General features: G+C 39.9%; 92 protein-coding genes (1 of these 92 running past the window's edge). 31 read left to right on the top strand and 61 right to left on the bottom strand.

Annotated elements, in window-relative coordinates:
- The 3 genes from AC27JL_RS00460 to prlC form a co-directional block, all read right to left on the bottom strand.
- On the bottom strand, positions 1 to 629 hold the 5' portion of the coding sequence (locus AC27JL_RS00460) for a class I SAM-dependent methyltransferase (protein WP_203987248.1). 127 nt of this gene lie to the left of the window's left edge; the window shows 629 of its 756 coding nt (coding positions 1–629); its start codon is at positions 627 to 629; the stop codon falls past the left edge of the window.
- A gap of 57 nt (positions 630 to 686) precedes the next feature.
- Positions 687 to 1,865, bottom strand: coding sequence for a response regulator (locus AC27JL_RS00455; protein ID WP_487194534.1), 1,179 nt, complete (start codon positions 1,863 to 1,865; stop codon positions 687 to 689).
- Positions 1,866 to 2,002: 137 nt separating this feature from the next.
- Positions 2,003 to 4,042 (bottom strand): oligopeptidase A, encoded by a 2,040-nt coding sequence (gene prlC, locus AC27JL_RS00450; protein ID WP_487194533.1) that lies wholly within the window; start codon positions 4,040 to 4,042, stop codon positions 2,003 to 2,005.
- 332 nt (positions 4,043 to 4,374) lie between these two features.
- On the opposite strand from prlC, the gene gorA reads away from it, so the two are divergent.
- Complete coding sequence (gorA, locus tag AC27JL_RS00445) at positions 4,375 to 5,736, top strand: glutathione-disulfide reductase (RefSeq protein ID WP_487194532.1); 1,362 nt, start codon at positions 4,375 to 4,377, stop codon at positions 5,734 to 5,736.
- Between the two features lie 186 nt (positions 5,737 to 5,922).
- On the top strand, positions 5,923 to 6,777 hold the full coding sequence (locus AC27JL_RS00440; protein WP_305471911.1) for a mechanosensitive ion channel family protein: 855 nt from the start codon (positions 5,923 to 5,925) through the stop codon (positions 6,775 to 6,777).
- Positions 6,778 to 6,829: 52 nt separating this feature from the next.
- On the opposite strand, the gene tldD is transcribed toward AC27JL_RS00440, so the two are convergent.
- From tldD to AC27JL_RS00390, 10 genes are all read right to left on the bottom strand, one after another.
- Positions 6,830 to 8,269, bottom strand: a complete 1,440-nt coding sequence (gene tldD, locus AC27JL_RS00435; RefSeq protein ID WP_006793128.1) for a metalloprotease TldD — start codon at positions 8,267 to 8,269, stop codon at positions 6,830 to 6,832.
- The gene (locus AC27JL_RS00430; protein WP_487194531.1) at positions 8,266 to 9,105 is read right to left on the bottom strand and encodes a carbon-nitrogen hydrolase family protein; all 840 of its coding nucleotides are present in this window, start codon (positions 9,103 to 9,105) and stop codon (positions 8,266 to 8,268) included. The genes tldD and AC27JL_RS00430 overlap by 4 nt, the downstream gene beginning before the upstream one ends.
- A complete protein-coding gene (locus tag AC27JL_RS00425) occupies positions 9,098 to 12,961 on the bottom strand; it encodes a YhdP family protein (RefSeq protein ID WP_487194530.1) in 3,864 nt (1,287 codons plus the stop codon). Before AC27JL_RS00425 ends, AC27JL_RS00430 begins: the two co-directional genes overlap by 8 nt.
- A complete protein-coding gene (rng, locus tag AC27JL_RS00420) occupies positions 12,961 to 14,433 on the bottom strand; it encodes a ribonuclease G (protein WP_006793125.1) in 1,473 nt (490 codons plus the stop codon). The genes AC27JL_RS00425 and rng overlap by 1 nt, the downstream gene beginning before the upstream one ends.
- A gap of 1 nt (position 14,434) precedes the next feature.
- On the bottom strand, positions 14,435 to 15,004 hold the full coding sequence (locus AC27JL_RS00415; protein ID WP_039036275.1) for a Maf family protein: 570 nt from the start codon (positions 15,002 to 15,004) through the stop codon (positions 14,435 to 14,437).
- Positions 15,004 to 15,483 (bottom strand): rod shape-determining protein MreD, encoded by a 480-nt coding sequence (mreD, locus tag AC27JL_RS00410; protein ID WP_487194529.1) that lies wholly within the window; start codon positions 15,481 to 15,483, stop codon positions 15,004 to 15,006. The genes AC27JL_RS00415 and mreD overlap by 1 nt, the downstream gene beginning before the upstream one ends.
- The gene (gene mreC / locus AC27JL_RS00405; RefSeq protein ID WP_006793122.1) at positions 15,476 to 16,318 is read right to left on the bottom strand and encodes a rod shape-determining protein MreC; all 843 of its coding nucleotides are present in this window, start codon (positions 16,316 to 16,318) and stop codon (positions 15,476 to 15,478) included. The genes mreD and mreC overlap by 8 nt, the downstream gene beginning before the upstream one ends.
- Positions 16,318 to 17,361 (bottom strand): rod shape-determining protein, encoded by a 1,044-nt coding sequence (locus tag AC27JL_RS00400; protein ID WP_002958401.1) that lies wholly within the window; start codon positions 17,359 to 17,361, stop codon positions 16,318 to 16,320. Before AC27JL_RS00400 ends, mreC begins: the two co-directional genes overlap by 1 nt.
- 131 nt (positions 17,362 to 17,492) lie before the next feature.
- Complete coding sequence (locus AC27JL_RS00395) at positions 17,493 to 19,541, bottom strand: formylglycine-generating enzyme family protein (protein ID WP_058428262.1); 2,049 nt, start codon at positions 19,539 to 19,541, stop codon at positions 17,493 to 17,495.
- Between the two features lie 374 nt (positions 19,542 to 19,915).
- On the bottom strand, positions 19,916 to 20,437 hold the full coding sequence (locus tag AC27JL_RS00390; protein ID WP_487194528.1) for a type II secretion system protein: 522 nt from the start codon (positions 20,435 to 20,437) through the stop codon (positions 19,916 to 19,918).
- A gap of 175 nt (positions 20,438 to 20,612) precedes the next feature.
- Here AC27JL_RS00390 and AC27JL_RS00385 point away from each other — a divergent pair, with 175 nt between their 5' ends.
- Complete coding sequence (locus AC27JL_RS00385; protein ID WP_487194527.1) at positions 20,613 to 21,521, top strand: 1-aminocyclopropane-1-carboxylate deaminase/D-cysteine desulfhydrase; 909 nt, start codon at positions 20,613 to 20,615, stop codon at positions 21,519 to 21,521.
- Positions 21,522 to 21,582: 61 nt separating this feature from the next.
- Here the strand turns inward: AC27JL_RS00385 and AC27JL_RS00380 are convergent, their stop codons facing one another.
- From AC27JL_RS00380 to AC27JL_RS00370, 3 genes are all read right to left on the bottom strand, one after another.
- Entirely contained in the window at positions 21,583 to 23,265 is a 1,683-nt protein-coding gene (locus AC27JL_RS00380; protein ID WP_487194526.1) for an EAL domain-containing protein, read from the bottom strand.
- 218 nt (positions 23,266 to 23,483) lie between these two features.
- Positions 23,484 to 24,185: a single-stranded DNA-binding protein gene (gene ssb, locus AC27JL_RS00375; protein ID WP_006793117.1), complete on the bottom strand. Its 702-nt coding sequence runs from the start codon at positions 24,183 to 24,185 to the stop codon at positions 23,484 to 23,486.
- 20 nt (positions 24,186 to 24,205) lie between these two features.
- Positions 24,206 to 25,573, bottom strand: coding sequence for an MFS transporter (locus AC27JL_RS00370; protein ID WP_487194525.1), 1,368 nt, complete (start codon positions 25,571 to 25,573; stop codon positions 24,206 to 24,208).
- A 161-nt stretch (positions 25,574 to 25,734) separates the two neighbouring features.
- Here AC27JL_RS00370 and uvrA point away from each other — a divergent pair, with 161 nt between their 5' ends.
- A complete protein-coding gene (gene uvrA / locus AC27JL_RS00365; protein WP_010557958.1) occupies positions 25,735 to 28,554 on the top strand; it encodes an excinuclease ABC subunit UvrA in 2,820 nt (939 codons plus the stop codon).
- 82 nt (positions 28,555 to 28,636) lie between these two features.
- On the opposite strand, the gene AC27JL_RS00360 is transcribed toward uvrA, so the two are convergent.
- Positions 28,637 to 30,781 carry a winged helix-turn-helix domain-containing protein gene (locus AC27JL_RS00360; protein ID WP_487194524.1) on the bottom strand — a complete coding sequence of 715 codons (2,145 nt, stop codon included), beginning with the start codon at positions 30,779 to 30,781 and terminating at the stop codon, positions 28,637 to 28,639.
- Positions 30,782 to 31,062: 281 nt separating this feature from the next.
- On the opposite strand from AC27JL_RS00360, the gene AC27JL_RS00355 reads away from it, so the two are divergent.
- Together AC27JL_RS00355 and AC27JL_RS00350 are read left to right on the top strand one after the other, a co-directional pair.
- A complete protein-coding gene (locus AC27JL_RS00355; RefSeq protein ID WP_487194523.1) occupies positions 31,063 to 31,428 on the top strand; it encodes a hypothetical protein in 366 nt (121 codons plus the stop codon).
- 33 nt (positions 31,429 to 31,461) lie between these two features.
- The gene (locus tag AC27JL_RS00350) at positions 31,462 to 32,382 is read left to right on the top strand and encodes a TraB/GumN family protein (protein ID WP_008131696.1); all 921 of its coding nucleotides are present in this window, start codon (positions 31,462 to 31,464) and stop codon (positions 32,380 to 32,382) included.
- Between the two features lie 113 nt (positions 32,383 to 32,495).
- Here AC27JL_RS00350 and trpS read toward each other — a convergent pair whose 3' ends face one another.
- From trpS to rpe, 3 genes are read right to left on the bottom strand one after another with little or no spacing between them, the layout of a single operon-like run.
- Complete coding sequence (trpS, locus tag AC27JL_RS00345; protein ID WP_006793110.1) at positions 32,496 to 33,500, bottom strand: tryptophan--tRNA ligase; 1,005 nt, start codon at positions 33,498 to 33,500, stop codon at positions 32,496 to 32,498.
- 31 nt (positions 33,501 to 33,531) lie between these two features.
- Positions 33,532 to 34,197 (bottom strand): phosphoglycolate phosphatase, encoded by a 666-nt coding sequence (locus tag AC27JL_RS00340; protein ID WP_487194522.1) that lies wholly within the window; start codon positions 34,195 to 34,197, stop codon positions 33,532 to 33,534.
- Positions 34,197 to 34,880, bottom strand: a complete 684-nt coding sequence (gene rpe, locus AC27JL_RS00335; protein ID WP_008131698.1) for a ribulose-phosphate 3-epimerase — start codon at positions 34,878 to 34,880, stop codon at positions 34,197 to 34,199. Before rpe ends, AC27JL_RS00340 begins: the two co-directional genes overlap by 1 nt.
- Before the next feature lie 205 nt (positions 34,881 to 35,085).
- On the opposite strand from rpe, the gene AC27JL_RS00330 reads away from it, so the two are divergent.
- A complete protein-coding gene (locus AC27JL_RS00330; RefSeq protein ID WP_006793107.1) occupies positions 35,086 to 35,382 on the top strand; it encodes a hypothetical protein in 297 nt (98 codons plus the stop codon).
- A 3-nt stretch (positions 35,383 to 35,385) separates the two neighbouring features.
- Positions 35,386 to 35,571 (top strand): DUF2970 domain-containing protein, encoded by a 186-nt coding sequence (locus AC27JL_RS00325; protein WP_074210163.1) that lies wholly within the window; start codon positions 35,386 to 35,388, stop codon positions 35,569 to 35,571.
- Here the strand turns inward: AC27JL_RS00325 and AC27JL_RS00320 are convergent.
- The 9 genes from AC27JL_RS00320 to AC27JL_RS00280 form a co-directional block, all read right to left on the bottom strand.
- On the bottom strand, positions 35,516 to 36,385 hold the full coding sequence (locus AC27JL_RS00320) for a Dam family site-specific DNA-(adenine-N6)-methyltransferase (RefSeq protein WP_006793106.1): 870 nt from the start codon (positions 36,383 to 36,385) through the stop codon (positions 35,516 to 35,518). The two genes, AC27JL_RS00325 and AC27JL_RS00320, sit on opposite strands and share 56 nt — an antisense overlap.
- Before the next feature lie 53 nt (positions 36,386 to 36,438).
- A complete protein-coding gene (locus AC27JL_RS00315; protein ID WP_487194521.1) occupies positions 36,439 to 37,761 on the bottom strand; it encodes an AAA family ATPase in 1,323 nt (440 codons plus the stop codon).
- A complete protein-coding gene (gene aroB / locus AC27JL_RS00310; RefSeq protein ID WP_487194520.1) occupies positions 37,762 to 38,832 on the bottom strand; it encodes a 3-dehydroquinate synthase in 1,071 nt (356 codons plus the stop codon).
- Positions 38,833 to 38,862: 30 nt separating this feature from the next.
- Positions 38,863 to 39,381 (bottom strand): shikimate kinase AroK, encoded by a 519-nt coding sequence (gene aroK, locus AC27JL_RS00305; protein WP_006793103.1) that lies wholly within the window; start codon positions 39,379 to 39,381, stop codon positions 38,863 to 38,865.
- A gap of 184 nt (positions 39,382 to 39,565) precedes the next feature.
- Entirely contained in the window at positions 39,566 to 41,659 is a 2,094-nt protein-coding gene (locus tag AC27JL_RS00300; protein ID WP_487194519.1) for a type IV pilus secretin PilQ, read from the bottom strand.
- Complete coding sequence (locus AC27JL_RS00295; protein WP_487194518.1) at positions 41,646 to 42,185, bottom strand: pilus assembly protein PilP; 540 nt, start codon at positions 42,183 to 42,185, stop codon at positions 41,646 to 41,648. Before AC27JL_RS00295 ends, AC27JL_RS00300 begins: the two co-directional genes overlap by 14 nt.
- Positions 42,182 to 42,787 (bottom strand): type IV pilus inner membrane component PilO, encoded by a 606-nt coding sequence (locus AC27JL_RS00290; protein WP_487194517.1) that lies wholly within the window; start codon positions 42,785 to 42,787, stop codon positions 42,182 to 42,184. The genes AC27JL_RS00295 and AC27JL_RS00290 overlap by 4 nt, the downstream gene beginning before the upstream one ends.
- The gene (locus tag AC27JL_RS00285; RefSeq protein WP_006793099.1) at positions 42,777 to 43,349 is read right to left on the bottom strand and encodes a PilN domain-containing protein; all 573 of its coding nucleotides are present in this window, start codon (positions 43,347 to 43,349) and stop codon (positions 42,777 to 42,779) included. Before AC27JL_RS00285 ends, AC27JL_RS00290 begins: the two co-directional genes overlap by 11 nt.
- Entirely contained in the window at positions 43,337 to 44,416 is a 1,080-nt protein-coding gene (locus tag AC27JL_RS00280) for a pilus assembly protein PilM (RefSeq protein ID WP_487194516.1), read from the bottom strand. Before AC27JL_RS00280 ends, AC27JL_RS00285 begins: the two co-directional genes overlap by 13 nt.
- A gap of 131 nt (positions 44,417 to 44,547) precedes the next feature.
- Between AC27JL_RS00280 and AC27JL_RS00275 the strand changes: the two genes are divergently transcribed.
- Positions 44,548 to 47,049 (top strand): penicillin-binding protein 1A, encoded by a 2,502-nt coding sequence (locus tag AC27JL_RS00275; RefSeq protein WP_487194515.1) that lies wholly within the window; start codon positions 44,548 to 44,550, stop codon positions 47,047 to 47,049.
- 148 nt (positions 47,050 to 47,197) lie between these two features.
- On the opposite strand, the gene metL is transcribed toward AC27JL_RS00275, so the two are convergent.
- Both metL and metB read right to left on the bottom strand, forming a co-directional pair.
- Entirely contained in the window at positions 47,198 to 49,543 is a 2,346-nt protein-coding gene (gene metL / locus AC27JL_RS00270) for a bifunctional aspartate kinase/homoserine dehydrogenase II (RefSeq protein ID WP_487194514.1), read from the bottom strand.
- Between the two features lie 5 nt (positions 49,544 to 49,548).
- Positions 49,549 to 50,778 carry a cystathionine gamma-synthase gene (metB, locus tag AC27JL_RS00265; RefSeq protein ID WP_487194512.1) on the bottom strand — a complete coding sequence of 410 codons (1,230 nt, stop codon included), beginning with the start codon at positions 50,776 to 50,778 and terminating at the stop codon, positions 49,549 to 49,551.
- Between the two features lie 199 nt (positions 50,779 to 50,977).
- Between metB and metJ the strand changes: the two genes are divergently transcribed.
- Positions 50,978 to 51,298 carry a met regulon transcriptional regulator MetJ gene (gene metJ, locus AC27JL_RS00260; protein ID WP_006793094.1) on the top strand — a complete coding sequence of 107 codons (321 nt, stop codon included), beginning with the start codon at positions 50,978 to 50,980 and terminating at the stop codon, positions 51,296 to 51,298.
- A 68-nt stretch (positions 51,299 to 51,366) separates the two neighbouring features.
- Here metJ and AC27JL_RS00255 read toward each other — a convergent pair whose 3' ends face one another.
- Together AC27JL_RS00255 and rpmE are read right to left on the bottom strand one after the other, a co-directional pair.
- Positions 51,367 to 52,608 (bottom strand): malic enzyme-like NAD(P)-binding protein, encoded by a 1,242-nt coding sequence (locus AC27JL_RS00255; RefSeq protein WP_006793093.1) that lies wholly within the window; start codon positions 52,606 to 52,608, stop codon positions 51,367 to 51,369.
- A 620-nt stretch (positions 52,609 to 53,228) separates the two neighbouring features.
- Positions 53,229 to 53,444, bottom strand: coding sequence for a 50S ribosomal protein L31 (gene rpmE, locus AC27JL_RS00250; RefSeq protein ID WP_006793092.1), 216 nt, complete (start codon positions 53,442 to 53,444; stop codon positions 53,229 to 53,231).
- A 231-nt stretch (positions 53,445 to 53,675) separates the two neighbouring features.
- Here rpmE and priA point away from each other — a divergent pair, with 231 nt between their 5' ends.
- From priA to AC27JL_RS00225, 5 genes are all read left to right on the top strand, one after another.
- Entirely contained in the window at positions 53,676 to 55,862 is a 2,187-nt protein-coding gene (gene priA, locus AC27JL_RS00245) for a primosomal protein N' (RefSeq protein ID WP_487194511.1), read from the top strand.
- Positions 55,863 to 55,882: 20 nt separating this feature from the next.
- Positions 55,883 to 56,410 (top strand): SPOR domain-containing protein, encoded by a 528-nt coding sequence (locus tag AC27JL_RS00240; RefSeq protein WP_487194510.1) that lies wholly within the window; start codon positions 55,883 to 55,885, stop codon positions 56,408 to 56,410.
- A gap of 79 nt (positions 56,411 to 56,489) precedes the next feature.
- Positions 56,490 to 57,008, top strand: coding sequence for an ATP-dependent protease subunit HslV (gene hslV / locus AC27JL_RS00235; protein ID WP_006793089.1), 519 nt, complete (start codon positions 56,490 to 56,492; stop codon positions 57,006 to 57,008).
- 11 nt (positions 57,009 to 57,019) lie between these two features.
- Positions 57,020 to 58,348 (top strand): ATP-dependent protease ATPase subunit HslU, encoded by a 1,329-nt coding sequence (gene hslU / locus AC27JL_RS00230; protein ID WP_487194509.1) that lies wholly within the window; start codon positions 57,020 to 57,022, stop codon positions 58,346 to 58,348.
- A 65-nt stretch (positions 58,349 to 58,413) separates the two neighbouring features.
- A complete protein-coding gene (locus tag AC27JL_RS00225) occupies positions 58,414 to 58,788 on the top strand; it encodes a gamma-butyrobetaine hydroxylase family protein (protein WP_487194508.1) in 375 nt (124 codons plus the stop codon).
- Positions 58,789 to 58,811: 23 nt separating this feature from the next.
- Here AC27JL_RS00225 and AC27JL_RS00220 read toward each other — a convergent pair whose 3' ends face one another.
- From AC27JL_RS00220 to AC27JL_RS00210, 3 genes are all read right to left on the bottom strand, one after another.
- Positions 58,812 to 60,692 carry a methyl-accepting chemotaxis protein gene (locus AC27JL_RS00220; RefSeq protein WP_487194507.1) on the bottom strand — a complete coding sequence of 627 codons (1,881 nt, stop codon included), beginning with the start codon at positions 60,690 to 60,692 and terminating at the stop codon, positions 58,812 to 58,814.
- Positions 60,693 to 60,800: 108 nt separating this feature from the next.
- Positions 60,801 to 61,832 carry an MJ1255/VC2487 family glycosyltransferase gene (locus tag AC27JL_RS00215; protein WP_006793085.1) on the bottom strand — a complete coding sequence of 344 codons (1,032 nt, stop codon included), beginning with the start codon at positions 61,830 to 61,832 and terminating at the stop codon, positions 60,801 to 60,803.
- Positions 61,829 to 62,368: a phosphatase PAP2 family protein gene (locus AC27JL_RS00210; protein ID WP_006793084.1), complete on the bottom strand. Its 540-nt coding sequence runs from the start codon at positions 62,366 to 62,368 to the stop codon at positions 61,829 to 61,831. Before AC27JL_RS00210 ends, AC27JL_RS00215 begins: the two co-directional genes overlap by 4 nt.
- Before the next feature lie 205 nt (positions 62,369 to 62,573).
- Between AC27JL_RS00210 and rraA the strand changes: the two genes are divergently transcribed.
- Positions 62,574 to 63,071 (top strand): ribonuclease E activity regulator RraA, encoded by a 498-nt coding sequence (gene rraA, locus AC27JL_RS00205; RefSeq protein ID WP_006793083.1) that lies wholly within the window; start codon positions 62,574 to 62,576, stop codon positions 63,069 to 63,071.
- 1 nt (position 63,072) lies between these two features.
- On the top strand, positions 63,073 to 64,134 hold the full coding sequence (locus AC27JL_RS00200) for a formimidoylglutamase (RefSeq protein ID WP_487194506.1): 1,062 nt from the start codon (positions 63,073 to 63,075) through the stop codon (positions 64,132 to 64,134).
- Between the two features lie 125 nt (positions 64,135 to 64,259).
- Here AC27JL_RS00200 and AC27JL_RS00195 read toward each other — a convergent pair whose 3' ends face one another.
- Both AC27JL_RS00195 and hutI read right to left on the bottom strand, forming a co-directional pair.
- Positions 64,260 to 65,921: an EAL domain-containing protein gene (locus AC27JL_RS00195; protein WP_487194847.1), complete on the bottom strand. Its 1,662-nt coding sequence runs from the start codon at positions 65,919 to 65,921 to the stop codon at positions 64,260 to 64,262.
- Positions 65,922 to 66,045: 124 nt separating this feature from the next.
- A complete protein-coding gene (gene hutI / locus AC27JL_RS00190; protein ID WP_487194505.1) occupies positions 66,046 to 67,293 on the bottom strand; it encodes an imidazolonepropionase in 1,248 nt (415 codons plus the stop codon).
- Positions 67,294 to 67,413: 120 nt separating this feature from the next.
- On the opposite strand from hutI, the gene hutC reads away from it, so the two are divergent.
- The 3 genes from hutC (at position 67,414) to hutH (ending at position 71,400) form a co-directional block, all read left to right on the top strand.
- Positions 67,414 to 68,121: a histidine utilization transcriptional repressor HutC gene (gene hutC, locus AC27JL_RS00185; RefSeq protein ID WP_203985887.1), complete on the top strand. Its 708-nt coding sequence runs from the start codon at positions 67,414 to 67,416 to the stop codon at positions 68,119 to 68,121.
- 70 nt (positions 68,122 to 68,191) lie between these two features.
- A complete protein-coding gene (gene hutU / locus AC27JL_RS00180; RefSeq protein ID WP_006793078.1) occupies positions 68,192 to 69,865 on the top strand; it encodes a urocanate hydratase in 1,674 nt (557 codons plus the stop codon).
- A 2-nt stretch (positions 69,866 to 69,867) separates the two neighbouring features.
- Positions 69,868 to 71,400: a histidine ammonia-lyase gene (gene hutH / locus AC27JL_RS00175; protein ID WP_276753590.1), complete on the top strand. Its 1,533-nt coding sequence runs from the start codon at positions 69,868 to 69,870 to the stop codon at positions 71,398 to 71,400.
- Positions 71,401 to 71,409: 9 nt separating this feature from the next.
- On the opposite strand, the gene AC27JL_RS00170 is transcribed toward hutH, so the two are convergent.
- Positions 71,410 to 72,180 carry a Rossmann-fold NAD(P)-binding domain-containing protein gene (locus tag AC27JL_RS00170; RefSeq protein WP_487194503.1) on the bottom strand — a complete coding sequence of 257 codons (771 nt, stop codon included), beginning with the start codon at positions 72,178 to 72,180 and terminating at the stop codon, positions 71,410 to 71,412.
- 406 nt (positions 72,181 to 72,586) lie between these two features.
- Between AC27JL_RS00170 and secA the strand changes: the two genes are divergently transcribed.
- Genes secA through AC27JL_RS00155 form a run of 3 tightly spaced genes read left to right on the top strand, consistent with a single transcriptional unit; the run spans position 72,587 to position 76,839 of the window.
- The gene (secA, locus tag AC27JL_RS00165) at positions 72,587 to 75,295 is read left to right on the top strand and encodes a preprotein translocase subunit SecA (RefSeq protein WP_058428236.1); all 2,709 of its coding nucleotides are present in this window, start codon (positions 72,587 to 72,589) and stop codon (positions 75,293 to 75,295) included.
- A 60-nt stretch (positions 75,296 to 75,355) separates the two neighbouring features.
- Complete coding sequence (gene mutT / locus AC27JL_RS00160) at positions 75,356 to 75,754, top strand: 8-oxo-dGTP diphosphatase MutT (RefSeq protein ID WP_277053938.1); 399 nt, start codon at positions 75,356 to 75,358, stop codon at positions 75,752 to 75,754.
- Positions 75,755 to 75,768: 14 nt separating this feature from the next.
- Complete coding sequence (locus tag AC27JL_RS00155) at positions 75,769 to 76,839, top strand: phosphotransferase enzyme family protein (protein ID WP_277053937.1); 1,071 nt, start codon at positions 75,769 to 75,771, stop codon at positions 76,837 to 76,839.
- Positions 76,840 to 77,095: 256 nt separating this feature from the next.
- On the opposite strand, the gene AC27JL_RS00150 is transcribed toward AC27JL_RS00155, so the two are convergent.
- From AC27JL_RS00150 to pmbA, 3 genes are all read right to left on the bottom strand, one after another.
- A complete protein-coding gene (locus AC27JL_RS00150) occupies positions 77,096 to 79,171 on the bottom strand; it encodes a M13 family metallopeptidase (protein ID WP_277053933.1) in 2,076 nt (691 codons plus the stop codon).
- Positions 79,172 to 79,413: 242 nt separating this feature from the next.
- Positions 79,414 to 79,893 carry a DUF721 domain-containing protein gene (locus AC27JL_RS00145; protein ID WP_010557986.1) on the bottom strand — a complete coding sequence of 160 codons (480 nt, stop codon included), beginning with the start codon at positions 79,891 to 79,893 and terminating at the stop codon, positions 79,414 to 79,416.
- A gap of 90 nt (positions 79,894 to 79,983) precedes the next feature.
- Positions 79,984 to 81,333: a metalloprotease PmbA gene (gene pmbA, locus AC27JL_RS00140; RefSeq protein ID WP_487194502.1), complete on the bottom strand. Its 1,350-nt coding sequence runs from the start codon at positions 81,331 to 81,333 to the stop codon at positions 79,984 to 79,986.
- A gap of 144 nt (positions 81,334 to 81,477) precedes the next feature.
- Between pmbA and yjgA the strand changes: the two genes are divergently transcribed.
- Positions 81,478 to 82,011 carry a ribosome biogenesis factor YjgA gene (yjgA, locus tag AC27JL_RS00135; RefSeq protein ID WP_006793069.1) on the top strand — a complete coding sequence of 178 codons (534 nt, stop codon included), beginning with the start codon at positions 81,478 to 81,480 and terminating at the stop codon, positions 82,009 to 82,011.
- Between the two features lie 114 nt (positions 82,012 to 82,125).
- A complete protein-coding gene (gene hemN, locus AC27JL_RS00130; protein ID WP_487194501.1) occupies positions 82,126 to 83,499 on the top strand; it encodes an oxygen-independent coproporphyrinogen III oxidase in 1,374 nt (457 codons plus the stop codon).
- Positions 83,500 to 83,572: 73 nt separating this feature from the next.
- On the opposite strand, the gene AC27JL_RS00125 is transcribed toward hemN, so the two are convergent.
- The 3 genes from AC27JL_RS00125 to AC27JL_RS00115 form a co-directional block, all read right to left on the bottom strand.
- A complete protein-coding gene (locus AC27JL_RS00125) occupies positions 83,573 to 84,088 on the bottom strand; it encodes a DUF2489 domain-containing protein (RefSeq protein ID WP_039036242.1) in 516 nt (171 codons plus the stop codon).
- Positions 84,089 to 84,101: 13 nt separating this feature from the next.
- Positions 84,102 to 84,695, bottom strand: a complete 594-nt coding sequence (gene yihI / locus AC27JL_RS00120) for a Der GTPase-activating protein YihI (protein ID WP_008133239.1) — start codon at positions 84,693 to 84,695, stop codon at positions 84,102 to 84,104.
- 741 nt (positions 84,696 to 85,436) lie between these two features.
- Complete coding sequence (locus AC27JL_RS00115; protein WP_006793065.1) at positions 85,437 to 86,069, bottom strand: c-type cytochrome; 633 nt, start codon at positions 86,067 to 86,069, stop codon at positions 85,437 to 85,439.
- 280 nt (positions 86,070 to 86,349) lie between these two features.
- Here AC27JL_RS00115 and yihA point away from each other — a divergent pair, with 280 nt between their 5' ends.
- Positions 86,350 to 87,021 (top strand): ribosome biogenesis GTP-binding protein YihA/YsxC, encoded by a 672-nt coding sequence (yihA, locus tag AC27JL_RS00110; RefSeq protein WP_305400160.1) that lies wholly within the window; start codon positions 86,350 to 86,352, stop codon positions 87,019 to 87,021.
- Here the strand turns inward: yihA and AC27JL_RS00105 are convergent.
- From AC27JL_RS00105 to polA, 3 genes are all read right to left on the bottom strand, one after another.
- A complete protein-coding gene (locus AC27JL_RS00105) occupies positions 87,018 to 87,536 on the bottom strand; it encodes a DUF1285 domain-containing protein (RefSeq protein WP_006793063.1) in 519 nt (172 codons plus the stop codon). The genes yihA and AC27JL_RS00105 overlap by 4 nt on opposite strands.
- Positions 87,533 to 88,120, bottom strand: coding sequence for a YceI family protein (locus AC27JL_RS00100; protein ID WP_487194500.1), 588 nt, complete (start codon positions 88,118 to 88,120; stop codon positions 87,533 to 87,535). The genes AC27JL_RS00105 and AC27JL_RS00100 overlap by 4 nt, the downstream gene beginning before the upstream one ends.
- Positions 88,121 to 88,637: 517 nt before the next feature.
- Complete coding sequence (polA, locus tag AC27JL_RS00095; protein WP_487194499.1) at positions 88,638 to 91,373, bottom strand: DNA polymerase I; 2,736 nt, start codon at positions 91,371 to 91,373, stop codon at positions 88,638 to 88,640.
- 523 nt (positions 91,374 to 91,896) lie between these two features.
- Here polA and elbB point away from each other — a divergent pair.
- The 3 genes from elbB (at position 91,897) to AC27JL_RS00080 (ending at position 95,880) form a co-directional block, all read left to right on the top strand.
- Positions 91,897 to 92,544, top strand: coding sequence for an isoprenoid biosynthesis glyoxalase ElbB (gene elbB / locus AC27JL_RS00090; RefSeq protein WP_487194498.1), 648 nt, complete (start codon positions 91,897 to 91,899; stop codon positions 92,542 to 92,544).
- A gap of 216 nt (positions 92,545 to 92,760) precedes the next feature.
- On the top strand, positions 92,761 to 93,156 hold the full coding sequence (locus AC27JL_RS00085; protein WP_006793059.1) for a c-type cytochrome: 396 nt from the start codon (positions 92,761 to 92,763) through the stop codon (positions 93,154 to 93,156).
- 159 nt (positions 93,157 to 93,315) lie between these two features.
- Complete coding sequence (locus AC27JL_RS00080; protein ID WP_487194497.1) at positions 93,316 to 95,880, top strand: diguanylate cyclase domain-containing protein; 2,565 nt, start codon at positions 93,316 to 93,318, stop codon at positions 95,878 to 95,880.
- A gap of 30 nt (positions 95,881 to 95,910) precedes the next feature.
- Here AC27JL_RS00080 and rep read toward each other — a convergent pair whose 3' ends face one another.
- Positions 95,911 to 97,929, bottom strand: coding sequence for a DNA helicase Rep (gene rep, locus AC27JL_RS00075; RefSeq protein ID WP_487194496.1), 2,019 nt, complete (start codon positions 97,927 to 97,929; stop codon positions 95,911 to 95,913).
- Between the two features lie 161 nt (positions 97,930 to 98,090).
- On the opposite strand from rep, the gene ubiK reads away from it, so the two are divergent.
- On the top strand, positions 98,091 to 98,354 hold the full coding sequence (gene ubiK, locus AC27JL_RS00070; RefSeq protein ID WP_006793056.1) for a ubiquinone biosynthesis accessory factor UbiK: 264 nt from the start codon (positions 98,091 to 98,093) through the stop codon (positions 98,352 to 98,354).
- 54 nt (positions 98,355 to 98,408) lie between these two features.
- Here ubiK and AC27JL_RS00065 read toward each other — a convergent pair whose 3' ends face one another.
- From AC27JL_RS00065 to ilvG, 8 genes are all read right to left on the bottom strand, one after another.
- Positions 98,409 to 99,053 carry a Rossmann-fold NAD(P)-binding domain-containing protein gene (locus tag AC27JL_RS00065; protein WP_487194495.1) on the bottom strand — a complete coding sequence of 215 codons (645 nt, stop codon included), beginning with the start codon at positions 99,051 to 99,053 and terminating at the stop codon, positions 98,409 to 98,411.
- Between the two features lie 4 nt (positions 99,054 to 99,057).
- Positions 99,058 to 99,717: a carbonate dehydratase gene (gene can / locus AC27JL_RS00060; protein WP_039036235.1), complete on the bottom strand. Its 660-nt coding sequence runs from the start codon at positions 99,715 to 99,717 to the stop codon at positions 99,058 to 99,060.
- A complete protein-coding gene (locus AC27JL_RS00055) occupies positions 99,689 to 100,933 on the bottom strand; it encodes a methyltransferase (RefSeq protein WP_487194494.1) in 1,245 nt (414 codons plus the stop codon). The genes can and AC27JL_RS00055 overlap by 29 nt, the downstream gene beginning before the upstream one ends.
- Before the next feature lie 53 nt (positions 100,934 to 100,986).
- The gene (locus AC27JL_RS00050) at positions 100,987 to 102,030 is read right to left on the bottom strand and encodes an ABC transporter substrate-binding protein (RefSeq protein WP_487194493.1); all 1,044 of its coding nucleotides are present in this window, start codon (positions 102,028 to 102,030) and stop codon (positions 100,987 to 100,989) included.
- Positions 102,031 to 102,125: 95 nt separating this feature from the next.
- Positions 102,126 to 103,679 (bottom strand): threonine ammonia-lyase, biosynthetic, encoded by a 1,554-nt coding sequence (gene ilvA / locus AC27JL_RS00045; RefSeq protein ID WP_203985843.1) that lies wholly within the window; start codon positions 103,677 to 103,679, stop codon positions 102,126 to 102,128.
- Positions 103,680 to 103,681: 2 nt separating this feature from the next.
- The gene (gene ilvD / locus AC27JL_RS00040) at positions 103,682 to 105,538 is read right to left on the bottom strand and encodes a dihydroxy-acid dehydratase (RefSeq protein WP_487194492.1); all 1,857 of its coding nucleotides are present in this window, start codon (positions 105,536 to 105,538) and stop codon (positions 103,682 to 103,684) included.
- A 99-nt stretch (positions 105,539 to 105,637) separates the two neighbouring features.
- A complete protein-coding gene (gene ilvM, locus AC27JL_RS00035; protein WP_006793049.1) occupies positions 105,638 to 105,880 on the bottom strand; it encodes an acetolactate synthase 2 small subunit in 243 nt (80 codons plus the stop codon).
- Positions 105,877 to 107,526 (bottom strand): acetolactate synthase 2 catalytic subunit, encoded by a 1,650-nt coding sequence (gene ilvG, locus AC27JL_RS00030; RefSeq protein ID WP_487194491.1) that lies wholly within the window; start codon positions 107,524 to 107,526, stop codon positions 105,877 to 105,879. The genes ilvM and ilvG overlap by 4 nt, the downstream gene beginning before the upstream one ends.
- A 669-nt stretch (positions 107,527 to 108,195) precedes the next feature.
- On the opposite strand from ilvG, the gene AC27JL_RS00025 reads away from it, so the two are divergent.
- Positions 108,196 to 109,083: a TraB/GumN family protein gene (locus AC27JL_RS00025; RefSeq protein ID WP_487194489.1), complete on the top strand. Its 888-nt coding sequence runs from the start codon at positions 108,196 to 108,198 to the stop codon at positions 109,081 to 109,083.
- Positions 109,084 to 109,475: 392 nt separating this feature from the next.
- Here AC27JL_RS00025 and AC27JL_RS00020 read toward each other — a convergent pair whose 3' ends face one another.
- The 4 genes from AC27JL_RS00020 to AC27JL_RS00005 form a co-directional block, all read right to left on the bottom strand.
- Complete coding sequence (locus AC27JL_RS00020; RefSeq protein ID WP_487194488.1) at positions 109,476 to 111,197, bottom strand: response regulator; 1,722 nt, start codon at positions 111,195 to 111,197, stop codon at positions 109,476 to 109,478.
- Between the two features lie 109 nt (positions 111,198 to 111,306).
- Positions 111,307 to 113,637: a fatty acid cis/trans isomerase gene (locus tag AC27JL_RS00015; RefSeq protein ID WP_487194487.1), complete on the bottom strand. Its 2,331-nt coding sequence runs from the start codon at positions 113,635 to 113,637 to the stop codon at positions 111,307 to 111,309.
- Positions 113,634 to 113,996: a hypothetical protein gene (locus AC27JL_RS00010; protein ID WP_487194486.1), complete on the bottom strand. Its 363-nt coding sequence runs from the start codon at positions 113,994 to 113,996 to the stop codon at positions 113,634 to 113,636. The genes AC27JL_RS00015 and AC27JL_RS00010 overlap by 4 nt, the downstream gene beginning before the upstream one ends.
- Before the next feature lie 135 nt (positions 113,997 to 114,131).
- Positions 114,132 to 114,908 carry a VOC family protein gene (locus tag AC27JL_RS00005; RefSeq protein ID WP_008133270.1) on the bottom strand — a complete coding sequence of 259 codons (777 nt, stop codon included), beginning with the start codon at positions 114,906 to 114,908 and terminating at the stop codon, positions 114,132 to 114,134.
- Positions 114,909 to 115,343 lie beyond the last annotated feature (435 nt).

Raw genomic sequence — 115,343 nt, 5'->3', positions numbered from 1 at the left:
AGTGGGTAGGCAAATTCAAGTAAATCATCAGCGTCGGTATCTGCACCTACTAACTCTTGAAATACGCGCATTTCTTTTTTTACTAAGGCTGACTTTTCACGGTGTGGAAACATGGGATCTAGATAAACCACATCGGGCATGCTTTCACATTGGGCAAGTAACGTGTGGCTGGAGCCAAACACTAAGCTCATATTCTCTTTCATCCAAGGACCAATTTCACTGTCGCTGTAAGCTCTGTTTAAACCATCGGCCAGCAGTGCAGCAACCACCGGATGACGCTCATGTAAAATAACCTTGCACCCTAATGATGCTAATACAAAGCCATCGCGGCCCAAACCTGCGGTTGCATCAAGTACTACAGGCGTTGCCCCTTTATTAAGGCCAACCGCTTTTGCAATAGCTTGCCCCTTACCGCCACCAAATTTTCGCCTGTGAGCGGCTGCTCCGGTAACAAAATCAACATTAATGGCTCCTAATTTAGGTTCATCAGTTTTAAATAAACTCAGCCCTGTATCGTCATAGTGCAGGCTAAAACCTTGGCTATTTTGTTGCCAATTTACTAAACCAAAACGCGTTTCTAATTCATTTAAATACGGGCGACACTCTTTAAAGGCACACTGAATAACCACAATACACTCCGACGATAAAATACCGCCAGAGTATATCAACCAGCGAGCTTAAGCGCACTAAAATAGCTCTATGTCAGGGTCTTGGTTAATTGCAGGCTCAATGTCTTCAACTTTATGGCGTAAACTCTGTAAAAACTCACTGCGGCTTTGTGTTACTTGCTCAAACTGATATTTTATAAACGCTAAATCGCTATTGGCAGACACCAGTAACTGCATAGTATGTTCGAGCTGCGATATACATGAATCAATATCGGCGGGGTTTAAATTATTCTTTTGAAGCTCAATAGCTGTATTTAATGCCTCTAGTTGTGCACAAAACTGCTCTGCTACATTACTTTGCGTGATATTTTGAGCATTAAACTGGCTTATTATATCTTCCAGTGCAGTGCTAATTTGTTCAGCTTGCTGGTAATTTTTTTCGTTTCTTTCCATAGTAACGACCTTTTCATTGGTAACCTCTAAAATATGAGGAAACAAATCTTTATAACGCCCATATTTTTCGCTGTCATCGACGGGCATATTTTTAACCAGCAACGATAGTTTTGGGTAATTAATAATAGTGCTCTCGCCTATATCAACAAACCGCTGTGCATCTTTATGTTGCGCCAATAACTCCTGCACTAATGGGCATACACCACCTTGTAAGCTGTAAAATTCACTTTTATGTTGATACCAAAATACAACCACTACATCCAAATTAAGAGGAGTAAAAAACCCTAAGAAGAACTCACTCAACGTTTGTAAGCTGTTGGCATGATAACTTTGTCCAACGTAGCGCATAATTCGACCCATATCTCCTGACTCGGTCATCGCCATTGCAGCCGTTTTGTTGGCTTTATTTATATCGCTTTCGAGTTTGACGCATTGTTGGCGATACGCATACAGTATTTTAATACGTGCCATTAGTTCTTCTGCGTTAAACGGTTTCATTATGTAGTCAGACGCACCAACGCTGTAGCCTTTCACTCGGTTGATAAGCGCTTCTTTTGATGACAAAAACATAACCGGAATATCTTTTGTATCGGCATTTTGTTTTATTTCTTGGCAGACTTGATAACCCGACTTGCCCGGCATTTCTATGTCGAGAAGGATAATATCGGGTTTATGTTCGTTTATTAACCTTAGCCCCTCTTCGCCCTCTTTAGCATGAAGAAGTTTACAAAACCCAGCTAGAGACTCTTCAATAATGAGGTGGGTTAATTTATCGTCATCAATGGTAAGTACTAACTTTTCCATACACAAATCCGTTTAGTTGAGCATGCTTAGAGCATAGTACGGCGTGCTGAAATTACTAACGTTTATAGCCTATTATCTAAAAACAATAAAAAAGCGCCTAAAAGGCGCTTTTGTTAAATTTAATAAACGACATATTTTTAAGCTGCGATGCCGCTGTGGCGGAGTAGTGCATCAACGCGTGGCTCGCGGCCTCGGAAGTTTTTAAATAATTCCATAGGCTCTTCACTGCCGCCTTTTTCTAGAATATGCTGCATGAAGGCTTGCCCTGTTTGTGGGTTAAAAATTCCTTCCTCCTCAAACTTAGCGTAAGCATCGGCCGATAATACTTCAGCCCATTTATACGAGTAATAACCGGCACTGTAGCCACCTGCAAAAATATGGCTAAACCCGTGCTGAAAACGATTAAACTCTGGGGCGTGAACAACGGATGTACGACTGCGCACATCGTTTAATACAGCTTGGATTTGACACGGCTCGCCCGCGACATAATCGTTATGAATTTTAAAATCAAATAACGAAAACTCAATTTGACGCAGCATTTGCATGCCTGAGTTATAGTTTTTAGCGGCCAATAACTTATCAAGCAATTCTTTTGGTAATGGCTCGCCGGTCTCAAAATGGCCCGAAATAAAGCTCAGCGCTTCTTCCTCGTAACACCAGTTCTCTAAAAATTGACTTGGTAGCTCTACGGCATCCCATGCTACGCCATTAATACCTGCTACAGGAGCAGCATCAACTTGAGTCAGCATATGGTGAATACCGTGGCCAAACTCATGGAATAAAGTCGTTACCTCATTGTGGGTAAACAAAGCCGGTTTATCACCTACTGCTTTATTAAAGTTACATACTAAATAAGCTACAGGGGTTTGTAACTCGCCATTAGCGCGTACCTTACGACCCATACAATCGTCCATCCACGCGCCACCGCGTTTGCGATCGCGTGCATAAAGATCTAAGTAAAAACGTCCTCGTAGCGTGTTATTGCTATCAACAATTTCAAAAAAACGTACATCTTTATGGTACGTATCAAAGTCGGTTACTTCATTTACGCTAATGCTAAATAAGCGGTTAACCGTTTCAAATAAGCCACTTAACACTTTATCAGCAGGGAAATATGGGCGTAGTACTTCATCAGAAATTGCATATTTTTCTTGTTTTAATTTTTCGCCGTAGTAGCCAAAGTCCCACGCTTCTAACTCTGTAATTCCGTGTTTTTGTGCTGCATACGCTCTGAGTTCTGCCACTTCTTGCTCTGCTTGCGGCTTAGATTTAGCGGCTAAATCTTCTAAGAACGAAAACACTTGCTCTGGTGTTTCAGCCATTTTTGTTGCTAATGATTTTTCAGCGTAGCTTTTAAACCCTAATAACTGCGCAAGCTCATGGCGAAGTGCAAGTGCTTCTTTCATAATGTCTGAGTTATCAAACTCTCCCGCATTTGGGCCTTGATCAGATGCGCGTGTGCTAAATGCGGTGTAGGTTTCTTTACGAAGTTCACGGTTATCAGCGTAAGTCATAATTGGTAAATAAGATGGAAAATCAAGCGTAAATACCCAACCGTCTAGCTCTTTACTTTTGGCTGTGTCAGCAGCAAGCGCTAGTGCAGACTCGGGGAGTCCGGCTAGATCGGCTTCATCAGTAATGTGCTTGTGCCACGCTAAAGTCGCATCCATTACATTGTTACCAAACTTAGATGAAAGCTCAGATAAACGCGCACTAATTTCGCCGTAACGCTTTTGATCTTCGCTCGCTAATGCAATACCCGACAATTTAAAGTCACGCAAGGCGTTAGTAATTGATTTTTGTTGTGCTGTAGTGAGTGTTTTAAATTCGTCACTGTTGTACAAAGCATTATACGCTTCGTATAAACCTTGATGCTGACCGACAAACGTAGAGTACTCAGAAATAAGCGGTAAACACTGCTCGTATGCTTCACGCAGTTCGTCGTTATTCATAACAGAATTTAAATGAGAAACAGGCGAAAATAGTCGCGATAGTTTATCGTCGGCCTCTTCAAGTGGTAACACTAAGTCATCCCACGTGTATGACTTTTTCGCAAGTACGTCATCGATAGCTTTTCGACAATTTGCTATTCCGTCTTTAAGTGCCGGTACTACAAATTCAGGCTTAATTTTAGAAAATGGTGGTAAGCCTTCAAGGCCAATTAGTGGGTTGCTCATAAATACTCTCTTTGCGTTAATGCATTTCATTTTTAGATTGGGTCTAAAAGTTAAAAAACAACATACTTTTTATTAATCTAGCTATTCAAAAGCCATTAATAACTACTTTTAGGCTCGGTAATAATGAAATGCCTACAGGGAATGCAATCTAAAGCGAGCCCGTTTACGTACTGCAGATATTCTGTTTGGTACTGACTTAACGTATCGCTTTATATCGATAAGGCTGTAAATGTGAATGTTTTTTTACTCAACATAGGTCATCTAAACACTCTTTATTTTTAAAACTTAATGTTATGCTTATGCGCATAAAACTCAACGCCTAAGGACTTAAAATGACACAACACTTTGATTACATTGCAATTGGCGGTGGCAGCGGTGGCATTGCTTCTGCAAACAGAGCTGCAATGCGCGGTGCTAAAGTGGCACTTATTGAAGCAAAACACATGGGTGGTACCTGTGTAAACGTAGGCTGTGTACCTAAAAAGGTTATGTGGCACGGCGCACAAGTAGCCGAAGCAATTAACTTATATGCACCCGATTACGGTTTTAACGTTGAGGTAAAAGACTTTAATTGGAGTAAGCTAGTAGAAAGTCGTGAAGCCTATATTGGCCGAATTCATAAAGGGTACGACAACGGTTTAGCAAGTAATGGCGTTACCGTTATTAAAGGCTTTGCTACCTTTATCGACAGCAAAACAATAGAAGTAAATGGTGAACACTACACCGCCGATCATATTTTAGTGGCTGTAGGCGGACGTCCTACTATTCCAAACATTCCGGGCGCTGAGCATGGTATTGATTCTAATGGCTTTTTTGAACTTAATGAACAGCCTAAACGCGTAGCCGTAATTGGTGCTGGTTACATTGCCGTAGAAATTGCAGGTGTATTACATAGCTTGGGCACAGAAACACATTTATTCGTTCGTAAAAGTAAGCCTCTGCGTACATTTGACCCCTACATAATCGACACGCTCGTCGATATTATGGCTAAAGAAGGTCCGACTCTTCATACTGAATGCTCCCCTAAAGAAGTAATCAAAGAAAGTGACGGCAGTTTAACTATTCATTTTGAAAACGGTTACAGCCAAAATGTTGACCAAGTTATTTGGGCCATTGGCCGCACACCTACAACAGACAAGATAAACCTTGCGGCAGCCGGTGTAGAAGTAAATGAAAGCGGTTATGTGAAAGTAGATGAGTACCAAAATACGACTGCTGAAAACGTTTATGCTGTAGGTGATATTATCGAAGGCGGTATTGAGCTTACTCCTGTTGCAGTTAAAGCAGGCCGTACGTTATCAGAACGCTTATTTAATAAAGCGCTCCCTGATGATTTAAAAATGGATTACAGCCTAGTACCAACAGTCGTATTTAGTCATCCGCCTATCGGCACCATTGGTTTAACCGAGCAAGAAGCGATTTCTCAGTACGGCGCAGAAAACGTAAAAGTGTATAAATCAAGCTTTGCCGCTATGTACACAGCGGTAACTCAGCACCGCCAAGCATGTAACATGATGCTAGTTTGCGCAGGGGAAGACGAAAAAGTGGTTGGCTTACATGGCCTTGGCTTTGCCGTTGATGAAATGATTCAGGGCTTTGCCGTAGCAATGAAAATGGGCGCAACTAAAGCTGACTTTGATGCAGTTGTTGCACTTCATCCAACAGGCTCTGAAGAGTTTGTTACTATGCGCTAAGCTATTTAACCTAAACTCTGGATAATAAACTGCTTAACCAGAGTTCAGGTTATTTACTAATTTAATAACGTTAAGCCCCTTACACATATGTGCTAAGGGGCTTTTTTATTAAGGTTAAATTTGCTTATTAGCTAAATAACTCAATATACTAGCGTGTGTTTATCAACATACCTACAACTGGATATTATGATTACTGATATATTGCTACACCCGTTTCTTGTTTCAATTGTTATGCTTAGTTTTGCACTTGGATTAAAAGTACTTGTTGATAAATTAGCGAGAAACCGCGCAGAAAAAAAAGACAAAGATATTCGCTACATTGCACATAACATTAAGCATTTTATTAATTTTGTGTTGGTGCTATCGCTGTTGTTTGTGTGGTCGACTGAAATTCAAAATTTTGCGTTGTCTATTGCGGCCTTTGCGGTTGCCATTGTTTTAGCTACGCGAGAATTTATTCAATGTGTTATTGGCTTTTTTTACTTAGTCACCACACGCCCATTTAGAGTCGGCGACTGGGTGCAAGTCGGTGAATATTACGGTGAAGTAGCAGAAACAGACTGGATAAAAACAACCATGCATGAAATAGACATGCACACTTATCAGTTTTCTAGAAAAACGATTTACATACCTAATAATAAACTCATCACCAGCCCGATTAAAAATCTAAATTATGTAAAACGCTTTGCAACACATAGCTTTTCTATTGTTCGAAAAGAGAGCTTTAACCCTTACCCAATTTACGACACGCTCTCGGTAAAAGCTAAAATGTATTGTGAGGAGTTTGAAGAACTCGCCACTCGCTATAACTCGATTATTGAGCGAAAACTAGATGCAAAAATATCGGGCCCAGCACCAGAAATACATTTTGGAACAACCGAATTGGGTGAGTTTAGAGCCCGCTTTACGCTATTTTGCCCAACCGAGCAGGCACTGGACATAGAGCATAAACTCACTGAGTGTTTTATGGCGCTATGGTATGAAGAAGAAATGAAGCATAAAATTGCATTAAGCGAAGTAAATAACCAAGTAACTAACTGATAAAGCGACTAGGCGCGAACGATTCCGCGCCTAAACTTTAGCGGTTAGGCCTTTAAGCTGTCCCACCTACCGTTAGCTGATCAATTTTAAGGCTCGGTTGCCCTACGCCAACCGGAACACTTTGCCCATCTTTACCACACACGCCAACGCCTTTATCAAGTGCTAAGTCGTTACCTACCATTGAAATATGCTGCATGACTTCAGGGCCATTACCAATAAGCGTTGCGCCTTTGATTGGCTGCGTAATTTTACCATTTTCGATTAAGTAGGCTTCTGATGCACTAAATACAAATTTACCCGAGGTAATATCAACCTGCCCGCCACCAAAGTTAGGTGCAAACACGCCTTTTTTAACGCTACTAATAATATCGGCTTGGCTATGCTCGCCACCTAACATATAGGTATTTGTCATGCGTGGCATAGGTAAATGCGCATACGACTCACGACGTGCATTCCCGGTTGGGTTTACCCCCATTAAACGTGCGTTTAGCTTATCCTGCATGTACCCTTTTAAAATGCCGTTTTCGATAAGCACGTTATATGCAGCAGGTGTGCCTTCATCATCTACGTTAAGCGATCCACGACGATCAGCCATGGTGCCATCGTCAACGACGGTACATAGCTCAGAAGCCACTTTTTGCCCTACTTTGCCACTAAACGCTGATGCACCTTTACGGTTAAAATCGCCTTCAAGGCCATGGCCTACCGCTTCATGTAAAAGTACACCTGGCCAACCATTTCCTAATACCACTTCCATAGTACCAGCGGGCGCGTCAATAGCCTCTAAGTTTACTTTAGCCTGGCGTACAGCTTCTTGTGCAAATTCCATCCAGCGCGGTTTACCGTTTACCAGCTCTTTAAAATAGCCATAATCTAAACGAGCACCGCCGCCTGCACCACCGCGCTCACGACGGCCGTTTTTTTCAAGCAATACTGAACAGTTTAAACGAATAAGTGGGCGAATATCGGTAGCAAATGTACCGTCACTGGCCGCAATTAGTACTTCTTCGTATACTGCTGACATAGAGCTAATTACTTGCTCAGCGTCGGGGGCTAATTCTCGAATGTAGTTTTCAAGCTCGCGTAATAAACTCACTTTATCGCTATCGCTCATACTTGAGATTGGTTGATGTGGCGCAAATTGCATTTTTGCTGATACATCACTAAATACTTTAATGGTTTTATCTTCACCTGCATCGGCAATACTGCGAGCTGCTGTAGCGGCTTTGTTTAGCGCTTCTAAGTTGATAGCATCCGAATATGAAAAACCTGTTTTTTCGCCGCTGACTGCACGTACGCCAACGCCGCGCTCAACATTGTATGAGCCTTCTTTTACCAAGCCATCTTCCAGTACCCACGACTCGTGATGACTCGATTGAAAGTATAAATCGGCGTAATCTACTTTGTGCTGATGTATGTAAGCGAGCGTTTTTTCGAGCTCTTCTCTATTTAGTTGGCTGTCGTGTAATAAATGCTGTTCAACCGAATTCATAATAAATGCTCTCTAAATCGTTGATGAGACTGCACAGGCATATCTCGTCTAATTTTTTGTAACGGCTCTAAATCAGCGTTAGCGCTAATAAAACCTGTACCACAGGGTAAATTACTTAAAGTGCTACCCCAGGGTGAAATAATAATACTGTGGCCATACGTTTGGCGGCCATTTTCATGTGTGCCGTATTGGGCTGCAGCAACCACATAACATTGGGTTTCTATCGCTCGCGCCGCCAATAATGGCTGCCAGTGTGCTTGACCAGTCACCATTGTAAATGCACTTGGCACTAAAATAACCTCAGCGCCTTTACGTGCAAGCGCTGTAAATAAAGCACTAAAACGCAGATCATAACACACTGTTAGACCTAGTTTACCAAAGGGAGATTCAACCACAACCACATCACTTCCTGCTTGGGTAAAATCAGATTCGCGGTAACTCCCTGTTTTATCATCAACGTTTACATCAAATAGATGTATTTTATTATACGTTGCGACGCACTCACCTTGATTATTATATAAATGTGAGGCGGCATAATATTTAGTATTATTGTATGGTTCAGGTATTGTGCCTGCGTTTAACCAAATATTATGGTGTTTACATAATTGGCTTATTTGACGTTTGTATTGCTCAATGTGCTTAGCTGTTGAGAGCGTATCGTGACCGCTTTTGCTAAACACTAAAAAGGCCTCAGGGAGACATACAAGCAATGGCCGTGTTGCGGGAAGTGTGTTTAATGCTTTTTTAAGTTCTGCAATATTGTCGTCAGCATTTAGACCAGAACACATTTGTAAAGCAAGTATATTGTGGTTATTAGGGGTCGCTAAATTAGTCATTAGTTGCGGTTACTTCAGCATCTTTAAGTTTTAAATCGACTGAGGCTTGGGGCTGGTTTTGCGCCGCTTGTGGTAATGTAACTTCACGGCTTTTACGGTCGAGCTCCTGAACAACAGGCTCACTCATGGTGCCAGTCACTTTAAAGTTAATTTCAGAAATTACGCGCGCAGAGTGTATTACTTTATCTAGTGCCAATGCTGCTAGCCCTGTTACTGGGTTTACCATCCACGCCACAATAACGGGAATACTTGAGGTGACCTGCGGTGCAACAGCGAGATCGTAGTTGATATCAAGCGTATTTAAATTTGCGTAGCCTTTAATGGTTAAATCAGCCGGAACGCCATCCATCTTAGTGTCTTTTGTATAAGCAATACCGTTCTCTAATTGCATAGAACCTTGCATGCTGTTGTAGAAAAACCCTTTTGAAAATACATCTCTAAAATCAAGTTTTAGTTTTCGCACCAACGAATCTAAGCTCAACAACGAAAAAACCCGTGCGCCACCATCACTAATTTCTGTTAGGTGCCCTTCTGCTAAATCCCAATCAATTTCACCACTGAGGCTCGGAACATCAAATGAGTAAGGTGCGGCTTGCCAAGCAAGATTGTAATTTATAGTGGCCTTAGAGCCCTTAATAGCCGTGGTAATATCAAACTCATCAAACAACGCGCCTATATCATCACTTTTAACTTCACCGCTTAACTGTGTGGTGCCATCTTTCCATTGCCCTTTCGTGCGCAAAATATGATCGCCTTTATCAACAACCAACTCAGAAATAACCAAACGTTTACCGTCACCAAGTAACGAGGCGCTTACTTTGTCTAACTGATAGTTGGTAATTTTACAATCTGCACACTCAAACTCTATAGCTGGTAAGTTCGTCAGCCACGTTAAATCGGTGTCAGGGTCTGCTTTTGCAGCCTCAGTGATAGGCGCTTCAATTTTCTCTGCAAAATTCACGCGTAAATAATCAGCGTTAAATCGAATAGGCTGGCTGCGCTGCGAAGTAGGAATAAATACACCTGCACGTAATTCTTTGGCATTTAATTTTAAATACACATTGCTTTGCTCAGGGGCTAGGCGCATTTCAAAATCATTAAACACCATAGTGCTAATATCGAGCATGCCAATATTTGCGACAATCTCGTTAAGCGGTGGCATGATACCTTGTGATTCTGGGTCATCCTCGTTTTGGGCCGCACTAATGATTTGATCAATAAGATCAACCCAAGGTACAAGTTCGGTTTGCTCTAGGTTTATTGAAACGCTTAAGTCTTGTGAATTTAGCCCTAAATCTTGCTTACCGATAACAAAATGCGCATTACTAAATTGCGATTTTCCATTTTCTAATATTGCATTAAAATAAAACTGCTTATTTACCTGTGCAGTTATAAGGTTTGAAATGTCATCGCCTTGAACAACCGCATCAAGAACCCACGGTTGTGTCTCGGCCTTTTTGTATGGTGCTGGCAATTTACTTGTTAACCCAACAAGGTCAGATTTAACCTGTGCACGGTAATTAAACCCTTGCTCGGTAAAATTAAGCACAAGTCCAATATCAACTGCACTTTGCCCTTCAAGTGACCCTTTTAAAATACCTTGCCCGCTATCGATTAAAGTATTGGCATCAAGTTGTGCATTAATATCTATGTTTGCTTTGTAGTCACTCGCTTCACTTTGGCTGTTGTAATTAATTGCCAGCGGCATCCCAAGCCATGTAGCGGTGGCATTTTTAAGTTCAATATTATCGTTTTTAAAGTTAAGCACGCCAGTTAAGTTATTTAACGCAATACCGGGTGTGGCAATAAATACGGGTAAATCATCTAGCTTTACAGTGCCGCTAACACTTGCACCACCTTCAAACTTTGAACCTACCAGTAACTCAATGCTGGCATCGGCTTCACCTTGGCCTTGTATTACCTCAAAAATATCAGCTAGCGGGCTCGCAATGGGCGTGGCTTTAAAAAAGGTGTACAGGTTTTCCATCGGTGCTTTTTTATCTATTTGCACCACCAGCTCATCGGCATTCATTAAATCATTAATGCTAACTTTAACGCTATTACCCACATCTAAATTAACCAAAGAGCCTTGTTGGCTGTAAATGTCCATGCGTTCATTAGCAAAATGTAGCTTTACCTTTGCATCTGTTACTGCTGGCCACTGCGGGTCGAACTGGTACGTGGCATTGTCAATTTGAGCAAGTACATCAAATTGCCCTGAGCCATCTTTAAATGGAAATCCTGATAACGGACCTGCAAATAGAACCTGCGCTTTTGATATTTCGCCGCCTTTTATAGCCCCGTTTAGATAGCTAACTAATTCTGGGCTCATCGCTTTTAACGGAAAATAATGACCGGCAATACTGGCATCCTCTGCAAATGCCTCTGCGTATAAATCAAGACGCGGTGTATCACCAAAGCTCAGCTGCATTTCTGCGGCTAGCGTTATCTCATTATTATCAAACCAAATATTATCACTGCTAATACGCCAGTTATTATTTTGCTTTGCGAGGTCTAATTCTATATTGAGCTGGTTATAATTAATGTTGTCACTAAAACTATCGCCAGTTATTAAAGTGCCGTTTTCTCCAAATAAGCTGATACGGCCTTTATCTTGGTTTAATAAACCGCTTACGCGTAAACCTTGCGCAGCTGGCACTGAATTAAGCTCTTGCCAGCCTATGTTATTAGCGTTAAACCATACTTGCCACTGCTGGTTACTCTCGTAATTAACGTACGCCTGCTGTATTTGACCACTTGGTTTGCGTTTTAAAAACGCGTCGAAAGAGTCAAAATTTGTCAGCGCTGCCAAGTTAGCCAGTAGCGCTATATCTATTTGATTTAACCAAATTTGATTATTTTCACCAAGTTGAGCCTCAAACTCTAAACTTGGCCATGTCGTATTATTGTTATTAAACGCTAAACCAGTGCTTTTTAAAAACCAATTACCTTGCTCGGGATAAAGATGAAAGCCACCTTCACTTAAACTAACTTGCTGGCTTTGAGATTCATTAAACCAAGTAACAGAACTAGGCAGCCACTGCATTTTTATATCGTCAATTAGGCCTTTTTCAATTTTTAGCCACGCTTGTAAATTGATATCGCTAGTTAACTGTTGTTTTTCAGTATTTATATATTGCGCCAACCAATTAGACACATCCACCTTATTGGCTTGGACATACATATTGCCAGCAACTTCTTCTAAGCTTTCACCTTTGAGAGCAATGCGTGCGTCAAAGGTGCCCACTGTGATGCCAGGTAAAGCTAATGTTCCGCTACCTAAATGTTGAGACTCTTCATTTTGCCAAATGATATTTTCAAGCAGGAGTTTTCGCTCTTTGTTATCGTCTAAAACAAAATTAATACTGGAGTTTTCTATTGCAAAATGACCGGTATTACCTAAAAACAGCCCTTCTATAAGCTCTTTTTGCTCAAACGAAACATCATCTTGATTACCGCTTTCAAACAGGTCTGCCACGTTTACCGTGGTATGAAAACCATTTATAACAAAGTAGTTAGACTTTAATTGCAGGGTTTTTATGCTTTCCCATAAATTAAGCTCTAAGCTAGTTTTTGCAATAGTGAGGGAAATTGGCGCAGTTTCGTTGTCTTTAAACGATAGATCTTCAAGCACAAGGGCTGGGCCATTTCCCTGCCAGCTCGCTGAAATAGCGCCAATAGATAAACTAATAGCAAACTTTTCGTCTAGGTAGGTTTCTATATCACCTTTGTAATCATTTGCGTAAGGGAGTGTGTACTTTAATATTGAAACAATAACGGCCAGTAATACCAAAATTATGGCGCAGGTTTGCCATAACTTTCTAAAACAAAAAAAACAGACCGCTTTTGCTTTCATTACATCATTACCACATCAAACTGCTCTTGGCTGTACAAGCTTTCTGTTTGTATGTGTACTTGCTTACCTATAAATAGCTCAAGCTCCGCCAAGTTGTGGTATTCATCATTAAGTAAGGCTTCACTTACTGCTGGTGCTGCATAAACCATGAATTTATCGGCTGCGTAGGCGCGGTTTACGCGAACAATTTCACGTAATATTTCGTAGCATACCGTTTCGACTGTTTTTTGTGAGCCACGCCCTGAACATGCCGGGCATACATCACATAAAATATGCTCTAGGCTTTCGCGAGTGCGTTTTCGGGTCATTTCAACTAGCCCAAGTGCCGACAAACCATTGATATTTGTTTTAGTGCGATCTTTAGCTAGCGCCGACTCTAACGAATGTAACACACGGCTTTTATGCTCTTCGCTGACCATATCGATAAAGTCGATAATAATTATTCCACCTAAATTACGAAGCCTTAACTGGCGCGCAATGGCAGACGTTGCCTCGACATTAGTGTTAAAAATAGTCTCTTCTAAATTACGATGGCCGACAAACGCACCGGTGTTTACGTCAACCGTAGTCATCGCTTCTGTTTGATCAATAATGATGTACCCGCCTGACTTTAACGTGACTTTGCGATGCAACGCTTTTTGCACTTCGTTTTCTACATCGAATAGGTCAAATATAGGTCGCTCACCCGGGTAGTACTCTAGTACCTGTGAAAGTTGCGGCACAAATTCTTCGGTAAAAATTTTTAGCTCTTGGTAGGTAAGCTTTGAGTCAACACGAATACGTTCCATATCTTCACCTACGTAATCACGCAGTGTTCTAAAGGCAAGCGTTAGGTCTTCATGTAATATGGTTGCTTTACTGGTTTTTTTACGACGTGCGGTTATTTTTTCCCATAATTTTCTTAAAAAACCAGCATCGTGCCTTAACTCTGCTTCGCTTGCACCTTCAGCCGCGGTACGTACTATAAAACTGCCATTTTCATCGCCATATTCAGCAACAATTTTTTTAAGGCGTGATCGCTCTTCTTCAGTTTCTATCCGTTGGCTTACACCAACATGCGTTGCGTCTGGCATAAATACTAAGTAGCGAGATGGAATAGTGATGTCGGTAGTGAGTCTCGCGCCTTTTGTGCCTAATGGATCTTTAACCACTTGCACCATAATGTATTGACCTTGGCGCACTAACTCTCGTATATCTTGCACTTTTTTTATTGGTACATCGTCAACACCTTCAACAATGGAGGCACTGTTTACTATGTCAGATGCATGTAAAAATGCGGCTTTCTCTAAGCCAATATCAACAAAAGCGGCCTGCATTCCAGGTAAAACGCGGCTTATTTTTCCTAGATAGATATTGCCAACAATGCCTAGGTTACCAATTCGTTCTAACTGAATCTCTTGAAGCACACCGTTTTCGATTAGGGCAACACGACTTTCACTCGGTGTTACGTTGATCAGTAATTCTGTACTCATGCTACCCTCTTAAAAATGCGTGTAATAATTGTTCAGTCTCATATAAAGGTAAACCGACAACACTAAAATAGCTACCCGCAATATGTGTAACAAAGCGACCACCTAGCCCCTGAATACCATAACCACCGGCTTTATCTTGTGGCTCACCACTTTGCCAGTAGGCTTTAATCTCTTCATCGCTCAGTTTTTTAAATGTCACATCGGTACTGATAACTTGGCTAAGCACTTTATCTTCAGTCGCAAAAGCAATAGCGGTTAGTACTTGGTGAGTGTTTCCAGACAGGCGTTTAAGTGTATGCGTAAAATCGGCTTCATCGCGTGGTTTACACAACGATTCATTATCAATAACAACGACTGTGTCACTACCTAAAACTGGACGGTCTGTGTAACCAAGTTTGACACCTGAGCACGCTTTTAGCCTCGCTAAGCGCTCTACATAGGCATGAGGAAGCTCATTAGGGAGTTGGCTCTCGTCTGCATCAACACTAAATTGCGAAAATTCGATACCAAGTTGAGCCAATAGCTCTTTACGACGAGGAGAAGCTGATGCCAGATATACGGCAGTATTCATTATCTGATCCTAAAATGTCTGCGGTATTTACGAAGTAATAAAAACACCCAAAACCAACTTACCATGCCAGTAAATACCGGCCATAAGTATTGTGGGTTAAAGTAAACACCAAGCAAAAAATGGTTTAGCCAAAACTGCATTAAATGATACAGCGTTAAAAACAAACCAATTAACAAACTTTGCTGCCAAAGCGAGAAGTTACGAATTTTTTGAAAGTTACTTGCGGTAATAAATATACATACCGAAAATGTCAGCGAGTTAACACCTAAAGGTGAGCCTGACGCTAAATCAATGAGTAAACCGACCACCCAAGCAGTACCAATATTCAACCGATGTGGCACGGCCAATGACCAATACATAAGTACTAATAAGACCCAATCAGGTCTAAATGGTTCAAACGAAAATGGCAACGGCATTAGCGCCATAATTAAAGCAAAAAATATGCTCAGCGCAATTAACAATGGATAACGGTTAATCATCGTTTATTTGCTCCTGCTGACTGCGCCATAAAATTACAAGTAAGCGAATACGGTCAAGCAACGCAATAGGCTCTGCATATACTTGTGCAAATGGACGACCTTCATCTCGGTTAATCTCTGTCACAATGGCGACAGGATACCCCTCAGGAAATGTGCCCCCAAGCCCTGAAGTCACCAATACATCACCAATACGCACATCTAAGCTGTGTGGAACATGCGAAAGCTTAACCACGTTAATTTTACCAATGCCTTCAACTACGGTTCGTACGTCGTTTCTAAGTATGCGCACAGGTGTTGCGTGAGTTGTATCGGTCATCAATAATACGCGCGACGTAGTGGAACCTACTTTAGTAAGCTGCCCTACCACCCCCATTTCGTCTATTACCGCTTGCCCTTCGCTTATACCGTCTGTAGTACCACGGTTAATAACGACTTGATGGCTATATGGGTTTGAGTGAACCGATAATACTTGTGCAATAATTTTACGATTAGATTGTTTTGCTGACGAACCAAGTAATGCACGTAACTTTTGGTTTTCTCTGGCTAAAAATTGGTACTGTTGCAGCTGCTCACTTTGTAGCATTTGCTTTTTTTTCAGTGCTTCGTTTTCAGTAAGGAGTTGATCTCGCGTGTGTAAGCTTTTAGCGCCAATGCTAAATAACTCATAAGGTAAGTTGGCAACATAAATAAGCGGGCTAACCAGTGTATTTAAACTGGTGCGCACAACGGTTCCACCTTCTGTGTACCTATCTCCTGCTATGAGTACGATACTCAAAAGCACTGCGACAAAAAGTCGCAGTTGCAAAGAGACAGTGCGCCCAAACATTAATTTCATTAGTCGTAACTAAAAACGTCACCACCGTGAACATCAATCATTTCTAATGCTTTACCGCCACCACGAGCTACACACGTTAATGGGTCGTCAGCAACAACAACAGGAATGCCTGTTTCTTCCATTAATAAGCGATCTAAATCTTTTAATAGTGCACCACCGCCAGTCAGTACCATACCGTGCGCAGAAATATCTGATGCAAGCTCTGGTGGCGATTGCTCAAGGGCAACCATTACTGCACTTACAATACCCATTAGAGGCTCTTGAAGCGCTTCTAAGATTTCATGTGAGTTAAGCGTAAATGAACGTGGAACACCTTCAGCTAAGTTACGACCACGTACTTCGATTTCAATTGGCTCATCTGTTTTAAACGCAGAACCAATTTGGTGCTTAATGTTTTCAGCGGTTGCTTCACCAATTAAACTACCAAAGTTACGGCGTACATAGTTAATAATAGCTTCGTCAAATTTATCGCCACCAATACGTACTGATGATGAGTAAACAACACCATTTAGTGAAATAATAGCAACTTCAGTTGTACCACCACCAATATCAACAACCATAGAGCCTGTTGCTTCTGATACCGGTAAACCCGCACCAATTGCCGCAGCCATTGGTTCTTCAATTAGGTAAACTTCTCGAGCGCCGGCGCCCATTGCAGATTCACGAATTGCGCGTTTTTCTACTTGCGTTGCACCACATGGTACACAAATAAGTACGCGCGGACTTGGGCGCATAAAGTTATTGTTATGCACTTGCTTGATGAAGTGTTGTAACATTTTTTCTGTTACATAAAAGTCAGCAATTACACCATCTTTCATTGGGCGGATTGCTTTAATATTACCCGGCGTACGACCTAGCATCTGTTTTGCTTCGGTACCTACCGATGCAACACTTTTAGGGCCACCAGCACGCTCTTGACGGATAGCAACAACTGAAGGCTCGTTTAGAACAATACCTTCTTCTTTTACATAAATTAGGGTATTGGCTGTACCCAAGTCGATCGACAGATCGTTAGAAAAAATACCACGGAGTTTTTTAAACATGAGGCTGGATGACCTTTGAAATACGTTCTTATATTAGCTGCCTCACTTTAACATGCTCATTTTGATGAGCAATATAAAGTGCAGCGCCTTTGTGAATTTGTTAAAAAAGGAAGCAATGCTTCCTTATAATTTTATCTCTCGCGAACTAAGCGAAAACCAATGTAGTTTGATCTAAAATCAGGCGCTAAAATTAATCGTGTTGATACGCGTGCAAGGCTTGGTGCAAAGTTCCATGCCCCGCCTCTTACTGCCACATCCGATTCACCTGATTTTTTACCGGTCCATTCCCATACGTTACCTACCGTATCGTAAAGTCCAAACGCATTTGGAGAAAAAGACCCAACCGGTGCTGCGCGCTTGTTTGACCATTCACTACCACACCAACCACAGTTAGCTAAGTTTTTACCAATTTCGTTACCCCAAGGGTACTCAGTTTCTGTACCTGCACGAGCTGCATATTCCCACTCAACCTCGCTAGGTAAACGAAACTGCTGCCCTGTCTGGCCAGATAACCAGTCAGCATATGCTTTTGCATCGTTATAAGTTAAACATACAGCCGGAAAGTCACTGCCCTGTTCAAAGCCAGGATTGCGCCAGTTTAAAGCCGCTTCCCATACTGGCTCGCCATTTAAATAATATGCGCAGCCTTTATTTATTTCTGCTTCTGTTTTATACGCCGTATTAGCAACAAATTTTTCATAGTCGCCTACAGTCACTTCCTTGCTTTGCATAGCAAAAGAGTTAGCAATGGCTTTTTCAATAACGGGGCGCTCATTAGCTAATCCGTTACCATTGATATCACCCATTTTAAATTTGCCAGCAGGAATAACCACAACAGGTGTTTCTACATTTGCGTTTAAAACGTTAACATTTTCGCTTACTCTGCGTGTTTGTGTTTCTGGTTGCTCGCGAGTATAGGTCGGTGCAGCAATCGACTTAGGCTTTTTTACTAAGTTAGCATTAATTGTTTGCGCTTTATTTAGGTTTACACGTGCTTGGTAAGGCTTGTAACCTAATTTACGAATTTCAATTTCATGCACACCTTTTGGTAAACGCGTAATTAAACGAGTAGAACCAAAGCTTACACCGTTAATGAATACTTCATCATCGTATACATTAGAGCGAAGTGTTAACTCTACCGACTGATCTTTTTTTTGTTCAACAACCGTGTAATCAGGTTTAGACTGAACTGGCTGCTTAACAGAATAATCGCGTACAGGCTTGTTGTTTAAACGCGATACCGAAACTGTATTGTTATTATCCGCGCTATTGCTGAATGTTAACTGACTATCTGAATAGGTAGTGCCATAAGTTGGCTGGTAAGCTGTATTTAGCGGTGAACCGTATTCTGAACAATAACGGTTATCTATACTTAATAGGTTACATAAACGGCTGCTATTTACTTCGCCGCGCATTGAAACGCTTAAGTTAACGTTGTAATTACCTTGGCCGCTAAACGCACTGTTAACCACATGGCTACTTAAAATTTGTACTTGCGCCCCTGCTAAATTGCGTTTTGGTTCAACTATGCGCTCTTCGGTTAAGTTTGCAAAAATTTGATCTACAAAGCGTTTGGTTGCTTTTTGTAAACCCATTTGCTGACCACGTTGCTCACAGGCTGCAAGTGTTTCGGTGCGCTTACAATTTATTGTATGGTTAACCTCAAGCGTACCTTCACGCGTAAACTCGTTACGCAAGCGCTCAACACGAGCCGTTGTTAACTGCTCTTTTAAACTTTCTAAGGTATTTAGTAAAGTGTGCTTAGCAACTCGTATTTGCTCAATATCTTTTCGGTGAGATGCAATTGCCGCCAACTGCATAGAGATATCATCTTTATTTTGCTTGTGATCAACTACCGCCTGTTGATAGCGAGATTGAGCACTTGTAATATTTATTGATGGATCATCAATTAAACGGCGATACATTTCGTTCATCGCGTCGAGCGCTTGGTTTTTTTCTTTATCTAGCTCAGTAGAACGAGAACGAAGTAGCTCTAATTGATTTTGTAACTGACTTTCTTCTTTTAAATGTTTATCAAGTATTCTTGTCGAGTTATCGTATTCTGTCTGTTTAACACTAATCTCTGACTCAATTCCAGTTACGGTAGCTGTGTCTTGTGCAAATGCACTACTTGCTAACAAACTAGCTGTAATTAACAGAGATAAAGGAGTAATTCGCATATATTCCAGTCCCAAAAAGCGGCAATTATTTGGTCGTTATTATTTTTTTATAATTAAAGTCTTATGCTATGTACTTGCAGCGCAAAACACAAGCTTTGTTCAATTATTATCTTAGTTTACAACTATTCGCCCGTTTCACGCTAGTAAATAACCTGATCATTTACTCTAAACCCGATAAATTGTGAAACAATGCTTAGATTCTCATTAAATTCATAAGCTTACACTTAACAGTGAAACTATTTTATTTTAGGTTATTGATCACCGTTAAGTGTCACTTTGTATTAAAGCTAGCGTATTTGCGTTATTTAACCGTTAACCATTAAAAATAACGTTATCAAATAAACTAGCAAACTTATAAACACTTATTTTTTGTACTAACACTCAGACGTAAATACGCTTAAAGCGGGCGCAGTAATTATATTTTGTTTAGTGTTTTTTTTGGCTTCAACATATTCAATACGGCAATTATCCACTGCAGAATAACTGTTGGGATAAATAATAGCTTTTGCAACTTGTGGGTTGCTAGTAATATTAAATTCCCCAGTATTATCACTCGCAAACTTAGTATCTAAAAATGCCCTAAAAGCGGCCTCGGTTGCAGCAGGGTAGCCGTAAACAATATCAACCATTTTTTCTGAATCAAGCTCGATACTAGCATTAGCTTTATTATGCACACTTTTTACAATGGCTTTTCCATGTACAACGCTTATTTCAGCTTGAATTGATACTTGCAGTGTTTCAAGAATGGATGCGTGTGCCTCACCTTGAAGGTTTAAAAAGCGCGGGGCAAAATAAACAGCTAACGCACCAAAAGTGACAATAACAATTATTAGCTGCAGTAACGAAAAGCCAACCTGTTTTTTTATAAGTATTGTTTCTTGAAATTGCTTCTTCATAACTAAACTCCCTTTACAATTGGTTAACTTTAAAACATGTTTACCAATCTAGCTACTCAAAATTTAATCAACGCACTGTTACACACAACAATCCGTCGTAATTTTGCATAGCCCCTTTTGTTTATAAGCTATAAAATTGGTCATGTATTTTATTAATCCTTTTAATTGAGAAAAAATGCCTGCATCTTTCAAAATAAATGAAACCACTATTACGCAAACAATTGATGATCCGTGGTTAAAAAGTAAAGGCATTGAGTTACTAGTAAAACGAGATGATTTGCTTCACCCTCTAATAAATGGGAATAAGTGGCGCAAACTAAAATATAATTTATTAAAAATGCAGTCGCAGAATAAAACTGAGCTACTTACTTTTGGTGGGGCGTTTTCAAACCACATACATGCATGCGCCGCAGCTGGAAAAATCTTTGGTTTAAAAACACATGGGATTATTCGCGGGCCTAACTTAGATCTAAGCAACCCAACAATTCAATTTGCACAGCAGTGTGGCATGCAGCTTCATGTTGTTAATCGCATTGAATATAAGTTACGAAACGATTCACAATACCTTGCTGAGCTTCAAGAGAAGTTTCCAGAAGCGTATATTCTTGCCGAAGGCGGGACAAATACCTACGCATTACCTGGTTGTGCAGAGCTTGCACAAAGTTTACCAGAACACGATTACCTAATTTGCCCCACAGGAAGCGGAGGGACATTAGCAGGGTTAATTGAGGGAAGTAATACAGCAACACAAATAATAGGAATTGCAGTTTTAAAGCAAGCGCAATATTTAATAGATGAAGTCCGGGAGCTAAGCTGCAAAGCAAAATCACATACTAACTGGCAATTACTTTGCGACTTTCATGGTGGTGGTTACGGCAAATTTACCCCTGAGTTATGGGCGTTTTGCCAACATATGGATATTAAACATAATTTACCATTAGAGCCTATTTATAGTGGTAAAATGATGTACGCAATATGGAAACTAATAGAGCAAGATTATTTTCCTTCTGGCAGTAAAATAATTGCGATTCATACCGGTGGCTTGCAGGGGCTAGAGGGTCTTAAATACAGAAAACTTATTTAGGCATACTTCTTTTCGGTTAAGTCCCACTGCATAAGGCGTTAATTTACAAAGCTTAAATATTTTAATGAAAAACAGCCTGAGTTAGCTCTTGTAAAGGCTCCGAAAAATAAAAACCTTGTGCGCCAGCAACGCCCAATTTAGTTAACATAATGAGCTCTTTTTGAGTCTCAACGCCTACGGCATAAACAGGAAGGTTTAACATTTTACCTGCATTAACAATCTCTTTAATACATTTTTGATTATGCGATTTCTCATTAACTAAGTGAACGAGTTCATAGCTTAGCTTTAAGCCTATTACCTCTTCACAGTGAATAAGCAAAGGAATGTTTTCACTCGTTTTCACATTATCAATAATAATATTAGATCTGTGTTTTTTTATTATATTTAACGTATTTGCTAACGCATTTTTGTTGTTGCAAAAGAAAGACTCACTCATTTCAAACTGTAATTGACAGCTTAGATTAAGCTTATCCATTTGCGTGGTTAACCAGCTCCAAAACTCATTGTTAAGCCAGTTTTTAGGATGCATATTAATACTTACGCTCAAAGGCGACTTCTCTGCCATTACAAGTGTTAGTATTTGCGACAATACCGCCTTATCTAGAATTAACGCGTCATCTTTCCTCTCAACTTGGTTAATAAAATACTGAGCAGCTAGTAATCCATGCATGTCGTGTCTTACTCTAATTAACGCCTCATGCTGGATAATATCACCACTAATCAGATCGAAAACAGGCTGAAAAGACAGCATAAATTTATTTTTCTTAATATTGTTTATAACCTGCTCATTACAAAATAACACTTCTTGGCTTTTGCTCAGCGCCAACCGGTGACGGTGTAATAACATACTATTTTTTGAAAGCGTTAGGGCCGACTGCGCTATTTGCAAAACCTTTGATTGATCAGCTCCTAGACGAAAATTACACGCACCCAATTTAACATGCTTACGAGTCGTATTTTTTTGATGGCTTTGGCACACATTAAAAATTATTTTATGCAAACGCTCCGTGTACCGATCAAGCTCTGCAATAGGTACGTTGTAAAGCATAATGGTTAGCTTGTCTGGATTAATAAGTTTCACAGCTACTTTTTTTATCTCTGGAATACCTTTTAGAATAAAAACTTTAAAACTAGTTTCTAAGTCGGTATTTTTGTCAAACTTACACTCCCAACTGACCAAAACAAACAAACTATGATACTGTTCAGCGGCAGCATATAGTGAGGCTAACTCCTCACTTTCAACATTTTTAACCACATTTAAATTGGAAATACTACTAGTCAATTTTGTCGTCTTGTGATGACGACTTCGGTGTTTTAATTGTCTAAAGTTAGCAGCGCTTCCCCAACAGTATAATGAAATAGCGGCACCCACTATCACCAGGTTAAGTAAAATAAATAAGTAGCTTTCCATTATCCACACAGGTGAATGGTAAAGGCCTAAGTTCAATGTTTTATATGAAAACACCTCAAGCTGCGGCTTTATAATGTTTTTAAAGTGGAGGGAAGACGACTCAGGTGCAAGCATAAAGCCATTGCTTTGTGCTAAAACAGACAGTGTTTTTTGATTCAAAGGGGCATTTAATTGTAACTCATAAACTTGCTTTGTGAGCTGCTGGCCAGCGCTATGTACTTTTAAATGTAACGCATTGCTTAAAATGAGGTTAAAGCCAATAAGCGATACAACAAGCATGACCAAACAAATCGGCTTAAAATATCTTAATAACCAATACTGTCCCTTAGACATAACTCACCCACACGTAATATTAGTCACTAAAGTGTTGTTCAAAAAAGCCATAAGCACAAGGTAGCCAATTAACTTTAAATGTAAAACAGTACTTAAGCTAATTACCATTATTAGCAACACGAGAAAATTGGCTAACATTGATGGAGTGAAAGACATAAAAAAGCCGCTTAATAGCGGCTTTCTAGAAAACTTTTAAACATTTTGTTTTTTGTCTTAGGTCAAAACGGAATGTCGTCGTCAAAATCTATTGTTGGTTCCATTGGATTTGATGCGCCGCCTTGTGGTGCATTTTGAGGCTTAGGTGCAAAACCACCTTGCTGCTGTGGTGCACTATTTTGCTGTGGAGCAAAACCACCGCCTTGTGGCTGATACTGGTTATTTTGCTGTGGTGCAGGCGCCGATTGAGGCTGTGCAGCAGGTGCAGCTTGCTGCTGTGGTGCATAACTACCTTGCTGGTTTTGATTATTTTGTGAATAACCGCCTTGTTGGCTACCTTGATTACCTTGATAACCACTGTTTTGCTGGCCACCTTGATTGCCTTGGTAACCGCCACCACTTTGCTGGTCTCCACCGCGAGCACCTAGCATTTGCATTTGACCTGTAAAGCCGTCAACAACGATTTCTGTGGTATATTTTTCTTGGCCTTGTTGATCAGTCCATTTACGTGTTTGAAGTTTACCTTCTACGTATATTTGTGAACCTTTACGACAATATTCGCCTACAATTTCAGCCAGTTTTCCAAAAAATACAACACGGTGCCATTCAGTTTTATCAACCATTTGGCCAGTGTTTTTATCTTTATAGCTGTCTGAAGTTGCTAAGGTAATATTTGCTACACCGTTACCGTTAGGCATGTAACGAACTTCAGGATCTTGCCCTAAATTACCAACCAAAATTACTTTGTTCACACCGCGTGCCATGAAACCATCTCCTATAAACGTTAGATTAAACCAGCGACTTTTCGCGCTTGGTCTAGGTCAAATTCTTTATCATTAATCTTTAAGTAGCTACGGCTTTCGTCGCGTACTACTGTTGCTTCTATTACACCGGGTAAAGCAACTAACTGAGAAGCCAGTGTTTGGGCATGCTCCTCAGTACTTAATTTGGTCATTAAACTAATAACTTTACTTTTGGGTGGTACTTCCATTTTCCACGCAACAACAAGCCATATTAACCCAACAAGTGCCGCTGCCGCAAACACAGCTTGCGTACTTATTGTTTGTGCTACGTAACCACCTAAAATACCACCTAAAAAAGCCCCTAAAAACTGGCTAGACGAGTACCCGCCCATGGCTGACCCTTTTTGGCTAGCAGGCGCTAAGCGCGATACAAGCGCGGGCATTGTTGCTTCTAAAAAGTTAAACGCAACAAAATAAAGCAACATACATATTGCAATTCCTACCACACTATTAATCCATACTGACATGGCAAGCATGCTGACTGTTAACAGCGCTACAGAACTTATAAATGCTTGCTTTTCTTTTTCTTTTTTTATGGCCACAATCATAATGGGCACCATTAATAGAAATGCTAAGAGCAAGACTGGAATATACAAATACCAATGTTGTTCTGCCGCTAGGCCTTCTTTTATTAGCTGGCTGGGTAACACAACAAAAATGGTTGTTAATGTTAAATGCAACAGTAATACACCGGCATTTAAGCGTGCTAACTGCGGGTGTTTAATCAGTTTTTTAATATCGCTAAAGCTTGCAAGCGTGTCGCCTTTGGGGGCTTTATTAACCGCTTTGGGCACTAAAAACGTAATAATAAAAATACCACATACCGCAAGTATTGCTGTTAGCCAAAAAACGCCAGCAACACCCCACGACGCGGCAACAATAGGCCCTAATAACATAGCAAAAGCAAAGCTCATGCCTATGCTCATACCTATAACCGCCATTACTTTGGGTCGCTGTTCGTCTCGGCTTAAGTCGCTGGCAAATGCAAGCAAAGCACTAGCAATAGCGCCCATGCCTTGTAATGCACGCCCCAAAGTTACCATTTGGATAGATTCAGCTAATGCGGCTATGACAGAGCCAATAGCAAACACAATTAAGCCACCAATAATAACTTTTTTACGGCCTATTTTGTCTGACAAACGGCCCATAGGTATTTGCAACACAGCCTGCGTTAGGCCATACGCACCAATAGCAAAGCCAATCCAAATAGGTGAAAAGCCGTCAAGCGACTGACCATAAATCGCTAATACCGGCATCAGCATAAATAAGCCGAGCATTCTAAATGCAAACACACTCGCTAGCGATACAGCGGCGCGCTTTTCTCGTGAATTAAGTGAAGATGCAGTCATTATCAGCAAAATCTTACGATGTGAAAAAATTAGGCAAGGATTCTACCACAAGCTTGGCAATAATTAATCGCTTAAAGCTAAGGATTTTTCATGATCAAGGATTAATATTGCAGCGTATTATGAGATACTCAGTAAATAATTTTGGTAATTAACGAGATAGCATGGAAAACATTGAAGTCCGAGGCGCCCGTACGCACAATTTAAAAGACATCAGCCTAACCATCCCACGTGATAAATTAATTGTTATCACAGGCCTATCTGGTTCGGGAAAGTCATCACTTGCATTTGATACTTTATACGCTGAAGGGCAACGCCGGTATGTTGAATCACTTTCTGCTTATGCAAGACAGTTTTTATCCTTGATGGAAAAACCCGATGTTGATCATATTGAGGGACTGTCTCCTGCAATTTCAATAGAACAAAAATCAACTTCGCATAATCCGCGCTCTACCGTAGGTACCATTACCGAAATATACGATTACTTACGTTTAATGTTTGCCCGTGTGGGCGAACCTCGTTGCCCTACACATGATTTACCTTTAGCCGCACAAACAATTAGCCAAATGGTTGATACCGTTTTAGCGCTGCCAGAGGGCACTAAACTGATGCTTTTAGCGCCAGTGGTTAAAGACCGTAAAGGTGAGCACGTTAAATTACTTGAGCAGCTTGCAAGCCAAGGTTATATCCGTGCCCGAATAGATGGCGAAGTGTGCGACTTATCAGATCCGCCAACGCTTGAACTTCATAAAAAACATACTATTGAAGTGGTTGTTGACCGCTTTAAGGTAAAAGACGGTCAACAGCAGCGTTTAGCTGAGTCGTTTGAAACAGCACTTGAAATGTCGGGCGGCGTAGCAAATGTAGCTTACATGGACGACAGCAGTATTGAAGAAATGCTGTTTTCAGCCAACTTTGCCTGCCCTACCTGTGGCTATGCAATGACCGAATTAGAACCACGTTTATTTTCGTTTAATAACCCTGCTGGTGCGTGTCAAAGTTGTGATGGTTTAGGCGTACGCCAGTACTTTGACCCTAACCGCGTAGTGCATAACCCAGAGTTAAGCTTAGCCGGAGGTGCTATAAAAGGGTGGGATAAACGTAGCTTTTACTACTTCCAAATGCTTCAAGCCGTAGCAGAACATTATAAATTTGATTTAGACGTACCTTTTGAAAAGCTGGCTAAAGATTCTCAAAAAATTATTTTAGAAGGTTCAGGCAGTACAAAAATAGCCTTCAACTACCGTAACGACAGAGGCGATTTAATCACACGCAACCACGAGTTTGAAGGCGTGTTAAATAACATGAACCGTCGCTATCGCGAAACTGAGTCAAACTCGGTACGTGAAGAGCTCGCTAAATATCAAACCAGCCAAGCCTGCCCTAGCTGTAAGGGTTCACGTTTACGCCAAGAAGCACGCCACGTATTTATTGGCCAAACTAACTTACCTGCTATTACTACCATGAGTATTGGCGAAGCGATGGATTTTTTCGAGAGCTTATCGTTAAGTGGCCAAAGAGCACAAATAGCAGAAAAAATTCTTAAAGAAATTCGCGACCGTTTATCGTTTTTAATCAATGTTGGCCTTAATTACTTATCGCTTGAGCGCAGTGCCGATACCCTCTCTGGTGGTGAAGCGCAGCGAATTCGTTTAGCCAGCCAAATTGGTGCGGGTCTTGTTGGTGTTATGTATGTATTAGACGAACCATCAATTGGTTTACACCAGCGAGATAACGACCGTCTATTACAAACATTAGTGCATTTACGCGATCTTGGTAACACCGTTATCGTTGTTGAACATGATGAAGATGCCATTCGCGCCGCCGATCATATTATTGATATTGGCCCAGGTGCGGGTGTGCACGGCGGACATATTATCGCACAAGGTACACGCGACGATATTTTAGCAACCAAAGACTCAGTAACTGGCCAGTTTTTATCAGGCGTGCGAAAAATAGAAGTACCAAAAGAGCGTAACCCAACCGGCGATAAATGGCTTGAGCTATTTGGCGCAACAGGTAACAACCTTAAAAATGTCGATTTAAAAATTCCATTTGGGTTGATGACCTGTATAACAGGGGTGTCGGGCTCTGGTAAATCAACACTTATAAACGATACGCTATTCAAACTAGCGCATACTGAATTAAACGGCGCAACCACAGCAGAAGCTGCACCGTATAAATCAATTAGTGGTCTTGACCATTTTGATAAAGTAATTGATATTGACCAAAGCCCTATTGGTCGAACACCACGCTCAAACCCTGCTACCTATACCGGTATTTTTACGGGTATTCGTGAGTTATTTGCGGGTACACAAGAATCACGCTCTCGTGGATATAAAGTGGGTCGCTTTAGTTTTAACGTTAAAGGTGGACGCTGTGAAGCCTGCCAAGGTGATGGCGTAATTAAGGTAGAAATGCACTTTTTACCTGATGTATATGTACCCTGTGATGTATGTAAAGGGGCACGCTACAACCGCGAAACTCTAGAAGTACAATACAAGGGTAAAAACATTCACCAAGTACTCGAAATGACCGTTGAAGACGCGCACGACTACTTTGATAAAATACCTGCAATAGCCCGTAAGCTTAAAACGCTAATGGACGTTGGTTTATCGTATGTTCGCTTAGGACAAGCAGCTACTACACTCTCTGGCGGTGAAGCTCAGCGTGTAAAACTTGCCCGTGAGCTTTCTAAACGCGATACAGGTAAAACACTGTACATACTTGATGAGCCCACAACTGGCCTACATTTTGCCGACATTGAACAACTGCTTGTTGTATTACATCGCCTGCGCGATCACGGTAACACCATCGTGGTTATTGAGCATAACTTAGATGTGGTTAAAACTGCAGACTGGGTGGTTGATTTAGGCCCTGAAGGGGGCGCTGGCGGCGGTGAAATACTTATTGCAGGTACGCCTGAAGAAGTAGCCGAATGTGAGCGCTCGCACACAGGTCATTACCTAAAGCCATTGCTTTAATACCAATAAAAAAACACCAAGTAATTTAACTACTTGGTGTTTTTTATATTTGGCTCCCAACTGTTAGTCCTTGATAAACTTTTTATTCATCCCAACTAATTTGTATAATTTGCATATCTTTGTATTTAGCACCCGTAAATAAAATTTCGTTATCTGAACTCACCTCAAAAGTGATAGGCCGAAAGTCCACGTGTGTATCTTGCACGGTACCCTCTTTTAAATTGAGCCTAGCAATTCTTGAAATAGAATCTGAGTAATAAAAATAGTCTTTGCTTACTCCATATACATTCGCCTTTCTGGCATTTTTAGGTAATGGCCAGCTTTGCTTATCTGCGAGACGAATTAACTGATCAAATGTTATTGCGTAAGCGTTCCCTTCACTATCTGAAATAAGCTTATTGGCTTTAATGTCTTCAATTACGTGAGTATCACGGGTTAGCAAGTTCAACTCAACGACTCTATTTTTTGAATCAAGCTGCTCAATATAAATAATACTTTCGTTATTTTTTGACCAAATGTAACTCTCTATTTTACGCCCACTTAACATCTCTAACGGGTAGAATTTTTGCGTACTTAGGTCATAAAGTGAAAAGCGCTTATTTTTTATTAATAATATACGCCTCTTATTAGGAGATACTTTTAACCCTCTTAATTTATAGGTAGAGGAGTCATCGTCGTAATTAAAAAAACTAAGTTGCTTAGTTAGCCCATTTTGAGCAATCCATAATTGGCTGCTACCAGAGCGCTCTGATACAAAAACATGCGCTGGCCCTGCTTTATTTATTACTTCAACAATACTGTAGTCGTCATTATCACTTTTATACAAAGGTTCATAAGCTGGATTGTCGCCAAAGGTATCTGTTGCTTTAATTAATGAAAATGCTTGTGTTTTATTTGCTGAATAAAACAGACTATTAGCAGACTGAACTGCAATATAATAAGGTGAAATTGCGGGGGTAACATTTAGAGTATGTTTAATTATATTATTTTCATTAAACGTAATGCTTGAAAGATCAGAGTCTTCAAACACAATAACGCCTTGATCATTTGAAAGCCAATCGAACGCGAAACTGATGGCTCTTCTCTTTGCCTTAAATAATCGCTTAGTCTCACGTGTGTTAAAGTCGTAACTAAATACAGAAAATGGCTGGCCTTTTTGGCTTAATATGTACGCTATTTTATTACCCGAATGAGATAAACGCGGCATTATTACGCCATACATTACACCTGGCGGAGGAATAACAATCGACTCTTTTTGTAATTCTAAATCGAATTTATATAACCCTGAGCCATCTTGCTCATTTTTGTACTCGGTATAATAAATATACTCACCATTTTGATCTAATTGCGCATAACCTGTGTATCTGAGGTCACATTTTTTTATAAGTTTAGCGTCTCCAATAATAGGAAACTGGCTTAAATCAACTAATACCATTTCGCATTGCTGCTGTTTTAAGTTTGTCGCTTGTAATAGCACAGCATGTTGGTTTAGCTGCCACGATAAAATAGATACCTGAAAACCAGGGTATGTAATTTCTACTTCTCGCTGATCAGAAAGTCGCTTAACAAATGCACGATTAAAATCCTGTTCAGGTTCAACATTGGTATAAGCTAAATAGTGTTTATCTGAAGATAGCTCAGGGTGAACCTCACTACCTATATTCCACGTACTCGCAACCTTATTTACCGTAACTTGTTTAACTACATCACCAGCGCCTTCACTTGTATAAAACAGTACCAACCACACAATAGAGAAAATACAGGTGATGACTAATAACGTATAAGCCAAAAGCGTTTTGATGTTCTTTTCTGGAACAGGTTTTGAAATAGTCGCAGCAGTAAAATCATCACTATTTGTAGTGTCAGTAGCCGAGTCAGATATTGAGTTTACAGGCTTTTCAGTAACGCTTTCTCGTGTTAACTGTTCAGGTACTACCGTAAGGCTATATCCTTTACGGTAATGCGTTTTTAAAAGCGGTGCTTTTTCAGTTGGATGAGCAAGCTGTTTTCTTAGCTCTGAGATAGCTCGGTTAATCGCGTTATCGTCTACATAGCTTTGTTGCCATACACTTTCGATTAGCGCTTGGCGGGAAACTATTTGTTGAGGCTTATTTACAAAGTGCAGTAATAACTTTACTAAAAGTGGATCTAATTCCCTTTCTAAGTTATTTGAAGTAATCACACAGCGATTACTTATAAATTGCCAAGGTCCGATTTGATAATTCATAGTCTTTAGGTATTTTTATTTTTATAAACCGTACCACATCAACTCATTATTGTGTATAAAAAGCATTTAAAACCTTATATCAACAATATAAGGTTTTACGCTAACCCATTAAATTAAAACAATTAAATACGATTAAAACCTTATCTATTAATTGCTCATAACTAGATAAGCGACTCTCAGTAAATTCAGCGATATTCTTTAAACCGTCATCAACAAGCAGCTTACTAAAAATCATTTGCGATTCTAAATTAGCTGCAATTAAAAATATAAAAGGTTTAATTATGAACAGCACAATGAAAAAAGGTCTATCTACTTTACTACTAGTAACTGCTTTTAATACTACATCAGCCTTCGCAGTTGATACTAAACAACACATATTTAAAAAGAGCGTTGAACAGTGTGTAATTGGTGAACATACAGAAACAAACAAACCAACTAACAAAAAGCAGCAAAAAGCTAACACAGTAAATGCAACTGAGTCTTTAAAAACTCATGTCGATACGCAAACACTGCTTTCTTCAATAGATGAAAAAATATCAGCTGAACTTGATTCTTCAATGAGCAAAATAAACACAGAAATTGACGAAAACCTTTCAAAAGTAACATCGTCAATTACTGCTTATTTCAGCAATATTTTATCTAACTAAAAACAACAAATTTTAAAGTATTAGGAAGTTATTATGAAAAATTTTACAAAAAAATTAGTGTCTGCCAGCGTTTTACTTGGTTGCAGCTTGGTAGCAAATACAGCACAAGCTCAAAGCTCTGTATGGCAAGTAAGCAAAGGAGATGACTCGTTATTTATTGGCGGTACTGTACATATTTTACCTAAAGCTGAAATGCCATTACCCGTTGAGTTTAATCATGCCTATGAACAAGCCGATACAATTGTTTTTGAAGCGCCAGCAGCAGACCCAGCTGATACTAATGCTCAAATGCAAATGCTTGGCGCGCTTTCATATACTAATAATGAAACGTTAAGTGAAAAGTTAGAGCCTGAGGTTAAAGCTTCACTCGAAAATAAACTGAGTGAGTTTGGCGCTAACCTAGAAAAGTTAGATGGTTTTCGCCCAGCCATGGTGGGTATCGTTTTAATGTCCATGGAACTGCAAAAACAAAACTTAATGGGTGAAGGTGTTGATGCTTACTATACGAAAAAAGCGACTAAAGACAACAAAACAAAAAACTACTTAGAAACAATGGAGTTTCAGTTAGAGTTATATAAAACAATGGGTCAAGGTAACGAAAATGACTTTATCAAACGTAACCTAGCAGAGCTAAATAACTATAATGATATATTTAAAGGATTATTAACTGCATGGCGAGAAGGTGATACCGACACACTAAACAAGGTAGCGGTTGAAAATATGCAGAAAAATGACCCAAAAAGCTACAAGCAGCTACTTAAAGATAGAAATAATAATTGGTTACCAAAAGTAGAGGCAATGTTTAATAACGACAGCAGTGAGTTTGTACTAGTTGGGGCTGGACACCTTGTAGGCCAAGATAGCTTGCTTACATTACTTGAAAATAAAGGCTACAGCGTTTCTTTAGTGAGTATTAATAACGCACAAGACATAACTGTAAAAGGAGCCGAATAATGGATAAAACAGACAAATTAGCAGTATCGCTACTGTTTTTATTTGGGTCTATCATGTTGATATGTGCCATATGAAAAATGCCGCTAATAAGCGGCATTTTTATTTCAATAAACCTATCCGCGTGGAATAAACCCTAATGCATCGTATACCGATTTAAGCGTTTTCTCGGCACGTACACTGGCTTTTTCAGCTCCAGATTTCATTATGTTATCAAGTAAATTTTGATCTTCTCTAATTTCTTTAAAGCGAGCTTGAATTGGTTCAATCATGCTTACTACTGCATCGGCTGTATCTTTTTTAAGATGACCGTACATTTTACCTTCAAACTCTGGCACTAAGTCCTCTATTGAGCGCTTAGTCGCTACGCTTAATAAAGTAAGTAAGTTAGATACACCTGGCTTTTCAGTTCGGTCAAAGTAAATACGCGCTTGCTCGTCTGAATCGGTCACTGCTTTTTTAAGCTTTTTCTCAATCTTTTTAGGCTCATCTAATAACATAATGTAGCCGTTTGGATTTTCGTCAGACTTTGACATTTTCTTGAGTGGGTCTTGTAGGCTCATTACACGCGCACCAAACTCTGGAATGTAAGGCTCTGGCAGTTTAAAAACGTCACCGTATAAGTTATTAAAGCGTGTCGCTATGTCACGCGTTAGCTCTAAGTGTTGTTTTTGATCTTCGCCTACTGGTACCTGATCGGCTTGATAAAGTAAAATATCGGCCGCTTGTAAAACTGGGTACGAAAATAAGCCCACGTTTACATTGTTAGCATGCTTTGACGACTTATCTTTAAACTGGGTCATGCGGTTAAGTTCACCCATTTGCGCGTAACAATTAAGTACCCACGCTAACTGTGCGTGCTCTGGCACTTGAGACTGAACAAATAACGCTGACTTTTCAGGGTCGATACCGCATGCAGCATACAATGCAACGCCATCTAGTACACGAGAGCGTAATAATTCTGGCTCTTGGCGAACGGTGATTGCATGCAAGTCAACCAACATAAAGAAACTTTCGTGATCTTCCTGTAACTTTAGCCACTGGTTAATAGCGCCAACATAGTTGCCTATTGTCATACCACCGGTTGGCTGAATGCCGCTTAAAACTACTGGTTTACTCATGATTTTCCTTTATTTACTTAATTATTAATATTTAACGCTGTGTTAGGACAGGTATTATATCTAAGAAGTTATCGCATAGGTACTGTGGATTATAATCAGCAAGGTTTTCACCTTGATTATAGCCATAGCCTACTGCAATTACATCAATACCCGCCGCTTTTGCAGCAAGTATATCGCTTTTAGAATCGCCAATCATTATTGCTTTAGAGGCCTCAATATTTAGCTTTTTACACGCGAACAATAATGGATCAGGTGACGGTTTTTTTGCCATATCATCGCCACAAATAATAAGCTCAAAATGATTGGTAAGTGCTAACTTATCAAGAAGTTTTTCAGTAAAAATTCGAGACTTATTAGTTATCAATGCTTTTTGCATACCACGTAAAGCTGCAAGCCCTGTTTCAACATGTTGGTATAACACGCTGTATTGGCCTACCTGTTGTTCATAATGCTTATGAAACTGTGCAATGGCTTTATTAGTTAGTGATTCATCTAAATGCTCACTAACCTGCATATCACCACTCAGTGCCCGCTTTACCAACATATCTATACCATTACCTACCCAGCTTTCGACCAAAAGTTGGCTTACAATAGGAAATGCCAAGTCGCTTAATGTTAAGTTAATTGAGATATATAGGTCATATACACTATCGACTAGTGTGCCATCCAAATCAAAAAATGCCGCATCGTACTGCATTATTTTACACTCTCAAGTTGCTTACGCATTTGATCAATAACTACTTCGTAGTCTGGCTGATTAAAAATAGCAGAGCCTGCTACAAACATATCTGCACCGGCCTGAGCTGCTGCAGCGATATTATCCACCTTAATACCACCGTCCACTTCTAGTCGAATATCTCGACCTGACTCAACAATTCGTTGCTTTGCCTGCGCTAACTTTTTAAGTGTATGAGGAATAAAGCTTTGCCCACCAAATCCGGGGTTAACAGACATGAGTAAAATAGTATCTAGCTTATCAATTACATGATCTAAATAGCTTAAACTGGTCGCTGGGTTAAATACTAAGCCAGCTTTACAGCCATGATCTTTGATTAATTGAATCGTGCGATCAATATGCTCACTCGCCTCTGGGTGAAAAGTAATTATTGAAGCCCCCGCCTCTGCAAACTGTGGAATGATGCTATCGACAGGCTTAACCATTAAATGCACATCAATTGGCGCGGTGATACCGTAGTCCCTTAGTGCTTTACACACCATAGGTCCAATCGTTAAGTTAGGTACATAGTGATTATCCATTACATCAAAATGCACTACATCTGCACCTGCGGCTAAAACGCTATCAACATCTTCACCAAGCTTTGCAAAATCAGCTGAAAGAATTGATGGGGCAATTAAGTATTTTTGTTCTGGGCTAAACATAGCAGATTCACCAATGAGTAAAATATTACGTTAATGTAACTCAATTGATGACGTTACCCAAGCAACTAAGGCGTAATACTGTTGCGTTTGAAGTGCTTAAGTGGCTATTTTTGACATTTAATTAATAGTCTTTATTAGAAACAAGTTTGTTATTTGAGCAGTTTTTGTTATGCTTAAAAAAGTAACAAAATATTAGGTTCAAATCATGCGCGCTTTTAAAATTGGGATATTAATTGCATCTGCATTATTAGTTATTGGGGTAGTAAATTTTACGCCAAGTTCAGGGCAAGAGTTAAGCTCGGTTAATAATTGTGCTCCGCAATCAACACACGAAATAAACACAAGTAAACCCTGTTTACATGTACTTGAAGAAGACTCTTCTTGGTTTTCTTGGATCACTGGTGATAGCCGCAGCGCTCAGTTTCACTACTTGGATTTACTTGAGTTATTAACAAGCTCAGACGACAGCAAGAAAACACCTTCTTTAAAGCCTTTATTCTAGAAAATGCGGCACTTTATTAGCGCGTTGCAAAGTGTGCTAGCCGCATTTTTTGGTGTTCAATCAGAACAAAAGCGCCGCGCAGATTTTCAAGAACACTCTATTTCCTCAATCATTGCTATTGCGATAATACTATTTATCGCTTTTGCGCTTTCAATTTATGCTGTGGTTGTTTTAGTGGTAAGTACATAGCCATTAACTCGCCTACTTTGTTACGAGTTCCGCCCTTAGGGCTTATCGTCCTTTTTACTTGAATTTGATCAAGTGATGCTTGGCTGTATATTTTCCGTGTCCATACTGTATCGTGATTTGAAATAAGCACTGGGGTGTTATTTTCAAACGCCGCTTTTTCTGCCAAATTAGCTAAATTAGCCTGATCATCTAAATTAAACCCGCCCTTAGCATAAGAAGTAAACGAAGCCGTTTTACTCAAAGGGACATAGGGTGGATCGCAATAAATAACCGCGTTATTAGGAACCAGTTTAAATACGTCATCGTAGCCTAAGCATGTAAACGTCGCTTGCTGTGCTTTTTCAGCAAAAAAGTACATTTCCTTTTCAGGAAAATAAGGCTTTTTATATTTACCAAATGGTACATTAAAAATACCTTTTAAGTTATAACGGCATAAGCCGTTGTAACCAAAACGATTCATGTATAAAAATAGCATTGACCGCTCATATACATCACGGCTTTGATTAAACTGAACTCGGTATTCGTAGTACGCATCGGGGTGGTTATTTAAATCAACGAATAGCTTTTTTGCATCACTAATAAACTCATCGGGTGAATTTCTTAATTCTTTATATAAGTTGATTAAATCAGCATTAATATCGTTAAGAATATAATGCTTAAAATCGCTATTTAGAAAAACGGAACCGGCACCAACAAAAGGTTCAACCAAGGTATCAGCATGCGAACTTGCTTGGTTTAATCGCGCGTTAATATCATCAACGAGACTGTATTTTCCGCCAGCCCATTTAAGGAAGGCTCTACTCTTTTGCTGCATTGGTTCTTTACTTCAATCTGGTGTTGCGCGATTTTACACTAAAGCGATTTATATTACTGATCAACTCGTGCAATTTCTTGTTTTATTTTACTAATTTTTTTATAAAACGGCTTATTTTTTAAGATACTTGCAGGTAGGTTTTTCATACCTTGCTGTGCATCATTCATGCTTGTAAAACTGCCGGTTGTCACCACCCACCATGTTTTACCATTTCTTTGAGTTTGATAAGTGTACGCCGTTATTTGGAGTGCATACTGCTTTATAAAATCATCTACAACTTGCTTTTGTGTTACTGCAAGTAACTGAATCACCGTATTTGAATCATTTTGCTTAGAGTACCAAGAGCTAGCTTCGTTAATGGGCAGTTGCACTGATGATGCATCAACCTCATTGTTAACTTTTGATTGCACAAGCTCTTTAACAGGTTCATCTTTTATGAGCGTATCAGAGCTAATAGGCTCATTGATCTCGTTGCCTGCATTTAAGCTTTGCATAATTGCAGATATATCGTTTTTTCTTTCACCTTCAGCGGTAGGCTGTATGTCGGCTACTTTTTCTTTTGTTACTGTGTCAGGTATAGGTGCAATAGCCTGGCTCACTGGAATAGCAGTGCTATCAACCTCAATGGTGCCTTGCTCATAATGCTTTTGCCACCAATCACTCATATCTGACTTATATAACAAGCCTATAATTAAGAACATAATGAGCAACATAAGTACCAGTAAATGTACACGCCATGATACTTTATCTTTAACTTTGATATCTGCGATGTACTCATCCTGTTGCCATGCAAGCAATAAACTAGGATTACCATTAGCTTCAGCTAAAAAAGCTTGGAAAACGGGATCTTCATCTTGAGGAAGCTTTTCAAAGTACCACCCCATTAACTGCTTACTTTCATGAAGAGGGAGGCGTTCAAGATGAATTTCAACTGCATGTTCAACCGGCAACTTTGCAGCTGAGGCAATCATAATATAAAGAGTGATTGGGCTATTTTTAGCTAGCAGCTCCAGCTCAATTAAAAACTCTTCTGATAAGTGCCTACCACCGTCAATAACCCATAAACAGGAGCCCGGTTGCTGTTGATTAAGTAACTGATAAAAATTTTCAGACAAACTTAAATTATGATCAACCAACGGGTTGTTAAAGCTTTGCTCTAATAGATCGCTCATTAACTGAGCGTCTGTCAATTTTGCACTCGACTGTACAAATGCTTTATTAAAGTCGTTGTATTTATCGGTAATAAAGGTTTCAAGTAAATAGCTTTTGCCTAGGCCTGATGTGCCCAGTAAAACAATGAGGTTTTGACCATATTCAAATTGCAGTGCGATTCTATCCACCAAAGCCGCACGGCTTGGTAAAATTTGTGACTGCATTTAGTGCTCGATTAATGCTCGGACTTGATCGTCAGATACATCGTCTACCAGTGCACATTGACCAAATTGGGTGGGTAAAATAAAACGGATAGTTCCTTTTTTATTTTTTTTATCTTTGCGCATATGCAATAAAAATTGTTCACTCGTCATATCTGCAGGTACTTCAGTTGGTAAGTTATATTGTTTAATAACATCCACAATACGCGCTACATCCTGCTGCGTTAAGTCACCTCGAGTGTTAGCCAACTGAGAAGCTAACACCATACCCGTAGCAACAGCTTCACCATGAAGCCACTTACCATAACCCATTTGGGCTTCAATTGCGTGACCGAAGGTATGCCCCAAGTTTAGCAATGCTCTGAGACCTTGCTCTTTTTCATCCTCAGCAACGATTAACGCTTTAATTTCACAGCACCTGTAAATGATATGCTGCAGGCATGTTTCATTTAGCTGCTGTAAGTTTTCAACATTTTGCTCTAAATAAGTAAAAAGCTCGGTATCGTATATTAAACCATACTTGATAACTTCAGCCATTCCTGCCGCAAACTCTCTTTTTGGGAGTGTATGAAGAGACTGAGTATCAATAAAAACAGCTTGTGGCTGATAAAAAGCCCCAATCATGTTTTTTCCTAACGGATGGTTCACCGCTGTTTTTCCACCAACAGATGAATCTACTTGCGATAAAAGTGTTGTAGGTATTTGAATAAACGGCACGCCACGTTGATAACATGCAGCTACAAAACCAGTTAAATCACCAACTACGCCACCACCTAATGCAATTAAACAAGTATCGCGACCACAGTTATTTTGCAGTAAAAAAGCGGATATTTTTTCAAACCACTCTAGTGACTTGTATTGCTCACCATCAGGTATGATAAAGGAAAGAGGATTTAATTCAGCTAATGAATCAAGTAAGCCTTGTAGATATAAAGGTTCAATTGTGTCATTAGTAATGATGATAGGCCGACAATCACCAATATGATGAATTAGACGGCCATTATCTTGAAGTGCAGATTGCCCAATATAAATAGGATAACTTCGCTCGTCCAAATTAACAGTTAATTTAAGCATGCTCAGCTAATCCTTTATTATGTATTGGTTTTAAAAATCTAGTTTCTCAATGATTTGATTTGCAACAACTTTAGCGCTTTGCTCATCAGTGCGTACAACAAAATCAGCCACTTCTTTATATAACGGTTCGCGTTCTTCTGCTAAGCGCTCTAGTACATCACGAGGTGCTTCTTCTGTTTGCAGTAACGGGCGACGCTTGTCGCGTTGTGTGCGTGCAACTTGCTTTTCAATAGGTGTCTCTAGGTATACAACGATACCACGAGCCGAAAGCTTGTTTCGAACTTCTTTACTCATTACTGAACCACCACCTGTAGCAAGTACAATACCTTGCATTTCAGTTAAGTCGCCAATAACAGATTCTTCACGAAGTCTAAAGCCTTCTTCACCTTCAAGATCGAATACCCAGGCAATATCTGCACCCGTGCGGCGTTCGATTTCTTGATCAGAATCAACAAATTCAAGGTGTAATTGATCGGCAATGTGACGACCAATTGTGCTTTTTCCAGCCCCCATGGGGCCAATTAGAAATATATTACGTTTCTCAGCCATATCTTTTAGTACAAACGAACTCTAAAATTTGAAATAAAACCCCGCCTAACGACCTGGCCCCAAAATTAAGGAGGGGATTATCTCAGTAATTGCAGGGGTATTTCAAGTCAATTAGAATAAAAAGCCACATAACGAGCAATTAAACTAAATAATCACCCGTTGATTAACAAAAAAGTACCTTATTTTAATCTATTTGTATTTTTGGTGTCACGAAAATAAGCAATTCACGCTTTTCATTAAATTCACTGGTGCTTTTAAACAACCTACCAACATAAGGAATATCACCTAACACCGGCACTTTATTTGTAGTGTTGATTATCTGCTGTTGGAAAATGCCACCCAGTACGATAGTTTGCCCGTTTTCTACTAATACTTGTGTTTGAATTTCTTGAGTATCTATCGATACGGCCTCACCGGTACCTGTTTGTACAGTATCGCCACGTGTATCTTGCGTGATAATTAAGTCTAAAATTACTTTATTATCAGGCGTTATATGTGGTGTCACCTCTAAACTAAGTACTGCTTTTTTAAAGCTTACCGTTGTTGCACCACTAGAAGCTGATTCTGTATAGGGTATTTCAGTACCTTGTTCAATGCGCGCTTTTTGCTGATTGGCAGCAATAATACGCGGGCTTGCAATAATCTCGCCTTTATTCTCTTCTTCAAGCGCACTTAACTCTAAATCGATTAATGTCCCGTTGGCGAGTTTTGCTATGTGGAGGCCTATACTTGCCGCTGGGTTTGTAATAGGTAGATTTACATTTAATCTATCTGTTAAGTCAGGGATTACCCCATTTGAAATGGTTTCAGCACCTTCTAAAGAACCAGATATGCCATCACTACCTTGCTGATCGCTAAATCCCCAACGAACACCTAGGTCCTCAGTTACGTTATCACGCACTGTTACCATACGAGATTCAATAACAACCTGTTGAACCGGTATGTCCAGGGTTTCAATCATACGTCTAATATTTTCTATGCTCTTAACAGTATCTTTAATGAGTAAAGTGTTAGTACGCTGATCAACCGACACACTTCCGCGTGGGGTAATGATGCTATTAACATCGGTTTTAAGTAAGTCAGCAAAGTCTTCAGCTTTGGCATAATTCAATCGCATATATTCGCTGTAAAGCGGCTCTAAATCTTCAACTTGCTGCTTTGCTTTTAGATCTTTTGCTTCACGGGCTGCAAGCTCTTCTGCTGGCGCTACCATTAAGATAGAGCCATCCATGCGCTTGTCCAACCCTTTTATACGTAATACGACATCAAGTGCTTGGTCCCACGGCACGCCATCTAAGCGCAAGGTAATGTTACCGGTAACGGAATCACTTGTTACTAAGTTAAAGTCGTTATAGCCTGCGATAATTTGTAATGCTGCACGTACTGAAATATCTTGAAAGTTTAAGGTCATTGGTCGACCTTGATACTCTTTACCACCATCTAGGTAAGCATTTTGAGTTTCATCTTTTTCAACTGTGAGGGTAAGAATATTGTCTATTTGCTGATACGTGAATGTAAACTCGGCATTAGGTTCTATAACAACGCGGCTTCGCCCTTCTTCTTTAAACGTTTCGATAGTACTAACAATGGTACCAAAGTCTAAAACATCCAACTCATAAAGTAGATCGTCCAGAATATCTGTATGGTGAAAATCTGCGTAAATTTTGCCGCCACTTTCGTGAACCTCTATAGCAGCTTGAGTGTCTTGTAAAAATACAAGTACCTTTGCCTCACCTTTCTCACCACGTCTAAAATCAATAGATTGGATGCGGTTAATGTAGTTTCCACTCACATCACCTGTCAGAACGGCTTCATCTTCAGTTACTGAACCGGTTAATGGGTTATCCGATACACGTATTGAAACTAAGTTGTTATTAACTTCTGTTTCATACATTTTTAATCTGTCTAGATTAACTGTTACCTTTAAACCTTGCTCAGATAACACATTGGTGACACTACTAATGCCTGCTTGATTAACTTCAACGTCATTTAATCCTAATTCTAACTCTGCGGTATCAAAAAACATTTCAATACGCGCTGGGCTGTTAAATACTTGAATTTGTGGTTCTAAAGTTATCTCTTCGTCGAAAACAAGCTGTAGTTCGGTTTCACCTTTAAGTAATGGGTTATAACGTACATCGTAAAGCAATGGTCCTGCCAAAGCATTGTTAGCACAAACCAAAGCGGCTGTTGCAAATAAAGCTCTCGCAATGCGATTAAACCAAAGAACATCCTTATGCATGTTATTTTTACCTTTTTTATTATTAATTTGCGCCATCAGTTGCCGCCTCTAACATTTCCAGTTTAGTCAGGCGCTCTTTCCAACAACCAGACCCATCAGGGATTAATTCAACTAATTCTATAAAATCGTTACTCACAGCTTTTACCTTGCCATCGTAACTGCCCAAATAATTACCAATCGTTACACGATGTAATGTTTCATCTGCAGCAGTTATAAGCGCCCAAACTTGACCACTTGAACCAATTGTACCTTTCATTGCTAAATTATCTAACGGGTATTTTTCTAATGGCTCTCTGCGCCTGTCTGGATCTGGATGTAAACAGTTTTTTATTTGCGTCAGTTTGTTCTGAATTATTTCAGGTTGAGGTGCCACAAATGGACTTCGTAAATTACCTGCACTATATTCAAAAATCTCAAATTGAGTAAGCTCAGGAATCGACTCAACTTTAGGCGTTGTGCTTGCTTTTACCTGGTCAATAAACTCTTTTTGTTCCGAGGTATCGTCGTTACACCCCACTAACGCAACAACAGTTAATATCGGCATTAAATGAAGGAGCCTCATTTTTTAACTCCTTCTTCATAGCGGTAAGTTTTTGCTACAACACTAAATGTTAGTTGTTTTTCGCCAGAAGACGTAATAGAAAAGTCATGCAAACTAACTATTCGTGGTAACTGAGCAACTTTGCCAACAAATTCACCAAATTCATGATAAGTACCTACTACTTCTATTTTGATAGGTAGCTCTGTATAAAACTCTTTCTCTACTTCAGGTAACCAACCAATTTTTAAAAATGTTAAACCGCTCGTTGTGCCAACATAAGATAAATCGTCAAGTAAGCCGGGTATTTCGTTTGATGTCGGTAACCGCTTAAGTAATTGAGAAAACTTATCTTCCATTTCTATCATTTGTTGGCGATAAATATCTAGCTTACTCGCTACAGCGTATTTTGTTCTGTAGGTACTTCTTAAGTCGACCTCTTTTGATACCGCATTATTGTAGCTATCAATCTCATCAGAAACTAACAAGCTATAGCTAAAAAATAATATGAGCCCAGCAACAAATGCACAGCAAATTACTTTTACAGCAGCAGGCCAATCACCAATATTGTCTAACTCAATTTCATTCCAATCTATTTCGCCAAGCGCTTTAAAATCAAGGTTCATTACGTACCTCACCAATCTCGTCAAATGGTTTTACGTAAAACTCCATACTAAAGTCACTAAGTAAACGCGAAGACTGATCACCTGCAACAATATCCTGCATGGTCAAACGCTCTAGCAAATATGAACTTTGTACCTGGCGGATCATGGTAGATAAACGGTTATTTGATTCACTTCGGCCAAGTACATAAATCTGGTTCCCTCTGCGCTCCAGCTTTGTTAAGTAAATACCTTGAGGTACTATTTTTGTTACTTCATCCATAATTTGTGTGCCAAGGTTACGGCTACTTTGCAGCTCTTCGATTAATCGCATTCGCTGCTGTAGGTTTTCTTTTCGTTTGTCTAATTCTCTAATATCACTGATCTTTCGATCAAGCATACTTATTTCAGAACTTAAGTAATTATTTTTTAAGTTTTGTCCGTCTTTTAATGCACTGTAAAACATACTTAATAAGTACATACTTAAAAAACAAGCTAAAACAATTCCAACTAGTATGGTTACAAATTTCTTTTTAGATTCTTCGCGCTGCAGTTCTCGCCAAGGCAATAGATTTATATGTGGCATGATGAAAAGCTCCTTAATGCCAAACCTGTTGCAATTGCAAACTGTGTTCGGTGACGCTGCATAACATTACGATCTACTTTTGGCGAAATTTCCATATTTGCAAACGGTTCTGCAACAACACTGTGTATACCTAATTCTTCAATTAATAAGCGATCAAGCCCTTTGATCATAGAAGTTCCACCGGTAAGCACAATGTAGTCTATTTGTTCTTTGCCACTCGTTGTTAAAAACATTTGCACCGCTCTACGTACTTGCTGAAGCAACGCTGTTTGAAATGGTGCTAATACCTCAAAGGTATAGTTAGGTGGTAAATCGCCTGATGTTTTACCTATTTCAGCTTCATCAAACCCTTTGTTGTAGTAGTTAACAATACTATTTGTGTATTGATCACCACCAAAGACCTGGTCACGTGTATAAATAGTTTCACCAGCTTGCACAACACTTACAAGCATGAGTACGGCACCAATATCTACAACAGCAACACACTTATTGAAGGCATCGCTTGGTAGTTGTTGGTAATAAACGTCCATCGCACGGCTTAAGGCGTAACTTTCTACATCAACAATCTTAGTATCGAGATTAGCCTCTTCTAATGCGCCAACACGTGCTTCAACACTTTCTGTTCGGGCTGCTGAAAGTAATACATTCATTTTACTCGGGTCAGCTTCGTTAGTAGAGAGCTTTTCGAAGTCTAAGCTAACTTCATCAAGGGGGTAAGGTATTAAACTATCTGCTTCAATTTCAATTTGAGATTCAAGTTCTGCATCGCTCAACGACACATCCATAAAAATTACTTTTGTAATAACCGTTTGCCCTGACACCGCCACTGCTGCATTTTTAAGTGACTTAGGTAATTTTCTTTTTAATTTTGTTATTACATTACCAATCGCTTCAATATCTTGAATCGCTCTTTCACTCATGGCGCCTTTAGGCATGGGCTCAATTGCTAGGGCCTCTAATCGAAATCCACTTTCAATTTCTCTCAGAAGCACCGCTTTAATCGAGTGCGATCCGATATCAATTCCTACCATCATTGGCGACGGCTTTTGAAATAGTTGACTTAGCATGTTTGCAACTTGGCCTTTGTTTTAATAATAAACAAGTTATAATTTTTTTCTGAAAAAATATTATTCATTTTTTAATCAATATATACTATCAGTCCAAACTCGCAATTGGGAGTCCATTTAGGGAAATATAAGTGATTTTATTAAAACGAACTTTACAATTTTTTATCATTTGTACGTTAATCGGTCTGATAACTTTGGTCAGTCTTTATTACTACGTTAAACCTGATATCCCCAGTGTGCAAGTTTTAAAAGACGTGCAATTACAAACTCCTATGCAAGTATTCACTAAAGATGGCCTTTTGATCAATCAATTTGGTGAAAAACGTCGAATTCCGGTCACTATTGATGAAATCCCACAGCCTCTAATTGATGCATTTTTAGCAACTGAAGATAATCGCTTTTATGACCATATAGGTATAGACCCTATTGGCATAGTTCGCTCTGCTATTGTTCTTATTTCTACAGGCGAGAAAAAACAAGGTGCTAGTACTATTACCATGCAACTTGCACGTAATTTTTTCTTAACCCGAGAAAAAGCTTATATCCGTAAAATAAAAGAGATATTCATCGCTCTACACATAGAAAATGTACTCACTAAAGATGAAATTTTAGAGCTTTACCTAAACAAAATCGAGCTAGGTAACCGCGCCTTTGGTATTGGAGCTGCCGCTCAAGTTTATTACGGTAAAGAGTTAAAAGACTTAACGCTTGCTCAAATGGCGATGATTGCTGGCTTGCCAAAAGCGCCTTCGGCGTTAAACCCAATTCGCAACCCTACCCGTGCAAAAGCACGCCGTAATGTTGTACTTGGTCGTTTATTAACTGAAAATTACATAACACAAGACGTGTATGATGATGCAACAAGCCAACCTATTACCGCTTACTTTCATGGTGCTGAAATAGATTTATACGCACCGTACATTTCTGAAATGGTGCGTGCAGAAATGGTTTCACGTTATGGAATAGAGAAGGCGTATAATTCAGGCTTTAAGATATTTACCTCTGTTGAGTCTAAAGTACAAAAAGCGGCGCAAACCGCGCTGGTTAATAATCTTCATAGCTACGATATGCGTCATGGCTTTAGAGGCCCAACCGCTATTTTATGGGACCCTGAAAAACAATCAGAGCTAAGTGAAGAGAAAATACTAGCTAAACTCAATGAAGCCAAAGAGATAGGTACACTGAAAGCAGCTGCTGTTATTAACGTGGATGAAAAAAATGCCACAGTATTGCTTAAAAATGCAGAGCAAATAAACCTGAATTGGGACAACTTAAAATGGGCACGCAAATATATAACTCGTTATCGCCAAGGTTTTGCTCCAACGACGGCAACTGAAATATTAGCGCCAGGAATGCAAATCTGGGTGCGTAAGAACAGCAATAACGAGTATGAACTAAGCCAACTACCTGAAGCATCAAGCGCAATTGTTTCACTTGACCCACAAGATGGCCGTATTAAAGCCATTGTTGGCGGCTATAGCTTTGAACAAAGCCAATACAACCGAGCTATTCAAGCAAAGCGCCAAGTGGGGTCAAACATAAAACCATTTATTTATTCTGCTGCGCTTGAAAACGGCTATACGCTCGCCTCAATTTTAAACGATGCGCCAATTAATCAGTGGGATAAAAGCCAAGGTGTGGCATGGCGACCTAAGAATAGTCCGGCTGTTTACAATGGTCCAATTAGAATTCGTCGCGCGTTAGCACAATCTAAAAACGTCATATCAGTTCGCTTGCTCCGAGGTGTTGGTTTGCAACGAACAGCAGATCACTTACTAAAATTTGGCTTTAAAAATTCAGACATCAACCGCAGTGAATCCTTAGCACTGGGCAGTGCTTCAATTACTCCAATTGAACTAGCACGCGGTATGAGTGCATTTGCGAATGGTGGGCATTTGATTGAGCCGTACTTTATCTCAGAAATCCAAGATGCTTACGGTAACAGTTTGTTTAAAGCTAATCCTTCAGTAGTGTGTGACGACACTTCAGATCAGTCATTAACCCCAGACAATGCTACTGGATTATTCCCACAACAAAATACTGATACGCCACAATTAAAATGTGCCCCTCAGGTCATATCAAAACAAAATGCATTTTTAATTGCTCAAGCAATGCATAGCGCTGTTTGGGGAGGTGGAAACTGGTCACATAAAACGGGTTGGTCAGGAACAGGTTGGCGCGCTCAAGCATTAGGCCGTCGTGATCTATCAGGAAAAACAGGCACAACTAATGACTCTGTAGATACTTGGTTTAGTGGCTTTAATCGAAATGTTATGACCTCGGTATGGGTTGGTTTTGATAACCCTGGCAACCCGCTAGGCAGAACTTCATACAATAATAATCTTGATAGCGGGCAAATATCAGGGGCTGAATCTGGCGCTAAAACAGCACAACCGGCTTGGGTTGAGTTTATGAAAGTTGCGCTTGAAGGTAAACCTGAAGCCCCCATAGAGCCGCCAGAAGGTTTAGTGTCTATTCGGATTGATTTAGAAACCGGTTTATTAAGTCATAAAAATGATTACACCAGTCGCTTTGAGTATTTTGACAAAGGCACCGCCCCCACAAAATACGTAATGTCTCAACCAACAGATATATTTGAAGAAGACACTAAAACAGAAGAAGAACTGTTTTAAATAAAGAACGGCAGCCATTGGCTGCCGTTTTTAGTTGATACCAAATTTAGCTATTCTAAATAAGAATTTTTTAACGCATGTAGCGACACGTTTAGCCCCGCAAAATGATTAGGTATTATTGCGGATTGATACAAGGCCCTTGTAACCTTTATTTTATATTTTGTACCAGCCAATATAAGTCAGAATGAATACCCGCCGCGGTTACTTCCTTACCCGCACCAGGCCCTTGAATCACAAGAGCGTTAGCGCTATACCACTTACTATTAATGACAAAAATATTATCGCCAGGTGTTAAATTAGCTAACGCATCACCAATAGGAGTATAAGTAATACCTACTTGAGCGGTTACTTTGTTTTCCGTAATTTCAAGTAAACCCGTGTAACGAAGTACGGAACTTTGTGCTTTGGCATTTGCAGCATGAGCGTCAATAAAGTCATTGAGGGTGGATTCATTAGCTAAAAAGTCGTCCCAACTTCCTATAGCAAGCGTTTCGGGCATGAGTGCTGATAAGCTTATATCATCAAGGTCGAGTTCTAAGCCAAGCTCTCTGGCAAGTATAAGCAGTTTACGCTGCATATCACGCCCTGATAAATCTTCACGCGGATCGGGCTCTGTGAACCCCATCTTTTGTGCTTCAAGCACCAGATCAGAAAATGGTATTGTTCCGTCAAACTTACTGCATAACCATGATAACGTGCCTGAAAAAACACCTTCAATACGAGTGATTTTGTCACCACTGTTTTGCAAATCTGCCAATGCAAAGTTAACAGGTAAGCCTGCACCTACGCTTGTGTTGTAGCGCCAATGCAAATTTCGCTCACTAATACTCGTACGCAAAGTTTTATACCATGCTGTATCTGCAGTTCCAGCGTATTTGTTAGCACTGATCAAGTGGCAATCTAATGCAACAAACTCCGGGTATAACTGGCTAAATGCCTCGCTTGCGGTAATATCAACAACCACTTTATGCTCATAATCAAGTTCACTAATTATGTTTAGTAATGTTTGGTTATTATAAGCTTTGCTTTGTGAGAGAAAATGCGTTTTCCAATCAGCAATATTTATACCACTGGGATTAAAAAGTAACGTTTCAGAGCGTATTAACCCAACCAATTTAATCGTAAAGTCATCAGAGAAACGCTCGAATTGAGCTGACAACTGCTCTATAAATACCCCTCCCACATTTCCAAGGCCCGCGATTATTAAAGCGACTTCTTGGCCTTTATTAATAAGCTTATCGTGTAAAACACTGAGTATATCGCTATCTATAACCTGATCCGTTAATAGTAAAATGTATCCACTGTCTTGGTGAATAAAGCGCGGCTCGATGGCATGAGCATTTAACGTATCAATAGCCAATACATTCAATTTTGAAATATCATTAACAGGCGCTACAACCGCACAGCCATTTAAGCTCGACTCGCTAATGTTTGCTCTACCCTCAAAATAACTAACAACTTTATATGTTGAAGCAGAGGGGACAACTAAATAAGTTTCGCCATTTTGACTAAAGTGATGAATGCTGTGTTGAATCAGCTGGCTAACATCTGCGACTTCGCCTTCGGCCAGCTTTTCAACTGTTAATAAATCGATGTTGTTTAACGTGGTAATAAAACGCTTTTGTTTTACATTTCCTTCTTTAACTATATCTGTAGGCGTTGCTTGCACATCAAAACTACTACGAACAGATAGTTTTATATCGCTGTTTCTTAAAGGAGAAAGCGTTTTAGCGTGTAAAACAGGATTACCTAATCGCGCTAATAGGTTGGCTTGACCTCTACATACTTTATTGTATTTAACCGCTTTACTAACTTTGCGAGGGTCTGTGCTGTATACACCTTGTGTATCAGTCCAAATACACACCTGCTTAGCATGGCAGTAATTAGCGAGTAAGGTTGCACTATAGTCACTCCCATTGCGACCAAGTGTAACCGTGTCACCCAACGTATTTGATGCAATAAAGCCTGTGACAACATTAATGTAGTCTGGGGTTATAAACTTCGCACATTGCTGCGCATTTTGGGTATGTAACAATTGCCCATTATTTAATGTAAAAAGTGTTCGAGCATCAAGGTCACAAGCATTAATATTTAATTGCGTAAGGTAAAGCGCCAATAAGCGTGCAGACCAGACCTCACCATGAGCAAGCAAGGGAGCCTCTTTCAAGCCTTGGTTTTTTATCAATTCACTAATCGCTGTTAGTTCACTATGCAAAAGCCTTAAAGCAGTTCGCTTAAGATCTGCATGGAGTAACTGTGTGATTAAATCAGTTTGATGATTATTTAATTGCAGCAATATATCAGCAACGACATGCGTATCTTGTTGCTGATAGCTTTGCCATAACTTCACCAAAGTATCGGTTGTTTTTCCCGCCGCAGATACAACAACACAATCGCCCGGCTGAGTATGCTCTAAAATAATACTCGCAACTCGCTCATACCGTTGAGCCGAACTAAGGCTTGAACCACCAAATTTATGTACCGTTTGTGTCATATTGTTCACCAAAGCGCTGGATGAGCGGCACTTAATTTAATGTCACCGCCTGCTCCTTTGTTTAAATTTACTTTACTGCCTGGCTTTACAAGCTGAAACACGCGCTCTAAATCAGCTAATAAGTCGTTTATATCTTCTATACCTACTGAAACTCGAATAAGTGTATCGCCCACTCCCGCTTCAAGACGAGCTTTAGGCTCCATGCCAGCATGGGTCATGGTTGCAGGATGGCATATTAAGCTCTCTACTCCGCCCAAAGACTCTGCCAAGCTAAAGTCACGTAGGCTGGTTAAAAACGCCGCAGCATCATTTATGTCACCTTTAATATCAAAACTCACCATGCCACCAAAGCCTAGTTGCTGCGCTTTGGCTAATTCATGCTGTGGGTGTGATTCAAGACCAGGGTAATAAACTTGGCGAACAAATTCCGACTTTTCTAGGTATTTAGCAATCGCTAATGCGTTTTCTTGATGCTGCTTTAAACGCACATTTAGTGTTCGCAACCCGCGCAATGTTAAATAACTATCAAATGGCGCACCTGTAATACCTATATTATTCGCCCACCATGCCAGTTCATCGCCCAGCTCTTGTGAAGCGGCAATCACCGCACCGCCCACTACATCTGAATGACCATTGATGTACTTAGTGGTGGAATGTACAACTATATCAACACCAAATTTAATAGGGTTTTGTAATGCTGGTGATAAAAATGTGTTATCGGCAGCGACTAAAGCACCGCACTGTTTAGCAACATCGGTTATTGCTTTAATATCAGTTAAGCGTAGTAATGGGTTACTTGGTGTTTCTATCCAAATTAGCTTAGGCTTAATTGCTAAAATTTTATCTAAACTTTGTGCTTGTGTTAAATCTAAAACTTCTAGCTTGAGCAAACCGCGCTTTTGCAGTGAAGTAAATAAACGATAGCTTCCGCCGTAACAATCATGTGGGATCACTAACGTATCGTCATGATTCAGGATTTGCGTAGCCAAATGAACGGCAGACATACCCGTGGCAGTAATAATACCGCGTGCGCCACCTTCAAGCTCAGCCAAGGTTTCGGCTAAAATATCACGATTGGGGTTACCACTTCGCCCGTAATCGTATTGACGCTTTGTATCAAAGTCGGCAAACGAATAGGTGGTTGATAAGTAAATAGGTGCGACAACTGCGCCATGATGTTTGTCTGCTTCAACACCACTTCTTACTGCAATGGTTGCTTTATTTTTTTCGCTCATATTCGTCACCTATTTAATTTGGATGTTTAGACGTCTAAAAGAGTAATTTATCTTATTAAAGATGTCAAAACATTTAAAGCTCCAGATGGCTAAACAACTAGTATTTGACTATCTTTTTTAAATCGATAGAATTTCACGCATATTCATATGCATTGTAGTGCATATGAGCAATTATTAATCTGAGGCGACGATACATCTTATGGCTAAATGGAATGGTGAGTATATTCACCCATACGCAGAACACGGGAAAAAATCAGAACAAGTAAAAAAAATTACCGTTTCAATCCCACTAAATGTATTAAAGGTATTAACGGACGAACGCACGCGTCGTCAAATTAATAACTTACGTCATGCAACAAATAGTGAATTACTTTGTGAAGCATTTTTACATGCATTTACCGGTCAACCTTTGCCTAACGACGATGACTTACGTAAGGATAACGCCGAAAAAGTGCCTGAAGAAGTGAAAAAAATAATGCAAGAAATGGGGCTAGAAGTGCCTGTTTTAAACGAAGACTAAACGTAATTTAGACACAAAAAAACCTCAATTAATTGAGGTTTTTTTGTGTCTAAATTACGACTTAGTCGTTATTCCATATAGTTTTCTGGTAAATCAATTTGTGCAACACCTGACTCTACAGCAGCTATTGCAACCGCTTTTGCAATGCGTGGTAATAAACGAGGATCCATTGGTTTTGGAATAATATACTTATCACCAAACTCCAGCTTATCAACACCCGCAGCCGTCAGTACTTCAGCAGGTACAGGCTCTTTGGCAATACTTCTAATCGCTTCTACAGCTGCAATTTTCATTTCATCATTTATTGCACTGGCGCGTACATCAAGAGCACCGCGGAATATAAACGGAAAACACAGAACATTATTAACTTGGTTAGGGTAATCTGATCGACCCGTTGCCATAATTAGATCGTTTCGAGCAGAATGAGCCAGTGCAGGATCAATTTCTGGATCTGGGTTTGAACAAGCAAACACAACTGGTTTTTCTGCCATTAATTTTAAATCATCGGCAGCTAATAGATTAGGCCCCGATACACCAACAAATACATCTGCATCTTCAATAACATCTTGCAACGTGCGCTTGTCTGTATTGTTAGCAAAAAGTTTTTTGTATTCATTTAAGTCATCACGACGAGTATGAATAACACCTTTACGGTCAAGCATATAAATGTGCTCGCGCAAAGCACCACACTTAATTAACAGCTCCATACAAGCAACCGCAGCAGCACCAGCACCCAAACACACAATAGTCGCATTTTCGATAGACTTGCCTTGCACCTCAAGCGCGTTCAACATACCCGCAGCAGTTACAATGGCTGTACCGTGCTGATCATCATGAAATATCGGAATACTGCAACGCTCAATCAATGCTTTTTCTATTTCAAAACACTCTGGCGCCTTAATATCTTCAAGGTTAATTCCGCCAAACGTGTCGGCAATATTAGCAACTGTATTAATAAAGTCTTCAGTAGTGCGGTGTTTCACTTCGATATCAATAGAATCAAGGCCAGCAAATCGCTTAAACAGTAACGCCTTACCTTCCATTACAGGTTTTGAAGCAAGTGGGCCTAAATTACCTAAGCCTAAAATTGCAGTACCATTAGTGATAACCGCAACCATATTCCCTTTACCTGTGTATTTATAAGCGTTTGCAGGGTCTGCAGCGATTTCACGTACGGGTTCTGCAACTCCTGGGCTATATGCTAATGCGAGATCTTTTACCGTTTCAGCAGGCTTTGTTAGTTCAATGCTAATTTTTCCTGGAACGGGGTGCGAATGATAGTGTAGTGCTTGTTCACGAAAGTCTGACATAACGCGATTGTATCCTGCAATTAAAGTAAAAGTGAGAGGTGAAGTTTAGGCTACGATACCCTTATTATTTTTAAATTCCAAGCAATATCAGGTCTATCCTGTTATATGCTAGTTCGATTAATTTTAAGAGGTTTTTCAATAACTTTTGTAAATTATATCGACACTTTATAAATAAAAATTCATCCAATAACGGATTCTAAAGGCACAATTGTTCTTTCATTATTTTTTATAAAATATCTTAATAAAGTCCTATAAAAATAAGCAAAAATAGGCTTATTCACATACTTTAAAAACATATAACTTCACGTTAGCTGCATTTAACCACTTAGTTAAAAAATGAACTAATTAAAAATATAGAGAATAATTTGCGGTTTGTCTGTAAAGGTTTATGCATATTCAGAATAAGAACAGGAAATAGTTATGCATAGCAGGGAAATATGAAAATCGAGCAATAAGCTAAATAATTTGTTATTTAGTTGTCCTATATTAAAAAACATTGACGCCGTTCGTGTAACACTTAACTTTTTAAATCGAAACGTTATTACTATTAAATTGGTATAACTAAATTAAAAGCATAAAAAAAGCACCCTAAGGTGCTTAATTTAACGAGACAGCAAAAATTACTTCTTGCTACCAAGTGCACCGAAACGCTTGTTGAAACGATCAACACGTCCGCCAGTGTCTAAAACTTTTTGCTTACCAGTGTAAAAAGGGTGACACGCTGAACATACGTCAAGGTGAATGTCTTTACATAGAGTAGAGCTTGTTTCGAATTTATTGCCGCATGAACAAGTTGCAGAAATTACTTCGTACTTAGGGTGAATACCTTCTTTCATAGAAACCTCTAGTTAAGGCCGCATCGCTCTCCAAACCCGAAGTCTGGCACCATACGTCGTTAAAACAAATTTGTTGGTCGCGGATTTTATCCAACTACCATCAAACACACAAGCTATTATTAACTGTTTTGCTAAAAAAGTAGGCAGACACTTAAGCAAGCAATATTTGCTAGTAGGTTTTTAACGTTATTTTTAGTACATTACATCATTAATTTTATGAGTTGAGTTGCTATGTGTTTTGCTGAAGTCGCTATAAAAGTCCCCTTACCGCGCACCTTTGATTATAAAGTAGATAAGCAACTCGATGGCATGGCATCACCACTTAAACCGGGTATGCGTGTGTTGGTGCCTTTTGGTAACCAAAAAAAAGTCGCCGTTGTTTTAGCTATTAAAAGCATGACCGACGTCCCCGAAAACAAAATAAAATCCATCATCGAAGTCATTGATGACGCGCCTATTTTATCATCTGAACACATTGCGCTTTTGAGTTTTACATCTCGCTATTACTGTTACCCACTCGGCGAAACAATTCATATAGCGCTACCTAGTGCGCTGCGCCAAGGTGAGTCACCGGATAAAACCAGTATCAATATGGTTATGCTGACAGAAAAAGGATCAAAACTTCCGTCACTCAAAGCAAAAACTCAACTTAACTTATTAAAGCAACTTGCACAGTCAGGTAAATCATCATTAACCGAGCTCAAAGCACTCGGCTTTAGTAAAAAAACTATCGATAGCCTTATTGCAAAAGCGCTTGTTACACAAACCATAGAACATGATAATCAGTGGCAAAATACTGCACCAACAGTGGGTAGTAAGCCTACACTGAATAAAGAGCAAGCCGTAGCTTGCACTGCAATTAATCAAAGTAAAGGCTTTAACACGTTTTTATTAGAAGGGGTTACCGGTAGTGGTAAAACCGAAGTCTATCTTCAATGTCTTGAAGAAGTATTAAAGCGAGGTGAGCAAGCCTTAGTTCTTGTCCCCGAAATAGGCCTTACCCCTCAAACGGTAAACCGTTTTCGTCGTCGCTTTCCAGATACACCCATCATGTTATGGCACTCTGCACTTACCGATAACGAACGCCTACAAACATGGCGCTTTTGCGAAAAAGGGAGTTGCGCTATTGTAATAGGTACGCGATCAAGTATTTTTTTACCCTTTTTAAAGCTCGGTATGATTGTAGTTGACGAGGAACATGACTCATCATTTAAACAACAAGATACCCTTCGTTACCATGCTCGAGATTTAGCAGCTTATCGTGCATTCCAGCATAAAATCCCACTTATACTCGGCAGTGCTACTCCAGCGCTCGAAACCTTGCATAAAGCCATTAATAATAAGTACCAACTATTAAGCCTGACTGAGCGCGCTCAAACCTCAACCGATAACCAATTTAAATTACTCGACATGAAAGGCCAGCCCGATCAGGCGGGTATTGCTCACGCAAGCCTTGCTACTATGCGCCAACATTTAAATCGTGGTAAACAGGTTATGGTGTTTTTAAATCGTCGTGGTTTTTCACCTACACTTATTTGCCATGAATGTGGTTGGTTAAGTGAATGTAACCGTTGCAGTACTAGTGCCACGTTCCATAAAGCGATTGGTCAAATGATTTGCCACCATTGTGGCGACCAACATCAAGTACCTCATCAATGCCCTGATTGCGGGAGCACGCAAATATTCCCTAATGGTAAAGGGACTGAACAAATAGAAGAGTTTTTAACAAACGAGTTTCCTGATACGCCAGTAACCCGTATTGATCGCGATTCAACTCGTCGTAAAGGCAGTTTAGAAAAAGCCCTCGACGAAATTAATTTAGGTGGAGCGCGCATATTAGTTGGTACGCAAATGCTTGCAAAAGGTCATCACTTTGCTGATGTAAGCCTTGTCATAATTTTAGACGTAGACAGCGGCCTATATTCTTGCGACTTCAGAGCAACGGAACATTTAGCGCAGTTAGTAACTCAAGTAGCAGGACGTGCTGGTCGCTCAGGAGAGCCTGGCCAGGTGTTATTACAAACACATTTTCCCGAACATCCACTTTTACAAGATTTGGTCAATAATGGTTACCAAGATTTTGCACGCTTTGCGTTAAGCGAGCGTGATGACGCCGACTTACCTCCCATCACAAATATGGCTATAGTCCGTGCACAAGGGCTCAGTATTAAACTAGTCGTCGACTTTTTGACAGATTTGGTTCCAGTTAACGGGGTATCTGGTATACAATTGCTCGGTCCGATCCCTGCCCCATTAGAAAGAATTGCGGGTATGTATCGGTTTCAATTGCACATTCAAGCGCAAGATCGCCGCATATTACATCAGTATCTTGCGCAAATGGTTGATTATTTAAGCACCAGTAAACTTGCACAAAAAGTTCGCTGGAGTTTAGATGTAGACCCTATAGATATGATTTAGGTTAAGGCCAAAATAACGCTATGGCACAGCACGATTACATTAATAAAAAACCAAAAAATAGAAAAAACTCCAAAAAAGAACCTGCTAAAAAGCCATTCCCTTATCTTTTGGTAATTGTTGCAGCTTTGCTTGTGGGCGGTTTTGCCTATGGATTATGGTTTATTAAAAATAATGCCGACCCAGAACTTGTTGAAAAACAAACTAACCCAGCCGAAAAAGAAAAAATAGAAGTGGTCGTTCCTCGTGCGCCTGAATTTATAAAAGAAATCAGAAACCATGAAGTGCAAGTAGAAGTAAAAGAAATTGAACAAAAAGGTCCTTATGTTATGCAATGCGGCTCGTTCAGGACTCATGAACAGGCTGAATCGTTAAAAGCTAAAATAGCCTTTGCTGGTCTTATATCTGAAATAAGAGAAACCAAAGGCGAAACGGGTATTTGGTATAAAGTACGTTTAGGGCCTTATAAAACGAAGCGCCATGCAGAAAGTGATAAAAATAAACTCAAGCGTGTCAAAGTCGTCGGCTGTGGAATTTGGGGCTGGACTTGAAAATAAACCATTCACCCATATAACCTCATCATAATCGTTTTTAACGAGTTGCCCCTGCAACTCGATGATGAGGAATAACATGACCACTATTGTAAGTGTACGCCGCGACAACAAAGTTGTAATTGGTGGCGACGGCCAAGTTTCATTGGGTAATACCGTAATGAAGGGTAACGCCCGTAAAGTTCGACGCCTTTATAATGGCAAAGTAATCGCAGGTTTTGCCGGCGGTACTGCTGATGCCTTCACCCTGTTCGAACGTTTTGAAAGCAAACTAGAAATGCATCAAGGTAATCTCACCAAAGCTGCTGTTGAAATGGCGAAAGATTGGCGTAGTGACCGTGCACTCAGAAAGTTAGAAGCCCTGTTAGCTGTAGCCGATGAAACGGCCTCTTTAATTATCACCGGTAACGGCGACGTCGTTCAGCCAGAAAATGACTTAATTGCCATTGGTAGTGGTGGTAACTTTGCCCAATCGGCCGCAACCGCGTTATTAGAAAACACCGATTTAAGCGCTCGTGAAATAGTAGAAAAAAGCCTAACTATTGCAGGTGATATCTGCGTATTTACTAACAACTTCCAAACTATTGAAGAATTATAATAGGAACCGCTATGTCTGCTATGACCCCAAGAGAAATTGTTCACGAGTTAGATCAACATATTATTGGCCAAGCTAACGCAAAAAAAGCCGTTGCTATTGCACTTCGTAATCGCTGGCGCCGTATGCAATTAAACGATGATTTACGTGCAGAAGTAACGCCAAAAAATATTTTAATGATTGGTCCTACAGGTGTTGGTAAAACAGAAATTGCGCGCCGCTTAGCCAAACTTGCTAATGCCCCTTTTATTAAAGTAGAAGCAACCAAGTTCACCGAAGTGGGTTATGTTGGTAAGGAAGTTGAAACCATCATTCGCGACTTAGTTGAAGTGTCTATTAAAATGACACGTGAACAACAAACTAAAAAGTTTAAACACCGCGCAGAAGAAGCGGCCGAAGATCGTATTTTAGATGCACTTTTACCACCTGTTAAAGATCAATACGGTGAAACTCAGCGTGATGAAAACTCATCAACACGCCAAACATTCCGTAAAAAGCTTCGCGAAGGTCAACTAGACGATAAAGAAATTGAAATCGATTTAGCACAAATACAACCAAACGTAGAAATTATGGCGCCTCCTGGTATGGAAGAAATGACCAACCAGCTACAGGGCATGTTTCAAAACATGGGTGGCGATAAGCGCACTAAGCGCAAGCTCAAAATTAAGGAAGCCTTTAAGTTACTAACCGAAGAAGAAGCGGGCAAATTAGTAAACCCAGAAGAGCTAAAAGAGCAGGCTATATTTGCTGTAGAGCAAAATGGTATTGTGTTTATCGATGAAATAGACAAAATTTGTAAGCGCGGAGATTCATCGGGTCCAGATGTTAGTCGAGAAGGTGTACAACGCGATTTACTTCCGCTTATTGAAGGTTCAACAGTAAACACTAAGCACGGTATGGTTAAAACTGACCACATGCTATTTATTGCCTCTGGTGCATTCCAAATGGCTAAACCATCAGACATGATCCCTGAACTACAAGGTCGCTTACCTATTCGCGTTGAGCTTGAAGCGCTTACTGCAAACGACTTCAAACGTATACTTACAGAGCCTCATGCATCACTCACAGAGCAACAACGCGAGCTACTTAAAACAGAGCAAGTTGATGTTCAGTACAGTGATGACGCTATTGAGCGTATTGCAAAAGCTGCATGGCAAGTTAACGAGAAAACCGAAAATATTGGTGCTCGTCGTCTTCATACGGTGATGGAAAAGCTAATGGAAGAAATTTCATACGATGCGTCTGAGCAAGCTGGGTCGTCAGTAGTTATTGATGCAGCTTATGTTGAGAAACATTTAGGTGCACTAGTTGAAGATGAAGATTTAAGCCGCTTTATTCTTTAATTGGTACCATAAGTAGTTATACTAAAAGCCTCCATATTGGGGGCTTTTTTAATGGGATACAAAACATGAAACACGTAACAAAAGTGCATTATCATAGCGTGAGCAAAAATTTAGATGTTTACTTTGACGATGATAGTAAAGCCGTATTTAGTTGTGAATTTTTACGTGTTCACTCTCCATCAGCAGAGGTACAAGGCCATGGCTCTGGCCCTATGAAGCTGGTTTTAAAAAAGCAATCAGTCGGGATAAAAAAAATAGTCCCGGTTGGGCATTACGCACTGCGCCTAGATTTTGACGATGGCCATAATAGCGGGTTATTTAGCTGGAACTATTTTGCTAAGCTGCAAGAACAGCAGACTCAGTTGTGGAATGAGTATTTAGAACGTGTGAGCGAAAACACAAAAAACAAAGACAGTGTGCCAATAAAGTTTATTCCTTAAACTTTATTGGCTCTTTAATAAATTTAGACTTTAAATTTATCTATCGCAGCATATAGTACGCGACCTTGCTCAGATACCTCTTCACTAGTTTGCGCGTTACGCGATGCATGCTCTGATGCATCTTGTGCTATATCTCTAATACGTACCACGTTTTTATTAACCTCTGATGCAACTTGGCTTTGCTCATCAATAGCAACGGCAATTTGTGTACTCATTTCCATAATGGTTTGTACATCTTCAGTAATAGCACCCAACAACTCACCCGCTTTAATTGCCTGAGATGCACTTTCATCACCTTGTGAGCGACATTGGTGCATAATGCTTACAACTTCCTGAGTACGTTGCTGTAGGGTATTAATAATCCCTTCGATTTCACTTGTAGATTCTTGCGTACGCTGGGCTAGCGAGCGTACTTCATCAGCAACCACCGCAAAGCCGCGACCTTGCTCACCAGCACGAGCAGCTTCAATTGCCGCATTAAGCGCAAGTAAGTTAGTTTGTTCTGCAATACCACGAATAACATCAAGCACCGAGCCAATCGTTTCACCGTCTTTTTCTAGTTGAGACACCACATCAGATGCACTGCCTAAAGATCCAGACAATTCTCTGATATGGTTAACGGTTGATTCAACTTCGCTACGGCCTTGTTGAGCACTCAAGTTTGTAGACTCCGCTTTTTTAGCCGCCGCTTCAGTATTGTGTGAAATATCCTGAATAGTCGCTTGCATTTCTGTTGCTGCGGTAGCAACCATGTCAGCTTCGTGTAATTGCTCTTGCATACCTGAACTTGTGGCTGCTGTGCTCTCAGATAAATGATCTGTTGCTACATTGAGTGTGTTTAATGCGCCATTTACTTCGTAAATCAGGTTTTTAAAGTCACCTATTAAACTATTAAAGTCAGTCGTCATGATAGTGATTTCATCTTTACCTGTTTGCTCTATCATTACGCTTAAGTCGTTATTGCGCCTAATGTCATTTATGCTGTGATAAACGCGTTCAATAGGCACAATAATAGAGTGGCTAGTAAAATAAACCAATACTAAAACAATAACGCCTGCAATAACGAAAATAGTAATTGCCAAAAACTGTGCCTCACTTACGCTGTTTTTAACATGAGTTACTGTTTCCTCAACAATTTGGCTAACAACAGTGTCACTTTTTGACACGCTTTCTCGCATTTTACCAAGAGCTCCTGACTCTAAGTTTACCCCTAATTCAACTTGGGCTTTTACCAGCGCCTGAAAAGAACTTTGATAAGTAGCAATTAAACTATTGAGTTGTGATTTGGTGTTTGAGTCTATCGTTGAACGAGAAAGGCTTTGTTCAAGCTTAGTAATTGTGTCGTCAAAACGGGGGAGATACTTGATATCTAAACGCAGCATAAAATCCTTTTCAGCACGTCTTAATTGCAACATAAGCACGAGCAACTCATCGCTTTGCTGCTCGTTAAGCAAGGTTTCTACTTTATGCACAGCACTTCTTAGGTCACCATAAAGAGCGTCTTTTGGATTTAAGCCTATTTTTCTTTGAAGAGAGACTACGTTATTAAAATCGCTATTATATTTAGCAACTAAGCTTTTTAGCTGAATTGCTTTCTGAGTATCTATACTTAAACTAGCCATTAAAGCCTGTAATTCAGCTAACTTTGTATCCAGGACTGCATACTCTTTTTCGAACGACTCTAAAGAGCTCTCTGTTTTGTAAAACAAAAAGTTTTTTTCATGCTTTCTTAACTCTAATTGCTGAATATTCAGCTCTTTCGCTAGCTGTATAGTCTGATTTAATTTAAGATTTTCCTTTCCCTCAAAAATAGTTACACATAATAGAATAACCATTGCTAAACCAACTACCAAAGCATTAAGTTGCAATCGCCTCTTAATCGTTAAATTTTCTAAAAAACTCATTTCAAACACCTTTGGTTAATATGCAACCTTATTATAGACTAATGTCCTAATCTGCTTTTATTTTTTTTAGCTTTTTGCAAACTGGTCATACCTGAAAAATGTATGGCATTACAAATTAACACTTCCCCATAAACCTCTGTGTAGTAATTGAGTTTTATGCCACTGTTTTTGTAATAACCAATCTACAAGTGGTTCAGGGTCGCTAGGGTAATTAATTTGCCTGTTTTGAGGTGCATTATTCCAGTCATCTAATGCTTGTGGATTTAAGTAATTCATTACATGAGCCATTCCCATAGTGAGTAATGTTTGTGCATTTTCACTTTGTTCAAACTGGCCATCTAACGGCTTTAGTAATAACTTTTTACCCAACTTTAATGCCTCACTGGCAAGTTCAAACCCGGCATTACCAATCACGCCGCTTGTATTGGCTAAATCATTTAAAAAGTCAGATCTTGAAGGCGAACGTAAATGTATATTACCCAGCGATCTATTTTGCGCATCGGGGTGATAACAATAAAACTCTTTTTCGGGAAAGTCCTTTAGATAGTCAATAATGCTAGCAAGGTTTTCAAAGGGTAAGTACACCAACACTTTGTTAATAATCGCAACAGGATTACTATGTTCATGATGTGCAATAAAGGGTGGAATAATGTTTTCAGCAAATGGCTGCCAATGAACCCCCAAATACGTATCAGCAGGTGCATAATATTTTATTAACGACTTACGTAAAATACCTCGGCTAAACATAGGAACACTGTTAGATAAAAAAGCCGCCTGGTGACTGATACCAACCACAGGAACACCCGCTCGTTTAGCTGCCCATGCAGTAATTGGCTCGAAGTCATTAAGCACAAAGTCATACTGTTTTACATCGAACGATTTAATGTCTTTCACTAACTTACAAATACGCGCATTTTTAACGGTTTGAAGGCTTTTTACTTGCCCGTTTTTAGTATTAAACGACAGCCCTCTAAAGCTTTTATAGTTCGCAAAGTCGTGCATATCAAAGTAATCTTTATTTGCACGTCCTGAAAAAACATAATCAACGTCAATATTTAGTTTTTTAAAGCAGCTAGCCATAACACGGGCCCGTGTTATATGGCCATTCCCAGTACCTTGAATACCGTATAATATTTTCATGCTGGCACCACTAGTGCCAATGCAAATAACCCACATGAACTACCTATCAGTGCACCAATAATAATATCAGCAGGATAATGGACCCCCAATACCACTCTCGATATTGCCACACCACCAGCCCAGCCTAAAAATAGCCATACATACTGAGGGAAAAAGTGACACAAAATAATAGCAACTAAAAAAGCGGCAGCACTGTGACCTGACGGTAAGCTAAACTTGTCACTCGGTACTATATAGGCATTGGTTACTAAACAATCGCATGGCCTTATTCGTGCAAAATACTTTTTAGCTAAAAAGTAAATGGGCCGCTCAATAATAAAGCCAAGCATTATTGCGATTGGTAATAGCTGGTGCAGCTCGTTTTTACTAAGCCACCACACACCTGCACATATAACTAAATACAATCCGCCGTCACCACTTTTAGATAATCCAAACGCCATTTTTTTTAGCCACTTAGGTGAGTTACAATTAAACAAAGTTAAAAATAATCGCTCGTCAAACTGAGCTACTTTTTTAAGTATATTATTATTTCCCATTGCTTATTCCTCATCGCATAATATATGAACACTGATTTAGCTTAGGTGTTGTAAATAACAATTGAGTGACGCTTTTAAGACACTATTGTTGCCATTCTTGATTTACTCCTTGTTTTGCTTAAATTTACTACGATTAAGTCGTTGTTATTGGTTATAAGGCAGGTATACTGAGTTATAAATTAATGTACCTTTTGAGGATAAAATAATGGATTACAGCACTTCTGATTTATGTGACCACTTTGCTGACGTGGTTGACGTGCTAGAACCAATGTTCATCAACTTTGGTGGTCGACACAGTTTTGGTGGCCGCATTAAAACGGTTAAATGTTTTGAAAATAATGAACTGATCCGCGAAATACTATCTCAAGACGGTACAGAACAAGTGCTATTAATTGACGGTGGTGGCTCTACTCGCCGTGCACTTATTGATATTGAACTTGCTGAACTAGCTTTTGAAAACAATTGGAATGGCATTGTTGTGTACGGAGCTGTCCGCCATGTGGATGAGCTAGAAGAGCTTGATGTAGGTATTCAAGCCATAGCATCAATCCCTGTGGCTGCCGACAGCGAAGGCGCTGGCGAAAATGGCATTGGTGTTAACTTTGCTGGTGTGTCGTTTTTCGATGACGACTTCATCTATGCCGATAGCACGGGTATTGTGCTATCTGCTGAAGAACTTGAGTTGGAAGTTGTAGAAGTATAACGTGATCCCTCAGTTAAAAGTATATGATGAAAGCGCGGTTAAAGCTTTATGCTCTACCCGCGCAAACGAAAAAAAAGCATGGCAAGCCATGTCTTTACTCGACACTCACGTAGATGTTCAACAAGCCCTTGTTGATGCCGCTGAGTTTGGTATGCGCTATGTGCTTTTAGGCATATGTGAAGACATTGGCCCTAAAGCCAATTTAGGCAATGGTGGAGCAAGTGAAGCCTGGCCTGCTTTTTTATCTAAGTTTTTAAACCAACCCCATAATCAATTTATTGCCACTCAAAAAGTGTTGTTACTTGGCGAAGTACACGTTGATGACTTAATGGAGCAAAGTAACCTCCTAAACAACAAAAACCCTGAACAACTTCAGCAACTACGTTTGCTATGCCAACAGTTAGATGAGCGCGTAGAAAGTGTATTAAATCTAATATTTAAAGCGGGTCTTGAGCCAATTGTGATTGGTGGCGGGCATAATAACTCCTTAGGGATTATTCGTGCACTTAGTGGTTCACAGCATACACCAGTCAATGCAATAAACTTTGACCCTCATGCTGACTTTAGAGAATGCGAAGGACGCCACAGTGGCAATGGGTTTCGATATGCTTATAACGAGAAGCTACTCAATAATTACCATGTTATTGGCCTACACGAGCAGAAAAATAACCAAGCAATTATTGATGCCATGACGCAGGCAAACTTCACGTTTGATAGCTACCAGTCACTCAAAGTAAAACGCGACATAACGCTTACTCAGTCTATTGATAAGGCTATTAACGGTTTTGATTCATTACCCCTAGGTATTGAAGTAGATCTAGACAGTATTACATTTATGCCTGTAAGTGCCTATACATGCTGTGGGTTTAGTGTCAGCGACACTGAACATTTTATATATAAAGCAGCAAGTAACCGAAACGCTAAATACTTACACCTATGTGAGGCATCACCGAGCCAACACCCAAACGGACCTGAAATAGGTGCCACACATGTAGGACAAGTGATCAGTGCATTGGTAAATAGCTACTTACTGGCAAAAGAAAGCGAGTGCTCATTCAAATAAATTTGATCGTGATGTGGGGCTATAAATTAATAGATAATGTAACCTTAGCTGCATTACTCTCCTGTATTACAACCTTGAAACGTCAGTGAGTTAGCGCAAAACGAAGCCCTTTGCGCTCACTCTAATTAACCTTGTGCTAGTTGCCACTCTTTTAACCAGCTCATTAAGCCTATGCTACTAAGCGGATGCCCAAAGTAATAACCTTGGGCAGCATAGGCATTTAAACTTTTAACAAATTTAAGTTGCTCAAGGGTTTCCACCCCTTCAAAAATGACTTTTGTTTTTTGCTGATTATGCATTTCAACCATACCGCCAACTAAACTGCGGATATTATTTTGGTTGCTAAAATCAGCCGTTAATGACGGCGCTACTTTTATATATTCCACTGCTAAGCTAGGTAACTTAGAAAGCAGTACAGGGTTATCACCTAAGCCATCAACACAAAGCTTTAAGCCAATATTGTTCAGCCTTGCGATCATCGCTCTGCCTTTATCATCGAGCCCCGTAAATATATGTAATGGACACTCAACAATTAAATCCCCCATTTGTAAGTTGTGCTCTGTTATTACATTATCAACAAACTCAACAAACTCTTCATTAAGCATTTCTGGGCCAAATACGTTAATGCTTAGCGGTATAGCTATGCCCTCCATTCTAAGTGCCATAGCAAGTTCTGCAGCCCGTTCTATAACAAACTTAGCAAGTGGGTAACCAAGCCCTGCAATTCTAATATCATCAATAAAACGATTAGCAGATAAAATCCCTTGTTTAGGATGCTGCCAACGCAATAACAATTCTAAAAATTCAATTTGACCATTTTTATTACAAATAACCGGTTGAAAATACAACTCAAGCTCGCTTGCAAAGTCAATGTTAGCAAGCTCTTTTAAGCGCGCTTGCTGTTCTAATTGCTCAATCATCATTTGCTGGTGATAAGGCACCACTTTTTGAGTAGGCTGGCTATCAAGGGCTAAGTAGGCATAGGAAATTAAATCGTCAAAGTTAGTATCTTGCTCATTACAGGCAACGTAGCTTGCTCGCGCTTTCACTTCAACCGTACAATTGGCGACATTAAAAGGCTTAAGTGTTGCACCGAGTATGGTGTCAATAATCTGTTCGTGTAAATGCTTATGATTGGCTAAGCTGCAAATAAACGCAAAATTTAACCCACCTAAATGAGCAAGTTTTTCATTACCCACTAAAGTAATCACTTCTTCGCTTTCTAATTGTTCTTGTATTCTATTTGCTGATTGCGCTAATAAAATATCGCCAAAGCCACGCCCTATATGCTGATTAACTTGCTCAAAGCCTTCAAGTCGAATAATAATAAGCACGGCTTCAACTTGAGTATCATCACACCAAACATAGTAACCTTGACGTAACTCTTTTTTACTAGCAAATACTGAAAGGGGTGACTCTTCTACAAAGGCGTCGTCGACCAGCTTAGGCGCCATGCTAACTTTGGGCTCATCACTTTCATCATTTAGTAACCCAACTACAGCGCACAGTAATATGGCTAGTACCACCCAAAATAACGGCACATCCAATAACAAATGTGCTGAAAACAACACCACAAATAACAGTCCAGCGGCAGAGCTGGTAATAATCATACTCCAATTATTGCGCTCAAATGATTGCCATAAGTGAAAACAAAAACCAAAGGCCAATAAAATAGCTAACCATGCTTCACCGCTACTTAAAATAGCTAAACCTACAACACCTATGCATAAATAACTAAATTTAATGTTGGTATTTTTTACCGAAAATAAAGTGGTGATCATCGCCATTAAAAGCGCACCACTAAAAAAAATCGGAAAATTACTGTCGGTTAATATATTCAAGTTAACGGCACTCGTATTCGTAAAAAAACTTTAACAACAACATGTTAAATATGAACAAAAATAATACAAACTAGTTAAGTTTACCCAAAATCCATAAATTTGACAGTTTATTTACGCCGAATTGGTAACTTAATTGCGATGGGTGGCTTATTTGCCAATGTGCAATGTCGGCTCTGGCTCCCACTTTTAACACTCCTCTATCATTTAATCCCAGAGCTTTAGCTGCGTTACTGGTAACACCTGCCAGTGCTTGCTCTGGTGTTAATCTAAAGAGTGTGCATGCCATATTCATCATTAATTGCACCGAACACAGCGGTGAAGTACCTGGATTAAAGTCGCTCGCAATCGCAATTGGCACCTTATATTGATTAAGTAGCTCTATGGGGGGCTGTTTAGTTTCTCTTAAAAAATAAAATGCCCCTGGTAACAGCACAGCTACAGTGCCAGCCTTTGCCATGGCTTCTACACCTTGCTCATCAAGGTACTCTATATGATCTGCCGATAATCCATTAAATTCGGCCACCAGCGCAGCACCATGCTGATTAGATAACTGCTCTGCATGGCATTTTACTGGCAAATTATGTTTAGCCGCCGCCGCAAATACGCGCTTAGTTTGCTCATAACTAAACCCTACATTTTCGCAAAACACATCAACGGCGTCGGCAAGGCCACCTGCAACGACTTGCTCAAGCATCTCGTTGCACACCAAATCAATATATTCATCTGCACGGCCTTTGTATTCCTTGGGTAATGCATGAGCGCCTAAAAATGTTGTTTTTATATCAATAGGGTGATGCTCACCCAGTAGTCTTGCCACTTCTAATAGTTTAATTTCGTTTTCGGTATCAAGCCCATAACCCGACTTAATTTCAACTGTTGTTACGCCTTCTTTTAACAGTGTATTGAGCCTGTCTTTGGCATCAACAAATAGTTGCTCTCTATCTGCAGATCTGGTTGCTTTTACTGTACTTGCAATGCCTCCGCCTTGCGCTGCAATTTGTTCATAGCTTACGCCTTGTAATCGCTGCTCAAATTCTTGCGCACGAGAACCAGCAAATACCAAATGTGTATGGCAATCTATTAAACCAGGTGTTAGCCATTGCCCTTTTATGCTCAAAGTTGGCGTTGCAAAAGCGTCAAATGGCGGTAACGATGCTTGTTCACCTAACCATACAATTATTCCGTTTTTAATGGCTAACGCTGCATTTTTGATGATCCCATAAGGTGTATCTCTAGTAGGATCCATTGTGGCAATATTTGCATCGATTAAAAGTAAATCGATATTTTCTAAGTTATTATTTTGTTGAGTGTTTTGCATATTGCAGTCCATACATACCCTGACATGATTGAAATATAGTCTAACAACACATCTTGTATATACAAGAGGATTGTGTCATCTTATTTAATATAAATTACTCCTAATGCAGCTACCCAGTTAATGACAACACCTAAATTTGCGCAAATAAAACAATTTATTGTTGATAAAATTCGCAGCGGTTTGTGGCAAGAAAACCAACGCGTTCCCTCTGAAAACGAGCTAAGCACACAATTTAGCGTTAGCAGAATGACTGCTCGCCGCGCACTTAGCGAATTAACAGAATCTGGAATACTTACGCGTAGCCAAGGCCTTGGAACATTTGTTGCTTCGTTTAAGTCGCAGTCTTCATTACTTGAAATTAAAAATATTGCCGATGAAGTTAAAGAACGTAACGGCAACTACACCTGTAGCGTGCTTATACTTGAATCAATAAACGCGGTGGCCCCTATTGCTATCGCACTAGGAGTAGAAGTAGATAGCGTCGTGTACCGAAGCGTACTGGTTCATAACGAAAACGACAGCCCAATACAGCTTGAAGAACGCTTTGTAAACCCTGCGCTTGCTAGCGGCTATTTACAACAAGATTTTAGTGCAACGACTCCTCATGAGTATCTTTCAAGTGTTGCACCTCTCACCCAAGCTAGACACACAGTAGAAGCCATTATGCCCAACAACGAAATGTGCCAATGGTTAAACCTATATAACGAAGAGCCTTGCCTGCAAGTTATTCGCAGAACATGGTCAGTTAACGGTATTGTAAGTTTTGCACGACTTGTATCGCCTGGTAGCAAATACCGCTTGGGCGGACACTTAACGTTTAAAAAATAAGATAAACAAAATTGCGCATCATGCGCTTTTTTTGTGACAAATCACCTTGTATATACAACAGGAGCAACACATGACTAACCGACTCGACACAAGTCGCGTAATACGTGCACCGCATGGCGATATGATAAGCGCAAAAAGCTGGCAAACTGAAGCGGCAAAACGCATGCTCATGAACAATTTAGACCCTGAGGTTGCAGAGCATCCTCACGCATTAGTTGTTTATGGTGGTATTGGTAGAGCGGCACGTGATTGGCCAAGTTTTGATAAAATAATAGCAACCCTAGACCGATTAAATGATGACGAAACATTGCTTGTTCAGTCAGGTAAACCTGTTGGCGTATTTAAAACACACAGCAATGCTCCTCGCGTTTTAATTGCAAATTCAAACTTGGTACCCCACTGGGCTAACTGGGAGCACTTCAACGAGCTAGATAAAAAAGGTTTAATGATGTACGGCCAAATGACGGCTGGATCTTGGATTTATATTGGCTCTCAGGGCATTGTACAAGGCACATACGAAACATTTGTAGCTATGGCTAAACAACACTTTAATGGTCAAGCTAAAGGTAAATGGGTGTTAACAGGTGGCCTTGGTGGCATGGGCGGCGCGCAGCCACTGGCGGCAACTATGGCGGGCTTTTGCGCCTTAGTTGTTGAGTGTGACGAAAGCCGCATCGATTTTCGCATTAAAACTGGCTACGTTGATGTAAAAGCCACAAATCTTGAACATGCACTGCAGTTAATTACTGACGCATGCGTTAACGACAAAGCAATTTCGGTTGGCTTGCTGGGCAACGCTGCAGATATATTTAGCACACTTGTAAGCAGTGGCATTACACCCGATATAGTGACTGACCAAACATCAGCACACGACCCACTTAATGGTTACTTACCACAAGGTTGGACTATGGAGCACGCCGCAAAAATGCGTGAACAAAATCCAAAAGCGGTTGTAAAAGCAGCAAAACAATCAATGGCTGTACAAGTTAATGCCATGTTAGCCCTACAAAAAGCAGGCGCAGCAACCACTGACTACGGTAATAATATCCGCCAAATGGCATTTGAAGAAGGTGTTACAAACGCATTTGATTTCCCTGGCTTTGTTCCAGCTTATATCCGCCCATTATTTTGCCAGGGTATTGGCCCGTTTCGTTGGGTCGCTTTATCGGGCGATCCAGAAGATATTTATAAAACAGATGCTAAAGTAAAAGAACTAATCCCTGATGATGCACATTTGCACAATTGGCTTGATATGGCGCGCGAACGCATTCAATTCCAAGGCTTACCGGCTCGTATATGCTGGGTGGGTTTAAAAGACAGAGCACGCTTAGCACTGGCATTTAATGAAATGGTAAAAAATGGCGAACTTAAAGCACCTATTGTTATTGGCCGTGATCATCTTGATTCTGGCTCAGTAGCAAGCCCTAATCGTGAAACAGAAAGCATGAAAGATGGTTCAGATGCCGTCTCTGATTGGCCATTGCTTAATGCGTTGCTTAACACAGCAAGCGGCGCTACGTGGGTATCGCTTCACCACGGCGGTGGTGTAGGAATGGGCTTTAGCCAACACTCAGGTGTTGTTATTGTTGCCGATGGTACAGACGAAGCGAAAGCACGTGTTGGCCGCGTGCTTTGGAATGACCCCGCTACCGGTGTAATGCGCCATGCAGATGCCGGTTACGACATCGCAAAAAACTGTGCCAAAGAGCAAAACTTAGACTTACCAATGCTGAACGAGGAATAATCATGGTCGAACTAACTCTCACACCCGGCTCGCTTGATTTAAATATTTTAAGAAAGATTAATGCATCAAGTGTAAAAATAAACCTTGAAAAAAATGCCGAATCTCAAATCGCTGCCAGCGCACAAACCGTTCAAAATGTCATTAATGAGCAACGCACAGTGTATGGGATTAACACCGGGTTTGGCCTGCTTGCTAACACCAAAATTGCCGATGACGAGCTTGAGCTACTTCAGCGTTCAATTGTGCTTTCTCATGCCGCTGGTATTGGCGAGTACATGGACGACAGCACAGTGAGATTGATGATTACACTAAAAATCAACTCGCTTTCTCGTGGCTTTTCAGGCATTCGCTTACAAGTCATCGAGTTTTTTATACAGTTGCTAAATAGTGAAGTTTACCCATGCGTTCCTAAAAAAGGCTCTGTTGGCGCTTCGGGTGACTTAGCTCCACTTGCACATATGTGCTTACCCTTGCTAAGCGAAGGCCAGATGCGCCATCAGGGTAAAATAATCAGTGCGGCTGAAGGTTTGAAAATAGCAGGGCTTGAACCGCTTACGCTTGCAGCAAAAGAAGGTTTAGCGCTGCTTAACGGTACTCAAGCGTCTACCGCTTTTGCATTACAGGGGTTATTTAGAGCAGAAGATTTATATGCGCAAAGCTGTGTAATAGGCTCTATAAGTATTGAAGCAGCAATGGGGAGCCGCGCTCCCTTTGACTCACGTATTCACGAAATTCGTGGGCAACGTGGTCAAATAGATACCGCACAAGTGTTTAGAGATTTGCTTGATACTCAATCACAAATTAGCGACTCACATGTAAACTGTGAAAAAGTACAAGACCCTTATTGTTTACGTTGCCAACCTCAAGTATTGGGTGCGTGTTTAACACAAATACGCCAAGCAGCTGACGTATTGCTGTGCGAATCAAATGGTGTAACCGACAACCCACTCGTATTTGCCGATGTAGGCGATATTATTTCTGGCGGAAACTTTCACGCTGAACCTGTCGCTATGGCCGCCGACAACCTCGCTGTTGCAATTGCTGAAATTGGCGCTTTAGCAGAGCGCAGAATTGCTCTACTTATTGATTCTAACTTATCAAAATTACCGCCCTTTTTAGTTGAAAACGGTGGCGTAAACTCTGGCTTTATGATTGCTCAAGTGACAGCAGCAGCATTAGCATCTGAAAATAAATCGCTTGCGCATCCCGCGTCTGTAGATAGCTTACCAACATCTGCCAACCAAGAAGATCACGTTTCAATGGCTACGTTTGCCGCGAGGCGGTTACAAGAGATGGCAAATAATACACAAGGTGTTTTGGCTATAGAGTGGCTTGCATCAGTACAGGGCTTAGAATTTAGAAAACCGCTAAGCCCGTGTGAAAAAGTATTAAAGGCAAAAAATTTACTACGCGAATACGTGACCTACTACGATAAAGATCGCTATTTTGCACCCGATATAGAACAAACTAACGCCCTATTGAGCGAAGGTAAATTGTGCGACTTTATTGACCACAACCCACTCCCTTCTTATTAAAAACATGCCTTAAATACCGAACTGGTAATTAAAGTCTAACGCCTCTATCGCTGAGCCAATAACCTTGCGCTCAGCTTTTTCATCGCTCGTAAATTTTGGCATTTCGCCACCATGCTGCTTACACTTTAATGCATAGTAATCGGCTTTTGTTGGGTGCTCGGGGTTAACGATATTGTAAATATTTTGCCCTACTTGCCAATGCGCTATTACCGCAAAAATAGCATTTATTACATCTTGCTGATGCACCATATTCACCACTTGCTGACTTGAAGTATTAAGCTCTTTACCCGCAACAAACTTACCAGGTTCTCTGTTTGGGCCAAGTAATCCTGCTAAACGCAGTACCTTACCGTTTTGCTCAAGGACTTGCTCTTCGGCCTGATATAATTTTGTTTGCCTTGGATTGGCGCAAGCAATATCGCTACTTTCACTGTATACACCGGGTTCTTGGTCGTAAACCCCTGTGGATGAACATAATAAAAACCCTTTTGCATTTAACTTTTTAGACAACGCCAAGGCTGCAGTAAGTGTTTCTGGGTAATTACTCTCGCTATGACGACTTCGTGGTGGAATAGCACAGACCCAAAACGCATTGTCTAAATCAACCTGATGTATTAGCTGATTACCTTCTAATTTAAACTGGCGCTCAAAATCAAATTCTCGTGTATTTGACCGACGAGTACCCTGCACCTTCCAACCTGCCTGTTGTGCATTAACACATAGCGCATGACCTAACCAGCCAGCACCCAATACAACTAATTTATTCACCTTATTTTGCATGTTGACACACACCTTCGCGTTAAGCGCACCATTGTTTAATGCTGTTATCTGAGCATAATTTTATAAAGTTCACAAATGTAACGCCCCCCTTGTTTTTAATTTTTTAAGCACCATATATCCACAGTTCACTACTATTTTTATAGTAATGAGTTAATACCACGGCTTTTTTAGAATGCAGATCAAATTTTTCTATTTTATATACAGATCTTTTGGCTGAGATAGTTTGTTGTTTGGCAGAGTCTGGTATAGTAGCGCACGTAATAAACAGTGCTTTTTGAATGGTTTAATACAAAATTGCTAATTAATATGTACTAAGTGTTACTTAAAAGCACATATTAATTACCAATTGTTAAAAATGGGTTAGCCGATACGCGGCTAACAACGAATTGATTGTAACGGTTTTATCATGATATCTAATTTATTTACCAAGATTTTTGGTAGTCGCAACGACCGCACTATTAAAAACTTTAGAAAGACGGTCGCGCTAATCAATGCGCTAGAAACGCAGTTAGAAGCCCTTTCTGATGAAGATTTACGCGCTAAAACAGCAGAATTCAGAGAACGTTACGATAACGGACAAAGCCTTGACGATATTCTACCTGAAGCATTTGCAGTAGTTCGTGAAGCATCTAAACGCGTTAATGGCATGCGCCACTTTGACGTACAGTTACTAGGCGGCATGGTTTTACACGAAGGCCGTATTGCAGAAATGCGTACCGGTGAAGGTAAAACACTTACTGCAACCTTACCTGCTTACTTAAATGGCTTAACAGGTAAAGGGGTTCATGTTATTACCGTGAATGACTATCTTGCAAAACGCGATGCTGAAACTAACCGTCCGTTATTTGAATTTTTAGGCCTAACGGTTGGCTGCAATGTGCCTGGCATGATGCCACAACAAAAAAAGCAAGCGTATGCTGCTGACATTACCTACGGTACAAACAACGAGTTTGGTTTTGATTACCTTCGTGACAACATGGCATTTAGTATTGATGAGCGCGTTCAGCGTCCATTATTTTACGCTGTAGTCGATGAAGTTGATTCAATCCTAATTGATGAAGCGCGTACACCGCTTATCATCTCAGGCCCAGCCGAGGACAGCTCACAGCTATACACTGAAATAAATACCATCGTTCCTTTACTTGAATTACAAGAAAAAGAAGACGAGGAAGGTGTTGAAGGTGACGGCGACTACACAATCGATGAAAAGTCTAAGCAAGTTCATTTAACTGAGCGCGGCCAAGTTAAAGTAGAAGATTTACTTAGCGAGCGCGGCTTAATTGAAGAAGGCGATTCGCTGTACTCTGCCGCAAGTATTACCTTGTTAAGCCATGTATATGCTGCACTTCGCGCGCACAAATTATATCAAAAAGATGTTGATTACGTTGTTAAAGAAAACGAAGTTATCATCATTGACGAGCATACTGGTCGCTCAATGGAAGGTCGTCGTTGGTCTGAAGGTTTACACCAAGCTGTGGAAGCTAAAGAAGGTGTTAAAATTCAAAACGAAAACCAAACATTGGCGTCTATTACGTTCCAAAACTACTTCCGTTTGTACGAAACATTAGCGGGTATGACAGGTACAGCCGACACAGAAGCATTTGAGTTTCAGTCAATTTATGGCCTAGATACCGTTGTTATGCCAACTAATAAGCCAATGATCCGTGATGATCGCGCTGATTTAGTTTACCTAACGCAAGAAGAAAAATACGAAGCTATTTTAGTTGATATTAAAGACTGTCAAGAACGCGGACAGCCTGTACTAGTAGGTACTATCTCAATTGAAAGCTCTGAGTACTTATCACAGTTTTTACGCAAAGAAAAAATTAAGCACAATGTACTTAATGCTAAATTCCACGCGCAAGAAGCTGATATCGTCTCAGATGCAGGTTTACCTGGGACTGTTACCATTGCAACTAACATGGCCGGTCGTGGTACCGATATTGTGCTAGGTGGTAACTGGAATAGCGAAGTTGAAAAACTAGAAAATCCAACTGATGAACAAATTGCAGAAATTAAAGCTGCATGGAAACTTCGCCATGATGCAGTCATTGATGCTGGCGGTTTGCACATTATTGGTACTGAGCGCCATGAATCGCGCCGTATAGATAACCAATTACGTGGTCGTTCTGGCCGTCAAGGTGATGCTGGTTCTAGCCGTTTTTACCTTTCGATGGACGATGCGCTTATGCGTATATTTGCCGGCGAGCGCATGACTAACATGATGCGTAAACTAGGTATGCAACGCGGTGAAGCAATTGAACACCCATGGGTTAACCGCGCAATTGAAAATGCACAGCGTAAAGTAGAAGCACGTAACTTTGATGTTCGTAAACAGCTACTTGAATACGATGACGTAGCAAACGATCAACGTCGTGTTGTTTACTCTCAGCGTAATGAATTACTTGAAGAAGGTGATATTTCAGAAACTATCACAGCAATTCGTGGTGACGTACTAAGCAATACAATAGATCAATACATTGCTCCACAAAGCCTTGCTGAAATGTGGGATGTACCAGGTCTTGAAGAGCGCTTAAAACAAGACTTCTTAATTGAGCTACCAATTACTCAATGGTTAGCAGACGACAATAAACTATACGAAGAAAAACTTCGTGAGCGTATTGAAGAAGCTGTTGATCAAGCTTACAAGCAAAAAGAGCAACAAGTTGGTGATTCAGTTCTACGTCAATTCGAAAAAGCAATTATGCTTCAAAGTCTTGACCAACATTGGAAAGATCACCTTGCGGCGATGGATCATTTACGCCAAGGTATTCACTTACGTGGCTACGCGCAAAAGAATCCAAAGCAAGAGTACAAACGCGAGTCGTTTGAACTGTTCTCTGAAATGCTTGAAAACTTAAAAGTTGATGTAGTTAGCATTTTAAGTAAAGTACAAGTACGTGCAGAAGAAGATGTTGAAAAAGTAGAAGAGCAACACCGTAAGAGTGAAAATGCCCCTCGCGAGTACCAACATGAAGAAGCTGAGCACGTAGGCGGCGAAGCACCTCCAAGTGCGACGGTAATGGCCAGAACAGAGCCAAAAGTTGGTCGTAACGATCCGTGTCCTTGTGGTTCAGGTCAAAAATTCAAGCAATGTTGTGGTAAATTAAAATAACCACGCATTGTAAGTAATTAAAAAGCGGCGCTTGCGTCGCTTTTTTTATGGGATAAAAATATGACAATAAAAATAGTAAATGTAGCCGTCGGTGTAATTAAAAAAAATAATGCAATATTTATCTGCAAACGTGCCGATGACCAACATCAAGGTGGCTTATGGGAGTTTCCTGGTGGTAAAGTTGAAGCGAATGAAAGTGTATTTGCAGCGCTTAGACGTGAGTTGACTGAAGAAGTAGGTATTACTATTCACAGCTCTAGCCAACTCATGGTGATCGAACATGATTATGGCGACAAATGCGTAAAACTCGATATTCACGTTGTCAGTAACTTTAGCGGTGAAGCGCATGGCGCTGAAGGGCAACCTAGTGAATGGGTAAATATTAGTGAGTTAACTCACTATGACTTCCCTGCCGCTAATGCTGAAATAATTGAAAAACTGCAATCTCGATACGCTTGATTAAGTGAGTTACAATGAATAACACTGTACAAAATACGTTGAGTAAACTGCTAAAACTCAACCCTGAAACAACTCAGTTGAGTACCATCAGCAGCGGCCATATCAATAGCACATGGCTACTAACACATTTTGATCAGCGATTTATTGTGCAAAAACTTAACACTCATGTATTTAAGTACCCAGCTCAAATTGTCAGTAACGCACAACTTATTGAGCAACACCTAAATACTAAGCAGAAGCAAAAAAACTATCCGCTCGATATTGTTAAACACATTAACACAGGCAACAACGAGTATTTAACCATACTTAATGAAGAGCCATATCGCGTACTTAACTATATTGAGCACAGTTACAGCGAGGATGTTGTTAAAAACCCAGAGCAAGCGCATCAAGCTGCTTTGGCCTTTGGTACTTTTGCAAGTGCCTTACACGATTTTGACACAGCCACACTGCATACTGTGATTGATGATTTTCATAACTTGGCTATGCGCTTTGAGCAGCTAAACACAGCAATAACTCATAGTGATGAAAGCAGGCTTAACCGCAGTAAAAAAGACATTGAATTTTGCTTATCGCAACAACACTTAGTAAATGAACTTAAAGCTATAACTCAGCATTTACCTATTCGAGTTTGCCACAACGACACTAAAATCAATAATATGCTCTACTGCAGTAAAACTCATAAAGCGAAAGCTGTTATTGATTTAGACACCTGCATGCCTGGTTTTTTATTACACGATTTTGGCGATATGGTACGTACATTTTGCTGTGCAGAAGCAGAGGATTCGACACGTCTTGATAAGGTTGTTATTAGAAAAGAGATTTTTGAAGCACTCGTTAAAGGTTACTTAGCATCACTCAAACCAATATTGAGTAAACAAGAACAGCGCAGTTTACTTTTAGGCGCTAAAATAATGCCCCTGATGCTCAGTGTGCGCTTTTTAACAGATTACTTAAATAACGACGTGTACTTTAAAACCGCACACACTGAACACAATTTAGTACGCACTCAAAACCAACTCGCTTTATATAAAAACATTTTAGTTAACGAAGCATGGATGTACGAAACCCTAATGAAACAATAAAGTAAGCGTTTAAAATTTCGTATCAAAAAAGCCAGTAAGTTAAACTTACTGGCTTTTTTATTCACTGGTGTTTAGTTAACTAGTACCAATCTGCTTAATTAAGTGATCTATTTTGAGGATAGATAAACGTGTTGATAGCTAGGCAAAAAATTCGTTATTTAGTTATTCTAAATGAGAATTTTTTAACGCAGATAACGACACTTTTAGCCCCTAAAAATAATCAAGTATTATTGCGAATTGGTATAACATTATCTGATTACCAAATTTTTACGCGATCTTCTGGTTTGATATACATTTTGTCGCCTTCTTTTACATCAAACGCTTCGTAAAACTCTGGCATATTAGACAAAATACCAATGACACGATAATGGCTTGGTGAATGCGAATCGGTCATTAAACGGTTACGTAATTCTTCATCGCGGTAGTTACGACGCCAAATTTGCGACCACCCCATAAAGAAGCGTTGATCGCCTGTGTAACCATCAATAACTGGTGCTTTATCATCACCTAATGATAGCTGATATGCCTTATATGCGACTGTTAACCCACCTAGGTCACCAATATTTTCGCCAAGCGTAAGCTCACCATTTACATTCGCATCGTCAAACGGTTTGTACTTGTTAAATTGCTCAACTAACGCACCTGAACGCTCCTCAAACTGTTTAAGGTCGCTTTCAGTCCACCAGTTACGTAAATTACCATCGCCGTCGTATTTAGAACCTTGGTCGTCAAAACCGTGACCAAGTTCGTGTCCAATTACCGCACCAATAGCACCATAGTTTACCGCATCATCCGCTTCTAAGTTAAAGAATGGCGGTTGTAAAATAGCAGCAGGGAATACAATTTCGTTGTTTACCGGGTTGTAGTAGGCATTCACTGTTTGCGGTGTCATGTACCATTCTGAACGGTCAACAGGTTTGCCTAATTTGGCAATCATGTCTTTATACGCCCATTGGCTGTAACGGATGTAGTTACCTACTAGCTCGTCTGAATTAATTTCAAGCTCAGAGTAATCCTTCCACTTATCTGGGTAGCCAATTTTAGGAATAAATTTGTCTAGTTTTTCCTGTGCTGCAATTTTTGTTTCAGGTCCCATCCAATCAAGACCTTCAATTGCAACGCTGTAACCTTTAATTACGTTATCAACTAGCTCTTCCATACGTGCTTTAGCTTCAGGCGGAAAATTGTCTTTAACGTACACTTTACCTAAAATTTCACCTAAGACACTGTTAGACGCATCTACGGCTTTTTTCCAAAGTGGTGCTTGCTCTTCTACACCACGTAATGTCGTACTGTAAAAGTTAAATTTAAGGTCAACCAAATCATCATTTAATAGCTGCGCATAGCCACTCACAAAATGAAACTTAAGGTAGTTTTTCCAGGTTGCTAAGTCGGTGTTTTGATAAATACCACCCAGCGCTTCTAAAAAGCTTGGTTGGCGCACAATAATATCAGCGGTGTTTACACCTGCCTCTTTAAAAAACGTCGATAAATCAAGCTCTCCAGCAAGTTTATCAGCCTCTGCTAGGGTCATTTTATTGTATGACTTAGTTGCATCACGGCTTTGTACACGGCTCCACTGCGCATCAGCAATGGTTTTTTCAAAGGCAAGTACGCTTGCTGCTGCTTGTGCGGCCTCTTTGACACCCGCTTTAGCTAATACATCAGTTATGTATTGCTCATAAGAGGCGCGAATTTTAGTAAATTTCTCATCGTCTTTTAAGTAGTAATCGCGATCAGGTAAACCCAAGCCAGATTGAGATAAATACAAAGCATATTCGCTTGAATTTTTAGCATCGTTATTGATAAACCAACCAAACGGTAGAGTGCCGCCTTGCTGTTGAATAGACGCCATAAGGCTAATTAGATCAGACTTAGATTTTACACTATCAATACTATCTAGCGACGGTTGCAGCGGTGTAACACCAAGCTCATTACGGGCGTTTTTATTCATATAGCTTTTATAAAACGCGCCAATTTTGTACTCGTCGCTGCCTTTTTCAGCCGACTTATTGGCCGCTGCGTTTTCAAGCGCCGTTTTCATCGCTTTTTGCGACTCATCATATAATTGCGAAAAAGAACCATAATTAGACTTGTCACCTGGAATTTCGGTTGTTGCTAACCAAGTGCCATTTACATGGTAGTAAAAGTCATCCTGCGGGCGAACTGAGCTGTCCATATTAGCCAATTCAATACCTAGCTCTAACGGTTTTTCTGCCGGTGCTGTTGCTGCTTGAGTGTCGGCTACTTGGGTTTCTTGTTGTTTTTCGCCACAACCTACTAAGCCAAGCGCAAGTGCAATACTTGCAGCGGCCATTGTTACTTTATTCATAATTAATCCATTTGTTAGTCAATTTTATAAATTGCTCATACCAACTCCATTAAGCTCTTTCACAAGATAGCAGTCAGCTTTTACTTAATGGAATGGGCATCAACTTACACTAATTATTGAGTGCAATAACGCTATAATAAACCTGATTTTGAGAACATTGAAATAGATTATGTAACAAAGTATTTTGAATGAGATAAACGTTCTAAATTGCCCTATCAATAACTTAATAAAGTAGCCGGCAATTAACCCTTATTTTTACCGTGTAAGGCCAAACGTTGTAACTTCTCTTTTAATGAAGGTGGTGCTGAGTCGGCAATCGCATTTAAATAATCGGCTGTTTGCTCACTCATTTTACGTGAATTTGTGACGGCGGCTGATGCGGGTTTGTTGGCCGAACTTAATCGCTGAGTTGCCTGTGGATTAGCTGTAATTTTAATTTGCCCTAGTTCAGCCATCCCTGCCGCTCTAAAGTGCGAAAGCATATCCATTTTTAAATAATTAAGCCGAAGCGCTATCGGGGCCGATACCGCTTCAATCATTAAAGTGCCATCGCGATAATTACTTACGCGGCACTTATCCCCTAATTTAGGGCCTAAAAAACCTTTAAGTAAAGTTTGCTGAGTATCAAGAGCTTGGCTTTTACCAGCGTAAGCCGACAGACGGTTGTTTAGGCCCGCCATAATATCGGTGAGTGGTTTTGGTGCATATCTATCTTTAGCCATTAAATATCTCAACTCGTACTTATTTACACACTTAATTTAGCACCATCAGAGTAAACTTAAGTGTGTCCATAATTAAGCCTAAATTAGGTATTAAGCACCCGCTATTTGCATTTGCTCAATTAGAACAGAGCCAGTTTGAATGCCGCCTCTGCGCTCAATATCACCACCGATAGCAGAAATACCTTTAAACATATCTTTTAAATTACCGGCAATCGTAATTTCACTTACTGGATATTGAATCTCTCCATTTTCAACCCAAAAACCACCAGCACCTCGAGAGTAATCACCTGTTACTGTGTTTACGCCTTGCCCCATAAGCTCGGTAACTAACAAGCCGGTACCCATTGTTTTTAACAATGCTTGTAAATCATTATGCGTTTGCTCTACTAACCAGTTGTGAATACCGCCGGCATGACCTGTAGGGGTCATATTCATTTTACGCGCGGCGTAACTTGCTAATAAGTAAGTTTGTAACTCACCACCTTGAATTATTTCACGATCAACCGTTTTAACACCTTCGCTATCAAACGGTGATGAAGCTAATCCTTTTAAAATATGCGGGCGTTCAGCAATATTTACACAATGACTAAATACTTGCGTACCTAAACTATCGAGTAAAAAGCTCGACTTACGATAAAGTGCGCCACCGCCAATTGCCGAAACCAAGTGACCAAACAATGAGTTTGCAATATCAGCCCTAAATATAACCGGGACTTTCATTGTTCCTAATTTTTGGCTGTTTAATTTAGCCAATGTTTCTGATGCGGCTTCAAGCCCAACCGCTGCTGCATCAGTTAAACCTGCTTGATCGCGGGCAACCGTGTATGCTGAGTCGCGTTGCATTTGTTCACCATCTTTACCAATTACCATGGTGCTGATGCTATGACGAGTGCGAGGAAAGCCAGCAATTAAACCATGGCTATTCCCATAAACACGAAGCCCTTGATGCGATGAAAAACTCGCGCCATCAGAATTTACAATACGTTCATCAGCATTTAATGCCGCTTGCTCAGCTGTATGGCAAAGCTCAATACCTTGCTCTGGGCTTACATCCCAAGGGTGGTATAAATCGAGATCTTGTGGATTAAACTCAAGTAGCTCTTTATCGGCGACCCCATTGAAAGGATCGTCTGATGTGAACTTTGCAATATCAATGGCTTTCTCTACCACTGTGCGCAACGTTTTAGGGTTTAAATCAGCCGTTGAGGCAGAGCCTTTATTATTGCCAACATAAACACTAATACCCAGGCCACCATCTTGGTTAAACTCAATGGTTTCTACTTCACCCATTCGTGTACTCACCGATAAACCCGACGTGCTAGACATTGCAGCTTCAGCTGCTGTAGCACCTAATTTTTTAGCATGTTCGAGTACTTCTGCTACCGCATCTTTAACCTGCGATATTTGAGAATAAATTGGATCGTTTTGTTGGCTTTTCATAAATTAAGTCCTGAGCCTTAGAGGCATAATGCATGCATTTCTTATAGTTAAATGCTAACACACTCACTGCACCACATCAGCTAATATTAATCACTAAAAGAATGGCGTATAATGTCGCCAGTTATTTTTATTTAAGAGCACCCCATGGCGAAGAAAAAAGGCAAGCCTGCTGAAATTGAAGAAGAAATTGAATACGTATCAAGAACAGAGCTTAAGCGCGAAGCACAAGAATTTCATCAGTTAGGTTCTGAAATTGCCAAAATGGGTAAAAAGCAGCGTGAGCGCCTACCATTAAATGACGATTTAAAAGAAGCGATGGTTGTTGCTGATAAAATTAGTAACAAAAGTGATGCATATCGTCGTCATTTAAATTACATTGCAAAAACGCTTCGCACAGTAGAAAACATTGAAGATATTAAAGCTATTATCGATGTAATGCTTAATAAAAATAACCAGGCTGAAGTATTGGTTAAAAAAATAGAGCAACTGCGCTCAGACTTAATAGAACAAGGTGATAGTCTTATAAACGAGACTATTGAGCAGTTCCCATCGCTTGATCGTCAAAAAATGCGTCAATTAGTGCGTAATGCAGCAAAAGAGGTCAAAGCCGAAAAGCCAGGTAAAGGCTATAAAGAGCTTTTTCAGTATTTAAAAGATGCGCATACCGTCACGTATTAACGCGTAATACGTTGCGATAAAAAGGTGCTTCGGCACCTTTTTTGTTATAGATCAACATATCTCCTTAGTTACTTTTTTATAATCACGGCTCTAGTTAAAACTTAGGTGCGCGTGATGATAAAACTTCCTCAATGGGACCAAGCTCTCATTAATAAATACAATGTGTCTGGTCCGCGGTATACATCCTACCCTACCGCATTATCTTTGAATGAGGGATACGATAAACACGATTTAATCAGCGCTGTAGAATCATCTCAATCTCGTTCGCTTTCTCTATATGTTCATATCCCATTTTGCAGTCAGCTTTGCTACTACTGTGGTTGTAATAAAATAATCACTCGCCACCAATCTAAAGCCGATACATATATAGACTTTTTAGCAAAAGAAATTGCCGCACAAGCACCTTTATTTAAGCACTACAGCGTTGAGCAACTGCATTTAGGTGGAGGCACTCCTACCTTTTTAACCCCTCAACAAATGAAACGCTTAATTGCCCTGCTTGAACAGCACTTTAATTTTACCAGCACAACAGAGCGCGGTATTGAAGTTGACCCACGATCGCTTGCTGAAAATATGTTGGTTGATTTGAGAATGCTTGGCTTTAACCGAGTGTCGTTTGGGATACAAGACTTTAATGACGACGTGCAACTTGCAGTTAATCGCCCTCAACATGCCGATACCGTTAAGCAGTTAATTATTCAGGCACGTGAGTTGGGCTTCAAATCAATTAACGCCGATATGATTTACGGGCTTCCACTGCAAACCCCCGAAAGCTTTAAACAAACAATAGAGCAACTCATTGAGCTTAGTCCTGATCGTGTGTCGGTATTTAACTACGCTCACTTACCAGAGCGATTCGCCGCACAACGCAAAATAAAAGAGCACGACTTACCAAACGCTCACGACAAGTTAACCATGTTTAAAAATACCTTAGAGCAGATGACACAAGCAGGTTATCAGTTTATTGGTATGGATCACTTCGCGAAAGCAGACAACGAGCTGGCTATCGCACAAAATGAAGGCCAATTGCATCGAAACTTTCAAGGTTATACAACGCATGGTAATTGTGATTTATTAGGGCTGGGTGCATCGTCTATTTCACAAATTGGCAACGCTATTTTACAAAATAAAAAAGAGCTAAAGCATTACTACCACAGCATTGAAACGCAAAGCGGCTGCGCACTTAGTAAAGGTATGCATTTAACCCATGATGATGTTATTCGAGCGGATGCTATTAAGCAGCTTATTTGTCAGTTTGAACTAAATATAGAAGAGTTTGCTAAAAAGTATCATATTGAATTTGATACCTACTTTGCGGAGGCATTGGTTTCTCTTAAACCACTTATAGACGATAACATGGTGATTATTGAAAACAATCACGTCAGTATCACATCACGGGGTAACTTATTCATTCGTATAATTTGTATGTGTTTTGATGCCCACTTACAAAATAAAATCAACGCAACGCGTTTTTCTCGAGTCATTTAGCCCCCTAATTAAATATTATTTGGGCACAAAAAAAGCATACCTAGGTATGCTTTTTTAATGTTATGTACGAGATTTAGTTAAAAACTACGTTTTCACTACCTGGAGCAGCTTTGAACTCAGAAATAATTTTAACGCAATCGGCCTTAATCTCATCACTGTAGCTTTCTTCTGCACGCCAACGAGCCGTGTCTTGCTTAAATATTTCTTTTTTAGAATATTTTTTTCGGGCATCGTGTGTCGGCATTTCTTTTACCACTTGGTACATCTTATAAATGCCAGGATACTGTATGGTTAAATCTCGCTCGTCTTCAAAGCCATATTGCGACATAAGCACCCACACGCGCAAACATCCTTCTGAAAACTCACATTGATCTTCTTTCATTGCGCGCGCAATTAGATGAATACTGTCGGCAAGCTTAGCATTTCGCTTTAAACGAGATGCTGCAAGCTTTTGCTTTTGCTCTGCTTGCTTTTTAGCTATTAACTTTTTTTGTGCACTTAACTTGTACAACAACTGACCCGCATAAAATGCCAAACCAGCTATAATAATAGCGCCTAAACACAAGGCAACGATCACAGCAGTACTCATTGATTACCCTTAATTACTTATCTTCGTCTTCATCATCGTCTAGCCATTCACTGGCAAGATCGTTTGATAAATACTGGTCGAAGTCTGAATTACTCTCTTCGCCAAAGTCATCTTCATCATCAAACTCGTCTTCATCCTCAAGGCCTAATAATTTGCATAGAACCTGATGGCGAGCAATTCGACTATTAAAGTACTTAGCATCTTTACCAGTCAGCATCTCACCGCCTTCATGACGCTCAACCAACTTAAGTAAGCGTACATCATTTTCAAGCTCTTCAAGCTCTTGTTCTGGTGTAAGCTCTGGCTGAACTACTTTTTTAAGTTCAACCACTGGTTTTAAGTTACGTTTCATTTCTACTTTTGGTTCAGCAGCAACAGGCACTAAAGACACCGGCTTTTTACTACCAATACGTTTATCTCTTGAACCTGAATGCGATGTTTGGTTTTGTTCTTCAACCAAATCTGGCGCATTACGAGAACCAGGCTTAGCACCTTTGGTTTTTTTAACACGCTGCTCTTTTAACGCACGCATTTCTTTAAGCTTATCTTGGCTTAAGCGAACAGGTCCATTTGATGGGATTTTGCGTGACTTTTTCTTTCTACTCATATCTTGATCATCTCACTTAAGAGGTTTTGAGCGAGGCGTATATTAATAGGCATCGCAATGCTGGCATAGCCAGAAGAATTCAGTTTGCGCTTTAGAGGTTGGGCTTCTCTTTAACATGACGCACTAGCATATTGCTAAACGGTGGGTATTGTAACAGGACAAATAAAAAGGCGGTAGAGAAAACATCTCTACCGCCTACTAATCTGAGCGCCATAAAATGGACACTTCTCCCTTCGACTTTTTTAGTCTTTGTTATTTTTATTATTATCAGTCCGTATTGTTATTATTTTTACGTTCCTTGTTTCATTCCATTTTGTTTTTATTATTAAACTTCCATGAGTTATTTTATTATTTTCGGTCATCCTGACTCTTTTGTAGTATTTCCTTTAGTAGCACAATCTTTGTGCTATGTAGTCGTGCCGCGCTACTTTCCTTATAGCTGTTTCCATTTTTTTATTGTTTTTTGCGACAGCTGTTAATTTACTCGTTAATAATTTTGTTACAACTGGTTTATATCTTTTTTCTTACATTACAGCCATACATAAATAAAAGCCTATTTAAATAACAACAACTTAACAAATAAAAGATATTTAAAATAAGACTTTTACCATACATCCGCATGGTCAATGTCTCACAAAGTGAAAGACGATATCGCGAATTTCAGACACAAAAAAAGCAACCGAGGCTGCTTTTTTTTCATATTACACTGTAGTTGGTATCTAAATTTAGATAAATACGACTTTAGTGTAAACCGCCTAAGTACTTAGAAAGCACTTCAATGTCTTTATCTGTTAGCTTTTTAGCGATGTCACCCATCATACCGTTTAGGTCATTATGGCGTGTACCATTACGAAACTTTTCAAGCTGAGACTTTATGTACTCTGGGTGCTGAAAAGACACTTTTGGAAACTTAGCTAACGATGAGCCGTTACCACGAGGACCATGACACGAAGCACATGAAGGAATTCCTCGCTCTGCATCACCCGCTTTATAGAGCATAGCGCCAACTTCAACGACGTCTTTAGGTGTTGAACCCTCTGACATGTTTAGTGACGAAAAGTAAGCTGCCAGATCTTTCATGTCTTGTTCGCTTAGTGGCATTGCCATTGCGCTCATTACAGGATCCATACGGCCTTCTTTCCCGCCTGATGTCATACCTAGTTTCAAATCCTGAAGTTGCTTTAGGATATAATCTGGGTGTTGGCCTGCAATTTTAGGGTAAATAGTAATCGGTGCATTACCGTCTGGGCCGTGACATGCCGCACACGTTGCTGATTTTTGTTTACCTGCGTTTACATCGCCATCAAATGCTGTTGCGTTGCTTGCTGACAACGCACCAAGCAATATTGTTAAAGATAGTGCTATTTTTTTCATGGTGAATTCTCTGTTCCCGACCCTGTATCATCTACAATCATGATGTTGCAATACATATATTCTACACGATAATAAATTCTCTGGCACGTTTTCTACACATATTAAGCTTATAATTTACAGGGTTTTGACTAAGGTGAAGCTTTAATATGCTTTAAATGTACCACAGACACTGATTTAAGGTATTTAAATACGCTTTTTAATACATCTTTTATAGTATAAAATACGTGCCCTAAGTAAATTTGGTTTACTTAACGTTATTTTTAAAGTTTTAGGAGAGCCTGTGCTCAAATCTCGTATCAAATATAATACCGCGTCTTTCGTTACAAGCGCTCCAGACATTACTAAATTACCTGCTGATACGGGAATTGAAGTTGCGTTTGCGGGTCGTTCTAATGCTGGTAAATCAAGTGCGCTAAATGCATTAACCGATCAAAAATTAGCACGTACGAGTAAAACCCCTGGGCGAACTCAGTTAATTAATACCTTTGAGTTAGCTGATGTTGATAACATGCGCCTCATAGATTTACCAGGCTACGGTTTTGCCAAAGTACCAATTGAAATGAAGAAGAAATGGCAAAAGTCATTAGGTGAATATCTTCAAAAACGCCAAAGCTTAAAAGGAATAGTTGTTTTAATGGATATTCGTCATCCATTAAAAGATTTAGACCGCGACTTAATTAATTGGGCGATTGGAAGCGAGATTCCAGTATTGGCCCTGCTAACAAAAGCTGATAAATTAAAGCAAGGTGCAAGAAAGGCACAAGTACTACAAGTTCGCCGCGAACTAAGCGAGCTGGACGGTGATATTACTGTCCATGCATTTTCATCTTTAAAAGGCACTGGATTACCAGAAGTAGCTAAAAAACTAGACGAGTGGTATTTAGGCCCCGTTATCGCGGTACCACCTGCAGAAAAAGTATCTGACGAAAGCAGTTCAGACACTGCAAGCTAACTTAAGTAAAACACCTCACCTGCAGATTGAATAAAATAGCCGAGTTCATCAGACTCGGCTTTTTCTGCCCACTGATAAAACACACTTCTTGCTATACGTGCACTACAACCAAAAGGTAATATTAAATAAGGTACTTTAGCGCCCTTATAATTTTTTACCCGTAAGGGCTGCTGCTGGCAAACAATCCACTGCCTGGCTAAATTATCAATACAACACAAAGCCTCGCCTTCATTAGTTTGCTTTAAAAACCAATCAACAATAATAAACGGCGCATCTTCTACTGTAATCGTTACTTTTTCGATAGGTGTTTTTAAATAAAAATGTGCACCCTCTTTGCACAATACAGAAGCAAACAATTTGACCATAGGTAGTCTTGTTATTTTACTACCATCGTAAAACCATTCCCCTTGGTCGTTAATAACTATTGGCAACTCACCACAATGAGAGGGTTGCCAACTATCAAAGGGCTTACTCGGCTCACTTAACTGTTTACTGAGCTCATTAAGCGAAATCACTGTTTATTAAGCGTTAATGCAAATGAAACTGGGATAGCCGTTGCAATCGAAGGCAAACCAGCAAGCTCTTGTAACTGTTTAACTCCCTCTGTCACACCAAAGTCGCCACTATTTATGATGACTGGCGTGAATGAAGCAAGCGTCAAATCACCACTTTTATTGCTATTTACCAGCACATCAATTGAAAGTGATTTTTTGTTACCATGAAAATCAAGCTCTGCGCTAATACCTTTTAACACGTAACTACCCGGTTTTTTAATTATTGCTAACGACGGCTTCAAATTAGCTGTTAGCACGGCTTTTGGGAATGTATTTACTTCAAACAACAGGCTTGTAAGCCTTTGATTACGAATAGGTATATACGTTTCTACTGATGCTAAATCTATATAAAAATTAAACTCACCTTTATCGTTAAGCTTACCTTCGATTGCAGTGAAGTGATGGGCTTCAGCAATCGTGTCTTTCTTTATAGAAACAAAACTTACTTGGCTTTTATCGTTGTCTAGCAGCCAATTAGCAAAGGCAAAATTAGACATAAATAAACTTGATAACGAAAGGCCTGTAATAGCTAACGCTTTAAACATAACGCACTCCTTTAAACACATAGATGAAGGTAAAACCTCATTGAATACTATCATTTAGAAATAGCTTAAACCATACTAAAATATGAGATTGTAATATCGTAACTCATACTCGCTATAATTACGGAATTTAAACGTAAAGATGATCACAATAGAAGTAATAATTAGGTCGAGAATACTGAAAAATGCGGAATAAAAAACGGCCTAATAAAAGGTTATTAGGCCGATATAGCAAACTGGGGAGTCGCTAACAATTTGTTGCATCTTTACAGACGCATCATCAACAGGATGTCCTACAGAGTAGGACGGGCGGGACTTTAACAAAAGCGCGCATAAAAATACAATCATATTCTGCATTAATAGTTAGAATTGACGAACATGTAACCATTTGGCATAAATAATTACCTATTTTAACCAATTATTAACTAAATTCTGTTTATATAAAATTGACCGTTAAGGTACTACTATTTTTAATACACATAAAAAAAGCGCCTATTGGCGCTTTTATTATTTATAAAGTTTAGTGGGCTTGTTCCCAGTTTTCACCTTCGTCAGCCTCTACTATTAGCGGTACATCGAGTGAAGCAGCTTGTGACATTAACTCGCAAATTTGTTTTGTGTAAGCCTCTGCACAATCAGTTTTAATCTCAAATACTAATTCATCGTGCACTTGCATAAGCAGCTTCACGGTATTTGGAGCTTGTTCGTACACCCACTGATTAACACTTAACATAGCCTTTTTAATTATATCAGCAGCAGTGCCTTGCATGGGCGCATTTATGGCAGCACGCTCCGCGCCCTTACGACGAGCTCCGTTACGGGCATTTATTTCAGGTAAATGCAATCTGCGTCCAAATATTGTTTCAACATAACCATTTTCTGCTGCTTTTTCGCGTGTTGTTTCCATGTACTCTAATACGCCTGGAAAACGTTCAAAATATTTATCAATATAATGTTGAGCTTCATGGCGTGGTACATCTAACTGGCGTGCTAAGCCAAAAGCCGACATACCATAAATAAGACCAAAGTTTACGGCTTTTGCTTTACGGCGCATGTCTGTTGTTACGTCATCTAAATCAACACCAAACACCTCGGCCGCGGTCGCACTATGAACATCTAAACCGTTTGCAAAAGCATTAAGCAAACCTTTATCTTGTGAAAGATGCGCCATTATGCGTAATTCAATTTGGCTGTAATCGGCTGCCACTATTTTATAACCATCGGCAGCAATGAAGGCCTCTCGAATACGACGACCCTCTTCTGAGCGAATAGGAATATTTTGCAGGTTAGGATCAGTAGAACTTAAACGCCCTGTCGCTGTTACAGCTTGATGATATGACGTGTGTACACGCTGTGTTTTTTCATTAACCATAAGCGGTAGTTTATCGGTATATGTTGATTTAAGTTTTGATAAACCACGGTGTTCAATAATAACCTTAGGTAACGGGTAATCATGAGCGAGCTCTTGAAGTACTTCTTCTGCGGTTGAAGGTGCACCTTTAGGCGTTTTTTTAATTATTGGCAGCTCTAGCTTTTCAAACAATAATACTTGTAACTGTTTTGGTGAGCTCAGGTTGAAGGGTTCACCTGCAATTTCAAACGCCTCTTTTTCAAGTTCAATTAAGCGCTCACCTAAACGTTGGCTATGCGCGCCAAGCATGTTGCTATCAATTGCAACCCCTGTGCGCTCAATATCTGAAATGACGCTTACCAATGGCATTTCAATCTCTTCAAATACTGATTTAAGCTTTTCATCTGCCTCAATTTTAGGCCACAGTACTTCGTGTAAGCGAAGTGTTATGTCCGCGTCTTCTGCTGCATAAGGCGCTGCTTTGTCGAGTTCAATTTGATTAAACGTCAGCTGCTTTTTACCCTTGCCTGCAATATCTTCAAAACTAATATTTTTATGACCTAAATACTTTAATGCCAACGAATCCATATCGTGACGCGTACCTACGCTGTTAAATACATATGACTCAAGCATAGTGTCAAATTTAATACCATTGAGTTCATAGCCGGCATTGGCTAATACGCTTTTGTCGTATTTAAGATTCTGCCCTACTTTCGCTTTATTAGCGTCAGCTAAAATTGGCCCAAGCTTTTGCATCACAAATTCAAGGCTTAGCTGATCTGGTGCATCGGGGTAATCGTGCGCAACAGGTAAATATGCAGCTTCTCCTGCTTTAACGCTAAAACTCATGCCTACTAATTGCGCTTGCATATAATCGAGGCTAGTTGTTTCTGTATCAAATGCAAAAAGATCAGCGCCATTAAGTTGCTCTATTAACTTATCAAACTGCGCTTCTGTTAAAATAGTTTCGTAATGAGCCTCTTCAACTTTTGGTAATTCTGTTTCTTGCGATGGAACTGCTAAGTGAGTTTGTGCATCACTTGGGTTATCTAGTAGCTCAGCTAACCAACGACGAAACTCGCATTCACCATATAATGCAATTAATTCGTCTTTATTTGGCTCCTGCAGTTTAAACGTATCAAGATCTGACTCAACCTCAACGTCACACTTAATGGTCGCCAACTCATAGCTTAAAGGTAAATGATCTAATGCATTTGCTAATTTTTCACCAATTTTACCTTTAATTTCGCCTGCGTTATCCATTACACCTTGCAGAGATCCATATTTTTGTAACCATTTTACAGCTGTTTTAGGGCCACAGCCTTCTACGCCAGGAATGTTATCAACCTTATCGCCCATCAGTGCTAGGTAATCAATTATAAGATCTGGGCCCACACCAAACTTTTCAACAACAGTGTCAGGATCTGAAATACTGTCGGTCATCGTATTAATGAGTGTCACATGCTCATTCACAAGCTGGGCCATATCTTTATCGCCAGTCGAAACCAGTACATGGCGTTTTTGCTCAGAGGCAATTCGCGCAAAGGTTCCAATGACATCGTCTGCTTCAACCCCTTCAATACTAATAAGCGGAAACCCCATTGCTTTAATAATACTGTGGATAGGTGCTATTTGGGTGCGTAAATCGTCAGGCATAGGTGGGCGATTAGCTTTGTATTCGCTGTACATGTCGTTGCGGAATGTTTTACCTTTGGCGTCAAATACAACCACCATATGCGAGGGATCATACTGTCTGATCAAGCTTTTCAGCATATTAATAACGCCATAAATAGCGCCCGTAGCCTCACCCTTAGAATTAGTTAGATGTGGAGGAGAATGATAAGCACGAAATAAATACGACGAACCATCAACTAAAATAAGTGGATTTTCGGGGATCTGAGCCATGGTGAATTTGGATCCTAAATGCTAAAAATTATGATAATTGTAAGCATGCCATAAGGGTTAAAATAAAACGACTATCAATTGATATTCGGTATTTTATTAAAATAAGAGCAAGCTGTGGATAAGTATGTAGATAACAGGCACAAATAATTCTTCCAAGGCCTATTTAAACGCCTAGAAAAATGATTAACTATATGTTTTAATTTAAAAAAGATAATACGAAGTTCTTTTTTTATTATTTTTAAACCAGTGTGGAAAAAGGTTTTGTGTGGCTACTAGTGCCATCATCTACTTTGGTTATTCGTGTCCAATTAAATAACCGGAGGAGTATTCTAGCATAATGGATCGAAGATCATAGCGATCCTTTATACTTTTTTTTATTGGTGCTAATTGTGAAATGGCATATGCCGCATTGCAACTTACTTAGCGGATAATTTTCACACAAAAATTAATTTAAATAGGCAATTTCGTCCGTGTTAAACTTCAAACTATAGACTGAATAAATTAAATCAAGGAGCACAAAAGCATGAAAAAAGTAGCCGTGTTATTAGCTGGAAATGGTGTATACGATGGTGCCGAAATTAATGAAGCCATTTTGACTCTTTTACACATAGCTAAAAATGGTGCAACCTACCAGTGTTTTGCACCAGACATAGAGCAACTTCACACTATTAATCATCTAACGGGTGAGGAAATGAGTGAAAAGCGTAATGTATTAGTAGAAGCTGCACGTATTGCCCGAGGTGATATAAAAGCGCTTAACCACCTTAATAGTGATCAATTTGACGCATTAATAGTTCCAGGTGGTTTTGGTGCTGCGAAAAACTTATGTGACTTTGCGGTCAAAGGCGCACAAGCGGCCATTAACAACGACGTATTAAACGCCTGTAAAAAATTCGCTAATGCCAATAAACCAGCCGGCTATATGTGTATCGCGCCTGCGTTAACTCCATTTATTTACGACGATGCAAAAATCACTATTGGCAACGATAAAGACACAGCAGCCGCACTCACTAAGCTTGGCGCAACACACTTAAATTGTAAAGTTGATGACGTTGTAATTGATCAACACAATAAAATTGTGACTACACCTGCTTACATGCTAGCGCAATCGATTGTTGAAGCAGATGCGGGGATCGAAAAACTTGTTAAATCCGTATTAGCATTAAATTGATTGTAACAAAGGTTATTTATTGGATGACCAGGTATATTGGCTAAATAAATACGCCAAGGCACTTATTTTTGTTGAGCTAACGCAAAAAGTAGTCAGTTTTTAGTAATAAAAATACCTCTTAGCATTTTATAAATTGCCTCAGAGAGTTATAATCGGCGTAATTTCCGTCATCTATATCGTGATTGATCACGTTCAAATCGAAGTGAGCAAGGCAAAATGAAAAAATTAACAGCATTAGCATTATTAGTGTTAGCAACTACAGCATACGCACAGCCATATGATAACTCTATGACTGAAGATGCAATTAAAAAGCGTTTAGCACCTGTTGGTGCTGTGTACCTTGAAGGTGATAAAGCTGCAGTAGCTGCCGCACCAACAGGGCCTCGCTCTGGTGAGCAAGTTTATCAGGCTGCGTGCTTTGCATGTCATGGTACAGGCGCATTAGGTGCACCTAAATCTGCAGACGATTGGGCACCGCGTATTGCCAAAGGCAAAGATACGCTACTTGAGCATGCAATTAACGGCTTTAATGCAATGCCAGCTAGAGGCACATGCATGGATTGTTCTGACGATGAAATAAGCGCAGCAATCGACTTCATGACAGCAGAATAACGCTCAGTTATACATAAAAAAGGCTTAACTTGTTAAGCCTTTTTTATGCCCAAAATACCGCGTTAACCATTATTTTTATTAGAATATCAGCTTGACGCTAAGCACTAAAAGTGAAAGTATAAGTCTAATAACTATACAATAATAATATCGGTTACATCATTGGAAGATAAACTCCCTTCATCGCGTAGATTAGCGTATCAAAATAAACGCCTCAAAACCCTACTCGAAAAGTACAAGCAATCACACCATTTGCAAAATGCGCTTATCCAACTTTCTGAGCGCGCGAGTACGGTTGCGGAGTTAACACTACTTTATCCCGCTATACACGATATTTTACAAAAGTATGTTCCCAGTAAAAGCTTTTATGTTGTTTTACAAAACCAGCAGTGCCAAACATTAGAGCTTTCTTATTTTTCAGATGAAAAAGATGGCATTGCAGTACCACTAAACCACTCTAATAGTTTTGATGAAGGTGCTACTGGTTACGTATTTAAAGAAGGCAAAACCACATACTTTTCAAAACAGCAAATGCAAGAGGCAGCCGCTAATGGCTTATTCAAAGCGCTAGGCACACCCGCCGAACATTGGGTAGGTGTACCTGTGTACCAAGAAAAAAATATTATTGGTGTGTTAGCCGCTCAAAGCTATGACGTAAATCAAAGTTATAACTCCCAGCAAATACAACTTCTTGAAGTGATGTCGCTGTATTTAGCGACGGCGATAGAACGTGTAAAAAAACGTGAGTATTTAGAGTCAGAAGTAAAAATTCGTACTCGAGCACTGACTCAAAGTAACGATGCACTTAATCTTGAAGTAGCTAACCGTAAACGCGCGCTGCAACGTCAACAAATTTTATTTAAAGTATCTGAAATCGCCACTCAAGCTAAAAACCTTGATGATGCTTACGTTAAAATACATGGCATAATAAAAACAATTACCTACGCAGAAAATCTTTATATTGCACTCTATGACAAAGACTCAGGCTGGATAACATTCCCTTACTGTGTTGATGAATATAAGGAAAATACTCAGCCCCGTCAGTTTGCTAAAGGCTACAGCGAATTAGTAATAAGCACCGAAGAAACGCAGCTTATTAACCCAGAAAAAGCACAAGCATTATTAAATAGTGGCGTGGTACAACGTTCAGCCCCTGTTCCTAACAAACAAAAAGCGACGAGCTGGCTAGGTGCACCTTTAAAAACATCGCAGGGTGTTATTGGCCTTATTGTGTGCCAAGCATACAACAATAAACATATTTTTAGTCAAGACGATAACGAATTAATTACCTTTGTATCGCACCAAATAGCGGCTGTTTTACAAACTAAGCTAGCAAATCAGGCTATAGCTAAAAGTCACCAAGAGCTTGAATTTAGAGTAAACGAAAAAACAAAAGAACTGCAACAAACTAATTTGCATTTGCAAATGCAAATTGAAGAACGAAAAAAAATAGAGCAGCAGCTTTATCATGACGCCCATCACGATTCGTTAACAAGCTTGCCAAACCGCAGTTTATTTTTAACCCAATTAGAAAAAACACTTCAACATTTTCAGCGCTTTCCAGAGCGTCAATTTGCTGTTCTGTTTATTGATTTAGATAAGTTTAAAGATATTAACGACCAACTAGGTCACCAAGCTGGCGATCAGTTCTTAATTAATGTGAGTGAGCTGTTTTCACAATGTATTCGTGAACATGATTTATTAGCCCGTTTAGGTGGAGATGAATTCGTTATTTTACTAACGCATTTAACCGAACCACAACAGGCCGAAGATGTGGCTAATCGTATTATCGATTTAATGAAAAAGCCTTTTAATATTAAAGGCACTTTGCTGCAAAGCGGTGCTAGCATTGGGATAAACTACTCAAAACAAAGCTATAAACATACCGACGAAATTATTCGTGATGCCGATGCCGCGATGTATCATGCAAAAAATTCTGGTAAAAATCGTTACGAGCTGTTTCATCCGTTACTCACTCAATCAATAGCTGATGTGGGGCAAAAAGCACTGCATCATCTTGATGTCATGCCAATGAGCTTTAGAAGCTCAGAAATTATTACACTAAACGAGCAACAGCAATCTGAATCGCTATTTGAAGCGTTCGGTGAGCACCCTATTTTAGGGTTTACCAGTTTTGAGGTTTTGAAAAAATTTGCTACCGACAAAGAGCAACACTTAAAAGTAGAGTTGCAACTGCTAGCGTGTGCTTACACGCAGGCCATAAATGCAAATGTGGCAATGGCATTAGTACCATGCTCTTGTTTATTACTTGAAAAACACGAATTTACTTTATTTGTTGATGTGTTAAATAAACAACGTGGCCCAAGCCAACTTTGTTTACTTTTTGATGAGCAAGAAATTCGCCATGCATGTGCTACTCAGCTAGAAAATCTTAAGCAATTATCTTTGTTAGGCTACTCAATTGGCTTAAATAATTTTGCTAAAGACAGATGTGAACTTAACCTATTAACCGATGTAAATTTTGACTATCTATTGCTTAGCTCCACCTTTAGCAAGCGAATATTGCAACAAGATAGTTACGACCTGCAACTACAAGGTGTGCTTCCTATCACTAAGCTCAAAAAAATGAAGGTCATTGCAAAAGGACCCTCTATTCTTAATTTTAGAGCCTTATTGGAGAAACATGGCTTGTCATATTTTGTTGGCAAACAGCACACTTTAGCTTGCCCTGAGTCACAGCCAGAACACGTCAGTCAATCAGTTTAAGCCCAGCTTTGGTTATAAAAAAGCCTGATTTCACTCAGGTTTTTTAAACATAGCCCGTAAATTTGCGACTCTGGCTTGCCCTTTTTCCATTCGCTCTGCCTGAGAACTTGGCGCTTTTTTGTTTTCAAATGCCAAATCATCTTGCGGCAACTCTTGCACAAATCGACTTAACTCTGTTTCAGAGGTTTCACCAAACTGGCGGCGGATTTTTGCATATGTAAGTGTTAACTCTTGCTGCGCACGCGTAATACCAACGTAAGCGAGTCGACGCTCTTCATCTACATTGTCTTCATCAATACTAACCTGGTGAGGTAGCAACCCCTCTTCCATACCAACCATAAACACATACGGATACTCTAAACCTTTAGAGGCATGCAATGTAAGTAACTGAACAGCATCGGATTCATCTTCTTCCTCATTACGCTCTAACATATCGCGCAGTGTCAGTTTACTAACCACTTCGGCAAGCGTCATCGGCTCGTTATCAGCGTCTCCGGTTAGCATGTCTGTGATCCAACGATACAATTCAGAGACATTTTTCATTCTCATTTCGGCCGCTTTAGCACTAGGCGATGTTTCGTAAAGGTAAGCTTCGTAATTAATATTACGCACTAAATCTTTTACTGCCTCTAGCGTATCACTGCGTACCGCGTTATCTGACAATTCGACAATCCATCGAGCAAACCCAGCTAAAGCGTTAAAACCTCGCCCTTTTAATCTGTAGCCTAGGTCGTTATCAAAACAGGTAGCAAACAAACTTTGATGTTTTTCGTTGGCTAAAGTACCCAGCTTTTCAAGCGTTACTGTGCCTATTTCTCGTCGCGGCGTGTTCACTATACGTAAAAATGCGTTATCGTCATCTTGGTTCACGAGTAAGCGCAAGTACGCCATTATGTCTTTAATTTCTGAACGCGCGAAAAACGACATGCCGCCACTTATTTTATAAGGGATACGGTTGCTCATTAATGACTTTTCAAAGCCGCGTGCTTGGTGATTACCACGATACAAAATAGCGTAGTCTTTGTAGCTGGTGCGCTTCATAAATTTATGCGAAATAATTTCAGCAACTACACGCTCCGACTCATGCTCTTCATCACGACACCCAATAACTTTTATCGGCTCACCGTACCCTAACTCACTAAATAGTTTTTTTTCTATATCGTGCGGGTTGTTGGCAATGAGTATATTGGCAGATTTAAGTATTCGCTGCGCGCTTCGATAATTTTGCTCAAGCTTTATAAGCCTAAGTCCGGGGTAATCTTTACTCAATAGAACAAGGTTTTGCGGACGTGCACCACGCCATGAGTAAATCGATTGGTCATCGTCGCCCACTACAGTAAAGCGTGCTCTCTCACCCACGAGTAGCTTTACAAGCTGATACTGGCTGGTATTGGTATCTTGGTATTCATCCACCAGCAAATACTTAAAGCGTTGCTGCCAACGCTCACGAGATGTTGCGTTACTAGTAAGTAGTAATGTGGGGATCATAATCAGATCGTCAAAATCTAATGCATTATAGGCACGCAATTGGGTTTGATAACGGGCATACAGCTGTGCAAATAACGCCTTTTGCGCGTCACACGCTTCACGTATTGCTTGCTCTGGCAATACTAATTCGTTTTTCCAGCTACCAATTTCCATTTTAAGTAGCTTGAGTAAATCTTTGTCTTTTTTTAATTCATCTTCAGTGAGCTCCGACAACAGCTGGTTGGTATCTTGATCGTCAAACAGCGAAAAACCAGGTTTAAAGCCAAGTGTACTTATTTCTTTTTTTATTATTTCTAAACCCAGTGTATGAAACGTTGATACCCATAACCCTTTTGCTTCTTGCTTGCCAAGCGTTTGTAATACACGCTCACGCATCTCTTTAGCCGCTTTATTAGTAAAAGTAACCGCTGCAATATTACGTGCTTTGTATTCACATTTTTGCACTAAGTAAGCAATTTTGTTTGTAATAACGCGGGTTTTTCCAGAACCGGCACCAGCAAGTACTAGACATGGACCACTAATGTATTTTACTGCTTCATCTTGTTTTGGATTGAGTTTCATAACGACCAGAAAGATTTAAAAGACGCGCAATTTTAACGTAACCATTCCTACAGGCATAGCAATTGCCATAATTAATTACCTAAACATGATCATGTGTTAAATGAAGTGGGTATAAGGTAATATTAGTTATATTCATTTTAGGCAAGGCCGAAGGGACAATTATGATCAACCCAGCAAAACTAGAAGAAATTGCTAAGCAAATTACGAGTAATATGCCACAAGGTGTAAAAAATTTAGCAGACACGCTAGAAGGTAAAACAAAGCAAGTTTTACAAAACAAACTTGCTGAGATGGACTTTGTTAGCCGAGAAGAATTTGATATTCAAAGCCAAGTACTTATTCGTACACGCGAAAAACTAACTGAGCTAGAAGCTAAAGTCGCTATTCTTGAACAGCAACTAAACGAAAATACAAACGCAGAATAATTAATTCAACGCATAAAAAAGCAGCCTGAGCTGCTTTTTATGTGTAACAAAAATCTAGATAAATAGCTCATCAAGCACATAATATTTTTGCGCCTCTTTTTGCTCTAGGCTCACCGCTAACATTTTTAAAGCAACTTGCTTTCCTGTTATAGGTTTATAACGCTTTAAAAAACCAATTTTTGTAAGCAATGGTAAAATCACACTGCCAACTTTTTCAGCTAACCTAAAGTGATCTCGCTCACCTATTAACAACGACGGTTGAAAAATGCTTATTTTATTAAATGCTAATGGCACAACCTGTTGCTCTAGCTGCCCCTTCATTTTTAAATAAGCGCTATTGCTGTTTGCGTTAGCACCACTTGATGACACTAAACAATAATGGCTTATGCCATTGCATGCTGCAAGTTGTGCGGCGATAAATTGATAGTCAAAATCCACTTTACGCTGCGCATCTACAGAGCCCGCTTGCTTAAGCGTTGTCCCTAAGCACGAAAAAAACACATCACCTTTAAAGAAATCGCTGTATTGAGTCAACTTTTCAAAATCAATAACGTGATTAGTTAGCTTAGTATGGGAAAGTGGTAACGCTCGGCGTGTTATGGCTACAACCTGACTATACTCAGCGCAACTGAGTAATGCCGTTAAAAGCTCAGACCCAACTAAACCTGTTGCGCCAATAACAACCGCCGTTTTTGTCATTTATTTACTCACAACCTGCTTTTTTAAAAACATGTTGTATTGCACGTTTATAACTGTCCGACTCTTCTTCCGCGCACGTAACAACGGCTTCTAAATCATGTAAGTGGCCGTTTTCTAAACCATAAACCCAACCATGTATTGTTAAATCTTGGCCGCGCTCCCATGCATCTTGCACAATATTGGTACGGCATACATTGCGTACTTGTTCTATTACATTAAGCTCAATAAGGCGACTTAAGCGCTGCTCTTCGTCAATGCTGTTAAGTTGCTCTATGTGCTTTTCTTTTACATCGCCAACATGTCGAAGCCAGTTATCAATAAAACCAAACTTTGCATCACTTAGTACAGCTTGAACGCCACCGCACCCATAATGGCCAACGACCATTATGTGTTTAACTTTTAGTACTTCTACCGCATACTGCATAACAGATAAACAGTTATGATCGGTATGTACAACGACATTTGCTACATTACGGTGTACAAATAATTCTCCGGGTAATAAATCAACTATTTGGTTTGCGGGTACACGAGAGTCTGAACAACCAATCCATAAGTACTCAGGGTTTTGCTGCATAGATAAAATTTTAAAAAACTCTGGATTCGCTTCGCTTGTTCGCGCAGCCCAGTTTTTATTATTATCGAACAAATTTTTTAATTTTCTCATTGCATCTCTTATTAAGCCAAAACGACTGGTTATTGGTTGAAGGGTTAGTATTGGCAAGAATTAAAATATTCCGAGGCGTTAACTGCTTTTCACAAAAGGTTTTAATACTTACTTGATAGCCATGCTGTTGCAAATATAAAGCACGATCGAGCACAAGCCAAACCTCAATTGCTCTTCTGAACACATGTCGAACCAGTTCAACTCTGTCAGTGACCTTTTTTCGAGCCACACCCACAGATAAAAAATACTCATAATCAATATCTTGCGGTATTTTCAAGGCTTTTTTATCGCCCGCCCACTCACAAAATGATTTAAATGAACCTGAGAACACGGCCTTATTAACAGAGGGAACACTAACATAGTGTAATTCATTAGTAATTGATCTCCTGAGTGCATCAAAGCCCAGCCGCCACTCAAGTTCTGTTTTTCGTATTTTATCAACACGAGTTGCCGCGGTTACTGTTTCTTGCAAGGCTAGTTTTAAATCGCGGTGAGTTAACCTAAGCTGACTTTGCTTGGCAAGCTCGCTCATTGGTAAGTAATCATTAGGTGTGAATAAATGATAGCAACAAGGTGAAAAGCTAATTTGCTGCACGTTTGCAGCTATTGCTTTGCGCATCATAGCCTGATGTAAAGCGCCGCATGCATGAAGCGCCACAGCATGCATCTGTGTATTGAAAAGTGATGTAGTATCATCTTTTAATACATCAACTTGGCTAAATTGCATTGCCAAGCCTTGTTGCAGTGCTGCTTTTTGGCCTTGTTCGCATAATGTTGCTTGCAACTCAACACTGCTGACCTGGATAGCACCGTTAAATGCGAGCATACGACCTAAGTGCCCTTTACCCGCACACCATTCTAATACCGGTAATTTTGTGTTTGGCAACGCAGATACAAAGTCTTGGAGTTGTTCGAACTTACGCCCTTTTATGCCGTTACTAATCCAAAAAGGGTAATTATATCGGAGGGTATTTCCCTGAGGTAATTCACATAATAGCTGTAATTCATCAAGTAACTTAATGTGTGGATTAAAGAAGTCTATTAATTCATTCTGCTTGGTATCAAGCGTTGCTACTTGCTCATCTGTTAAGCTATTTAATATGCCTCGCAGTTCGGGCCAAGGGATCGCATCAAAGTCAAAAGCGGTGCACTGCCAATAGATGCTAGTACGCTTTAAAATAGAGTCAAGTGAAGTAAATTGCTCGGCTAATGTCATAACAGCTTAATTTATTGAAAGGTAGCCAATTGTATCAGTAACATTAACAGCCATTAAACGGTTATTTTTTTACTAAACATTAAGCGCAAATACAACGGTATAGAGATAACACTCACAATCATCGCTGCAATTAACATCCACGATAGTTCCATTTTTTCCGGTCGCTGATATTTATAAATAAAACTGGATTTAACCTTATCAAACTCAGTTTGGTGAATACCGTACAAGTCTGCAATTAGGCGCCATTTTGGAATAGACATATGCCCCAAGCTAGTTGTTGCAGGCATAATGTACTCTTTTAATACTTCAGCCTCATATGCTAATTCATGGAAACTTTTGTTAGGTGCGTAAAGTATTTGGGTAACCGCAATGGCCTCATCCATATTCATCATTGCGTAGCGCCACCCCTTCAGGCTGGCTTGGTAAAATTTTTCAACGGTTTCTGGGGATGTGCTTAACATTTTCCCAGTGGTATATAAGATATCTGCATAAACGTCTATACCGTAACGCTGAGGACATATTAAGCGATGTGATATACCTCTTTGAGTCATATTGTAGGGCTCTGTAGATAAATAAACTTGCATCGCATCGAGCCTGTTCTCAATCCAGGCTTGGCTTGGGTTGTCACCGTTGTATACACTAAGCAAACGCGTATTAACTCCGCTGCGAGTCAGCATAGCCATTAACTCATTGCTATCATTGTGACTCACTTTACTAATACGCTTATTTACAAAATCACGAGGGTGAAAAATATCAGAGGTGTCTTTGACCATCCAACAATAAGGTGAATATTGCAGGATAGGCGCCATTGCTACAAAAGATTGGCCGTTTATACGTTCCTGTAAAATACCAGAGTGACCTACACCAAACTCGGCGTCGCCATTAGCCACAGCACTAAACGCATCGGGCATTGTTAGATCTGCTGGGTTTATGGTTACATCAAGACCCACATCTTTATAAAATCCTTTTTCTTTGGCCATGTAGTAACCAGCAAACTGAAACTGATGCGTCCATTTTAATTGTAGAGTGACCGATTCTTGCGCCGCAATTTGGCCACAAAAACAACACAATCCAAGTATTAATCCTTTAAGTAACAACCAAGTTTCCTCAAGTTAATGACGGTATCAGTAACTATATGTAAAACAGGTGATAAAGCAAGCACCCTTGTAAGGTACTTGCTCTTTAATGGCTGTTAAACTGAAGCGAGCTTTGCGGTTTTCTCTGAAAGAGGTTGCGTCGTTAAAAACTGTGTAAAACACGGATTATGCGTTTCATCTTGCACGCTATAGCCTAAGTCATTTAGATGCTCGTTAAAAGTCTCAAATTGCTCAGGTTCAATGGCAAAACCGGCTAATACATAACCCATTGAGCCGCCTTGACTCCGATAATGAAATAACGTGATATTCCAATCGTTGCCTAACGTATCTAAAAAACGCGCTAGTGCGCCGGGGTATTCTGGAAACTCAAAACGTAACAAACGTTCATGCAGTTTTTCGGGTGCTTTACCGCCAACCATATAACGTACGTGCAATTTAGCAAGTTCATTATCTGATAAGTCGCAAAATGTGTAATCGTTTTGAGTTAGGTCCTGCTTGAGCTCATTGAGCTCCTGCTCTCCTTGGCGCAGAGCAATACCTACAAATATTTGCGCTTCACCAGGCCCTGCATAACGGTAGTTAAACTCAGTAATAGCACGGCCACCTAAAGACGCACAAAACTGTTTAAAACTGCCTTTTTCTTCTTTGATGGTAACGGCTAATAACGCTTCGTTTTTTTCACCTAGCGCAGTGCGCTCAGCGACATAACGTAAGCGATCAAAGTTTAAATTTGCGCCCGAAAGCACAGCTGCTAAATGCAAACCTTTTAAGAGCGATTGTTGGCTCCACTTTTTAAGCCCTGCCGTTGCAAGAGCGCCAGAAGGCTCTGCAATTGCACGAGTAGACACAAAAATATCTTGCATGGCGGCGCAAATTTCATCGCTAGTCACAGTGATTACTTCATCGCAAAACTTTTGTGCTAAGCGAAATGTTTCCTTGCCAATAATTTTAACCGCTACACCATCGGCAAAACTACCTACTCGGTCAAGCTCTACCGGTTCACCCGCTTCAAGTGCAGCTTGTAAACAGGCGCTCTCATCAGCTTCTACGCCAATGACTTTGATATCAGGACGAAGTGACTTTATATAAACAGCCATGCCTGCCAGTAAGCCACCGCCTCCAACGGGAATAAATACCGCATCAAGCTCATTGAGCTGCTGCATGAGTTCTCGCGCTACAGTACCTTGCCCAACAATAACGTCAGGATCGTCAAATGGTGGGACAAAAATGCCATTACGCTGCTCTGTGAGCTCAAGCGCGTGCGCTTTAGCTACATCAAACTGATGTCCATGCAATACAACCTCACCGCCTAAAGCGCGTACGGCGTTAACCTTTATTTCTGGCGTTGTAACAGGCATTACAATCGTTGCCTTATGCCCTAAATGCGAAGCGCTTAATGCAACACCCTGAGCATGGTTACCAGCCGATGCAGTAATTACAACAGACCCTTTTGGCAACTTATTTAATTTATTGTATGCGCCGCGTAATTTAAACGAATACACGGGCTGTTGATCTTCACGTTTAAGCCATACATGGTTGCCAAGTTTAGCGCTAAGGTCAGGCATTTCACTGACCTCAGTGACTTTAGCCAAGGGCTCCATATTTGCTTGAATAATTGCACGAAAATAATCGAGCTCTTGAGAAACCATAATTAGCTCAGCTCCTCCAGTTTCTCTAAGTCACGCACTGCGCCCTTATCTGCACTCGTTGCAAGTAGTGCATAGGCTTTTAATGCCGACGAAACATAACGCTCACGGTCAAGGGGCTTATACGCCTGTTTACCACGCGCTAATTGCTTTTGCTTACGCGCTTCAAGCTCTTCCTCGCTTAGTGCAAGCGTGATCTCACGCGTTGCAATATCAATAATAATTTTGTCGCCATTTTCAACGTACGCAATAGCACCACCGCTTGCCGCCTCTGGCGATACGTGGCCAATAGATAAACCAGACGTGCCGCCCGAAAAACGACCATCGGTGATCAGCGCACACTTTTCAGCTAAACCTTTTGATTTTAAGTAGCTCGTTGGGTAAAGCATTTCTTGCATACCAGGACCGCCTTTAGGGCCTTCGTAACGAATAACCACAACATCACCGGCTTTTACTTCGTCGTTTAAAATGCCTTCTACTGAATCATCTTGTGATTCGTATACCACTGCAGTGCCTTCAAAATGCAGCATTTCGTCAACTACGCCCGCGCTTTTAACAATACAGCCATCAACCGCTAAGTTACCTGAAAGTACAGCTAAGCCGCCATCTTGTCTAAATGCGTGTTCAACACTGCGGATACAACCATGTTCGCGGTCGTTATCGCCTTCATCCCAACGACACTCTTGGCTCATTGCTTTTGTAGTACGAATGCCAGCTGGCCCCGCGCGGTAAAACTTTTGTGCCGTTTCGTTTTTAGGATCTGTCGCATCCCATTTTTTAACAAGCTCACCCATAGTCATACCTGCAACGTGGTTTACCGATAAATCAACTAAACCGGCTTTGCCTAGCTCACGCACAATTGCCATCATGCCACCAGCGCGGTGAACATCTTCAATGTGGTACTGCGCTGTTGCTGGAGCTACTTTACATAAAAATGGGGTTTTACGAGATAGCTCGTCAATGTGCGACATGTCAAAATCTACGCCAGCTTCTTGTGCGGCTGCTAGTAAATGCAGTACGGTGTTAGATGAACCACCCATGGCAATATCAACAACCATAGAGTTCATAAAGGCTGTTTTGTTAGCAATAGCGCGTGGCAATACGTCTTGGTTATCTTTTTGGTAGTACTCACGGCATAAATCAACAATACGAGCACCCGCTTCTACATACAGTTGCTTACGATCTTTATGGGTTGCAAGCGTTGTACCGTTACCCGGTAGTGCAAGGCCAATAGCTTCTAATAAACAGTTCATTGAGTTTGCAGTAAACATACCTGAACACGACCCACAAGTAGGACACGCAGAGCGCTCTACTTGTTCTGAATCAGCATCACTTACTGTTTCATCAGCGCCTTTTACCATGGCATCGACTAAATCTAATTTAATATCGATGTTAGCAAGTTTCGTTTTACCCGCTTCCATTGGTCCGCCCGATACAAAAATAACCGGTATGTTTAAGCGTAGCGCTGCAAGCATCATCCCTGGGGTAATTTTGTCACAGTTAGAAATACAGATCATCGCATCGGCGCAGTGGCCGTTAACCATGTACTCAACCGAGTCGGCAATGAGATCGCGCGAAGGGAGTGAGTAAAGCATGCCCCCGTGGCCCATTGCGATACCGTCATCAATTGCAATAGTATTAAATTCTTTTGGTACACCACCCGCTTGCGTGATTGTTTCAGCCATTAACTCACTTAGCTGATTAAGGTGTACGTGCCCTGGCACAAATTGCGTAAACGAGTTAACTACAGCAATAATTGGTTTACCAAAGTCGGTGTCGGTCATGCCTGTTGCGCGCCATAATGCACGTGCGCCTGCGCGTTTACGTCCTTCAGTTGTTGTTGCACTTCTTAATTTAGCCATAGTTACCTCTGTTTTGCCGCTGTGTAAGCGGGCATTCCTCATTCTAAAAATTGGTGAGTAACAGTTATTAAATTACTCGTAAATTTGTGTTGTTAGCAATTACACAGCTTGTTGCTGTAAATTTTGTAAAGTGATTTCTTTAACGTCCACCAGCTTATTTAACTGGCTTGTTAAAAGATGGATTGGTTTATCGCTGTCTACTGTCATTGCAACATTGTAGTGGCCATCATCCATATTGAGCTGAAAATGCGTAAGATCAAAACCACGGTGACGCACTACACGTAAAAAACGCTCGACCGCTATACTTTGGCTCTTTAATGCAATAGTTAGGCTGTGTTTCATTGTGCTTTCTCCGTAATCATTTCGTCATTTGCAGCCCCTGGTGGTACAAGCGGCCATACGTTTTCTTTATCGTCTATGCAGGCATGTACTATGTACGGCCCTTTGCTGTTAACTAATGCTGTTATTGCATCATCAACTTGATTGGCATGGGTAATTGTTTGCCCAGGAATACCAAATACAGCGGCTAACTGAACAAAATCAGGGTTATCTGAAAGGTTTGTTTCAGAGTAACGTCCTTCAAAAAATAGCTCCTGCCATTGGCGAACCATACCTAAGCGTTGGTTATCTAATATTAGTATTTTTACTGGTAAATTGTTACGGCGAATAGTCGCAAGCTCTTGAATGTTCATCATGATTGAGCCATCACCCGACACCGTTATTACAAAATCGTCTGGGCGTGCTACTTGTGCGCCAATAGCCGCTGGTAAACCAAAGCCCATAGTGCCTGCGCCACCACTACTTAAATGGTTGCTCGGGTGGCTAAATTTCATGTGTTGCGCTACCCACATTTGATGCTGACCCACATCACAGCACACTACGCCTGTTTTTGGCATACGCTGGCTTAATTGGTTCAATAAATACGGGGCAAATACTTTTTCGCCTGGGTAATCGTAGCGCCACGCATGTTTTACGCTTAACTGCTTATTTATATCGCACCATGCTTTAGAGGTTACAAAGCACTCAAGTGCCGGTAATGACGTTTTTAAGTCAGCAATTAATGAGGCTTTAGCTGGTTTACGTTTACCTACTTCAGCCGCGTCAATATCTAAGTGGATTACTTTTGCTTTAGCGGCAAATTTAGCTAAGTTACCTGTTACGCGGTCATCAAAGCGAGCGCCTATACACACTAATACATCGCACTCTTGCACTGCTATATTAGCCGCTTGTGTACCGTGCATGCCTAGCATGCCTAAGTAATGTTCGTAATCTGGTAATACGCTGCCTAATGCCTTAAGTGTTGATACTGCTGGCATCTGTGTTTTATTTAAAAACTGCATTAACTCATTTTGCGCATCAGCGGCTTGTACACCGCCACCTACATACGCCACAGGTTGCTTAGCTTCACTTAATAACTGATTGGCAATGGCAACTTGGTTTAAATCAAGTTGCGGTAAGTATTCATCAGCGGCTAACCAAGGTTTAAAAGGCACTTGCGACATTTGAATATCTTTTGGAATATCAACAAGCACAGGACCTGGGCGACCACTTTGGGCTAAGTGCATGGCCTCTTGTAGTATTTCGGCTAAATCTTCTGGACGCTCTACCATGTAACTGTGTTTAGTACATGAAAGCGACATACCTAGTACATCGACTTCTTGAAATGCATCTGAGCCAATAGCGGCAGTCGGTACTTGGCCGGTAATTGCTAATAATGGCACTGAGTCCATCATTGCATCTGCAAGTGCTGTTATTAAGTTAGTAGCCCCAGGGCCTGATGTTGCTAAACATACACCTAATTTACTTGTGCTGCGGGCATAACCTACAGCAGCAAAACCAGCACCTTGCTCGTGGCGAGTGAGGTAATGCTTGACTGGCGCACCATACAGCGCATCGTAAATTGGCATAATGGCTCCACCAGGGTAGCCAAATACCTCTTTTACGCCGTGTTTGGCTAATAAGTCGATTGTGAGTTCTGCGCCTGTCATTAATAAATCCTCATTCTTCAGTGACAACCTAATTAATTTTTACCCTTAAAACTAAAAAGCCCTCCGAACTGTTAAGTGCGGAGGGCTTTTTAATGCTCAAGTTTATAGCACTACAAAGCCCTCGCGGGAATAATCACCACGATAATAATCAGGACTAGTTTAAGTGCAGTTGTAAGCATGTAATTGACACCAAATTTAAATAATCTGTTGCGAAAGTTCATCTTTCACTCTGTTATGTATTAGTACCGCGCTGAGCGGCTTAAGTCAACACCAAACTCAATTCAAAAAAAGCACGAAAAACCAAATTAAGTGGTTTTAAAATTCACTAAATACAACCATAAAGGAATTTTTATGTTTTAATTTAAAGTATAGAAATTCACTATTCTTATATTCACCATTTATGGTTTGATTAATTTTTGAGTTTTAGTAAAAATTAAATTAATTTTTTTATACAGATAGTGTTTAGACCTTCCGAATAGTTTTAATAATCACGGTTTGCGACTGTACTAAATCAAAAAACGTAAATAGAACAAATACTCCACTGAGCGCACATATTAGTACCAACATCCTCACAAAAGACGATTGATAAATACTAAATTTAGCACTGCTGTATAGGCAAATTTAGGTTAGTATTTGTGTAACTCAACAACAGGATTTGAAGGACAAACCATGAAAGCGATACCTCGTATTAGTCATTTTTTTATTATGGTGCTATTTACAGTACTTAGCTTTAATAGCTTTAATAGCTTTGCGGCACCGGCTTTATATAAAATAGAAAAAAACGGCACAACATCTTATTTATTTGGCACCGTACACGTAGGTGACGCCAGCATGAAAGGCTTACCAGCAAACGTTATCAAAGCGATTGATGAGAGCGAACACGTTATTGTAGAAGTGGATATTAGCAAACTGACTCCATTTGAGATGCAACAGCGCTCCATGCCGTTAATGATGCTTAAAAATGGCAAAACATTACAAACAGAACTATCAAAACAAAACTACAATAAGCTTAAAAATTACTTTGCAAAAAAATCGATTGATATTGCTATGTTTAGCAACTTCAAACCTTGGGCTGTAATGGTGACTATGATGCAAATTGAGTTTCAAAATGCAGGCTTTTCTGATCAAACAGGTATAGACAAGCAAGTACTTGCTTACGCTAAAGAGCACAACATAAAAATTGGTGAACTAGAAACCCTAGAGCAGCAGTTACAAATGTTTGATGGTATGGCGCTATTAAGTAACGAAATGATTGAAGAAACCTTCGAGCAGCTTAGCGATATTAATAAATACTTTATTAAGCTAGTAAACGCATGGAAAAATGGCGATATGGATACCCTTACCGAGTACTACAACATGAGTTTTGACGAGAGTAATTATGGTGAAATAAGCGAGCAAGTCATGCTAATAAACCGTAATAACAAATGGGTAGAGCAACTTGTTCCTCGCTTAAATAACGAAAAGCTATTTATTGCAGTAGGCGCGCTGCACTTACCAGAGCAGCATGGTTTAATAAAGCAGTTAAAAGATAAAGGTTTCAGTGTTACTCGACTCTAACCTCATTGTTATACCTAGGGTGATATTAATTGCCCTAAGGGTTGCTAATATTATTAGTTTAAGCTCTATTAAAAAACGTAAATCAATGCGCTAAGTTCAACAAATACTAATTAAGAAACCGATTTTGATTTGAAAAACACTGTTGATAACAAGTTGAATTTTCGTTGTTCAATTTTTCTAAATAGGCGTTTTATAGCGTAGAAGGCGACACGTTTAGCCCCACAAGATGATTAAGTACGATGGCGGATTGGTATCCCACTTACAGAAAAAATACATGTAATTTTCTCAAATAGAACCTCTCTTTGAAAAAGACCAATTGAGCGTTTTAGATTACCTATTGCAAATAATTTTTACTAAATTAACGCTGAAAATAACGCTATATAATCAATTTATTATTTAGGGTTTAAGCTACCTATTAACACTTCAGCTAACGCTTGCGTGCTGATAGGTTTAAAAACATGCCCATTTGCACCTAATTGAGTGGTAATTGCAATATCACTTTCTGATGTATTAGCGGTAACCACAATAATAGGCGTATTAGCGTCAAAAATGCGTATTTTTTTAATAGCCTCAAAGCCATCCATTATTGGCATATTTAAATCCATAAAAATGACTTGGTATTCGTTTTTAGTTGCCATCTCGCATGCGACCTTTCCGTTTTTTGCACATTCATAGCTGTAGTTAAGCTGTGAAAGAATACGGGTTAAAATGTGCATGTTTAACGGGTTATCTTCAACAACTAAACAATGCATATTTTTAGGTAACAGTGCACTAAACGAAGGTGCACTTTCATCAATCACAACGGGCATTTTCAGCGTAACGCACACCCCATTTGGTGATGTATTTTCAAACACAATATTTCCGTCAAAAGCATCAACAATATACTGCACCCTTGCAAGGCCTGTTCTTAACCCTTGAAAGTGATTATTTTGATTAGATGAATCAAAGGTTAACCCGCTGACTGGCTTGGTTAACCCTGAACCTGTATCCGTGATTGTTACTGTTAATTGCTTATTGCTAACACAAGCCTTAACAGTAACAGACCCCTCTTCAGTAAACTTTAATGCATTGCCAACTAACTCAGCTAACACTTGCTGAAAGCGTTGATGATCTAGTTTTATAGCTTGGTCAAGTGTCGAATCAAGTGCTCTAACTAAGGCAATGCCTTTTTGGTTGTAACCAAATTCATACCCTAAAAGCACTTTATTGAATGACTGAAGTAAGTTTTCATTTGACGGTTTTAATGCCCAACGGCCCAAACTAAGCGCCTGTAAATCTTGAAGTTCGTCAAGCATTGCCATTATTCTTGATGCGCAATAAGAGGCCTGTGTTTTAATCGATTTTTGGCTATTACTGACCTCTAACGAATCAATCGAGGTAACAAAACCTTGTAGGGGCGTTCTAAACTCATGACTTGCTCGAGCTATAAAGTGTTCTTTATTTTTACTCACTTGCTGCGCAAAATCTTTTTGCTGTTGATACTTTAATAACGCCTTAGTGATCTGCTTTTCCATCGGTATGAACACAAAACGTAATACACCAATAAGCAATAACATAGTTAGCAACCAAAAAAATAGCTCGGCTGAAGACACCCACGCCACTTTTTTAACGGACGCTTTTTCAAATAAGCCAACAGCTTGATCTAAATACTTTAGTAACTCTTCCATGCGCTTAACAGAAAACACATCGGGGTTTATTTTTTCCTGTTTATACAGCAGCCCTTCTACCTGTTGGATAAATTTTTGCACGCGCAAATCTAGCTCAACAGGTGGTTGTATATACAACTTTACAAGCTCAGGGCTGAGGTATTTATATTGACCATTATCGTTTTTTAACAATAAATATTGATGGTTTGCTTTAAATAGGCTGAGCGATGCATCTAAAGACTGCTGATGACTAGTACTAGGAACTTGCGAGGTTAATAACTTATCACCATGCCATGCTATTTTTTGCGACAGCATTCGCTGTTTACCAGCAATGTTAATAATGTTTGCATCATTTTTCTGTACTGAAAAAAAGTACTGCATTAGTGATACAGAAACACTAATTAATAGCGCAATAGCGATTAATGCCCACCGATTACGTAGGCGAATATTTGCGACAACTTCAAACATAGTTAGCCTAACTTTTTGGTTTAAGTGTAGTCCAATTACATCAATATCTATGCTTAATCTATAAATATAAAAAAGCCCAACTCAGAGCTGGGCTATATAAGAGGGCTTACTATCTATTTTCTAAACGGTTGTAATCGAACAAGCCATATTCAACACCACGGTATTTTTTTGCTGTAGCGTGTAAAATATCGCTGTATTGCCAAAACTGTGGATGAGAACGTCTAATTCCAAATTTAGTTTTTAAGGCTGCGTAATCAGCTTCTACTTGCATCATAGGTAACTGTTCAGCAAAAGCCTCAACTTGTTGTTCATTATTCAAATACCAAATGGAAGCTGGGTAGTCACCTATAAAACCAGGGACGATTGTTGCAGTGTCTTCGTCAAAAGCTCGTTGGCCGTCTTCATTTAATAAGCTCGAAATATTGTAATGCGCGTTATGATGAATAATCGTGTAAGCCTTATGGCTATCGTCATCTTGCTTTACTAATACAAACGATAACTGCGGTAATAAATTTACTGCTTTTGCCGGCATAGCATTAATGGCACTTAACGATTTAGGTACTTGCTTATAATCGTAGTGCTCACTTAGCACTGGACTTAGCGCCTCCTTCATTAGTGCATACAATTCTTTTTGAGGGGTGTTTGTTTTATAAGTTATTCCGCTTGGCTGACTAAACTCACGGTTATTTTTAAAAAACTCAGCAAGACTTGGTGGGGATTTACGATACCACTGGCCTTTGATTTTATCTCGTTTGTTTTCTGGTAATAATGCTAAGAAGTTTTGTTCTCCTTCTAGGCGTAAAAAATCCATATATAAACGCGTGACTAACTGGTGCCCAATATTGCCGTAAACATCAAAACCAGCAACCAGTAAATAATGAATTCGCTCGAACAAGGCATAATCTAAAATCCAAGTTGTTTTTGGCTCTTGGCCAATAAAACCTTTCACCACAGTGGCACTGTCAAAATGACGAAAAATAGTCAGTGCTGCATTTTTATTATGACCATCTCCTTTCCACAATAAATCTGTTGTTAAATGCTCACCGCCTTTAAACATCTCATTCGCTAAATTGACCTTTGCTTTTAAATATTTTTGCTCCAGAGCTGAGTATTTAACCCAATTAGCAATAGGGAACGCATTACTTTCTTCTGCGGCGGGTAATTCAAGTGCGTCTTCATGCTGCATTATCATTTGTCCAACCGCTGGGGTGGCCACTTTTTTTGGATCAGCAAAAGCAACCCAAAAGTGGTCGTTAATCACATTTAACGCTATCTGACCACGACAGACAGGCCCTTTAATAAAGCCCATAATAATCAACTCCGCTTCATCAAGCATAAACTGATATTTAGAATTAATTGGGATCACTTCAAACGTTTTAAACGGATTAGATGCAGACTCTGCCTTGTAGCTAGGCATACTTTTAACCGTATACTCTGGTGCAATGAACTGTTGGTACAAGCGCGTCAACTTTTCATCATTTAGCTTAAGAGGTAAGTGAGTTTTAGATAAAACAGTGCTGCGATCATGCAAAAATCGGTAGTAAACACGGTTAACTTTAGGGTCGTCATAAGGTCGACGTGTGCTTATTAATTTTATTTTTTCGCCTGGAGGTGTGCTCGAACGGACGAGCTTAAAAAAGTTATCAGGGGTCTTTTGATCAAAATATATGTGAGCTAAAAACCAATGCTCGTATATATAGCGAGCCGATAACTGATACTTCAAATCATCTTGGTTTAAAAATGCTTCCCAACGCTTAACCTGCTCAAGTTCAAACTCTGTTGGCGGGTCAATATGCGCCATTTTACCGCCTGCTTTGAGCCACTTCTGCAAATGATTAAATTCATCACGGGATACGCCCGGTAATCCATAAGGCATACCAGCATGAGGTTGCTCACCCGCTAATTGATCAAATTCTCCCATAGTGGCACAGGTTTGAGAGCGGCTCAGCGAAAAATCAAATTCATTATTTAATATTTCATTTGCAGGCAATTCATGGCTTTGTTTCAGTACTAAACTATTAAACAAGACGCTACCAGCTAAGTTAGCTTCCTCAGTTTGTACTCGCTCATTTAAAACAGGAGTAAAGTTCTTTTCTCGCCATTGCTCTGTGGTTGTAGCATCAAATAACAATCTACTCGGCTTTGTAGCAAGTAAACGAGTTCCGTCGTAGACAAGGTCTTTGCTTACCCCTCTATCTATTCCTTCAGGGGATGATAGCTTTAACTGACAAGGTGCATCGTAACAACCGTGGCACACAACACACCGAGTATCGAGCACCGGTTTTACATTCTGTAAAAAATTAGCCCCTTCGCCAGTAGTATGAGATACGATACGCTGCTGGGCCTGCTCAGTGCCAAATAGCTCATTGTAGTGAGCATTACCTAAGTATGCACAACCACTTAAAATAACTAATGTAACGATGCCTATGAGTTTATTCATTCGCCTTCATCACCTAAATCAAAGGTCGGCATCATATCCATTTGCGGAGATATAAATACATCTTGATCCTCAGTATTTAGTACAACACTCAATAGAGGGCCATGATTTAAAGTTATTTGCGCATGGTGTGATTGTTCTAACATATATTTGTAAGAAGGATCGGCTATTAACAGCTCATAACTTGTTATTGTAATAGCTATGCTGCTGTCCTCTGAGGGATTTTGGCAAATTTGAGCAAGTAACTCATCATCGAGCGCTACTGATATTTCAAAATCAGGCTGCTCTACATCCCTTTCACTTAAGGACTCGTTTAATAAAAATAACGGGAGCGTTAAATTGCTATCTTGTTCAAATTCCATTGTCTACTCAACATGCATAATTTATATAACTGGCATTATAACAAAATAACAAAAAATTAAACGTTAATGCCAATAACCAAAGTAGCTAAGTGCAAGACAACTCTCTCATGCACTTATCAGCATGTTGTAAACGCTTTAATCCTTCGTTTGGATCACCGAAAAAACAGCACCTTGAGGATCACAAAGAACACCAAATCGGCCAACGTCTGGTACTGTAGTAGAAGGTACACATACTTGGGCTCCCAGCTTTTTCGCCTTATTAAGGGCAGAATCACAGTCGTCAACTGCAAAGTAAATCATCCAATGAGGTGGGACATCATCAGGCCATTCGCTACTCATTTCCAGCATTCCAGCAATTGGCTTACCGTCTACCAAAAATAAAGTATATTCCATGTTGTCCATAGGTTTTACTTCGCTCTTCCAACCTAGTAAAGCACAGTAAAACTCATTACTTACTTTGCTATTTCGCGTCGCTAACTCATGCCAATAAGGCGTTGATAGCTCTGATAAACGTTTACATCCTTTATGATCTTTTCCTTGCCATAATGCAACGGTTGCTCCCCCGGGATCAGTAAACATAAGCATACGACCTGCATCCATAACATTGTGCGGACCCGCAATTATTTTAGCCCCAAGCTCTTTCGCTTTAATTGCACAATGATCTACATCATCTACAGCAATGTAAGTTAACCAACTACTTGGAACACCCTCCTGAATTTGCTCTTTTGGCATTTCGTACATAGCGGCAATGTCGTCACCCTCTTTCTGGAGCATAGTGTAAAAAATACCATCGCCAATTGGCTGATCATCATGACCCCAATCAAATAGAGAGGTATAAAAGGCTTTACCTTCTTTCCAATTATGTGTGCAAAGTTCTGACCAACAAAAAATACCCTGAGGATAATTATCCATATAAAAGCCTTTGTTATTTTTATATCAAACATACTCTTGAAATATAGTACGCAAGATTATTTTTTAATTAGCTTAGATCAATAACTGCTAAGAGTCGATGAGAGATATAAGGAACTTGCTGAAATCTAAATGATGCTATCTAAGACAGGGGCTGTATTTCTGAATACCGTCTAGGTTATTAGCTCCGTGTATTAAGAGAATTGGGCAAAATGAGGTTACTAGGGTAATACTGTATATCTAATTACGTTATTTATCAGGTAGCCATGAAGAAATAGTTGTTCAAGTATAGGGATAGTGAGTTTACTAAACCACAGACAGAAAAAAGCCATCACATTGATTTAACGAGTTTTTCTTATGTGAAGTCGGTGTGCTACTAACAACCAAAACACTCTTCACAAAGAGGCGCTACGCTTTAGAGAAGGGAATATGAATATC

The organism is Pseudoalteromonas sp. 4NS20-0020, from assembly GCF_057554385.1.
This window is presented reverse-complemented; position numbering and strand designations above follow the sequence as displayed.

Bases quoted from the DNA above. Each gene is read 5' to 3' on its own strand.
- AC27JL_RS00255 (WP_006793093.1), bottom strand. From the start codon at position 52,608: ATGTCAGACTTTCGTGAACAAGCACTACACTATCATTCGCACCCCGTT.
- AC27JL_RS00220 (WP_487194507.1), bottom strand. From the start codon at position 60,692: ATGAGTTTTTTAGAAAATTTAACGATTAAGAGGCGATTGCAACTTAAT.
- ilvD (WP_487194492.1), bottom strand. From the start codon at position 105,538: ATGGCTAAATTAAGAAGTGCAACAACAACTGAAGGACGTAAACGCGCA.
- AC27JL_RS00210 (WP_006793084.1), bottom strand. From the start codon at position 62,368: ATGGGAAATAATAATATACTTAAAAAAGTAGCTCAGTTTGACGAGCGA.
- AC27JL_RS00055 (WP_487194494.1), bottom strand. From the start codon at position 100,933: ATGACATTAGCCGAGCAATTTACTTCACTTGACTCTATTTTAAAGCGT.
- prlC (WP_487194533.1), bottom strand. From the start codon at position 4,042: ATGAGCAACCCACTAATTGGCCTTGAAGGCTTACCACCATTTTCTAAA.
- pmbA (WP_487194502.1), bottom strand. From the start codon at position 81,333: ATGAAAAGCCAACAAAACGATCCAATTTATTCTCAAATATCGCAGGTT.
- AC27JL_RS00295 (WP_487194518.1), bottom strand. From the start codon at position 42,185: ATGAGGCTCCTTCATTTAATGCCGATATTAACTGTTGTTGCGTTAGTG.
- AC27JL_RS00020 (WP_487194488.1), bottom strand. From the start codon at position 111,197: ATGTTTGAAGTTGTCGCAAATATTCGCCTACGTAATCGGTGGGCATTA.
- hutI (WP_487194505.1), bottom strand. From the start codon at position 67,293: ATGCAAAACACTCAACAAAATAATAACTTAGAAAATATCGATTTACTT.
- AC27JL_RS00400 (WP_002958401.1), bottom strand. From the start codon at position 17,361: ATGTTTAAAAAACTCCGTGGTATTTTTTCTAACGATCTGTCGATCGAC.
- mreC (WP_006793122.1), bottom strand. From the start codon at position 16,318: ATGAAATTAATGTTTGGGCGCACTGTCTCTTTGCAACTGCGACTTTTT.
- rraA (WP_006793083.1), top strand. From the start codon at position 62,574: ATGGATTACAGCACTTCTGATTTATGTGACCACTTTGCTGACGTGGTT.
- hutH (WP_276753590.1), top strand. From the start codon at position 69,868: ATGGTCGAACTAACTCTCACACCCGGCTCGCTTGATTTAAATATTTTA.
- AC27JL_RS00150 (WP_277053933.1), bottom strand. From the start codon at position 79,171: ATGAATAAAGTAACAATGGCCGCTGCAAGTATTGCACTTGCGCTTGGC.
- hutC (WP_203985887.1), top strand. From the start codon at position 67,414: ATGACAACACCTAAATTTGCGCAAATAAAACAATTTATTGTTGATAAA.
- AC27JL_RS00285 (WP_006793099.1), bottom strand. From the start codon at position 43,349: ATGCCACATATAAATCTATTGCCTTGGCGAGAACTGCAGCGCGAAGAA.
- AC27JL_RS00240 (WP_487194510.1), top strand. From the start codon at position 55,883: ATGGCACAGCACGATTACATTAATAAAAAACCAAAAAATAGAAAAAAC.
- AC27JL_RS00170 (WP_487194503.1), bottom strand. From the start codon at position 72,180: ATGCAAAATAAGGTGAATAAATTAGTTGTATTGGGTGCTGGCTGGTTA.
- AC27JL_RS00225 (WP_487194508.1), top strand. From the start codon at position 58,414: ATGAAACACGTAACAAAAGTGCATTATCATAGCGTGAGCAAAAATTTA.
- AC27JL_RS00290 (WP_487194517.1), bottom strand. From the start codon at position 42,787: ATGAACCTTGATTTTAAAGCGCTTGGCGAAATAGATTGGAATGAAATT.
- AC27JL_RS00125 (WP_039036242.1), bottom strand. From the start codon at position 84,088: ATGAGTACTGCTGTGATCGTTGCCTTGTGTTTAGGCGCTATTATTATA.
- AC27JL_RS00340 (WP_487194522.1), bottom strand. From the start codon at position 34,197: ATGCAGTACGATGCGGCATTTTTTGATTTGGATGGCACACTAGTCGAT.
- AC27JL_RS00145 (WP_010557986.1), bottom strand. From the start codon at position 79,893: ATGGCTAAAGATAGATATGCACCAAAACCACTCACCGATATTATGGCG.
- AC27JL_RS00355 (WP_487194523.1), top strand. From the start codon at position 31,063: ATGAACAGCACAATGAAAAAAGGTCTATCTACTTTACTACTAGTAACT.
- AC27JL_RS00370 (WP_487194525.1), bottom strand. From the start codon at position 25,573: ATGACTGCATCTTCACTTAATTCACGAGAAAAGCGCGCCGCTGTATCG.
- priA (WP_487194511.1), top strand. From the start codon at position 53,676: ATGTGTTTTGCTGAAGTCGCTATAAAAGTCCCCTTACCGCGCACCTTT.
- ubiK (WP_006793056.1), top strand. From the start codon at position 98,091: ATGATCAACCCAGCAAAACTAGAAGAAATTGCTAAGCAAATTACGAGT.
- AC27JL_RS00430 (WP_487194531.1), bottom strand. From the start codon at position 9,105: ATGACTAATTTAGCGACCCCTAATAACCACAATATACTTGCTTTACAA.
- AC27JL_RS00455 (WP_487194534.1), bottom strand. From the start codon at position 1,865: ATGGAAAAGTTAGTACTTACCATTGATGACGATAAATTAACCCACCTC.
- gorA (WP_487194532.1), top strand. From the start codon at position 4,375: ATGACACAACACTTTGATTACATTGCAATTGGCGGTGGCAGCGGTGGC.
- yihI (WP_008133239.1), bottom strand. From the start codon at position 84,695: ATGAGTAGAAAGAAAAAGTCACGCAAAATCCCATCAAATGGACCTGTT.
- mutT (WP_277053938.1), top strand. From the start codon at position 75,356: ATGACAATAAAAATAGTAAATGTAGCCGTCGGTGTAATTAAAAAAAAT.
- hslU (WP_487194509.1), top strand. From the start codon at position 57,020: ATGTCTGCTATGACCCCAAGAGAAATTGTTCACGAGTTAGATCAACAT.
- rep (WP_487194496.1), bottom strand. From the start codon at position 97,929: ATGAAACTCAATCCAAAACAAGATGAAGCAGTAAAATACATTAGTGGT.
- AC27JL_RS00085 (WP_006793059.1), top strand. From the start codon at position 92,761: ATGAAAAAATTAACAGCATTAGCATTATTAGTGTTAGCAACTACAGCA.
- aroB (WP_487194520.1), bottom strand. From the start codon at position 38,832: ATGCTTAAATTAACTGTTAATTTGGACGAGCGAAGTTATCCTATTTAT.
- metL (WP_487194514.1), bottom strand. From the start codon at position 49,543: ATGACACAAACGGTACATAAATTTGGTGGTTCAAGCCTTAGTTCGGCT.
- yjgA (WP_006793069.1), top strand. From the start codon at position 81,478: ATGGCGAAGAAAAAAGGCAAGCCTGCTGAAATTGAAGAAGAAATTGAA.
- ilvA (WP_203985843.1), bottom strand. From the start codon at position 103,679: ATGGTTTCTCAAGAGCTCGATTATTTTCGTGCAATTATTCAAGCAAAT.
- AC27JL_RS00315 (WP_487194521.1), bottom strand. From the start codon at position 37,761: ATGCAGTCACAAATTTTACCAAGCCGTGCGGCTTTGGTGGATAGAATC.
- rpe (WP_008131698.1), bottom strand. From the start codon at position 34,880: ATGTTTAGCCCAGAACAAAAATACTTAATTGCCCCATCAATTCTTTCA.
- can (WP_039036235.1), bottom strand. From the start codon at position 99,717: ATGAGAAAATTAAAAAATTTGTTCGATAATAATAAAAACTGGGCTGCG.
- metJ (WP_006793094.1), top strand. From the start codon at position 50,978: ATGGCTAAATGGAATGGTGAGTATATTCACCCATACGCAGAACACGGG.
- AC27JL_RS00425 (WP_487194530.1), bottom strand. From the start codon at position 12,961: ATGAAAGCAAAAGCGGTCTGTTTTTTTTGTTTTAGAAAGTTATGGCAA.
- AC27JL_RS00010 (WP_487194486.1), bottom strand. From the start codon at position 113,996: ATGGAATTTGAACAAGATAGCAATTTAACGCTCCCGTTATTTTTATTA.
- AC27JL_RS00065 (WP_487194495.1), bottom strand. From the start codon at position 99,053: ATGACAAAAACGGCGGTTGTTATTGGCGCAACAGGTTTAGTTGGGTCT.
- polA (WP_487194499.1), bottom strand. From the start codon at position 91,373: ATGGCTCAGATCCCCGAAAATCCACTTATTTTAGTTGATGGTTCGTCG.
- tldD (WP_006793128.1), bottom strand. From the start codon at position 8,269: ATGAATTCGGTTGAACAGCATTTATTACACGACAGCCAACTAAATAGA.
- AC27JL_RS00330 (WP_006793107.1), top strand. From the start codon at position 35,086: ATGCGCGCTTTTAAAATTGGGATATTAATTGCATCTGCATTATTAGTT.
- ilvG (WP_487194491.1), bottom strand. From the start codon at position 107,526: ATGACAGGCGCAGAACTCACAATCGACTTATTAGCCAAACACGGCGTA.
- rng (WP_006793125.1), bottom strand. From the start codon at position 14,433: ATGAGTACAGAATTACTGATCAACGTAACACCGAGTGAAAGTCGTGTT.
- AC27JL_RS00380 (WP_487194526.1), bottom strand. From the start codon at position 23,265: ATGTCTAAGGGACAGTATTGGTTATTAAGATATTTTAAGCCGATTTGT.
- AC27JL_RS00300 (WP_487194519.1), bottom strand. From the start codon at position 41,659: ATGGCGCAAATTAATAATAAAAAAGGTAAAAATAACATGCATAAGGAT.
- uvrA (WP_010557958.1), top strand. From the start codon at position 25,735: ATGGAAAACATTGAAGTCCGAGGCGCCCGTACGCACAATTTAAAAGAC.
- secA (WP_058428236.1), top strand. From the start codon at position 72,587: ATGATATCTAATTTATTTACCAAGATTTTTGGTAGTCGCAACGACCGC.
- AC27JL_RS00440 (WP_305471911.1), top strand. From the start codon at position 5,923: ATGATTACTGATATATTGCTACACCCGTTTCTTGTTTCAATTGTTATG.
- AC27JL_RS00155 (WP_277053937.1), top strand. From the start codon at position 75,769: ATGAATAACACTGTACAAAATACGTTGAGTAAACTGCTAAAACTCAAC.
- AC27JL_RS00015 (WP_487194487.1), bottom strand. From the start codon at position 113,637: ATGAATAAACTCATAGGCATCGTTACATTAGTTATTTTAAGTGGTTGT.
- AC27JL_RS00395 (WP_058428262.1), bottom strand. From the start codon at position 19,541: ATGCGAATTACTCCTTTATCTCTGTTAATTACAGCTAGTTTGTTAGCA.
- AC27JL_RS00005 (WP_008133270.1), bottom strand. From the start codon at position 114,908: ATGGATAATTATCCTCAGGGTATTTTTTGTTGGTCAGAACTTTGCACA.
- AC27JL_RS00350 (WP_008131696.1), top strand. From the start codon at position 31,462: ATGAAAAATTTTACAAAAAAATTAGTGTCTGCCAGCGTTTTACTTGGT.
- AC27JL_RS00115 (WP_006793065.1), bottom strand. From the start codon at position 86,069: ATGAAAAAAATAGCACTATCTTTAACAATATTGCTTGGTGCGTTGTCA.
- trpS (WP_006793110.1), bottom strand. From the start codon at position 33,500: ATGAGTAAACCAGTAGTTTTAAGCGGCATTCAGCCAACCGGTGGTATG.
- AC27JL_RS00415 (WP_039036275.1), bottom strand. From the start codon at position 15,004: ATGAATACTGCCGTATATCTGGCATCAGCTTCTCCTCGTCGTAAAGAG.
- metB (WP_487194512.1), bottom strand. From the start codon at position 50,778: ATGAGCGAAAAAAATAAAGCAACCATTGCAGTAAGAAGTGGTGTTGAA.
- AC27JL_RS00215 (WP_006793085.1), bottom strand. From the start codon at position 61,832: ATGAAAATATTATACGGTATTCAAGGTACTGGGAATGGCCATATAACA.
- AC27JL_RS00385 (WP_487194527.1), top strand. From the start codon at position 20,613: ATGCCTGCATCTTTCAAAATAAATGAAACCACTATTACGCAAACAATT.
- rpmE (WP_006793092.1), bottom strand. From the start codon at position 53,444: ATGAAAGAAGGTATTCACCCTAAGTACGAAGTAATTTCTGCAACTTGT.
- AC27JL_RS00360 (WP_487194524.1), bottom strand. From the start codon at position 30,781: ATGAATTATCAAATCGGACCTTGGCAATTTATAAGTAATCGCTGTGTG.
- hutU (WP_006793078.1), top strand. From the start codon at position 68,192: ATGACTAACCGACTCGACACAAGTCGCGTAATACGTGCACCGCATGGC.
- ilvM (WP_006793049.1), bottom strand. From the start codon at position 105,880: ATGAAACACAGCCTAACTATTGCATTAAAGAGCCAAAGTATAGCGGTC.
- mreD (WP_487194529.1), bottom strand. From the start codon at position 15,483: ATGATTAACCGTTATCCATTGTTAATTGCGCTGAGCATATTTTTTGCT.
- AC27JL_RS00320 (WP_006793106.1), bottom strand. From the start codon at position 36,385: ATGCAGCAAAAGAGTAGAGCCTTCCTTAAATGGGCTGGCGGAAAATAC.
- aroK (WP_006793103.1), bottom strand. From the start codon at position 39,381: ATGGCTGAGAAACGTAATATATTTCTAATTGGCCCCATGGGGGCTGGA.
- elbB (WP_487194498.1), top strand. From the start codon at position 91,897: ATGAAAAAAGTAGCCGTGTTATTAGCTGGAAATGGTGTATACGATGGT.
- AC27JL_RS00390 (WP_487194528.1), bottom strand. From the start codon at position 20,437: ATGAAGAAGCAATTTCAAGAAACAATACTTATAAAAAAACAGGTTGGC.
- hemN (WP_487194501.1), top strand. From the start codon at position 82,126: ATGATAAAACTTCCTCAATGGGACCAAGCTCTCATTAATAAATACAAT.
- hslV (WP_006793089.1), top strand. From the start codon at position 56,490: ATGACCACTATTGTAAGTGTACGCCGCGACAACAAAGTTGTAATTGGT.
- AC27JL_RS00280 (WP_487194516.1), bottom strand. From the start codon at position 44,416: ATGCTAAGTCAACTATTTCAAAAGCCGTCGCCAATGATGGTAGGAATT.
- AC27JL_RS00100 (WP_487194500.1), bottom strand. From the start codon at position 88,120: ATGTTTAAAGCGTTAGCTATTACAGGCCTTTCGTTATCAAGTTTATTT.
- ssb (WP_006793117.1), bottom strand. From the start codon at position 24,185: ATGGCACGCGGTGTGAACAAAGTAATTTTGGTTGGTAATTTAGGGCAA.
- AC27JL_RS00195 (WP_487194847.1), bottom strand. From the start codon at position 65,921: ATGGCGATGATCACCACTTTATTTTCGGTAAAAAATACCAACATTAAA.
- AC27JL_RS00325 (WP_074210163.1), top strand. From the start codon at position 35,386: ATGCGGCACTTTATTAGCGCGTTGCAAAGTGTGCTAGCCGCATTTTTT.
- AC27JL_RS00025 (WP_487194489.1), top strand. From the start codon at position 108,196: ATGAAAGCGATACCTCGTATTAGTCATTTTTTTATTATGGTGCTATTT.